Source organism: Paenibacillus sp. FSL F4-0125 (assembly GCF_038008565.1).
Classification (GTDB): domain Bacteria; phylum Bacillota; class Bacilli; order Paenibacillales; family Paenibacillaceae; genus Paenibacillus_AQ.
On record NZ_JBBOZJ010000001.1, the window covers coordinates 3,287,277 to 3,402,619 of the forward strand.

Below are 115,343 nucleotides of genomic sequence, written 5' to 3' on the forward strand. Positions count from 1 at the left end.
GATTGGCTCTCCTATAAGCAAATGGCTGCTAAAGGTTCTTACATGGCTTTGAATGATTTGCTGCCTAAGTATGCACCTAATCTCGAGAAGAAATATCTAGAACAAGGAACTTTAGGAGCAGCAACTGTTAACGGACAAATCGTAGGGCTTCCATGGACAATGAAAATGAATGAACGTAAATTTGCAGGATGGCGTTCCGATCTGGCCGAGAAAGCAGGCATTAACATCGCACCAGATTCCATTAAAACGATTGAAGATGTCGACAATCTGCTTCGTGAGCTGAAAAAGGCTTATCCGAACGAGAAGCTGTCCCGCACTACACCGTTATCCTTATATTTTATCCGCGATGAATGGGTGGATCTCAACTTCCATGGTCTGGGTTTCTATTTAAATGATCCAAGTATTAAGATTCAAGCGGTTGAACAACAGCCGTTCTTCCTCGAAGCTTCTCTTCTGGCGAAGAAATGGTATGACGATAAACTGATCAACAGAGATGCCATGATTGATAAAGAAGGTGCGGAAGATCAGTGGAGAAACGGTAAACTGCTCTTTACCGTAACATCGCACGAATGGGCGTATGCAGATCCAGGGTTCTCCGATGCTTCTTACAAACAAGGAATGTCACTCATGTACCCTGACAAGAAATATGTTAACCGTACAGCACTTGCTAACGTAGTAGCGATCAATGTAAACTCCAAGCACCCAGACCGGGTTCTGCGTTTCCTCGATATGGTAGAGACTGACCATACGCTGTATGATCTGTTGCAATACGGTATTGAGGGCAAAACCTATGTCCTTAATGGTGAAGCTGCAGATTACCCAGAAGGTATGCAGTCATCTACAAGTAATTACATGGAGTGGGGTGGACAATGGGCGTTCTGGAAACCACAATTCATGCGTCCAACTACAACCTATGCTAAAGATTTCTGGGTGAAGGAAGCCGATTTCGCAAATCAATCTTACAATGTGAATTCACCGATTGATGGTCTGTTTATTGCCGAAGATGCTATGAAGAATGAATTAGCTAAACGCGATCAAGCCACCGATGAGATCAGCAGACCGATTGAATACGGGATGGTGAAGGATGTTAACAAAGCAGTTAGCGATTATGTAGAGACTCAAAAGAAAAACGGACTAGACAAAATTATTTCCGAAACTCAGAAGCAAATAGACGCTTATCTTGCTGCCAAAAAATAAGGTTCACGGCAAAGGGGAAGCCGCCGTAATAGGCTGGCTTCCCCTTTTTTAAGGAAATAATAAATAAAATCCTTGGAGGTGCGTTACTTGCGTACACATCAATCCTGCTCACAGCTTAAAGTACAGCTATCGCGGATACTGGCAATTCTACTCTTTGTATCTTGTATTCAATTTCCGCTAAGCACAGCGAAGGCAGCTTCAGATGCCGTGCATATCAGCTTTGGAGAAATACCTACAGAGGATGGTCTTATTGCTAGAGCTGGAGACTCACCAGTTGGATTGAAGACTGGAACAGTTTCTGGGGCTACTTATTGGGAGACTGCTAAGGATCAAGGAACTAGTTACATCTATCTAGATGTAGATGATGATTTCTTGTATAGCAGTGATGATTACGATGTGGATGTTACTGTTGATTATTATGATGAGGGCAGTGGGAAATTCCTGCTGCAGTACGATGCACAGTCTTCAGCGTTTAAGGATGGAGAAGTGTTTCAGTATGGCGACGCTAAGACTTGGAAAAGTAAAACATTCACCTTAAAAGATGTCCGCTTCGCGAACGGTACCAACAATGCGGATATGCGGCTTAGCGTCGAGGGTGGAGGGATTGATGCTGTTAATAAGGATTTAAAGGTTGCTTCAATCACGATTACCAAGAAGTTGAAAGCGGATACACAAAATGCCGTAAGTATCAAGCTGGGGAATCAAGTTGTATCAGACGGAATTACGGCATCACCAGGGGATGGACCTGCAACGGGATTACAATCGGGTATTCTGGACGGTAAAGATTATTGGCGGACCAATCAGTCCGTGAGCGTAAGTGATCCGGGGCAGAATATTCTTTATTTCTATTTTAATGTAGATAATGACTATTTATTTCAGAACAAAACGCAAGATGTATTCGTTACGGTAGAATATTATGATCGCGGTAACGGAAGCATGGTGCTGCAGTATGATACGGAATCAGCACCATTCAAAGATGCTCCATTGTACACTTACAAGAATACGAACAGTTGGAAGACGTATACCTTCAAATTAAGCGATGCTAATTTTGCGAATGGTACGAATGGTGCGGACTTTCGAATTGGCGTAAGTGGAGCAGGGGCTCCGGCCAATAATCCTGAGCTCTATCTCTCTTCGGTGACCATTAACAAAACACTGAGAACTGCTGTAGATGCACAGACTAAAGTATATCCCACTAATTACACAACACAGGATGTTGTGATTGCGGACAGTAATGTGAAGGATTTTGGTGCTAAAGGTGATGGTATAAAAAATGATACGCAGGCTTTTCAAGATGCATTAAATGCAGCGGGCAATCGTGGAGGGGGCGTTGTTTTTGCTCCAGAGGGACATTACAGAATTAACGGGAATCTAATTGTTCCTACTGGAGTTACGCTTCGCGGAGATTGGATAAGCCCTGATGATGTTAACAAGGAAGTGAAAGGGACCATTCTTGACGCTTACGGCGGTAAGGGAGATGAAGAAGCGCCTAGCTTCATTCAGCTATCTCCTTCCAGTGGAGTAACCAATCTATCGGTTTGGTACCCAGAACAATCAGCTATAACGCCGATTGTATATCCATGGACGTTTGAGCAGCTTTCTGGCGATAGTGCAACGATTCAGAATGTGACGTTAGTGAATGCTTATAAGGGGATCAAAATCGGACCGATCTGGAATGAGCTTCATTTCATTAAAAATGTATATGGCACGGTTTTAAATACAGGGATTTTCCTCGATTTCACGACGGATATCGGACGTATAGAGCATCTTCGTCTAGCTCCTGATTACTGGTCAGGCTCAGGGCTAGCTGGAGCTCCTCAGAAGAATGTGCTGACAGAGTATCTTGTTACTCATGCCGAGGGGATTGTTATGGGGCGCTCGGACTGGGAATACATGTCAGATGTTTTCTTATCCGGCTTCAAGAGAGGTCTTCGAATGACGACTCGAACAGGCAGCTTAGAAACTGCAAATGCGCAGCTCTATAAAATCAATATTGAGAACAGTGAGACAGCTCTCAAAATTGAAGGTGTTAATGATTATGGCTTGCTGATCTCTGATAGCAGCTTCAAGGCGGATGCGGGAGAGAATCCGGTAGCTATCCACACTACATCCGGCTTTAGATCCATCGTCCAATTTAATAAAGTAACCGTAGGTGGAAATCCCCATCAAGCGGTTCTTAATGAAGGGACAGGTGTACTTTCTTTCGAGAACAGCAATTTTGAGAATTGGGATGACCAATCTGGCGGATATGCGATCACAGCAAAGGCCGGTTCACTTATCCTTGGTCAATCCACTTTTGCCAAACCGACAAACCATGTTTTATTACAAGGAACTGCGTCGGAAGTGAATTCAATCAATTCCGGGTATCAAGGCGAGTTACAGGTACAAGATGAAAGCGATGCTGCTGAGCTGAATATTCATAAGGATGAGAAATACAATCTGGAGACGTTGCCCGAGGTGGCTTCTCTTGATTTGACTCAACAACCAAAACCTACAACTGAGAAATTATTCAATGTTACAGATCAGCCTTATGGAGCAAATAAAAGCGGGCAAAGCGACGTTTCGTCTATTCTACAGCAGGCGTTAAATGATGCGAAGCTAGCTGGAGGAGGCACTGTATATTTACCAGCTGGGATCTACCGTGTGAATTCGGCAATTACGGTACCAAGTGGTGTTGAGCTGCGGGGATCTTGGGATGTGCCTCACCATACAATTGGTGGTGGAACAGTACTATTCACCAATTATGGTGAGAATGCTCCGGAAGGTACACCACTGATTACACTTGAGGCTTCTTCCGGGGTCAGAGGCTTGTCAGTATACTATGATCAGCAGAATTGGAATACTGTGAAGCCTTATTCTTGGACGATTCAAGGAAAAGGTCATGGCGTATACGCTATCAATACTACTTTAATCAATTCTTATCAAGGCATCGACTTTGGCAGCTATGACACCAGTGGACATTATATTGATTATGTTGCAGGTTCACCTTTAAAAGAAGGGATATACATCGGTGGCGGTGCAGAGGGTGGCATGGTTCGCAATGTTCAATTCAATCCTCATTATTATGGAAGAAATAATTACCCGAATCATCCGGCAAATGATGCTGACTTCGAGAAGGTGTGGAACTACCAGAAGGATAATCTGGATGCTTTTCGCGTAGGACATGTGAAGCAGGAGACCATCTTTAATACATTTGTGTATGGGTCCATGTACGGTATACATTTCGAGGAGCAGAATGGTTCTGGTCCTGAAGCCATTGTAATCGGTCACGGAACAGACGGAAGTAAGAAAGGGGCGGTGATTGAGAGTGCAGGACCTGCAGGGCTGTCTCTAATTAATACCGAGCTCGTATCCATGAGCACCTCCGATAAAGTTTATGTAGTCGTAGGAGAAGACTTCGATTCCAAGGTAACGCTATTCAACACATCTATGTGGGGAGATACAACTCGATCGATCGATGTTCACGCTGGAAAGGTTCGAATTCAGCAAGCTAACTTTACAACTGTTGGAGAGCGGGGAATTAATGCTCTAGGCGGGGATACTGCGCTGTATAACTCCTACTTACAGCAGCCACGTACCACTCATGTCTATGCTGGACCTGATATTGATAAACTGGTGATTTCGAACAACATCTTTAAGGGCGGCATGCAGTTTGTGAACGAAGCTGTAAATAAAGTGTCTGGCACCAATTTGGTCCCGGTAGCACTGGGTCTTAAGAGAACCCCATTTCATGCCGACGAACCGGAAAAAGCAAACAGCGTACTTACCGTGACTAACTTGACAAGTGTGCAGGCGCTGAGTGGACGTATTGAATTGTTACAGCCCGCCATTTATGCGGGCAAGTTCAAGCCTGTTCGTTTCAAAGAAATTGCGCTAGGGCAGTCGTTGGATATTGCTCTACCCTTCTTATCGAGTGATACACTGAAATACCGTGTTACGTTAGATGATGGCTATACTTACACTACCTCCGTCCGATTAGCACAGTCCTTTGCTGAGTTGCATGGAGTGGAATTGGCGGTTGCTCCGACCATTACTTTGTCGAGTATCGACCAATATTCCAGTGTCGGTGGGCAATGGAAAGGCACAGACGATCTTAGTGCTGGGGCTAAAGTAAATTGGGATGCACAGAATTTGTACACAACCATTGATGTTCAGGATGATGTGCATACACAGAGCTGGAATGGCGGCGATATTTGGCAAGGTGATAGTGTACAGCTTGGTATAGATCTGTCCAAGAAGGACGGTTCAGCCAGCAAAAATGTGAGTGAGCTAGGGTTTGCCTTAAACAACCAAGGCAATGTCAGCAAATGGAGATGGAGAGCACCAGAGGGAGTGCAGACTGGAGCTCTGAATAATGTTCAAGCGGATATCACTCGCGACGAAACTAATCATCGAACGACCTATAAATTGACGCTTCCGTTTAGCGAACTGCATAAATCAGGTTATACATTCTCATCATCTGATGTAATAGGTTTTACGGTATTAATCAATGAGAATGATGGAGCAGGACGTTCAGGCTTTATGGAATACAATCAAGGGATTGGCTCCAGTAAGGATGCTACACTGTATGGTGAACTGATCCTGCTGAATCAAGATTATTTAGAGCTACTTTCACAATCTGCCACGGCACAAGTCGCTCAAGCCGAGCTTCATAAAGATGTTACACGGCAAGATGCTGCAGCTAATTTTGTAAGTCTGTTACCTGAAGGGGCGGTGAAGACGGCTTTGACTGCGAGATTGGCAGCTATCGTTGCACCGGTTAATCCAGATCCCGAGAAGCCAACGCCAAGTCCAGGAAGAAATACGCCAGCACCAGTTCCAGCAGCTACCCCTAAGACTAGCAGCAGCGTTACTATCTCTTCTAGAGCTGATGGGGTAGTGGAGGTAAAGACATTACCGGTACTTGATTCTCTATCGCATACGGCTAAGTCTCTGATAACAGTAGAAGAGCTTACCAGTGCATTCGCTCAAGCAAGAACGGACAAGAATGGAGTAAAACAGGTGTCCGTTCAGGTAACAGCAGTTAATGGTGCTACAGGGTACGGTATTGAACTGCCTTCATCATTCGTAGCGAGTGGTTTGGCAAATCAAACACTCGAGCTTGTACTGCCAACAGGTTCACTTTACTTGCCTGGCAACCTGCTGGCGTCTATTAGCAAAGAGCTTGATTCTACAGTCACTTTCTATCTGCGAGATGCAGACCGCTCGAAATGGAGTAAAGAAATACAAGATAAGCTAGGTAATCTTCCAGCGGTTGAGTTGTCAATCTTATCAGGAGGGAAAACACTTTCTTGGAGTGATAAGAATTCCTTACTAACATTAGTGATTCCCTATAAACTACCTGCAAGCGATGTTACTAAAGCTACTGATGTTGGTATCTTACAAATCCTCCGAGATATGAAGACTAAGGCTATATCCAGTGCAAAATATAACGACGGTGTCGTTGTTTTCAAGGTGCAGGATACAGGCCAATATGCAGTTTCATTGAGCGCCCGAATCTTCGCAGATTTAGGGAGCGTACCTTGGGCACAGGATGCTATAGAACAACTGGCTGCTAAAGGGATCATTCAAGGCGTTTCAAGCACAGCCTTTAATCCGGGCGCACCTATTAAACGGGCTGACTTTGTGAAGCTACTTGTGGACACATTGGGTCTAAGCGCTTCACAAGTAGCGCCTTTCAGTGATGTGGAGCAAAGCGCTTACTATGCCGAAGCAATTGAAACAGCCAAAGCACTAGGGATTGCCACTGGAGTCGGGACAGACAGATTTCTGCCAGATGCAATTATTAGTCGGGAAGATGCGGCAGTCTTCATTGCCCGCGCCTTGAAGATCAAAGAGCTACCTCTAGTGCGTGCAGGAGAAATCAAGCTAAGCGACTTCAAAGATGAGAGCCGTATTTCCGGCTATGCTCGTACTAGCATGAGTGGTCTGGTAGAAGCGGGGTTCCTGCAAGGCAGTGGCGCCATTCTGAATCCAGACGGCAAGCTAACACGTGCGGAGACTGCAGTTCTTCTGTATCGGATTTATAAGTTGAAGTGACTTTCATAAGGACTTTTGATCAATAAAAGGCGTCCCAAGCTGTCGTTTAACGGCAGTCTAGGATGTCTTTTTTTGCTCTATACCTTACTACAACCAGTAAGAGGATAGAAATGGGATGGAAAGTTTAATAACGTCCCGTTTGGAAGTGTTGAGGATTGCATTAAAATAAAAGCGACACATAAGGGGATGGTGAAATCATGACAAAAATAACAGGCGTAAAATGCATCCGCACCAGACACGATGGAAGCTGGACCATTGTAAAAGTAATGACGGATCAGGACGGTTTGTATGGAATTGGTTCTGCCTCTGATCTGTACAATCCTGAGGCTGTAGTTCAAGTAGTTGAACAATTGCTTGCTCCACTGTTGAAGGGACGCGATCCGGCCAATATTGAAGACCTCTGGCACCTCATGCATATGAGTGGATATTGGAGAAATGGTTCGATTCTAAATACAGCAATTGGTGGTATTGATATGGCCTTGTGGGATATCAAAGGTAAAGAAGCGGGCTTGCCAGTCTATCAGCTACTGGGCGGTGCCTGCCGTTCGGCGGTCCCTTGTTATGGCCATGCTGGTGGTACTGATATCACAGAACTCAAGGAAGATGTCTATAAATTCATAGAAGAAGGTTACACCGTGATCCGCGTCCAGATGGGAGGATACGGAGGGGGCGGTTTTGTTAGCGGCAAGGAAGCGAAGCTACCTGTACACCCTTGGTGTAGTGGTCCTGTATTTGATGAGCATGCTTATCTGAATACCATTCCTGACATGTTCGAGAAGCTTCGTGTGGAATTTGGATCCGGCATTCAGTTCACTCATGATGTTCATGAGCACCTCTCGCCTATACATGCGATTCAACTCTCCAAACGTCTAGAGCCTTACGGGCTTTTTTACTTAGAGGATGCAATAGCACCGGAACAGATTGGTTGGTACCGTCAGCTTCGGCAGCAAAGTGCAACACCGCAGGCTGTGGGTGAGTTATTTGTGAACCCGCAGGAATGGACAGGGCTTATGCAGGAGAAACTGATTGATTTTATTCGGGTTCGGGTCTCTAAGGCCGGTGGCATTAGTGCATGTCGTAAAATAGCTGCACTGGGTGAAATCTACGGTGTCCGCACAGCTTGGCAAGAAGGTGGAGAAAATGATCCAGTTAACCAGGCAGCTGCAGTACATCTGGATATGGCGGTCTGGAACTTCGGTATTCAGGAAATCAATCATTTCGTGGAGAAGGAGTTAGAAGCTTTTCCAGGACATATCATCAGACAAGGTGGATATCTGTACCCCTCCGATAAACCTGGACTTGGTATTGATATCGATGAAGTGCAGGCTAAATCTCTTCTCAGTGAACAATGGAATTCTAGTCTATATCATCGGCCTTATCCTCTGGACCGCAAAGCGGACGGAACATTAGTGCGCCCTTAGATTACTGCAAGAAAATAACCGCAGATAAAGGAGGTATTTGAAATGAAGACCATTGCTGTTACTGGTGGAGGGGGCAAACTCGGCTCTCAAGTAATTGGGATGCTCCAAGAGCAGAATTATGATGTCGTGTCATTAGATAATCATCTGTCAGATCGAATCCGTTGTAAACAGATCAAGGTTGATCTAAATGATTTTGGACAAGTGGTGGGATCGCTTGAAGGCGTAGATGCTATCGTACATTTGGCAGCGATACCCGCTCCGATTCATTATCCGCACTCTTATATTTACGCAAATAATACGGTGGCAGGGTATCATGTGCTGGAGGCAGCTTCCCTATTAGGGATTCGAAAAGTAGTAATGGGCTCAAGTGAGTCCTCTTATGGATTTGCTTGGGCTCCACAACCATTCTCACCGCACTATTTTCCGGTAGACGAAGATCATCCACAGCTACCGCAAGAATGTTATGGTCTCTCCAAGGTTGTCAATGAACTGACTGCCGAAATGTTTAACCGGAGAAACGGAATGCAGGTGACCTCTCTTCGATTCTCGATGATTACTGGTCCGGGAGATTATCGACATTTAGCGATAGCTAAGCCGGAGACATTCAAACATATTTTATGGAGTTATATTGATATTCGGGATGCAGTGACTGCTTGTATTGCTGCTCTTCATGCTGAACTTAATGGAGCCATCCACCTGAACATAACTGGAGATGATACATTAAGTGACCGAAATACGGAAGAGCTGCTGAGAAGTTTTTACCCTGAAGTAGGAGACTTGCGTAAGCCATTCCTAAATACAGAGGCCATTGTTAGTAATGCATTAGCAAAAAAACTCCTGTCTTGGAAACCTAAGTTCTCTTGGTCAAATGCAGAATTAGAATAGCATCTATCAAAAACATACTTCAGGAGGTCTTATCATGACTAACAACAATCAAAATTTACAAATCGAAACCTCAAAGAGAACATCCTTGAATCCTGTAATCACATCCATCTACACTGCAGACCCATCAGCTCATGTCTGGAATGATGGAAAGATTTATATTTACGCGTCTCATGATATGGACCCAGCCAGAGGGTGTGATCTTATGGACAGGTATCACGTATTCTCCTCTGATGACATGGTCAATTGGTTGGATGAAGGTGAAATCCTTAGTTCGGACGATGTGACTTGGGGTAGACCTGAAGGCGGTTTTATGTGGGCTCCAGACTGTGCGTACAAGAACGGAACCTACTACTTTTATTATCCTCATCCGAGTGACTCGAATTGGAATGATTCGTGGAAAATTGGGGTAGCGACGAGTAAGAAGCCAGCAAGTGGCTTTACGGATCAGGGATATATTCCGGGCCTTGGCGGGTTCGCTTTAATCGATCCTTGTGTGTTAGTGGACGAAGATGACCGCGCTTATATGTATTACGGTGGAGGTAGTACATGTCTTGGCGGGGAACTGGATGAGGATATGCTGTCTCTGAAGAATGGGATGACTGAAATGGAAGGTTTACAAGATTTTCATGAAGCAGCCTGGGTATTCAAAAGAAATGATCTGTATTATCTGACCTATGCGGATAACTTAGAAGACAACAACCGAATGAGATATGCAACTAGCGAGAATCCGCTTGGACCGTGGACGTACAGAGGAATCTTTCTGGAGCCGACTGGCTGTTCAACAACGCACGGTTCTGTGGTGGAGTTTAAGGGCAAATGGTATTTGTTCTATCATAATCAAGCTATTTCCGGGGAAGGCAATTTGCGTAGCGTATGTATTGATTATCTTGAATTTAATGAAGACGGTACGATCAAAACTGTAGTTCAGACCAAAGAGGGGGTCTTATCGATTGGACCTGCTCCGGAAGTAAGTCCTAATCTTAAGTCATATCAAGCTGCGGGTGGTATCGTTTTTGGAGGAGCAAAAATACAGACGCTGGAATCGGGTCAGCAGGTGGTGAGCGGATTGCATACTGAGGACGCCTACATCATCTTCAATCATGTGGATGGAGGAGAGGGTGGTAGAGCTTCCATTGAACTTCATTATGGTACGAGTGAACGACTGGCAAAAGTGAATTTATGCGTCAATGATAAGGATTACTCACTCCTTAATGCTCTCTCTACAGGTGAATCTCAAGAATTCAGTGGACGGACGAATATTACAGTCTATTTATTGCCGGGTGCTATCAATACGCTAAAAATCTCGGGCGGTCATGGAGAGATCAGTTTAGAAAAAATAACTGTGAGTCCAGTTTTGGACTAAAATAGATAACTGCAAGCTGTGTAATAAACCTTTCTGAATAGTAAACAATTAAGGTTGGCTATACTATGATATCCGCGCTATGCGCGGTTTTTTTTGTTTTGTTACAATGAAGACTTCCTCCAGACCAATATAATTATATTAATAAAGTTAATTATTATATATATTCCAGTTTTCCAATGTACTATAATGATAAAGATGAATTGTTAGGATGTTATTAGAGAAATGAAGATTTCAAGAAACAACCTATAGAATTGAACAACAGGAGGAAATAAGTTGAGCACACAGAATGTGGGAATTCCATTAGAAGGTTTTGCAGAATTTAGCCGGACAGTAGCCGCTGAAGGTGCGGTGCTGATCAAGAACGATAATCAGGTGCTTCCGCTTGGCGAAAGCGATAATGTTGCGATTTTCGGCAGATCCCAAGTGAATTATTATCGCAGTGGTACAGGTTCCGGCGGTAGTGTCCATGTTACTTATACGACTAATTTATTGGATGGTCTTCGTAGTAAGAAGAATCTTACAGTTAATGAAGAACTGGCAGCTGTCTATGAGAAATGGATTGAACAGAATCCGTTTGATAATGGTGGAGGCGCATGGGCTGCAGAGCCTTGGCATCAGAAGGAAATGATTCTGAGCGATGAATTGGTTTCCGAGGCTAGAAGCAAATCGAACAAGGCCATCCTTGTAATCGGTCGCACGGCTGGAGAAGATCAGGATAATGCTGATGCACCGGGAAGTTACCAATTAACGAATGATGAAAAGGCAATGCTGAAGCAGGTAACTACATATTTTGAACAAACCATCGTTGTCCTGAATGTCTCAAACATTATTGATATGAACTGGATGAACGATGAAAGCTATAAATATCCGATTTCAACTGTCATCTATTCCTGGCAGGGTGGTATGGAAGGCGGCAATGCAATTGCAGATGTACTGTCTGGTGAGGTAACTCCAAGCGGCAAACTGACAGATACAATCGCTTATTCCATCAATGATTACCCATCTACACAGAATTATGGGAATGAATTTACGAACTTGTATCAAGAAGATATCTATGTAGGATATCGTTATTTTGAGACATTTTGCCCGGAAAAGGTTCAATTTGAATTTGGTTACGGGTTATCTTATACAACTTTTAGTATCGAGCCGGAAGAAGCTACATTGATTACCAAAGAAGGCGAGACTTACATTGAAATCGGCGTAACCGTTACCAATACAGGAACTGCCTTTGCTGGTAAAGAGGTTGTTCAGGTTTATTATGAAGCTCCGCAAGGTAAGCTTGGTAAACCGGCGAAAGCTCTGGTGTCATTCGGTAAGACAAAAGTTCTTGAACCGGGTGAAGCACAGCGCCTTACCGTGAGTTTCTCTGTACATTCGATGGCTTCTTATGATGACGCAGGCGTGACAGGACATGCCTCTGCTTATGTGCTTGAAGAAGGCACGTACCGCTTGTATGTGGGAACTAGTGTTAAACAAGTGGTGGCAATCGGTGTTGAGGGTAACGACGGCTATGTCGTTGAAGCTCTTCAAGTTGTGGAGCAATTGCAAGAAGCTCTCGCGCCTACAGAAAGCTTTACGAGAATGATGCCAGGCGCTCAGAAGGCGGACGGCTCGTACGAGATTGTTTATGTTGAAGTTCCTAAACGTAAGATTTCGATGGCTGAGCGAATTGAAACTAATCTTCCAGAGACGATTTCACAAACAGGTAATTTAGGATACAAATTAAGAGACGTATATGAACAAAAAATTAGTATGGAAGCCTTTATTGCCCAGCTCAGTGATGAGGACTTGGCAGCCATTGTACGGGGCGAAGGCATGAGCAGTCCTTTAGTTACACCGGGCACAGCTTCTGCATTTGGAGGCGTGAGTGACAGTTTATTTAATCTAGGAATTCCGGTTGCATGTACAGCAGATGGTCCTTCAGGGATCCGTATGGATAGCGGAGCTAAGGCAACTCAGGTTGCTATCGGAACGCTTCTTGCAGCTACTTGGAATGCGGAATTGGTAGAAGAGCTTTATGTCATGGAAGGTCAAGAATTGTTAAGAAACAACGTGGATTCCTTGCTTGGACCTGGTCTTAATATCCGCCGCAGTCCACTTAATGGGCGTAACTTTGAGTATTTTTCAGAAGATCCATTGATCTCTGGCGTGTTTGCCGCTGCATGTACTCGCGGTATTTTGAAAGGCGGATCAACCGCTACGATGAAACACTTTGCTTGTAATAATCAGGAGAAGCATCGTAGCAAAGTTAACGCAGTGGTATCTGAACGTGCGCTTCGTGAAATTTACTTGAAAGGCTTTGAAATCGCGGTGAAGCAAGGCGGTTCGAATTCTATTATGACCTCTTATAATCCAGTTAACGGACATTGGGCGGCTTCTAATTATGATTTGAACACCACGATTCTTCGCGGGGAATGGGGCTTTAAAGGGATTGTAATGACTGACTGGTGGGCGATCATGAATGATGTCGTTAATGGCGGACCAGCAGACCGGAAATTTACAAACTGGATGGTTCGTGCACAAAATGACCTCTACATGGTTGTTGCTAACTATGGTGCGGAAATTAACGGATGGAATGACAATACCATTGAATCCTTGGAAAATGGTACGTTAACACGTGGAGAGCTCCAACGCTCTGCCATAAACATCTGTGAGTTTATTATGAATGCACCTGTATTCTCGAGAAAACAGGAAATTGTAGAAACAGTAGAGTCCTTCAAAGCTAATCCTTCTCTTACTGTAGAACAAGCTCAATCCTTATCACAGAATCCACAGGTTAAACCTGTCGTAGAAGGATCGACTAGCTTTAAAGTGGAACAGGCTGGTCAATACCGTATCCTGGTGCATATCATGTCAACAGAACCTGAATTGGCTCAAAGTGCTTGTAATGTGACTGTGAATGATCAGTTGATGACAACCATTCAAACGAATGGAACCGAAGGTCAATGGATTAAACAAAAGCTCGTGAAAGTTGAACTCGAAGCCGGTCTATATGATATGAAATTGGAATTCATCAAACCAGGTTTACAGATCGACTGGATCGAATTTAATAAAATCGATTAAATGTATGTGTAAATGTTGAATGGATCGTTTATCCTTTCTAAAAACCGCGAAATTTTTCGCGGTTTTTTTGTTGTACTTATTGTGCAGGGAAACCATAGTAACCAACGCATCCCCATTAAAGTCATCGGATTCTAACATTTAAGAAAATTGCTCGGTACATCGACAATGATATGCTTGGCGTTTTACTTTTAAAATACTTTACAATACTTGTCTGCATGTGCTTGAGTTTGTTCGAATAAGTTAGAAGGTAGGACAGGACAAACCATAGGTGGAGATGCATATAAATGGGGATGCGTAAACAAAGCTTTGTTCGTGGCACGTTCATTTTAACCGTGTCGTCATTTTTTACAAAAGGGCTTGGATTTTTGAATGGAGTCTTGCTGGCACGTTTTTTGGGAGCAGAGGGAGTAGGACTGCTTATGATTGCTCATCCGCTGCTTCCCTTATTTATTACACTCACAGAGCTGGGGCTTCCAGTTGCGATTTCAAAGCTTGTGTCGGAAGCCGAGGTTAAGCAGGATGAAGCGCGTGTAAAGCGAATTCTCAAAGTATCCTTAAGTATTACGGGGACGTTGAGTATTATATTAACTTTAGTAGCTCTATTTGGCTCCAAGTGGATCGCTTCGGTTTTTTTGGCCGATCAGCGGGCGTATTATGCTATGGTCGCTATTACGCCAATCATTCCAATTATTGCGATGTCAGCTGTATTGAAAGGTTATTTTCGTGGAAAACAGAACATGAATCCGCTTGCCTTTTCCGATATCATTGAGAATTTGGCGCAAATCATTGTCATTATCGGTGTTGTTAACGTTTTGTTGCCCTATGGTATTGCCTATGCAGCTGCGGGTGCTATGGCGGCATCCGTTATTGGCGAAGGATTTGGTTTACTTTACTTGTTTGCTCTTTTCAAATGGGCAAATCGAGGGAAGATCAAAACTTCTCCACCTCCTACGTCAAGTATTTCACTTAAAGGAGACAGTACGTTGAGAGATTTGCTGCGCATCGGTTTGCCGATGACAGGCAGCGGTTTTATTCATTCCCTCTATCATGCATTTCTCCCACTGCTGATTACAAAAAGCCTAGTACTGTTTGGTGTGAGTGTTGAGATGGCGACCAAGCAATTTGGTCTTCTGGCGGGTTATGCGCTCCCCATGTTGTTTCTTCCCAGCTTCTTCACACAATCCTTGTCAACTGCACTAATTCCGGCGATCAGCGAAGCAAGTGTGAGTAATAATAGCAAGCTTTTGCATAATCGGATGGATATAGCTATGCGCTCAGCACTTATTGTAGGACTCCCATGTACAATCATTTTATACTTATGGGCTGTACCATTAACTACTATGATCTATCATTCTCCAGAAGCAGGCGAGCTGTTAAGGCTGATTGCACCCATATTTTTTCTTTATTATTTTGGAGCACCATTGCAAGCAATTCTGCTTGGTTTAGGGAAGGCTTCAACCGTCATGTGGAACCATATTCTAACCAATATATTTGAAGTGATTACGATCTTTATTCTCGGTTCTAATATTGGCATCGAAGGGGTTGCTATGGGGTTCGGACTGGGATTGTTGCTGTTGACCCTACTGAATTTTTTATCTGTAGCGGGATCGATCGGATTTTATTTTGACTTTCGCATTGTATTCAAGGTGGGCGCGGGAGGAATTGTCATGACGATTTGCGGGATGACGGCTCACGGAATTCTGGAACGATTGGACCTGGGGCAGATCATTGAGCTGTCCGGAGCGTTGCTCGTTTCGTTGATCACCTACGCAGCAACATTGCAGGTAACCCATGCTTGGGAAAGGGCTCCGAAACCGCCAAAGATTACACCTGTTTCTTGAATGGAACCTTTTCAATTTTTGTAAATCGAGCAATGCTGCTGGTTAAGACTTAGAGTAATTGGTACACCAGTGATTATAACCCAAAACATAGCCAGTGATTTGACACCTCCATAAATGGAAGTTATACTCTGAACATAACGTTAACGTCATGTTTTGGAGAGGTGATGAATATTAACACTCGGATGAGGATCGGAGAGCTAACCAAACGAGCAGGAGTCACCCCGCGCACGATTCGATACTATGAGAGCATAGGGCTCATGCCGCCGGGTGAACGTGAAGGCACTGGACAACACTATTACAGTGAAGAGACACTTGAACGTTTGCGGAAAATTGATCAGTTAAAAAAGCTAGGACTCAGCTTGGAAGAAATACGTGGTGTAGTAGATCTTTATTTTATTGACCCTAGCGGTGTACAAACCAAACAGAAGGTGCTCACCATTTTACGCCAGCATCTTACTGAGACAGACCAGAAAATGAATGAATTACAGCAATTCCGAAATGAATTACAGACACAAATTGAGTACTTTGAACGCTGGTTTTCTGAAAGAGAAGGGAACTAGCTCTTTTTTTACCGAAAACATAACGTTAACGTCATGTTTGTGGAATTTTAAAAAATTAGGAGGGAATAACAATGGAAGATCAAAAAAACGGGTTAGAAATATCCAGACTTGGGCTCGGCTGTGGTCGAATGTCAAATGCTACAGGAGCTGCTGATCGAAAAGATAGCATCGCTACGATCCATGCCGCGCTTGATGCAGGAATCTCATTTATTAATACCGCCGATTTCTATAGCTCTGGTCACAATGAAATGCTGATTGGTGAAGCACTCAAAGGCTACAGAAGAGAGCAGGCTTATATATCTGTAAAATTTGGAGGGTTGTTAGCACCCAATGGTTCAATGTATGGATTAGATGTCAGACCGCTAACAGTAAAGAATTATCTTACTTATACATTAAAAAGATTAAATCTCGACTATATAGATCTATATCAGCCTGCAAGAATTGACTTAGGTATCCCCGTCGAAGAAACCATAGGGGCGATTTCCGATATGGTTAAAGCTGGGTATGTTAGACATATAGGGCTAACCCAAGTTGGAGCAGAAACTATAAGAAAAGCGCAGGCGGTTCACCCCATTGCTTTAGTAGAATCCGAATATTCTCTGTTTAATCGAAAAATTGAAAAAGATATTCTGCCGACAACAAGGGAGTTGGGAATCGGTGTTGTAGCATTTGGGGCTTTAGCTCATGGACTGCTAGGGGGCAACTGGTCAAAAGATAAAGTGGATGTGAACAACGCTAGAATTCCGTTATATTTTAAAGAAAACATAGATCACAATCTATCGCTTGTTGAAGCCTTACGAGAAATAGCTGTAGAAAAACAAATTACTGTATCACAGCTTGCTTTGGCTTGGATGTTATCTAAAGGAGAAGATATCATGCCTTTGGTTGGGGCTAGACGGGTAACTCAGCTTCAAGAGTCCATGAAATCGCTGGAGGTTAAGCTGAGTGATCATGATATTAAAAGTATTGAAGAAGCAATACCAGAACATGCGATTGCTGGTGGAAGTTTCCCGGAGCTCCATTTTAAAAATGGAGTCATAGCTCATTAATAAACCTTAAAGGCTATACCATATTTCTTTCTATAATGACTCAATGTGAGTAACGGCCAGATATACTGATAGCTATGATAATTAGAATAAAAATTGCCGGGGAGACCTGCACCTGTCGGATACGAACTCTTCCAATCGACTTGGTTAATAGAAGTGATAAGCCGTAGCATTCCTTTTTCCATCTCAGAGGTTGGTTCCGGATGAACAGCGATAAGGGCATCAAGCGCCCATGCGGTTTGAGAAGGTGTACTCTCACCCAATGGTACGTATCGCAACAACCGATCACTTTGACATGATTCGCCCCAGCCTCCATCGGAGTTCTGGATACTTAGGAGCCACTTCACTCCTTTTTGCATAGTTTCATGTTCAAGAGGCAGGCCAACTGCTTGCAGTCCTGTTAATGCAGCCCAGGTTCCATAAATGTAACAAACTCCCCATCTTCCATACCATGAACCATCTTTCTCCTGATGTTGGATTAGCCATTTCATCCCTCGCTCGATGAAATCGTTCCGCGTATCAAGTCCGGCAAAGTTCCCGAGATACTCCAAGGTGCGCCCGGTTAAATCTGCCTCCGAGGGATCGATGGCAGCAGATTTGGCACCATCGATAGCAAGCCAAGTGAGCATTTCTTTATTGGTGTTTTTTTCGAATGCCGGCCAGCCGCCGTCTTTATTCTGCATCGATAAGACCCAATTCAGTCCGCGATTCCATGACTCTAGATAGGAGCGCTGACTTGTCGATAAACTTCGAATGGCCCGTAAAGCAGCAGTCGTATCATCCACATCTGGATTAATCGTATTAGATTCTGAGAATCCCCATCCCCCGGGAGCCGTATCCGGATTATGAATACTCCAATCAGCTGTTTTATTCTGCTGTCTGGTCAGCAGATACGAAGTAGCTCGTTTAATCGCAAGATGATGATCGGGAACTTGTGCCTCCTGCAAAGCATAGGTGATTAGAGCCGTATCCCATATCGTAGACGGTGAGTTTTGAATGGTTGTTTTACTTTCAGAACGGCATTGCATCGCAGTAAGCCCATCAATGGCTTTCGTAATTATAGGATGCTGCTGATCATAATCTAGAGCCAGCAGTGCAAAAATCATAAGAATTGTACTGGTTCCGTAGCTGTACAGGGTTCCGTCGGATTCAATTCGCTGGAGCATAAACTGTTCTGCTTTGGTTCGGGCAACTTCATGAATGTAACGAGGACTTCCAAGAATTCTGTCTAAGCCAGATTGCATAACCCTTTGCAGTTCTTGATATCCACGGGAAGTAGATTCATTTATTTGAATACGTGTGTCTATGAGATCAGATAGATCCGGACCATTAGCTGTTGGGATCGAGAAACGTTGATCGGCCATGATGAGCATAGGCGTGAGATGCACTCTTGAGTAACCAGAGAACTCAAAATAGTTAATAGGAAAGTAAGACGGGAATAATAGCACCTCTAATGGGATCGAAGAAATCGCTAAAGGCCATTTGCTCTGACCAGTCACGGCAAGAATGACTTTAGTCAATATACTGGTGACTTTTCCAATTCCACCTTTGGATAGGATATAACGCTTAGCCCGCTGTATCGGCTCATCTGTCTCCTTACTATACCCAGAGTAAAGAAGGGCGTAGTAGGCTTCAACCGAGGTAGATAAGTTTCCGGCTTCTTCATCTCTATACAATTGCCAGAATCCAGCGGGCTGCTGCTCAGCAAGAATGCGATCATGTAGCGCTCGTATGAGGGCTTCATTCTGTACGTTCAATATCCGAAAGAGGATGATGACATACGCATCGATAATGATCCCATTCTCAAAACAAAAATGCCACGATCCGTCTTGTTTCTGTTGATCAATCAGGAATGCTGCTAAACGTTCGATCTCATTATCTACTGTGCTTAGTATAGAATTCATTCCTTAGGTACCTCCGAAGTCCTTCATTTTTAGTATTATATGATGGAATGGAGAGTGAAATGAAAAAGGACTGAAAAGTTGCTTTATGCAACCTTACAGTCCTTGATGCTAAAAATATATAATTATTTAGTTCTCGATAATAATTCGATTCAGCTTAAGATTCACTGGGGCAGCAATCGTGTCACCCACAGGGCATTTACTTTCTAAAAATTGTACAAAAGCTTCGACCTTCTCAGCAGGTGATGGGGTCTTTATGTAGAAAGTATAACGAATATCGGAATAACCGGGACGGACTTCTGAACGGTTGAAAAATCCATCGAGGTCCAGATCACCCTCAACATCTACTCTAAAATCTTCAAGCTCTACTTCAAATTTAGAGGCATACACTCGAGCAACAATAGATTGGCAAGCGCCCAAAGAAGCAAGCAAAGCTTCTACAGGATTCATTCCTGTATCCGTACCCCCAAGGCTTTGTGGTTCGTCGATGATCAGCTCGAATTGTCTTGCTTTAGTAATGACCTTAACTCCATCTTGTAAATGGGCAGTAGCTTTGAAAGTTTGAACGTTTGGCATGTGTTTACACTCCTTCTTCTGAACAACTAAGTATGATGTGAATATAATTTGATTAATTCATAGTAATTTTCTAGGAATTGTATAGATTATAGTTCTATTCCTGATCCTCTGTCAATACTTGATTAGTATAATTTGGATCTCTGAAGTCCAATAGGTTGAGATCTTTAAATAACATGGAGGTGGATAAAGTGTCAAATGAACTTGAGCACTATTTGGACTATCCTATGGCAAAAATTCCGGCAGGAGAAATAGAATTAAGAGACGATAGAAAGAAAAGCAAATGGAAAGTTGAATTAAATCCGTTTCTTCTTGCTCGATTCCCTGTCACAGTGGATCTCTACAATGCTATAACTAATAAAGAATCTAAATCAACAGAGGAAAATCTCAAGCCCATGGTGGGTATTTCTTGGCATGATGCTATTTCCTTTTGTAATCTGCTATCCCAGAAGTCTGGATTGAAAGAAGTCTATTCTATAAGTGAAGATAGTGAACACATTATTTTTGATGGGGATGCAGATGGTTTTCGACTCCCTTCTGAGGCGGAGTGGCAATATGCATGTAAAGCAGGGACTACCGGCTATCAATACGGTGAGCTAGATAAGATTGCTTGGTATAATGAAAATTCAGATGGCGAACTACATACAGTAGGGACGAAGGAACCGAATGCATGGGGGCTTTATGATATGTTAGGGAATGTTTGGGAGTGGTGCTGGGATTTATATGATGAACAAGTGTATGGCTCCTATCGTATTTTTCGAGGAGGCAGTTGGGCTGAAGAGGCCAGAGGTTGTGGAGCTACCTGTCGTCGTCGCAGCCACCCTACATTTAGTGTGGATGATCTTGGATTTCGTCTTGCTCGATCTTTATAGAACAATTCGTTTCCACATGAATTCTAGTACTTTATGCTGAACAGGTTGATATCAAAGATTTTATTTTAGTAACTGTAACCAACACAGAAAATGATTGTCTCTAAATTAGACTTTCTTAAGGAGGTGCTTCTAGAATTAGAAGGTTTGTAGCTATCTCCGCAGTAATTATTACTCTGCTCGTTATTGGAATGTACGCAGCACTTCAGTATAAATATAATACGCTTGAGAATAACTTGAGAGAATATTTGATAACAGTAGAAGGGTATTCTGAATCTGATTTACTAAGTGTAAAAGCTAAACTGAGCTCTATGCCAAAGTTCCCAGTTTATGTTAGATTTGCTAACGATCCAGATACAGATTATATTTTCACAGACAGAGATGCATCAGATTGGAAACAACTAGATCCTAAGGAGCCACAAAGATTAAAGAAGGTTAATCATTAGTTGATATATAGCAAATTTACCTTGATCAGAAAAATAACTGGCATTTCGTTAAGTTAACCGCACATTGTGCGGTTTTTTCTTTGTGGATCTATCCAATGGAATTGATAACTTGACAGATCTTATTCTTGCGTATACATTTGTATACATAACCGTAACGTATACATATGTATACAAACAAAAGGAGGAGTAAATATGCGTGATGGACATTTCGGAAAACGCGGTCATAGAGAACATGGGGAACACAAAGACCACGGAGAGCATAGAGATCGCGAGCATATGAGCAGACATGGGATGGATTCCATGGACGGTCCCCCAAAAAGTGCTCAAACTTTTCGTCGCGGCAGAGCTTTAGCATTTTTGGAAAAGCTTAATGTGAATCGAGCCACTTTACAGCGGCAGCTGCAAACACCGGAGCTGGATTCGATTAAACAAGTCATTAGCGGTGAATTGAAGGCAACGGAAGCGATCATTGAAGAGTTTATCCATATTTTCCAGATTCATGAAGTAACGCCGGAAGATAAGACTGTTGACGAAATTAAAAAAGAGGAGAATGATCAAAAAAATGAAAACCATTGATCTTATTAAAACCCGTAGAAGTATTAAGCAATTTAAGGCGGATTCGATTCATGAGGATGATTTATTGAATTGGCTGGAAGCAGCTAGTTATGCTCCAAACCATCGGATGAACGAACCTTGGGAACTCCTATTTGTCGGGCCTGATACTAGAGCTAAATTAAAGCATAAGACGAATTTTGGAGGCGCTCCTGTCGTTCTTGCTATCTTATCTAAACCGGGTGCAACCGCGTTTGAACGTGACGAGAATGTTATGGCTGCCGCATGTTTCGCACAGAACTTCTTATTAGCTGCACATGAAGTGGGGGTTGGAGCATATTGGGCTTCTTTAGGTGCTTTGCCTCATAATCGTGAAATTCTAGGTGTCCCGCAAGATTACGATGTGATTGGAGTATTTGGTATTGGATATCCGGAGGAAGTTCCAAATGCTAAGCCAAGAACACCGATGAAATCAAAAATCACATATTTATCTTAAAAGGTGATGGAATGTGGAAACTTAAGAGTTACTTAAGGCCATATTGGGTGTGGTCTGTGTTAGCACCACTTATGATGATGCTCGAAGTGTTTATGGATTTGCTTCAGCCTACACTAATGGCGAGTATTGTGGATCATGGGATTATGACGAAAGATTTATCACATATTTATTCGACGGGATTGACCATGCTTGGAGTGGCATTTGTCGGTCTAATTGGTGGGGTGGGCTGCACTATTTTTTCGAGCATCGCCTCACAAAATTTCGGGAATGATGTACGGATTAACCTTTTTGAACATATTCAGAAATTCTCAAACAAGAATCTGGACCAATTGAAGACGGGCTCGTTGATTACTCGATTAACAAACGATGTGGTGCAACTACAAACCTTTGTTCAGATGATTTTGCGGAATATTCGATCACCATTGCTATTAATCGGCAGCTTAGTGATGGCCATCCGGATTAGTCCTTCGTTGACTCTCATCCTTGTCGTTGCCGTACCCTTGTTGGTTGTAATATTGTATGGGTTAATTCGGCTTTCTTTTCCTCTGTTTGAGAAAATGCAGGTCAAATTAGACGGCGTCAACACAGTATTGCAGGAAAACTTATCGGGTATTCGTGTAGTTAAAGCCTTCGTCCGTGCTAAGCATGAACAGAAAAGGTTTAATACAGCCAACAAGGATTACACAGAAACAGCGATAAAAGCGGTACGCCTAATGTCGTTGAATATGCCGCTTATGATGCTTGTGCTCAATGCCAGTATTGTAGCTGTTCTTTGGTTTGGTGGGCTGCAGAGCTGGAACGGATCGCTGCCAGTCGGTCAGTTGATCGCCTTCATTAACTATATCACCCAATTGTTGATGTCTATGCTGATGTTGAGTAATATGCTCACCTTCTTCTCACGTGCAAAGGTCTCAGCAGATCGGGAGAATGAAGTGTTTTCCACCATTAGTGAGATTACAGAAGCTTCCGAAGCTAAAAAAGATACCATAACTAACGGTCGAATTGTATTTGATAATGTTTCATTTGCTTATGATACTACGGATGAGAATCTTGTATTAGACGGCATTAATTTTTCTGCCGAGCCAGGTGAAACTGTAGCCATACTTGGAGCCACTGGTGCTGGCAAATCGACCTTGGTCAGTCTTATTCCAAGACTTTACGAAGTATCCTCGGGCTCTATTACAATTGATGGTTCTGACACGCGGCAGATTTCTTTAGAACATTTACGCCGCAAGATCGGTTATGTTATGCAGCAGGCTATTCTGTTCAGTGGAACAATCCGGGATAATATCCGATATGGAAGACCAGAGGCTACAGATGAAGAAGTGGAACAAGCAGCAATAGCTGCTGAAGCTCACCATTTTATATTAGAACTTCCAGAGGGTTATGATACAGTGCTTGGCCAACGAGGCATCAACTTGTCTGGAGGGCAGAAGCAGCGGCTTTCGATTGCAAGAGCGCTATTAATTCAGCCTAAAATTCTCATCATGGATGACAGTACTAGCGCGCTCGATGCGGCGACAGAGTCGCGGATTCGGCAAATGTTAAAAAAACGACTGAGCAGTAGCACGAATATTTTGATTGCTCAGCGTGTCACATCTGTGATTGATGCGGATCGCATTTTGATTCTAGAAAACGGTCGAATCGCTGTACAAGGTACACATGATGGACTTCTGAGTAATAGTGAAATTTACCGAGACATCTGGAAATCACAGATGAAGGGTGAGGAGGTTCCTTATGTCAAAGCATGATAACGGCATGAACACTCCTCCGATCCATAGATCAGGCGGGTTCGGTCCAGGAATAGGACCAGGATCCGGCCCCGGACGCGGCGCTGCTGTGCCAATTGTGCGTGCCAAAAATCAAGCCAGCACGCTTAAACGTATCTGGACTTACTTAAATCGTCAGCGGTTTGGGTTAATTATTGTATATGTATTTACGATATTAAATGCGCTACTTTCATTGATCGGACCCTATCTCATTGGTAAGGCAATTGATACTGCAGTTATTCCACATGATTATCAGGGCCTTATTCGGTTTTGTGTACTCCTTATTGGTATCTATGGTCTAAGTAGTGTAGTTGCATGGGTGCAAGCATACGTCATGACATCAGTTTCGCAAAATACCGTATTTGAGCTGCGTCGTGATCTGTTCAGTAAGTATCAGCAGTTACCCATTAAATTTTTTGATACACGGGCTAACGGAGAATTGATGAGCCGAGCAACTAACGATATAGAGAGCGTATCCAGCACACTTAATCAGAGTGTAACTCAATTGTTAAACAGTTTGATAACGCTAAGCGGTTCACTCGTTATTATGTTAATGTTGAACGTTCCGTTAACCGTAGTTTCATTAATCACGATCCCGCTCGTTTTATTGGCTAGTCGTAAAATCATAGGGTTAAGCCGAACTTATTTTAGAAATCAGCAGCGGCATTTAGGTGAACTGGGCGGGTTTATCGAAGAAACCATCAGCGGACAAAAGGTGGTTAAACAATATAGCAGGGAAGAGGCAGAAGTTAAACGATTCCGTAAAATCAGCGGAGAGCTGAATAAGGTTAGTATCAAGGCACAAATCGTATCGGGTTTAGTTGGGCCTGTGATGAACATGATAAACAACCTTGGATTTGCGATCATTGCCGGGGTTGGTGGCTGGATGGCATTCCATAACATGGCTACAGTAGGCATAATCGTTAGCTTCCTGACCTATTCCAAACAGTTCGGCCGACCCATTTCTGATCTTGCTAATCAGTACAATTTAATTCAATCTGCAATCGCCGGTGCGGAGCGTGTATTTGAGGTTTTGGAGATGCCATCCGAATATGGAGATGAGCAGAGTGAAGATCTGCCGCGGTTAAAAGGGGAGGTTGTGTTCCGGGACGTTTCTTTTGCTTATAAGCCGGATTCCCCGATTCTGTCTGGAGTTACGTTTGAAGCAAAACCTGGAGAGAAAATTGCGCTTGTTGGCCCGACAGGAGCAGGTAAAACAACCATTGTTAACCTGCTGATCCGTTTCTATGATTTGAGTGGCGGCTCCATACGGATTGATGATCGCGACATCCGTGAGCTAGATAAAAATGCACTTCGTAGTCAACTTGGGATGGTGTTGCAAGATGCGCATGTATTCTCTGGAACGATTAGGGAAAACATTCGGTTTGGCCGGCTCGATGCAACCGATCAAGAAATTGAACAAGCGGCGCGGCTAGCCAATGCGGATGCATTTATCAAAAGATTGCCGCATGGCTATGAGACTCTCCTCAATGCGGAAGGCAGTAATCTGAGCCATGGACAGCGTCAACTGTTAACGATCGCTCGCGCAATTCTAGCTGATCCAGCTATTCTAATCCTAGACGAAGCAACCAGTAGTGTGGATACACGAACGGAAATGCATATTCAACAGGCGATGAAGAATTTGATGAAGGGACGAACAAGCTTTGTGATCGCCCACAGGCTTAGTACGATCCAGGATGCTGATCGTATTCTCGTGATCCAGGATGGAGGAATTGCTGAGCAAGGAAATCATGAGGAGCTTCTTGCGATGCAAGGTGCCTATTACGAGTTATACAATACCCAGTTCAAGCGAGTGATTTAAAGGAATATATAAAGAGCAACGATTCATTCATTTATGGAGAATCGCTGCTCTTTTTTATATCTGTACCGTACTGTCAAAGCTATAAATTCCGCTCTAACAATGTTCCAAGCTGTTCAGCCAAGACTTGATGTGTCACTGGCTTCTCATTCTTGAACCACCATTCCACTACACCTGCATAAGCCGATGCAACAAAATTAATAATAATCTCCTCATTTAATCCCTGATTTATCCCTTCCGTTACATTTACTTCATGTCGAAACTCATTTTGAAGAAAAGCTAAGAACCGATTCCGGAAATAAGGAGCGCCCTTGCTCGCCAGCATCATAGAGAAAAAAGAATAATGCTGATCGAAGTATTCCGTCCATTTCAACGTGGCTTCGATAAAATCTAATTCCGCTGCAGATTCGCAAAGTACTCTAAGAACTTCTATATGTTCCTCGATAAGCTTATCTAACAAATCATATTTATCCAGATAATGAAGATAAATGGTTCCTCGGCTTACATTAGCCTTGTCAGAGAGTTCCTGTATGGTAATCTCGTCAAAATTCTTCTCGGACATCAGTTCTATAACAGCTCTCTTAAGTGCTTCTTGTGATTTGAGAATCCTTCTATCCACTTTAGGCAAGTGAGTTTTCACCTTACTTTCTATAATTAATGAACATTTCTATAGAACCTGTTCAGTATTGAACAGAACGTGCACATCGTACAATTGAATGTCATCTATAACTGTTTATAATAATAGACTATAGTCCATTAATGAATCAACATACATTATCGAAAGGGTGTTTTCATATCATGTCCGAAATCCGAGATAAAGTCGTAATTATTACAGGCGCTTCTAGCGGGATTGGGGAAGCGACTGCTAAAGAACTGGCATCCAAAGGTGTTAAGCTTGTGCTTGCTGCCCGTCGTGAAGAACGTCTACAGAAGCTTCAGGAAGAAATTGAGCAGAGTGGTGGAACTGCCATCTATAAAGTTACAGACGTAACTTCTCACGTGCAGATGGAAGAGCTAGCTGCTTATGCACTTAAGGAATTTGGCCAAATTGACGTGTTAGTTAATAATGCTGGAATCATGCCACAAGCTTTTCTTTTTAAGAAAAAAGTGGATGAATGGGATCAGATGATTGATGTGAATATCAAAGGCGTTCTATATGCAATTGCAGCTGTACTTCCATCTATGAGAGAACGTAAATCCGGTCATATTATTAATCTTTCGTCGGTAGCCGGACATAACATTTACCCAGGTGGTACAGTATATTGTGGAACCAAACATGCTGTTCGTGCTATTTCTGAAGGATTGCGTCAAGAAGAAGCTATGAGTGGAACAAATATCCGAGTTACTAATGTTTCTCCAGGGGCTGTCAGTAGTGAACTAATTGAAACGACCTCAGATCCAGAGTCAAAGGCGGGCTTGAATGATTTTTATAAAGTGGCTATTGATGTCGACAGTATCGCTCGTGCAATCACCTTTGCAATAGAGCAGCCGTCCGATGTAGCGATCAATGAAATGATTATACGTCCAACCATTCAAGTAGGATAGAAAGGGATCTTTATGGATAGACCTTATATTTTTGGAGGAATAAAAAGATTGGATTTTGCTGTAGTGGTAGAAAAGCTGAAAAACTTATTTTTAATTGATGAGTTATTGCTAGAGGGTGGGGGTGTTCTTAAATGGCTCCTTTCTGAATGAAGACTTAATTGGTGAATTGAGCCTGGTCTTCCTATTTATTTTCATTAAATACTTGTTGAGCAGTGCTAAGGATCGTATCCTCATCCAAACTGTTAAATTTTAAAGTGATTGAACCTTTTGAAGCATTGAATACTAAAAACGTATAATCACTATTTTTTATTTTTTGTACCTGATTTCCGCTAACATCAATAATATCAGCATCGTTTAAATCCACTTGAGTATTGGTATAGGTTATTTCAATGAGTGTTTCTCCTTGAAAAGGTCCGTAGATGATTTCTCTTTCATTGGACGCTTTTTGTTCCTTTGTTAACATCTCTAGCTTCCCTTTGTTTTTTGTATATGTGACTAAAACTTCTTGATTATCTCCAATGAAGTTGCCTTCTTTGTCTTTTGGAGGAAATTTATGCTGTATATAACTAACTTCATATCCGTCTAGTGTAGGGATACTAAATGATGATGCTAAAGCACTAACTTGCGCCTGTGCTTTAGCTAATTCATCGTTGGAACCATCCTTTTGACATCCTGATATTAATAATGTAATTGCAGCAATAAAAAATATATATCCAAATTTGTTCATGAAATCACCTCTAATGATTTGAATTAAATACTAATGGCCAATATTAATTGTTCGTAGATATGCTTCAGTACATTCTTCTCAATCCTCTGAATACCCTAAATATGGAATAAATGTATATACGCTGTGAAAGTCAATTTGTTGCACTAAACTCCCTCTTAGTTCAATGAGAAAATGCTGAACAATGAAGCTTGGTGTTCGTGTTCGTCATAGAGATGTTAGAATTCGCCCATGTCTAAGAACGCCAGAGTAAATCGTCTTCTGACGGTCTCGGATAACTAATACATATATTTGGTCGTTAATTTGATTAAACATAGCTAGTAAATAAGAAATTACATAGTCTTAAGCCTTCAACCCTGCTAAATGTAAAGTCTGTTTCAGACGATCTATATCCACATAAATATCTTCAAATCCCGGAAAACGAATAGCAGGATCTGGCCAGCCTTGACCATACATCATGTAATAATCGAGAGTGTTATGGTTGCTGATCATCCAATACGTTGGAACGACATGCCGATCATGAAAAATTTCAATTACTTGAGTTCCGCTTTGACAAAAAGCCAAATTTGCCAGTCCAGCCCCATGTGCACCCAAGATTACTTTTGCCGAAGCGAATAACTGGATTTGCTGTGCAACCGTCCAATCCTCTAAATAAATGGTTTGAATACTGTATTCCTCAAGACAACGAGTAACTTCCATTTCATTGACCAAGCGCCTAGTGCTGGCTTTGTTTCGCGAAATATAAATACGCTCAGGAGTGGCGAGCGTTATATCCCTATGTGGCAGGAAAAATTTACGTAGTGTATCCGTAGCCCATGTGGGGTAATGGGAATTCATCATCAAAGAAGGGACAAGCAGCTGATCAGCTTCATAATAGGCTTCTGGATTTGTCCGGATTACTAACGACTCTGATATGCCTAACATTGCCCAAGTTTGACCTACAAATGGCCCGTAAGGGTTTGGATTCATGATGATAGAGGTATACGGAATTCCACTTGTTTTGAGCATCGCCAGCCGAGGGAGCACATCATACATCCAGTGGAAATAGTTATGGCTTCCACAAAACGTCAACACGGCCGAGGTCCCTTTTATATGTTGAAGCTTCGGATTATTCCACTGGTGGAACACAGGGTGTTCCTCTGCTTCTAGCATTCTATTTTGCACAGCATCATATTCCTGTGACAGATCAAAGATTAGCTTTCCTTCCGAAGATAGAACAGCACCAGATTCACCCCACACCCTCCCACTAGAGATGGTAGCTACGTAGCCGCCAAAAGGCTGTAAGGAATAAGGCGTTAGAACAGGATGGATGTTTGTTTCAATACTTTTAGGAGCAGTGAAGTCGGTCGCCTGACCGAAATCAAACGGAACAACATGTCCAGCTTCATGGACCATTTCTCTTTGTTCCCATTCTGTTGTAAGTTCCAAGATATTTCGGTAATATCCATGGGGCGTTTCCCCGTTCATAGAAAAACTCATCGGCTCACCTCTTTTGACCAAGTAGAACTCCAAAAACATCATTAAGCTATACTATGGAACAAAAAAACTAAAGGACACCATTCTTTCTGAAAAGGGCGACTGAACGGGGCTTAAGGCAGTTAGTTTCATAAAGGGCTTGACTTGGAGTGAACTCCAAGTGAAATAATAGCAGATATCAGCAAATGAACTTTATTATCTAGCCAAAGAGAGGAATCATTAAATGGAATATGTGAAACTTGGTAATACCGGCCTAGATGTATCGAGGTTGTGTCTAGGCTGTATGAGCTTCGGGGTAGCCGAACGTTGGATTCATAAATGGGTGCTTGATGAGGAGCAGAGTCGGCTGATCATAAAAAAAGCCCTTGAGCTCGGAATTAATTTTTTTGATACGGCTAATGTGTATTCAGACGGAACTAGTGAAGAGATTCTCGGACGAGCTATTAGGGATTATGCTAATCGAGATGAAATTGTCCTAGCGACTAAGGTCTACAATCGTATGCACGAAGGACCGAATGGTGCGGGTCTCTCCAGAAAAGCAATCATGAGTGAGATTGACAAGAGTCTTAAAAGATTAGGAACAGATTATGTGGATTTGTACCAGATTCATCGCTGGGATTATCACACACCTATCGAGGAAACGATGGAGGCTCTTCATGATATTGTTAAGGCGGGTAAAGCGAGATACATTGGTGCTTCAGCTATGTATGCTTGGCAATTTCAGAAAGCTTTATATGTAGCGGAAAAGAATGGTTGGACTCGGTTTGTATCGATGCAGAATCACCTCAACCTTATCTACCGTGAAGAAGAGCGCGAGATGTTGCCACTTTGTAAGGAAGAAAAAATCGGTGTTATTCCTTACAGTCCGCTGGCTTCCGGAAGATTAACTCGCGACTGGGCAGTAACGACACATCGTTCAGAGACCGATCAAATACAAAAATCCAAATATGATGGAACTGCAGATGCAGATCGATTAGTCGTGGAGCGAGTAGCTGCGATCGCCGAAAAACATGGTGTTCCGCGGATTCATATCGCCCTTGCATGGTTACTTCAGAAAGCACCGGTTACCGCTCCTATTATTGGTGCTACGAAATTATCACATCTTGAAGATGCTGTAGGAGCGCTATCGCTTACGTTAACACCGCAAGAAATTATGTTCTTAGAAGAACCTTATACACCTCACCCAATCATTGGTTTTAATTAATACCGAGTATCGGAGGATAACGAAAGTATGACTATTTCAGAAGTAAGTGAAAAATTCAATCTGTCACCGGATACGCTCCGCTATTATGAACGTATCGGTATTATTCCACATGTGAATCGCAATAAAAGCGGAAATAGAGACTATTCGGAAGAAGATTGCAGGTGGATAGAACATATCAAATGTATGCGAGGCATTGGACTTCCCGTTGAGACCTTGATTAAATATGTTGAATTGTATAGACAGGGGGATGAGGCTAATCATGCTAGAGTTGAACTCCTAATTGAGCAGCGGAAGCAACTCTTAGCTAAAATGGAAGAGATGAATAGAGTATTGGAACGGATGGATGAAAAAATTGAACGAATGAGTAAACAATAAGTCCTCTTTTGAGGGCTTATTGTTGTATTAAGTCTGTTCCTTTATGACTTCTTTCGATAGGCCTTAGGAGACATGCCGTAGGTTTTGGTAAATTGTCGTGTGAAATAATTGCTATCGCTAAACCCGCTTTCGTGTGAGATTTGAGTAATACTGAAGTCAGAATGCTTCAACAAGCTGCAAGCCCGTTCCAGACGCAAACGATGAAGATAGGAGATGGGTGTCGTCTGATAGTAAGAACGAAAGATCCGATTTAAGTGTCTTACCGATATTCCTGAGTGAGTGGCGATTTGCTCCAATGACAAGGGTTCAAGATAGTGGTCTTCCATAAAGGAGAGCGCGTTCGCCAAATGAATTAGATGATTATCCTGGCTCTCTTTATCCTGTTTTTCATAATGCCTTGATAAATAGACTACCAGTTCCATGAACCGAGAGATAAGCAAAGTCTGATATCCCTGAAGCTTGTTGCTATATTCTTCAATCATACCGGCAATGAGGGAGGTGACGTATTCAAGCATAGGAATAGGCAAGCTTAATTTACTAGTGTAGGCGTGTTTATGACGATACAGCGGTTCCAATACAAACAACGCCTGAAAGCCGTTCGAAGTCCGCAGATCCGATCCAGCTGTTGACAGCATTTCGGGCTTGTACATAATATTGCAGATTTTAAAATCCTGAGGATCTTTAAAAGCATGCGGGGTTGAACCGTTAATAACAAAGACATTCCCTTTCTTAATGAATGATTCTTCGGTATTTACAATATGAGTAGCAGTGCCACTCAAGACGATTACAAGCTCTGAGAAATCCACATGTCTGTGAAGGTCAGTATCGTTGTCGTGAAAGCCGTATTGAATAAAGAATGGGAATTTCTGATCGGATGTAAACCAATTTAAATAAAATTCACTCAACTTCTTACCCTCCAAAAGCATGTCTAGATGAATGTCTATATCATGCTATTTTACGACCGAATAATCAAGGTTTATCGTTTAGCAAGTGGAGTATAATCCATGACATAGCCGCAATTGTTCAACAAAAGGAGAATGCTTCATGAAATATAATAATCCGATATTACCAGGTTTTTATCCAGATCCAAGCATTTGCAGAGTAGGCGAGGATTATTATTTGGTAAACAGTTCATTTGCTTACGTTCCGGGAATACCCATTTGGCATAGTAAAGATTTAGTCCATTGGAAGCAGCTCGGATATTGTTTGACGCGTGATTCCCAGCTCCAATTTGATAAATCGGTCGTGTCTGGAGGGGTGTGGGCACCAACCATTCGTCATCATAACGGTCGATTCTACATGGTGACGACGAATCAGGATAGCGGTGGACACTTTTATGTTTGGACAGAAGATCCAGCAGGTGAATGGTCGGATCCGATCTATGTGGATCAGGAAGGAATTGATCCATCCTTATTTTTTGACGAAGGAAAAGTGTACTTTACAAGCACTGGAAACAAGGATGGTATGGGAATTTACCAATGTGAGATTGATATCGAAACAGGCCATAAGCTGAGTGATTCCAGCTTGATATGGACAGGCAGTGGCGGTAAATTCCCTGAAGGACCCCATCTATATAAGGTAAACGGCTACTATTATTTAATGTGTGCAGAAGGCGGGACGGAATATGGCCATATGGAGACTATAGCAAGAAGTAGATCACCCTATGGACCGTATGAATCCTCTCCCCGAAATCCTATTTTGAGTCATCGAAGCTCGGATTATCCTATTCAAGCTACAGGTCATGGCGATCTTGTTGAAGCACAGGATGGTAGCTGGTGGGCAGTATTTCTAGGAACTCGGCCGGTAGGTTATCCTTACCGTCATCATCTTGGCAGAGAAACATTCATGGCTCCAGTCCAATGGAGTGAGGATGGATGGCCGATGATTGGTGATAACGGTGTTGTTGGATTAGTAATGGAAGCTGACACACCTGCACCAGTACTATGGGAAGACGAGCCTGAGACCAATGATTTCAATCAGTCCACTCTAGGAATGAGCTGGAATTTTATTCGTAATGCTAAAAAAGTCGATTGGTCTTTACAGAAACGAGCAGGGTGGCTTGCATTACGAGGATCGGATGTGAGATTGAGCGATAAGGGAACGCCAGCGTTTATTGGCCGTAGACAGCGCCACGTGAATTGTGAAATCACCACAAAAATGGAATTCAACCCTTCAGATGGTGATGAAGCGGGTCTCGTTGTGTTTATGGATCAGCAGTATCACTACGCATTCGGGCTGACCCATGTAGAAGGTGAAAATGTGATCACACTGCGAAGACAGGTGGGTAGCATAAGTGATGTGAAATATTCTTCACCAATTGAGGGCACAGTCGTAGAATTGAAGGTTCAGGCACTCCCAGAGAAATATTTGTTTTCTTATCGAGGCGCAGATCAGATATGGCATCCACTAGGTGAAGCAGAGACACATTTGATCTCTACAGAAGTGGCAGGCGGTTTTACCGGTGTGTTCTTTGGGATGTATAACTACTCTGCCCATGGAACTACCGCATATTATGATTACTTCCGCTATCAAAAGTGATAGAGAAGCGATACGGTAACGAGTACAAATGAAACGCAATAAGCAGCGATTCTCCATTATGGATGAATGGCTGCTTATTTTGATTTATGGCTCTCTTAAGCTCATTTTAGACTTTAGATAATGTTTATCCAATGAGCGTCTTTTCTTTCAACTGCTTAATGTCTGCTCTAGGAGGGGCACCAAACATACGAGAATATTCACGGCTAAACTGGGAGGCACTTTCATAACCTACTCGGAATGCAACTTCCGCTGCATCCGCTGACTCGGATAATAAAAGACGCCGGGCTTCTTGTAATCGCAGCTGTTTTTGAAACTGGATCGGGATCATAGCAGTAACTTCTTTAAAATGTCTATGGAAGGAAGAGATGCTCATACTGGCCGTTTCGGCAAGTTCTTCAATTCGTAATGGCTTATCACAGTTGTTGATTATCTGTTCGATTGCCTCATTCACGCGGTAGGTGCTGCTGCCTTCCAATGCAATTTGTGCCAAGGTAACACCATAAGGACCTTGCAGCAGCCGATAAAGGATCTCATCGGTATAAATCGGAGCTAAAAACGGAATATCATTAGGTTCATCTAGTAAACGAACCAATCGAAGAATCGCATCGAGTATGGATAGATCAATTTTCCCAACAAACATTGCTCGCTTTGCGTTTTCCTTAGAAGCGATCTTAAATTCAGAATCATTAAGCACTTTTAAGATCTGACTCTGTGAAAATCAAGCCTGAAGCTCAGATACGGACGTCGGGAGAAGCCTTTATAATCTTACCGACAACAGGTAAGTTCATGGATGTTATTAGGTAATTGGTAGGCCCATACTCAAAACGCTCTTGTGCCAATAATAACTCTTTTGTTCCTTGGGCAATGAAGCATAAAGAAGGTGTGTACACTCTAAAGATATAACGGAGCAAGCTGCTATTCAAGAAAAAAAATTGGAATTGAGATAAAGTGAGTAATTACTCACTTTTTATTGACTCTCGATTTCTTATGTTGTATATTCGAGTGAGTAATCACTCACTTCACTGATGAACTCTTAAAAAGGAGTAAAAAAATGACACATGATCTATTCGATTCACTAATTGCTGCTCAAAAGACAAAAACAGATAAACAAAAAAAGATAATTGAAATAGCCATTAAATTATTTGCTGAAAAGGGCTTTGCGAATACTTCAACGGCGGAGATAGCTAAGATGGCAAACGTATCGGAAGGGACGATCTTTAAACACTACGGAACAAAAGATAAGCTGTTGCTCTCGATTATACTGCCATTTGTGAAAGATTCTTTACCCTCAATAGCTAATGAGGTTTTTAGTGAAGTCTTAACAGAGGATACGAAGACGTTCGAGCAATTTCTTAAGGGATTTTTAAAGAATAGAATAGAATTTTTTGATAGAAATAAAGAGATCTTTCGAGTGTTTGTGAAGGAAGTTATATATAAAGATGAGCTTAAGAAAGAAATAGGCCCACATTTTATTAAAAATATCTCGCTGCTAATTTCTCGAGTAGTAGAAGAATTCAAGCAACGCGGAGAACTAAAAGATAAACCTACAGATCAAGTTTTGATTTATTTAATGACTGTTTGTGGAAGCTTCTTTGTGTCTCGATTTGTATTGTTTGAGAACTATTCCATAAGGGATGAAGAAGTAGAAAACTTTGTGCATTTCGTAATGGATGGAATAAGAAATCCTTTATCTGAAGCCTCATCCTAATAGCTTACTTAGTCAGAAAGGAGCATTTATATGGCAGTGTTACAGATTGAGCATTTAACAAAAGATTATGGGCATCAGCGTGGTGTGTTCGATGTTTCATTCCAAGTTGAAAAAGGTGAAGTTTACGGATTTTTAGGACCGAACGGAGCGGGTAAAACGACAACGATTCGGCATATCATGGGATTTTCTCGTCCTCAGAAGGGATACACCTTAGTAAATGGATTGAATAGCTGGGAGAGTGCCAGTGATATTCAAAAGAATCTAGGGTACTTGCCTGGGGAAATTGCTTTGCCTGAATCGCTGACAGGTACACAGTTTATTAAGATGATGGCTGATTTACGCGGCATCCATGATATGGCGCATACTAATTATTTGATCTCAAAATTCGAACTTGATCCAGTGGGTAGTTTAAAACGTATGTCTTTAGGGATGAAGCGGAAGCTCGCGATTGTAACAGCATTTATGCATAATCCTGACGTACTTGTTCTTGATGAGCCAACAAGCGGTCTTGATCCCATCATGCAAAATGTATTTATTGATTTTATCAAAGAGGAAAAAGAGAAAGGGAAAACGATTTTATTATCGAGCCATATTTTTAATGAGATTGATGCTACCTGTGACAAAATATCAATTATCAAAGAGGGACGGTTAATTTCAACCTTTATTGCTGATGAGCTTCGTCACAATGAGAGCAAAACCTTTGAATTTGAATTCAACTCCAAAGAAGAGTTTGAGCGTTTTAGTAATGAGGTTCAGTCTCTAAAATACATTGAAGTCGCTTCTCTAAAAGCGCATAACAATCAAGCGGAAATACGAGTGAATGATAACGATATCAACATGTTCATAAGCTACTTATCAGAGTATGATTTGAAGTTTTTCTCAGAGATCAAGTTTACGCTTGAAGATTACTTTATGAAGTTTTATGACCGAAACTCTAATTCAGAGGGAGGTGCCATCGATAATGCCATTAATAGAAATTGAAAAATTGACAAAAGATTATGGCCAAGGACGAGGCATTTTTAACATCAATCTCTCGATTGAAAAAGGTGAAGTATTTGGCTTTGTCGGCACAAATGGAGCAGGTAAAACCACAGTGATTCGACATTTGATGGGCTTCTTAAAGCCTCAAATCGGAAGTGTAAGAATTAACGGAATGGACTGCTGGGAAGACTCGGCTGAGATAAAGAAAATGATAGGCTATACACCTGGAGAAATCGCATTTCCCGATGCTCCAACTGGAACAGAATTCCTGAAACAGCAGGCTGAGCTGTTAGGACTCAAAGATATGACCTACGCAAATACAATCATCGAGAAGCTTCAACTAGATCCAACTGCTAACTTGAAAAGAATGTCCAAGGGAATGAAACAAAAGACAGCAATTGTTGCTACCTTAATGGCTGATCCTGATATTTTGATTCTGGACGAACCAACAACAGGACTTGACCCGCTAATGAGAGCTGAATTTGTAGATATCTTAAACGATGAAAAGAAGAAAGGCAAAACGATATTTATGTCGAGTCATATGTTTGAAGAGGTTGAACATACGTGTGACAAGGTTGCTCTTATTAAAGATGGTCAGATTATTGCTGTGAAATCGACACTTGAGGTTAAACATAATGAAGAGAAGACGTACAAAATAGAGTTTACTTCGCATGAAGACTACCAACGATTTTTAACAGAGCCGTTTAATTGTACCGATCAACGTGAAAGTCAAAATCAAGTCATTGTTAATATACATGATCGTCATATCAATACGCTTTTCAAAGTGCTCAAGGGCTATGAAATCAAGTTTATCACTGAGAACAAGTACACACTCGAAAAATACTTCAGAAGTCTTTACTAAAGGAGGAGAAACTAATGATTAGTAAAACGATCTTTAAGCAAACATTGAAAGCAAATTTTAAGCTGTGGCTTATTTTCACGATAATCATGAGCGTGTTTAGTGGCGTACTGATTGCCGTTTTCGATCCAAAAACGATATCTAGCATGTCGGATATGGTGAAGGACACCCCCCTTGCGAACATGTTAGGATCAACTTCATTCCTTGGCATGCTCTCTCAGACCTTCTATTCGATGCAAGGCGTTATTCTGCCATTGATATTTGTGATTATGACCGCCAACAGTCTTATTGCATCACAGGTGGATAGAGGCTCCATGGCTTACTTGCTATCAACACCAATAAAAAGAAGCACCGTAGTCAGAACACAGTCTATTTATCTGGTAACATCGCTTATTGCAATGTTTACGATTTTATCTATCGTGGGTGTAATTTCTGTTCAGGCTTTTCAGAGCGATATTGATTTCAATATTTCGGATTTGATTATGCTAAATGTAGGTTTATTCCTCTTAATGTTTGCAACCAGCAGTATTTCTTTCTTATTTTCTTGTATCTTCAATTTGTCCAAGAACTCACTCGCTTTTGGTGCAGGAATCCCACTTGCTTTCTTTCTCTTTGAACTGATGGGGAAGGTGGATAGCAGTCTGGAGGGGTTTAAGTATATCTCACTGAATACATTATTTGATACGGATGCCATCATAAATAACGGCGATTACTCGATTCAATTTACATTGCTTGGTGTTATTGGGATTGTACTTTATGCGATAGGCATACGAGTGTTTAAGGAAAAGGATTTGCCTTTATAACATGTGTCAATGATTGAGGTGGGGGCACTCACATCAAAAGGAAATATCTTCTTGTCTACTTTTTAAGATATTCTTGGTAAGGTTAGGGGATATCAATGAATAAGAGGTGATGAGTTGTCATGAGTAAGAAATACTGCTTGTTCTGTGATGAGATCGTCTCCACTGCAACAGATGGCGATTATGATAGGTATTTAGGTTGTAATTGTTCTCCCGACGGGTTCTATAACCTATTGAGGGATAGCTATGAGCCGATTAATTCACTCCCGCATCAAAAGAAACGTGAAATGTTTCATATCATATCGGCTTATATTCGGGAACTGACAGATCGTGAGGAGAAGGTTAGTCTATCGGCTGACGATTTGGAATCCATTGTAATATCCTCAAGAATTCCTGTGACGATTGAAGATAAAGGATTCCGTTTACTGCAATACTTATACAGACATTCTGAGGCTCCAGGAGATACTATCGTTATTCAGCCACTCTCCAGTAGCTATAACCTGACGTATTCGCCTAATCTGCAAGAACTGGTATATATCATAGATAAGCTGATTAACGAGCAGTTTATCATTAGAGAAGGCATGACCTTTAAGCTGACGGACGAGGGATGGAATGAAGCTGCCGCAATCGCAGGCGGCAAAAAGTTAAAACCATGTATCGTTCTACTGTCGGATGCCGAGGAGTTACACACGGAGTGGATGGAAAAGCTGCTTCCAAAAATCGAGCAATTTGGTTATACGCCGCGTTTGTTAAGACATAAAACACAAAACCGTGAACCGTATTCCTTGGAGCTTATTGAAGAAAGTAAACTGATTATCGCAGATTTAACTGGTCAATCCCCTGAAGTGTATTTTACGGCAGGATATGCGCTCGGTTTGAACATCCCGGTGATCTGGACCGTGAATAGCAGCGATGCCGATAATCTTTTTGTACAGGTGAAAAATATTCGTCCAATCGTTTGGGATACAGCTGAAGAGCTGGCAGTTTTACTTCAACAGAAGTTAAGTTTGTAGAGTCCATGTCAAATTTTAATACGAACATCTTACGCAGAAAGAAGCCGCGATACTCGCGGCTTTTTTCTTATCACTACTAAGGTTAATGTCCAACGGAGGATTATTACGAAATCTTTTACTCTTATTGAGGATTGTACCGAGACTCACGAATAGGAATGCTATAATACAATTAAATTCTATAAATTAACAATAGTTTATTGTAGAACGATATATATTTTTCAAATAGACAGAGCCTGTTCTTTGGTTAGAATCAAAAATGGGGGGTTGACCATAATTGCTGGTGGGGACTATTATTTGGATTAAACAAATTTAAGTTAGTCTGAATGCTTTATTTGAACAGTAGGTTGCTCAAGTCGGATGAGCCGAACACTAACAGATAAAAAGAAAACGGTTACAAACAGGCTAATCATTCTCAAGACTTTTAAAATTTGTTCAATTAGTGAATGAATACAATGATAGGTTGAACAGCTGCAAGGGGGCAGATATGAAACCAATATTTAAAATTATGATTGTGGATGACGAGATGCTGGTTAGACAAGGTATAAAACATCTTTTGGATTGGGAACAAGAAGGGTATCGAATCGCAGGTGAGGCTTCTAACGGTCTTGAGGCATTAAGTATGATGGATGAGGTTAATCCGCATATTATTATTACAGATATCGTAATGCCAATTATGGGCGGAGAGAAGCTAGTCAAGATTGTTAAAGAGAAGTATCCTCACGTTGTAGTAATCGTCTTAAGCAGTTTCAGTGAATACGATTATGTTCGTTCCACATTTCAGAATGGTGTAGCCGATTACATCCTGAAGCCGAAGCTGGAAGCCGACTACTTATTGTCCATCCTAAATAAAACTACAGCAAAAATGTCAGGGATGAAGATGGCGGAATCAGGGACCGATCCAGAGGAAAAGAAGGTTTTACTTGCGATTGAGAAGCTCATGACGGGATATGAATCTGTACTGGAACCAACACTGCTACATTCGTGGTTTCCTCATAAACAATTCGCGTTCTTCGGAGCGGATATGAAGCATATTAAAGATTCTGGTGACAAGTTAACGTTCGCAAATGAAATAGAAAGTGGAATCCGCAAGTTCGTTTTAGACAGTGCAGTGTTTATTCGGCTAAGATTTGTTAACGAATCGGTTATTTACCTATTCAATGTTAATCCGGAACAATGGGACGAGCTTGCAATTGAACTCCGTTATTTGATCTCAGAAATCGCACAGCGTGTGCAAGAAACGCATTTTATTATTAGTCAGAGTTTCACGGACTTTGTGAGTCTTGGTGAGATTTATCGAGACAATTATTTAAAGCTTAATCGATACAGTTTCTATTTACCGGAACGAAATCTGATTGAAAATGATCATTTGCCAAGCCTTCCAGGAGCGTATCAGGAAATTGACATGGGAGAATTAATGGATCAGTTGAGACGTAAGCAATTCCAGAAGGCATTTACAGAGTTTCTGGAATATGTTCATCAACGTTCAATGGATTATCGTATGGATATATTCGAATTCAAATCGCTATTGGGGAACTTTATATTTAACGTAGCGACCACACTTGGAAAAATGAAATTTGAGATTGGAGGTCTGGAGGAGACCAAATACGACTACTTCCGAAAAATAGATGAAGCGTTGTATGCTAGTGATGCGATTGCTGTTACTGAAGCATTCATTCATGAAGTGGAGCGCACGATTGGGGAGACGAATCCAGCAGTTAATCCAAATATGACGAAGCTTCTCGAATATATCCAGAATCATTTTGCAGATCCGATTACACTGACAGGGGTAGCTAGACAGTTTCATTTCAATGCTTCTTACTTATCGAGTTATTTTACTGCACATAATGGCGAAGGATTTAGTGAGTACCTGAATAAAGTACGGGTGGAAAAAGCTATGGAGCTGCTTGAGACAACGGAGAAGTCAATTTCTGATATTAGCGCAAGCGTGGGTTACTCAGATCAAAGTTATTTTACCAAAGTATTTAAAAAACAGACTGGCATTTCTCCGAGCCGGTACCGGAGACGGGATGTAGAGCAGTCATGATCGGAGCAATCATCCACAAGCTTAGAAAGCAGGGTTTATTTCTCAAGCTTTTTCTTGTAACTCTCATAAGCATAATTACCGTATCCCTTCTGACATTGTCTATTACCATCCGTATGTCAGAGAGTTTATTCTTAAAGACCTTCAGCATAACGAACGGTAAACTACTGAATCAAATGAAGACAAATCTGGAGTCTTACAACAACGTTGTAGCTACAGGCGCTACTATGACAGCACAAAATGGAGCTGTCCGAAGCTATTTGTCTGGCGGTGAAACGGATTCAGTGACGCTTGCTATCAAAACCTACCAGATGACAGAAGGCATGCGTGCTGTCCGCTCCAACCTCAGTGCTTTTGATGTGGGTATTATGATTGTAGGAGCAAATGGCAGGAGTTATTCAACCGATCCTTGGTATTGGTCTGCTACTGCTGAAGAACTGAAGAAACACCCGATTACGAAAGCGACAGTAGCAAAACCTGAGCAAATCCTGTACCAACTTTATCAAAAAGAAGATAGTAAAACCAAAGCGAAAGAGATCATGTTAGTAGCTTCTAAAGCTCTATTTGATCATTCTACCGGCAGTATCTATGGCACTATGTATATTGCAATTTCTGATAGCGATTTTAAGTCCTTCTACGCCAATTTTACAAGTGAAGGTAATGATGTTGTGTTGCTGAATGGAAAAGGTCAGATCGTATCCAGCAGCAGGACAGAGTTAATCGGGCTGCTCGATCAACAGCTGCTCCAAGAAGTAGTTGATGAACAGAGTGCGGGAGAAAATGGAGAATCTGTCTATATCATGGGGAATGAACGAATAGTGTTCTCTGAATACTTGCCTGAATTTGATGTTTATTTGGTAAATCTGATCGATAAGAAAGCCGTGACCGGTCAGATGGTAAATGCCAAAGCGGTGTCGTTAACGATCATGGCGATCGTAGCCATTTCGCTTATTATTGTATTTTTAATTACAAGGAAAATGACGAAGTCCCTGCGTGTACTCGTTGAACAGATGTCGAGTATTCCCAAGGGAGGGTTCGATAATCATGTAGATGTTGCCACAAGCAGTTATGAAGTTAAGGAGCTGGGTAATGCTTTTAATTATATGCTTGATTCACTACATGATTATGTTGATCGGTTAATGGAGACACAGAAGCAGCAGCGTAATGCAGAGCTGGCCGCACTTCAAATGCAGATCAATCCACATTTTTTATATAATACGTTGGCTTCTATTAAATTTCTGGTACAACAGGGCAACAAGGAAAAAGCTGCTGGAACGATAAATTCGCTAATCTCACTCCTACAAAATACTGTTAGCGATGTTCAATCCACTATACCTGTTAGTCAAGAATTAGAATCGCTGAAGCATTATGTGTTTATCAATCATGTGAGGTACGGCGAGAAGATCCGCGTGAATTATTTTGTAGAGCCTGAAAGCTTGGATTTTCATGTGCCAAAGCTTATCCTTCAGCCTTTTATCGAAAACGCGTTCTTTCATGCATTCAACCTTAAAGATGAGGGAAGAATTCTAATCATGATTGCTGTACAGGAGCATCAGCTTGTATGCGAAGTTGTAGATAACGGAGATGGAATGGATCTTGACCCGAATTTGATGGAAGCGGAGCAGCTACCGGCGTCGAAACACAAACGCCAACTGTTCTCTGGGATCGGTATACGAAATGTAGATGATAGAATCAAATTGTTATATGGAGAGGGATACGGTATTAACATTACAAGCAAACGAAATGAAGGTACGAAAATCATTATTACGCTTCCATTGTTAAAAAACTAAAAATTTTACATGAATCTAAAAATAGTGCCAGAATTGAAATGAGAATCAAAATAGGATCCAATAATAACACCAAAGCTAACAAAGATACTGCCAAAGAAAGCGAATACAAAGTGATAAGATGGAAGCGTAGCAGGGAAAACGCTTCCATCTTTATTATTTTTCAGATTATCAAGGGGGTTAAGAAGTGAAAAAATTATTATCCGTAATGCTGGCTAGTGTGGTACTACTGTCTGCATGTTCCTCAGGTGGAACGAAAAACGATACGAGCAACTCCGGTAGTGAAGGTAATAGCAAGCCAAAAGAGATCACAGTTTGGGCTTGGGACCCAGCGTTTAACATTGCCGCTATGAATGTTGCCAAAGAGGCTTATGCGAAAGTCAATCCAGACGTAACGATAAACGTCGTAGAGAACGCACAGGCTGATATCGTTCAGAAGCTGAACACTGGGCTAAACTCTGGTTCGACGAAGGGGCTGCCTAACATTGTTCTGATCGAAGATTACCGTGCGCAGAGCTTCTTGCAAGCGTATCCGGATTCCTTTTTTGAATTAACGGATGTTGTAAAGGCTGCTGACTTTGCGGATTACAAGATTGGCCCGACCAGTGTTGACGGTAAGCAATACGGTGTTCCATTTGACTCTGGTGTAACTGGAATGTACGTACGGACAGACTATCTTGAGCAAGCAGGCTATAGCCTGGATTCATTACAGGATATCGACTGGAAGCAATATATCGAGATCGGTAAAGCTGTAAAAGAAAAAACCGGCAAAAGCATGATTACGCTTGATCCAAATGATCTTGGGCTTATCCGAGTCATGATCCAATCAGCGGGTGCATGGTACACAGGTGAAGATGGTCAAACTCCGACTATAGCAGATAATGCTGCTTTGAAAGAAGCACTTGAATTGTACAAAGAAATGATGGATTCCGGCATCGTAAAAGTAAACTCCGACTGGAGCCAATTTGTAGGCGCATTCAATAGTGGTGAAGTGGCTACCGTTCCGACAGGTAACTGGATTACACCTTCAATTAAAGCTGAAGCTTCCCAATCCGGTAAGTGGGCAGTCGCTCCACTTCCTAAGTTGGCAGCTACTACAGGCTCCGTTCACGCATCCAACCTTGGGGGCAGCTCCTGGTATGTAATGAATGTAGATGGTAAAGAGGCAGCTGCAGAGTTCCTCTCTAAGACTTTTGCCTCTGATGCTGAATTGTATCAAACGTTGAATACAAAAGTTGGTGTCATCGGTACTTTAAAAGCTGCGGCAAGCGGAGAAGCTTATTCAGCTGCAGATGAATTCTTCAAAGGTCAAAAAGTCGTATCAGATTTCGCAGCATGGACCGAGCAAATTCCAAACGTCAACTATGGCATGAACACTTACGCAATAGAGGACATTATGGTTGTAGCCGTACAATCTTATCTTGGTGGAAAAGATATCGATACAGTTCTGAAAGACGCTCAGAAGCAAGCAGATACCCAAATTCGCTAATCACACTTAGGCTGTACAATCTAAGCCCTTGCTTCTTCTTCTCCTGTAAATTGGATTTCTACAGAAGGATGGGCAGCAGGGGCTTTCATCTCTAATAAATCAGACAGAAGGGTGTGGAGTGGAGTGGAAACTGTAAAGCCAGGGCTAAGCTCTCAAAGACATAAGAGCTCTAAGGGTCAACGGCGAATCCATCTGACAGGCTGGTTATTCGTTCTTGTGCCGGTCATAATGATCAGTATTTTCTATTTTTATCCAATGATTCAAGCTTTAATTTTATCTTTCAAAACAGGCAGAGGAAACAACCTTCATTTTACCGGTTTTGATAACTATATTCGACTGTTTAGCGACACCACTTTTCTTACAGCCGTCAAAAACACTTTCATTTACTTGATTATTCAAGTCCCAGTCATGCTGGTGCTGGCGCTCTTTATCGCCGTACTCCTCAATGACGAAAGACTGAAATTTAAAGGTTTTTTCAGAACGGCCATATTTCTGCCCACGGTAACCTCACTTGTAGCGTACTCCGTTGTTTTCAAATACATGTTTGGAGCCGAAGGCATCATCAATAAATTTCTAGTGAATCTGCATCTAATCAGCGAGCCGATTCAATGGATTACTGACCCCTTCTGGGCCAAAGTTACGATCATCATTGCCATTACTTGGCGCTTTACTGGCTATAATATGATTTTCTATTTGTCATCATTGCAAAATGTCGATAAATCAATTTATGAGGCTGCTCATATCGATGGTGCAAATGCATTTACACAATTTTTCAAAATTACAGTCCCACTATTGAAGCCGATCATCTTGTTTACGACGATAACATCGACCATTGGAACACTTCAGTTGTTTGATGAGGTGGTTAACATCACGAAGGGTGGACCGGGCAATGCAACCATGTCGATTTCCCAATATATTTATAACCTGTCCTTTGAATACACACCTAACTTTGGATATGCTGCAACCGTCTCCTATTCGATTGTTGTAATGGTGCTCATTCTGACGCTTATTCAGAACAAAGTAGGAGGGGATAAGAGATAATGAAAACCAAACGCATGTTTACTTACTTGTTTCTAATCATCGCTGCGCTGATCTCTATCTTTCCATTTATCTGGATGGTAATAAGCGCCACGAACCAGTCGGTTGATGTAACAAAAGGGACAATGTTGCCAGGTGCACATCTAGTTGAAAATATAAACAATCTTTTTAGTTCAGTGGATATGTGGCAGGCTCTTTGGAACTCCGCAAAAATCTCTGTAGTGACTACTGTGCTTTCACTGCTAGTAGCATCGGCGGCTGGATATGGTTTTGAAATGTACCGCAGCCGGAGTAAAGATATCGTATTCAATATTTTACTTGCTTCAATGATGATTCCATTTGCGGCGATCATGGTACCTCTATTTCAAATGTTCGCAAAAGTATCAAGTGTAGTGCCATTTCTTGGTATCGATACAGCAGGTGCAGTCATTCTTCCGACATTTACAACAGCATTCCTAATTTTTTTCTTTCGTCAAAATACAAAAATGTTTCCTAAGGATATGATGGAGGCTGGGCGCATCGATGGTCTTTCGGAATTTGGTTTGTTCTTCCGGATTTATATGCCAACGATGAAATCAACTTACGCCGCCGCTGCGATTATCACATTTCTAAACAGCTGGAACAATTATCTATGGCCTTTGATCGTATTACAATCACCAAAAAATATGACTGTGCCCCTTCTTATCTCGAATCTTGGATCGGGTTATGCCCCTGACTATGGTCTGATTATGTCTGCGATTGTTATTACGACACTGCCGACTGCTCTTGTATTCTTCATGATGCAAAAGCAATTTGTGGCTGGGATGACGGGTTCAGTTAAATAACTTAGCGATTATTTTAAAAGCAGAAGGAGGACAATTAAATGAAGCAGCAGGTTGAACGGAGCGTCGCTCCAAGTCTGGAATGGTTATCAGACCCTTCCATTTATGCCGTTGGCAGAATACATGCACACTCCGATCATCGATATTACGAAACGAAGCTTGAAGCCGAAGCGCTTGGCGAAATGCCCTTTCGCTATAGTCTGAACGGAAGTTGGAAATTTAGTTACGCTCATAATCCCATGGAACGACAGGTGGATTTTTATAAGGAGAGCGTATCCTGCAGAGGCTGGAAGGATATTGAAGTTCCCGGTCATATCCAACTTCAGGGGTATGGGCAGCCTCAGTATGTGAATACGATGTATCCATGGGACGGTCATGAGCATCTTAGACCTCCGAAGATCTCTGAGGACCACAATCCCGTAGGTAGTTATGTGAAGTATTTTGTAGTTCCTACCGGTTGGAAGCAACGTCCGGTGTATATATCTTTTCAAGGAGTGGAAACGGCTTTCTATGTATGGCTAAATGGGGAGTTTGTTGGCTATAGCGAAGATAGCTTTACACCGAGTGAATTTGATCTGACACCGTACTTGACGGAAGGTGAGAATAAGCTGGCGGTTGAGGTCTATCAGCGCAGCACTGGGAGTTGGCTTGAGGATCAGGACTTCTGGCGCTTTTCGGGAATCTTTCGTGAGGTGTATCTATACACCGTGCCTGATATTCATGTACGGGATCTACACGTTCAGACCGATCTGGATGATAAGTTTGAACAGGGAACACTAACCGCTGTCATGCAGTTGATAGGTAAGTCTGCTTCAAAAGTACTCCTTGAGCTTAAGGATAGAGCAGGTAATCTTGTGGCTAGCGATGTGAGTGAAGTTTCAGGAGATACCCTTTCGCTTACGCTTGCAGCAACAAAGGTTCAGCTGTGGAGCGCAGAAGATCCTAATTTGTATATCCTCTATGTATCTGTTTACAACGCATCCGGGGATCTTGTGGAAGTCGTGCCACAAAAAATTGGCTTTCGAAAATTTGAGATGATAGATAAAATTATGCATTTAAACGGCAAACGTATTGTATTTAAAGGCGTCAACCGACACGAGTTTAATCCACGCTTCGGACGCAGCATTACAAAAGAAGATATGTTATGGGACATAAAAACATTAAAGCAGGCGAACATCAACGCTGTGCGGACATCTCACTATCCGAACATGACATTCTGGTATGAGCTGTGTGATGAATACGGTGTCTATGTCATTGACGAGATGAATTTAGAGTCGCATGGATCATGGCAGAAAATGGGGGCTGTTGAACCGTCTTGGAACATCCCCGGCAATAAGCCTGAATGGCAGGATATTGTGATGGATCGCGCGATTTCCATGGTGGAGAGAGACAAGAACCATCCATCTATTCTAATTTGGTCCTGTGGCAACGAATCTTTTGCAGGAGAAGTAATCCTGAACGTAGCGAATTATTTTCGAGAGAAGGACCCTACTCGTTTGGTTCATTATGAAGGGGTATTCCATAACCGGGACTATGATGATTCGAGCGATATGGAGAGCCGCATGTATGCGAAAGCAGCAGATATCGAAAAGTATTTAAAAGAAGATCCGTTAAAGCCATATATTAGCTGTGAATACATGCATGCGATGGGAAATTCTGTAGGGGGATTGCACAAATACACAGAGCTAGAGCAGAAGTATCCAATGTATCAAGGCGGATTCATCTGGGACTATATGGATCAAGTAATTGTGAAAAATGATCGATACGGTAAGCCCTTCATGGCCTATGGAGGAGACTTCGATGATCGTTCAACGGACTACAACTTCTCCGGTAACGGAATTGTGTATGCGGACCGGAGATGGTCCCCGAAAATGCAGGAAGTGAAATTTCTGTATCAGAACATCAAACTGCATCCGGACAGTCATGGTGTTACCATTAGTAATGAGAACTTATTTGTGGGCTTGGATGCTTATGAGTTGAAATACGCTCTGAACTATGAGGGTAGGGTAATCTATCGTGGAACTGCACTTGCCCAGGTTAATCCAGGTGAGGAAAGATATGAAGAAGTTGATCTACCGGATATTAAGAACCAGCCTGGTGAGTATAGCTTGGATGTTTCTCTTGTTCTGAAGGAAGATTCATTATGGGCAAATAGCGGTTATGAAATCGCTTTTGGCCAGCATGTTTTTCAAGTGGGGAATACGTCAGCAGAAGAGTCCCCATCATATGCTAAGCTCACACCTGTCGTGAATGATTTTCGCGTGGTTGAAGGGGATGTCAATATTGGGGTGCATGGCCGTGACTTCTCTGTAATGTTCTCAAAGCAGGCGGGTACATTAATCTCCGTCAAATATTCAGGCCGGGAAATGATCTCTTCACCACCGGCACCGCTTTTCTGGAGAGCAATGACAGACAATGACAAGGGAGCGGGAATGCATTTCGACTCTTCCCCTTGGTATGCAGCAAGCTTGACCCGTAGAACGTTAAGCTTCGAGCTTTTGGAGGAGAAGGACCGTGCGACAGTAACTTATGTGTATAAGATTAGTGTATCAGAGGGAGTGCGGGTAAGTGTAACTTACACAGTGTTCTCCGATGGAAGCATAAAGGTGAAATCAAGCTACCATGGAGCAGCGGGTTTACCAAAACTTCCGATCTTCGCTTTAAGCTTTAAGGTGCCGGCGGATTATCACCAGCTGAATTGGTATGCGAATGGGCCGGAAGAAAATTATATCGACCGCTCGTTTGGGGCGAGACTGTGTCGTTTTCAGAATCATGCGGTGGACAATGTGTCCTCCTATTTGGTACCGCAGGAGTCGGGCAACCGCACAGGTGTGCGCGAAGTATCCATAACTAACGATCATGGCCAAGGGATTATAATATCGGCACCAGTCGCAGCCCCTGTTGAAGCCAATATATCGCCTTATTCGGCAATGGAGCTGGAGAATGCAACGCATCATTATGAGCTGCCGAACATTCATTATACCGTTGTTACGATTGCCGGACGTCAAATGGGCGTAGGCGGCGATGACAGCTGGGGAGCTCCAGTTCTTGATGAATATCAAATTGATCCTTCGGATGATATGGATTTTGAATTTATAATACGCAGAGCATAATTTGAAATGAAATAGGTAATCCAAATGCTCGTTTCAACGATAAGGTTGAGGCGAGCGTTTTTGCATTCAGTCGGATAAAGGAAATGAGAGTATGAATTCAGTTCCTTCTCCTGATTTACTTTGTACAGTGACATCACCGTTCATTGAACGGATTAATTGGTATGAAAGCGTAAGGCCCAATCCCGTTCCTTTGCTTTTAGTTGAAAAATAAATGCTTCCTAGTCGATCTATTTGCTCGCTGCTCATTCCAATCCCGTTATCAATGATTGTTATTCTTGCATATTTGGATTGCCGCTCGATACGGATGTTTACATTACCTGTTGCCTGAACAGAGCAAGCTTCAATCGCATTTTTAATAAAATTAATGAATAGTTGTTTGATTTCAGTAGGATTTGCAGTTACATATAGTTTATCTTCCAAATGTTGCACTTCCAAAGATACGTTATTCATGTTGGCGTAAGGCGTTATGATATCTACGATCGAGTAGATCTGCTGAACAAGTTCAATTTGCTCTACCACGGAATGATTTGGCTTAGCTATCGATAGATATTCCGAAAGAATAACTTCTGTACGTTTAATCTCTTCGAGGCAAATATCAATATATTTTTGGCTTTTTTCTTTAGTAATAGAATCATCTTTCAGTAATTTCAAGAATCCCATAACGGCTGTAAGCGGATTACGGACTTCATGGGCTAGAGAGGCTGCGACATGCGCAATCGTTTCCGATTTTTCACTCTGAAGATACCTCAGATACAATTCCTTGTCAGAAACTGCTTTATTAAAAAGGGAAATCAATATCCAAATTCCGAGGAAATTTTGTACTGGCATAACGAGGATGTTAAACTTTAAATGCTGTATCGTATATTGGTATTCTGTTGCAAACATAGTGCCGATTGGAATGATGGAAAAGCTTATCCCTGCAATGAATGTAATAAGTTTTCGGTATTCGGAACGACGACGGTAAAGACTGGATAACATGGCAGATAAGGTGAAAGTGATAGAGAGAATAATAATCGCTGAAAATAGTCCCTGTCCACCAATAATCAGGCGGTATGCTAAAAATTCTATGAGAAGAAAAACTCCAGTAGTTATGCCTCCATACACCATTCCGAAAAACATAATCACGTATCGAATGTCGAATATGATGCCATCTTGTACAGTAGCTGGAAAGGTCATCGACATAAAAAGACAGATCATACAGGTGATCGTGATAAATTGTTTTGAGTAGTTTTCGGCTTTATCACGATAGTAAATGGTATACAGGACAAAAGGGGTTAGGGCAAACAATAATTGCAGCAAAATATCTTTTACATCCAGCATATTAGCCCTCCACCCAAGTCTAAAAAGAATTTAATATACTGTTATTCGTTATAACTATGAATTCCTCCTTCTAAGGAGCTGGTTCATTAAGGATAATACGTTAAGATAGATTTTCTGCCAGTCGAAGCTAGTAACCAACCCATTATAGTTGTATATTTATTGGTGGTTATTGGATGCTGAATTCAACATGGGAGACATTATCATAAAAAATATTGCAACTAATCTACCTGGTATATCAGCGCAGTTAAGTATGTTGTTAGCAAGTGTTTGGTTATGGGAGAGATATGGAGGCTTAGTTGGTGGTTATATCATTTTCTATTATTGGCTTCGATGATTGTAATGATTGTCGGATTGGTGAAGCAGTATGCCGTAAGAGGGACGCATGAAAAGGCTTTGCGCGTACTATTTACAAATGATCCATTTGAAAGAATCACGAATAGTACCGCACCAAGTGTAAAAGCACTTATCATTGCGATAGAGAAGAAGGATACATATACCGTAGGACATACTTTTAGAGTAACGATGTATGCACTGAAACTATCAGAAGAACTTCATCATGTGTAGAGCCCTTGGCTTTATGAAACCGAAAAGCATGGACGCATAGTCAGGCTATAGATTTTTTGATAGGGCAAAAAGGTATACACTTTGATCCTAAATGTGTGGATGCAATACAGGTGCAATTATTTCTACTTTTTAATCGCATCCTAATACATAACATATTAAGTACAAGGCTGATGAACCATCTTTAATCATCAGTAGTTGTTCATCAGCCTGAACTTGATCCGTCATCTAAGTTTACTCAATCTTAGATATACCTCCACTATTAAGATTCACCCTGATACTGATCTTGTCGATACTCTTTGAGTCGAGCGGTATAATTCCCTTATCATTTAATTTTTTCCATTCCTTCGGAAGTTCGCGATAGAAAATCCCCGAGAGTCCATATACATCGGCATTAATTTCTAATCCTTTTAAGTAAGTTTCCCTAATCTGGTTATCAATTTCTTTTATAGCTTTAAGTTCAAGCGCACTCCTAGTAATGCTGGTGTTTAACTCTGGAAGCGTGCCCTGCATAGACACTTTTATATCAAAGACAGGTTTGCCATTCTTCATCTTAGGTTGAATAGAGAATTTGATTTTGCTCATTACGATCACAGCAAGTACTTTTTTATCATCTTTGATAACTAGTGGCGTTCTTTGCGTCTTTTTTTCAAACCATCGAATGCCCAAAATATCCTTACTCTTTAGACAGCCACGATATTGCTCATTTTGTAAAAAACACATCCCCGTCATACTTATGTTAGGTGAAGGCACTTTGTTACTAGTCCAGTCTGGCACAATTTCAAGAAATGGTAAGTGAACCGTATCAGCTTCTTCTCTCCATTTCCAAATGAACCTGTACAGATATAATGGTGCGATTATCGAGCTTTGTTCAAAGGTTCGCATAGGACTGTTAAGTTGTGAGTAAATTACCGATAAATCGCTGATCGATGCGGTATTTAATACTTTTTCTATAGGTTCTTTGGTTGCCATCGTCCATACGGTATAACGAAACTCATAATATCGATCCCACACTTCCAATACTTGATTGATAACACTTTCCTTCTTTAACGCCGCTTCACTAAATACGATTGTTTTTACATTGCTCCAGACGATTCTTTGCGGACTAGAAGCATACAAATTAAATATCGCGTTATCAAACGAATCACCCTCTGCTTTTCCAGTGAAGGTCTTCTGTTCTTGCGTCTGCCCCGCCTCTTTTTTCGCAATGCCACTAAAGTTAACCATTTGAATGTAAATAACGACTTTGTTATCTACATAATCGACGCCAACTGTGTTCACATAGATCATATGCTCAATTTCCTTTGATCCCCAACAACCCGTTAGAAGTGTGGAGAGCAGGGTGATGACAAGAATGCATCGGATTAATTTCATTATCGATCTCGTCCTTTATTTTCTGCAGTGTTCGTGAACTTTCTCTTACCCCAAGGCATTCGAAAAATAACCTTATAAAATTCCTTCCAGTGTGGCGGGGATAGAGGGGAGAGATAGTAGGTGCCGAAAGAACGTAGATTGACCATAAAGAGAATCAGTGCCAGAAGACATATCATCGTACCAAACAACCCGAGAAAACCACTAATTAAGAGTACGACAATTCTTAACAAGCTAACGATGCCAACTAGTGTCTGATTCACTAAAGTAAAGGTAGCCAGCACAGAAATTGCTATAACGACAATCGTACCTGCACCTGCAATACCCGCACTAATGGCAGCCTGACCTATGATCAAACCTCCTACAACCGACAAGGTCTGACCGTAAGCGGTAGGTAATCTCATCCCAGCTTCGCGAAAAATCTCGAATAAAATGAGCATCACAATTGCTTCAAGGGGAACCGGAAGAGGGACGCCCTGTCTTGAATTCACTAACGTTGCAAGCAGCGTAAAGGGGATTTGATCTTGATGAAACGTACTGAGTGCGATCCAGAATCCCGGTAAAAATAGAGAAAGCATCACTCCGAGTACTCGTAACAATCTTGTGAAAGCAACAAAAATGTTTACCATATGAGCATCTTCCGACGTATTTAACAAAAAGCTAAAGCTCACTGGCGCCATAATTACTGTGGGGGAACCATTGGTTATCAGGACAAATTTTCCATGAAGCAATGAATTTGCTGCATAATCAGGTCTGCCCGTATATGAGAATAATGGAAATAACGAAAATCCAGTCAAACATTCTTCAAGCTGAGTGCTGCCCACAAGTCCCTTGATTTGAATACTGTTCAGTCTTGTCTTAATCTCATGTAGAACATGAGGTTCAATCGTCTCTTTGAGATATAGAAGATGAACTTCAGTGGATGTTTGAGTTCCAATCGTGAATTTTTCTACCGCCAACAACTCAGTCTTAAGTCTTTTTCGAATAAGGGCAATATTGGTAAATGATTCTTCCGTAAAGCCATCCTTAGGACCTCTAGTGGACACTTCTGTATTTGGTTCTTCCGGTTGCCGTTTAGGAGGATCAGCCAATTTCACAACATAGGATCGATTCGATGGCGTAAATAGAAGGAACAGATCACCGCTCAGTACAGTGTTTATCATTGAATTTTCAATCTTATTGGATGGAAGGGGTGACATGTGAAACGGAACCTTTTGCTCAAGATCGAGCTCATGCGATGTAAGGATAGATTCCGGGATCTTTTTTAATTCGGGTATGAGGGATTGTTCCACTTTGATTTCGTCGCATAATCCCTGGCAATAAACGAGTTGAACAGCATAACCCGAGTCCGATAAAGAGATCGTCAATTTTTTAATGTCTGAGCTTGAATCAAATATCCGTGTGATCATATCCTCGAATGTATTGGATTCCTGTTGCTTAATCTCTTTCACGATGTTACTTTCCCCTTTCGCTGAGCCAAGCTGATCAAGCCTGCAATAATTACAGAAAAAGCAAGCACCCCCCATAAAGAGAAGGGAAGTACATAGTTAGACAATATGTTCAGAAAAAACTGGTCACTGAAAGGAATGGCTGTGAATACTAGAATCGTTGCGAAAATGCTGCTAAGTATCAACATTTTTACTTTTCTGCTTTGAATTTGGAATATATCAAGGATAAGAAACATGGACAGGGAAATCCTCAGAAAAGCTCCACTGAACCACTGATAAACGCTAAAAAAGTCCAGATGCTCAATGTATCGTCCAATCGTTAGTAATCTCCATTCTTCATAAGCTGGAAATCTGAGTTTATCCGCTTCATCCGGACCAAATTCAACGATTGCACCAATAACCGGACCCATGGTCAGTCCTAAGAGAAGAAGAAGCATGACCATATACGATAGATATGATATTCGTGATTTGATGTGGTGCTGCAGAAAGAAAAGCATGATAACTTCAACAAAGCCTGCTCCTACATACATAGTTCCATTCCAAACTGGCCGCATGCCATGTTCAAGTATTGGTTTTAATAAGGAATAATCTTTATGCGGCATGTTAGAGAACATTATAAAAAAGCCCAATATAATCACAAAAGGCAGCAATACAGCAGCGGTATTCGCGAGGGAATGAATACCTAAATATGCATTGATTACAGAAATCAATAGCAATATGCAAGCGAGTATCAGTATGGGTGTCTCTGGAGAGAAAGTGAGATGCACCCAGTAGATAGTATCTCTGGTAGTAAGCATACATATGATAAACAAATATATACAAGCGACTACTGCAAGCGTACGACCCACAATGGGATGATAGGCTTTGGAAAGCCAAGCGAAAAGATGCTGCTTTTTGATTTTGGAGCTAGAAATGTGGAGGATAAAAATCCAAACTAACGCACATACAGCCGCAAGCAGAACTGAAATCCATGCGTCACGTTTTGCCGCGTCCAATAAGATGGGAATGATAATGCATGATTTAGAAGGCCTGTACTCAGCATAATAATCATGATGGATTGAATAAACGAAATATTTGTTTTTATTGTTCTCATCCTCCTAAATAAACCTAGCTCATTCATCTACCTTATAATGCCATTCTTGGAGATGATCTATACTTCCACAGGTAACCTTCGGGATCTTTCAGGTATAGTGTACGATTTGGAGTAGGGGGTATTAGTTGTATACCCGACTTTTTGTGTTATCGTAAAAAACATTCTGAGCCGTGCGGAGGTCCGCACGACTCAGAATGTTTTTTATTTAGAACTCCATAAAGCAACACGATCCTGTACGTATTTGGTGTAGCCTTTTTCCATTTTTTCTACTCCGGCTTTCTCTAAGGCTGCCATGTAGTCGTCCCAGATTTTATCGAAATCTGCCGGTTTCGCTAAAATAGCTTCCGGAATGCGTTTCCATGTAATATCTTTCATTTTGTTACCAAGAATGGAGACCTCATCCTCGCCTGGTAGCGCGATATTCCATGCTGCACCATAGGCTTTTTCAGTAAATTCTTCTTCTTTCGGGAATAAATCCTTCCATGTGGTTGCCTTGTAAGCAGCTAATGTCTCTTTTTCAGCATCGCTATAGCCAAGTACAAGCTGTTCGGGGAAGTTTTTAGTGTAATAATTTCCGCTTGCATCTTTAGCGCCATCTCCATAATGAACCATCATATTCCAGTAGAAGCCAATTCCGGATTCCTTAGTGAAGGCTGTATTTTCATTGTTAATACGCTCTTGCACCTCTGCTGGAACAACCCGTTTGCCATTCTCCAGTACATAATGCTTACCTTCAATTCCCCAGTTATTTAAGATCTGTCCTTCGTCAGAAGCGAGAAAGTCAAGGAATTTAATAGTACGAATTGGGTCCGGGTTTGTGCTGGAGATTGAAATCCCATAACCGCCCATAAATCCAGTAGGCCAGAAGCTCGTTTCTTTAAACTCTTTTGTCAGCGTTACAGGATAGTGGCCGTAGGTCTGATCGAATTTACCTGCCGTTTTCAGTGCTTGCTGAGCATCATTATAATCCCAATCTTGGTCTATCAGTCCGAGAACTCGCCCGGTGGCTACTTTAGCTTTGTATTGGTCATACTTTTGCACGAAGCTCTCTTTGTCGAGCAATCCGATGTCATTCATATGATTCAGCCAGCGGAAATACTCTTTCTCCTCCGGACGACGGAAGTGGTAGATCGCCTCATGGGTCTCTTGATCAATATAATATTCTCCGTCATCTGAACCACCTGTCGTAGCAACAGCAGGGTTAGTCACGGAAATGTACATATGCCAATCATCCGCATTAAGGGATACTCCAATGTTCTTATTACCATTCTCATCAGTTGGGTGTTTCTCCAGATAGGCTTTTATTACATTCTCATAATCGGTGACTGTTCTGATTTCAGGATATCCAGCTTCCTTCAAGACACGATGCTGGAGCTCAAAACCTCCGCCGGCTACGAATTTCTTCTCATCAACCGCCGCCCAGGTCGGAATAGCATAGATTGATTGGTCTTCATTCGTGTATTTTGCCCGAGCAAGGTTGTCGCCTAGCACGCGTTTAATATTAGGGGCATACTTGTCGATTAACTCGGTTAAATCGATGACTGCTCCAGCATCTACAAGTTTCCCAATATCAGCTTTGGCAGAGATAATATCCGGATAATCACCACCAGCAGCGATCAAGGCGATTTTTTGTTGTGGATCACCTACCGCAAATTCTGCATCGAGTGTGACGCCTGTTTTCTCTGTAATCACTTTACTGATATCGTCTTTCATGTTGTTCCAGTTCGGATTTGGATCTTCTGCGAAGAAGGAGAGTGTGAGCGGACTTAAATCTTCGGCTTGTGCAGTTGCTTCTGCGGTAGCCTCTGCAGTGGCGCTAACTTCATTTGTTGATTTAGTTCCTTCGTTGTTATCCGCTGTTATGTTGTTTGATCCGCTACAACCCGCCAGCACACTAATCAGTAAAGTCAAGACCATCAATATCACATGCGATTTTGCTTTCTTTCTTGTCATGAATAGAAACCCTCCCTTTTTCCTGGTTAAAAATGTAATGTGTATACAGGCGGAGCCTGTTGATACCTTAAGCGTACTAGCTTTTTACTGAGCCCAAAGTCATACCTTTGACAAAGTAGCGCTGCAAAAATGGATAGACAATTAGAATAGGTACTGTGACTACGATTGTGATTGCCATTTTGACTGATTCCGGAGAAATTTGTGCCATAACCTCGGTCATATTTCTGCCTCGGAAATTGTCCGCATTAGTTGTCGTACTCTGTATGACTTTCATTAACTCGAACTGCAGGGTAGTCAATGCATCCTTGGAACCATTGTAAAGATACGTATCAATCCATGAATTCCATTGGCCAACGGCGATGAAGAGAGCGATGGTTGCCAGCGCAGGTTTGGTCAGTGGAAGAATAACCCGCCAATAAATCGTGAAGTCATTAGCCCCGTCCAGCTTAGCAGATTCCTGCAGCGCATAGGGTAAGCCGTCGATAAAAGAACGGATGATAAATACATTAAATGCACTGACGAGACCTGGGAGGACATACACGCCAAAGGTTCCTATCATATGAAGATCTTTGATTAGGATGTAGCCAGGGATGAGACCACCTGAGACATACATCGTAAGCGCTAGAAATGTAGAGACGAACTTTCGGGCTTGGAAGTCCACCCGACTCAGCGTGAAAGCCAACATTGAGGCACTAATTAACCCAAGAATCGTGCCAATCACCGTTCGCAAGATCGAGATTTTGAGTCCGGTCATCAGCCCAGAATAGGCAAAGATCGTCTCATAGTTCTTAAAAGTGAACACACGTGGATAGATTGTAATTCCGCCTTTAATACTGTCTGTAGAGTCGTTAAAAGAAATCGCCAATACGTTTAGAAAAGGATATAGCGTAACTATGGTCACCACGGTAATCGCTACATAGACAACTAAATCAAAGATGCGGTCCGACCAAGATACGGCGGCCAGTTTTTTACTTAGCATAAGGGCCTCCTATATGATGCTTTCCTTAGTTATTTTTTTGAATATCCCGTTGGCGGCAAACAGCAGAATCACACTCACCACAGAATTGAAAATATTAATGGCTGTACCGAAGGAGAACCGACCCATACCGAGACCGTAGTTCAGTGCGTACAGATCCAGCGTCTGAGAGTAATCGCGCACTAGATTGTTGCCGAGCAGGAATTGCTTCTCGAATCCGATACTAATTAAATGCCCGATGGAAATGATGAGCAGAATAATGATCGTTGTCTGAATCCCTGGAAGTGTAATGTTACGAACTTGCTGCAAGCGACTGGCACCATCTACCCTCGCTGCTTCATAAAGCTCTGGACCTATGCCTGAGATGGCTGCCAGATAAATGATTGTGTTCCAGCCTGTTTCCTTCCAAACATCCGAAGCTGTGACAATTCCCCAGAAAAAATGACCTTTAGCCATGAATTGTATGGGTTCACTAATTAAATGAAGACTTAGTAGCAGATCGTTTACCGCACCGTTATCGGTAGAGAGCATCTTGGTAATAATCCCTGCAGCAACCACCCAAGATACGAAGTGGGGGAGATAGGAGACTGTCTGCACAAATCGTTTCAGCAATTGCAGCCGTAGCTCGTTCAGAAGAATAGCAAATATAATCGGAATGATAAATCCTGCCAACAGGCCCATAATGCTCATAGCGAGCGTATTGCGAAGTGCATTAAAGAATTGATCATCCTGGAATAGCTCCCTGAAGTACTGCAAACCGACCCATTTCTGCTCGAAAAAGGATTTACCGGGCTTGTATTTCTGAAAAGCCATTGTCCATCCCCATAAAGGCAAATAATTAAATACAAATGCCCAGAGTACAAATGGGATGGCCATCATATAGAGGTATTTCTGCTGTAAAAAAGTTGGCCAAAAGCGAGAAGCTGGCTTTTTAGACTCCGGTTGTATTTTTGAGGTAATCGCTTTCATTTATGTCCCTCCTTAGATATGCCACTATCATAATCTACAGAAAGTATAGGAAACACCCGAAAATTTTATATAAAAAACAGGGGGAAATCCGTCATTTTCGTAAGCGCTTTCTGAAAAGGAAAATTGATATCATTTTTTTCTGCGATAGTCGGAGGGTGAGACACCTTCAAACTTCTTGAACTTTTCACGAAAATAATCCACATCGCTGAAGCCTACTTCGTTTGCTACTTGTTGGATTTTATAGCCTTTAGTTAGCAGTTCCTTGGCTTTCTCCATACGGACTTTATCTAAATAGCTGTTAAAAGAATAGCCCGTGCTATTTTTAAAGAGTTTACCCAGATAAGCGCTACTGTAACTAAATACATCTGATAGCGTGTCGAGCTTAAGATTCTTATTATAATGTCGATGTATGAGATCCAACATCCGCTTTAGGAAGACCTCCATATCGTCCCGAGTAATCCCTTTTGCATAATACTCCAGTAGAGTGGAGGTATAGCTCTGCAACTGGGGCAGAGAGGTTTGTTTATAGATTTGTTCAATCTGTTCATCCATGTTGCTGTGCAGAGGGCTTAGTTCCTTATATTGGAGAGAGAGTTTGTTAAGCAGAGAAGTGACAATACGCACATAACGCGATTTCACGGCCATCTCGGAATAATCGGCACTGATCATTAGTTCTCCTGCTTCTTGAATCAGGGTGAAGAGTAACGCGTTACTTCCGGTATCCATAGAAAAAAACATTCGTTCCACTACGGATTCCAGCTTGTTCTCTATTTCTTCTGGACTCACTGTCAGCCCGTTTTTTATTTTCATAGAATCCGGTCCAATCATCCCCAGCTCGTCGTAGAAGAAATGCTCCTTCATCCTTGCCAGCGCCGTTTGGTGGGAGACGGGGATATCCTCCAGAGTGTTCACCATATCACCTGCGGTAATGATACATTCCAGTTCATGCTCGTTTACCACTTCCCGTATATGTTGGACCATTAATTTATGTACAAGCTCTTTCTGAAATGAGGGTTGCAGTAGCACTCCTAAATAAGAATCAAGCAATAATACTATGCCCCAGTCATGTTCTTCAAAGCTTTTCGCAAGTCTTGCTTTTACGACTGTTGAAGGTCCGTGGTACGCATTGTCTTGAAGCAGGAGCCTAATTAGAACCACTTGATAGGAATCCCAAAGAAGCCCTGTTTCAACAACGGTTTGCTCCATAACTGGCGGGGTCTGTACGCTTCGATCCATTAACAAGGATTGAACAAGCATTTCCCGGTTCCATGCCTTGACTGCAGCATGGTTCTTGCGATTATAATTACGCGCATTCAACTCAATGGACAGCTTCTCCAAGTATAGCTGCAATTCATCTTCGTCTACCGGTTTGAGCAAATAGGTATCAACGCCAAAGGATAACGCACGCTTGGCGTAGTTAAAATCCGCATAACCGCTGAGGATCATAATATGCATTTCTGGATCGAGCGCTTTCAGTTCTTCAACAAGCTCCAAACCTTCTCTACCGGGCATGCGGATATCGATGATCATTAGGTCTGGGGAGTAAAGTTCATATTTATGCTTAGCTTCAATGGCATTCGCTGCGGAATCAATGACTTGAAATCCAAGACTCTCCCAGTCCAGCAGAGCTACTAGTCCATCACGGATTGCCTGCTCATCATCCACAATCAACACACTATACATATGAATCACTCCTTAATGGAATCGCAAAGCTGATTTGTGTCCCGAATCCGATTTGACTTGTTAAGGTCAGCCCAAATTGCGGACCATAGGTCAGCTGCAGCCGCAAATGAATATTGCGCATCCCAATATTATTAGTTTCATAGTCATCATTGTTATCTAACATCTTCCTAATTTCTTGTATTCGTGCTTTTGAAATACCCGTTCCGTTGTCAGATACCTGGACCTTAAGATAACTGTCTTCTAAGCGGATTTCCACCCGGACCATGCCGCCTTCAATTCGATTCTCCAATCCGTGGATGACACAATTCTCTACCAGAGGTTGAATAATCAAAGGTGGAATTTGTAAAGGGTTCGCTTTGGGGTCCACATGGAGCTCATAAGTGAGTCTGTCATCATAGCGGAATTTTTGAATGACTAGGTAACAGTTTACGGTTTCTAACTCGCTTTGCAGACTGATCATTCCATTGCCGACTTCGAGGTTTTTACGCATCATTTTTCCCAGTAGTCGAACAACATGAGAAATATCCGCTTGTCCCCTGACAAGGGCTTTCATACGGATTGATTCTAGGGCGTTGAACAGGAAGTGTGGATTGATCTGGCTGGCCATCATCTTAAATTTGATCTCATTTTGCTTTAGCTGAGTCGCATTTTTCTGCCGATTGGATTCTTGAACCTCGCTCATTAGAGCGTTAATATTCCGAACCATATGATTGAATTGTCTGGCCAGCTGACCGATTTCATCCTTCCCGTCTATAACTAGCGTAGCCCCTAAATTACCCGAAGCGACCTTCGAAATATGTTTGCTAAGATGCAGTATCCTTCCGGTGAGCAGCCGTGAGACATAGTAAATTAAGAGAATAGCCATCATTAATGCCGAAAGAATGACAATAGAAGCTAGAAAGATAATTCGGTTGGGCTCATCAACGATACTTGCTACTGAAAAAATGGAAATGATACGCAGACTGTTCAAGCTCCCTCCAGGTTGCCAGTGATCGATCACCATTTTAAAGGGCTTACCATCAATCGTTACATCGTGCGGACCTTGCCCGGTAGCGGATAGGGTGGTTAGGTCAATATTCGTCAGTGATTTATCTTGTGTATCTACACGATTTGAAGCGACAATATTATCGTTCTCATCCATAATAAGCGTTTCAAAGGATTCCTGATTGAGGATAGCATTTAGTTTATTCGAATTCACATTCACGACCAGTACACCGGTGGTTCTCGCCTTAAAAAAATTGACCTTTCGGATTAAACTTAGATAATATTGTCCGTTGCGGTCGTCTTGAATATAATTCCAGCTTACTAATCCCCTTTGGGCTAATGCAGTTTGGTACCAATGCTCTTGCGTAATCTTCTCATTCGTCTGAAGAAACTCCCAATTGTCAAGAACCGTCGGGTTGTCGATATACAAGCGAATGCTGGAAACTTCGTTGTACAAACGGACAAAATCACGGAAATCCGGATAGTTCCAGTAAGCTTCCACAACATCATAGACAGACTCATAATGATGATTGGCCGCCTCTTCCAATCGGCTGTCATTCGATAAGCGATAGGCAATATCAAGAGGGATATTGAGCATTTCACCGGTCCGTTTCTTCACCCGGTCCACGTTGGCGGTAATCTGTTCGAGTGCATTAGCCATTGCCATATTCCGTAGTTCATTGGTGAGGAACAACCCAACAATCAGGATTGGAATCAGAACAACACAGCCAAATGACAGAAATAACTTCGTTCTGAGTCTGAGATTATTCATAAGAGTGATGATGCGGGAATACACGAATATGGGCCACCTCCATAAATATGTTAGCGTTTACATTAGAGTATATCGTTAAATGAACACTCATTATATGTGATCATTTAGGGATTTATTGTCTTCTATTATGGAGTTTTGGTAGGGGAGATTAGCAACTGGATCGGTTATTTTTGACTATACAATTCAATGGTCTCGATTTTCTTTACCGATGAATTAATCCTAAAAAAAAACATGTACAATAGTTCATAAGATTAAAAACCATTAAACCAAAGGGGCTGCCTATGGACAGACCAGAACGTTTGAAAAATCGAAAGTATAAACGAAAAGGGAATCAGAGTGGGTGAACTGACACAGAGGACTAATTTATCCCGTCCGGCTGTCTCTCATCACTTAAAGATATAAAAGAAGCCAATTTAATTGGTTATGATCAAGAAGGAACAAAAAATTATTATTATTTGGATGTTCTAAAAAGTGATATTTTCAGACTCAAAAAAGTTGTTTGACCATATTGATGAGTTCATCAAGGATTCGCAAGAATCTAATGAAAATACAATAAATGATGAAGGGTGATAAATAATGAAAAATGTAATTCTAATGGGTGGAAGTGGATATATCGGAACACATCTGATGGAAGAATGGTTAAGAATAGACTCTAAGGTTCAGATCATTAGCCTATCTCGGAACGGAAAGCCTGATAAGCTCTTACCTAGCCTGGTGAATCATAAACGTGTTAAGTGGATGGCTGTTGATATTTTTAATATGAATTCTTATCTTTCAAAGCTTCCTCAAGAAGCATATGCCATCGTTGATTTGGTGGGTACTGCTACAGCAAACAGCAAGGAAGAATTCGAAAAGCTAAATGTTGAACCTGTAAAAATCATGGTGAAGCTTATGAACCAATTGAACATCCCTAAAGGATGCTATATTTCAGGGTGAATTGGAATGCCGTTTTAGAATAAACCGTCCCATGAATCCAAGCAAAAGGGTGAGAATTACGCCCAATCGAGTGGCAAGAAAATCGGTATAGTAAAACCGAGTTTAGTATACGGGGATCGTCCTGATGCAGTCGTTATGGTTCTGTTTATAAAAGCGATGGGTATGTTCAACAAGGATCTTAAACTTATCAAAGTAAATCAACTGGCCGACCAGATAATACAAATATGCAATTGAAATATACACAAAGATACTTATAAACTACTAGGTGAAGTCCCTACTTATGGAGTGGCTTGTTAGGGGCATAATTAATCTGATATATGGCAAGTAAAAAGGGGACGCTAAGTTCTCTTTTTTTGTATGTTATTTCTTTATATTTCCATTTATAACCCCAAAAGAACAATACTTTTTGGGGTAAAATCTTTAATTTGAACAGATTAAATTGTAAGTAAGCTATGATAAACTTCTATTTGAAATCGCTTACAATTATATAAATGGAAGGATGTGGTGATCACAGGGGTTTTACCAAACAACAAAGAAAACCAAAGACGATTACTTGGAATGCTAGAGGTCAGTCAAGTAGTATGTAATCAAAAAATCATAGGAGGTAGATTATGTTTAAGATGAATAAGAAAATCTTGACTGTATTCTTCGCAGCTACTATGAGCTTTAGCTTGTTTGCAGCAACTACAAATGCAGCGACAGATTATTGGCAAAATTGGACTGATGGTGGAGGAACAGTAAATGCTACGAATGGATCAGGTGGGAATTACAGTGTTACATGGTCAAACACCGGGAACTTTGTTGTCGGTAAAGGCTGGAATACCGGATCACCAACAAGGACAATAAACTACAATGCCGGAGTCTGGGCGCCGTCCGGTAATGGATATTTGACACTCTATGGGTGGACGAGAAACTCACTCATAGAATATTACGTCGTTGATAGCTGGGGTACTTATAGACCAACTGGAACATTTAAAGGTACCGTGACCAGTGATGGTGGCACATATGACATCTATACAACTACCCGAACCAACGCACCTTCTATTGACGGAACAGCAACTTTCACTCAGTTCTGGAGTGTAAGACAGTCGAAGAGAGCGACTGGGAGCAATGTTGCTATCACTTTTAGCAACCACGTTAACGCATGGAAAAAATATGGAATGAATTTGGGAAGTAGTTGGGCTTACCAAGTGTTAGCTACTGAGGGATATCAAAGTAGTGGGAGCTCTAACGTAACGGTGTGGTAACAGGTAAACTGTACCCGCTTAATCGATGATAATACTAAGGACTGCCGGTCTCACAACCGGCGGCCTTATTTATTCCAAAAGAATACTTACATACTACTAAGATCATCGTCACGTCTTATTATTTTCCTATCCGTTCAAAGGAGATAAATCAATGAGAAAACTATTGAGTTTCCTATTTTTAGCAACAATAGTTGTTATCAGCGCTTGCTCACAAGAAAATCCTGAAACGAGTAATGACAATGTATTTGTAAAGGGAGGGACTTTTATAAACACAAAGTCCAAGTACAATGGTGCAACCCTATCGAATTTTTATATCGGTAAATATGAGGTAACTCAAAAAGAATGGATTGAGGTAATGGAAAGTAATCCCTCAGAATTCAAGGGCGACAATTTGCCGGTTGAAATGGTTAGCTGGTATGACGTTGTTGAGTACTGTAATAAGCGGAGCATAAAAGAGGGTTTAATACCCTACTACAATATAGATAAGAATAAAATAGATACAAATAATAAGAGTGAAAACGATAATATAAAATGGACCGTAACGATCAATGAAGGTGCTAATGGTTATCGATTACCGACAGAAGCAGAGTGGGAATATGCTGCAGCTGGAGGTCAGTTAAGCAAGAGTTACACCTACAGTGGAAGCAATAATGCAGATGAGGTAGCATGGTATTGGAAAAACGCTGGAGATAAATACTTATCGGGAGAATGGAACTGGCCTATTATTGTAAACAACAATAATAAAACAAAATCAGTTGGTGTCAAACAGCCCAACGAGTTAGGACTTTATGATATGTCAGGGAATGTAAGGGAATGGTGTTGGAACTGGTATGGGGATAGGGAAAGCGATGTCGGTTCTTTCCGAGTTGTGAAAGGCGGCGGTTGGATCGGTAACATCACCAACAACGAGATATCTTTTCAAGGCAAGTTCGACGCAAATGGCATGGGACCTGATCAAGGTTTTCGTGTGACTCGTGGTGAGTAAACGGCGGAAAGGTATATTCTTTTAAGTTAAGACTCTATTTCTTAGGCAATGATGAAATGATCTAGTCAATAAGCTGTTTCCGGTACTCTTCCGCAAGCAGCTTATTTATTTTTTGTTTATTTTCAACTACAAAAGATCTAAACTTTTCACGGTATAACCTTTAGTTTATACATATGAAAAAATTAGGACAATGTTAGAATCTAATTGTTTCCGCTTACATTATAAAAATTGGAATAAAAAGGAGGTTATTGGGACGGGTTGCACAGCATCGAAGTAAGATTAAATGCAGCATAATTAAAAGGAGGAATGCAAATGAAACCAAAGAGAATGCGTTTATTTTTAGTAATGATTATCTGTTTTATGCTTGCATTGCCAGCAGTAAGCGTAAATGCTGCAACAACAATCACATCTAATCAAACCGGCACCCAAGACGGCTACTACTATGAACTATGGAAGGATTCCGGTACCACGAGCATGACTCTCGATAGTGGAGGTACATTCAGTGCTCAATGGAGCAACATCGGAAATGCTTTGTTTCGTAAAGGTAAGAAATTCGATGAGACCCAGACACACCAGCAAATTGGAAACATAACTGTTGACTACAGTGCCAACTACCAACCAAACGGTAATTCATATTTATGTGTCTACGGATGGACCGTTGATCCACTAATCGAATATTACATTGTTGATAGCTGGGGTAGCTGGCGTCCACCTGGTGGAACGTCTAAAGGAACCATTACCGTTGATGGCGGAACATATGACATCTATGAGACTACCAGAGTCAACCAACCTTCAATAAAAGGCACAGCAACCTTTAAACAATATTGGAGTGTCCGGACGACCAAACGTACAAGCGGAACCATATCTGTTAGCGAACACTTCAAAGCGTGGGAGAGCAGAGGAATGTCAATGGGGAAGATGTATGAAACATCGCTTACGGTAGAGGGTTACCAAAGTAGTGGATCAGCTACCGTGACTAGCAATACAATTACGATCGGAGGTGCAAATCCGACTGCAACGCCTAGTCCGACATCATCGCCAAACCCAACCCCTACACCAAATCCGGGAACAAGCACAAAATTGGAAGCTGAGAATATGACCAAAGCCGGTCAGTATACCTCCAATATTAACTCACCTTTCTATGGAGTTGCTTTATACGCCAATAATGATTTAGTGAAATACACACAGAATTTTACGAGCGGTACCCATAATTTTTCACTCCGCGGGGCTTCAAATAACTCCAATATGGCGAGGGTCGATTTGAAAATCGGTGGAGTAACCAAGGGCACCTTTTACTTTGGGGGAAGCAGTCCCGCCGTCTATACGCTAAGCAATGTCAGTCATGGCACCGGAAATCAAGAGATCGAGCTTGTCGTAACAGCTGATAACGGGACATGGGATGCTTATCTCGATTATCTGGAAATTAATTAATATGACGTATTAGTAATGGAAGATTTGAAAAGGTAAAGTTGCGAGGAGGGCTAACAGGATGTTTAGAGGCAACATAATAAAATGGACGTCCATCGCGTCGCTAGTCGTATTCTTATTCACGGGCTCATTGACGATGACTAGTGATAAGGCGCTCGCGGCCGATTGCTCGAACGGTTATGTAGCGTTAACCTATGACGATGGTCCCAACCCTAACAACACTGTAACACTACTTAATGCACTACAACAAAACGGCTTACGTGCAACATTCTTCAATCTTGGACAAAATGCCCAGAATAATCCGTCCCTAGTGAACCAGCAGAAGACAGCAGGCATGTGGATTGGGAACCATTCCTGGTCTCATCCGCATTTGACCCAATTGTCAGCCTCACAAATTTCGTCAGAAGTTACTAACACGCAAACGACACTACAGTCTATAACAGGCACGGCTCCGAAGTTGTTCCGTCCGCCATATGGCGAGACTAATGCAACTTTAAAGTCCATCGAGGCGCAAAACGGTCTCACTGAAGTATTATGGAACGTTGACTCCCAGGACTGGAATGGTGCCACTACGGCCCAAATTGTAAATGCTGTTGGCACAATGCAAAATGGTGACGTAATCCTCATGCATGATCAGTACCAAACTACGGTACAGGCGATTCCACAGATTGCACAGAATCTCAAGAACCGTGGTCTTTGTTCAGGCATGATCTCGACGAGCACAGGCAGGGCAGTCGCACCTGATAGCGGGGGTACGACGCCAACTCCGACACCAACGCCAACTTCTACACCAAATCCGGGAACAAGGACAAAATTGGAAGCTGAGAATATGACCAAAGGCGGTCAGTATACCTCCAATATAAGCTCACCATTCTCCGGAGTTGGTTTATATGCCAATAATGATTTAGTGAAATACACACAGAATTTTACGAGCGGTACCCATAATTTTTCACTCCGCGGGGCTTCGAATAACTCTAATATGGCGAGGGTCGATTTGAAAATCGGGGGAGTGACCAAGGGGACCTTTTACTTCGGGGGAAGCAGTCCCGCCGTTTATACACTAAACAATGTCAGTCATGGAACCGGAAATCAAGAGATCCAGCTCATTGTAACTACTGATAACGGGACATGGGATGCTTATCTTGATTATCTGGAAATCAATTAAATATTTCAAACACAGAAATTGGTGACGGACTGCTTAATGTAGTGACAAAATGAAAAAAGCAACCTACCAGCCATGAATGGTGGGTTGCTTGTCTTGTATATACGAAAAAATTTATTTATCTATTTAAATTATAACTATCTCTCAACAACAGTTTCACCTTCAATTAACACAGGCTGATAATAAGTGTTGTTGGGCAGGTCTTTTTTACCTTGCAGTTTCTTAATGACCCAATCCGCTGCATCTCGTCCCATAGTTTCTTGCGGGTGTGTCAAAGTGGTTAGTTTGATGTTCGCGTTCTTAGCGATATAAGAATTGTCTTGTCCAATAATCGATAATTCCTCGGGAATAGTGATATCCAGTTGTCTGCAGGCATGGACTACTTCCAATCCGACTTCGTCGTTATAACAAACAATAGCAGTAAGCGTCTCTCTATTTTTATTTAGAAAAACCTTTAAATCAGTAGAAAGCGTCTGTTTTGTCTCCGTGTTAAATGAAAAAATCTGTTCTGGATAAAACCGTAATTTAGCTTCTTCGAGCGCTTTAATATAGCCTTTCATCCGATATTTCCCCTGCAAATCATCCATTTTTGCAATAAGCCCTATCTGGGTGTGTCCTTTGGTTATTAATTCTCTTGTTGCCAGATAGCTGGACTGCACATCATCAAGACAAAGATATGGCAGTTCTATTTCTTCATAAAAAGCATTGATCATAATAATAGGAATATCCTGCTCTTTAAACGACAAGTAGTAAGCAATATTTGGGTTATATAGATTACTTTTAGTCGGTTCAATAATTAAACCATCTACGCCGTAGGACAGCATCATTTCCAGCGCTTTTTTTTCTTGCGCAACATCGTTATTCGTACTAGCCAATAGAAGAGAATAATTATCCTCATTCATTCGGCTTTCGATCCCGCGGATAATGGAGGGAAATATATAGTCTGATATGTAAGTCGTGATTACACCGATCGTCTTCTTATGAGAACTCCCGCTGTTCTTTGATCGATATTGATTGCTGACATATGTGCCAGAGCCTTTTTCGCTTCGCAGGAAGCCTTCGTTGGATAGTTCTAAAATAGCTTTTCGAACAGTTTGTCTGCTAACTTCGTACATCGATTGTAATGCAGATTCAGTTGGGATTTGTTCTCCTACGTTGTAATCTCCTGATAGGATTTTACTTTTAATATCATCTATGATCACTTGATACTTAGGTTTCATGTAATTCCTCTTTCCATACTTGTTCGCTAAGTTTTTCGTTAATTCGGTAAATTTGTATGTACAAATTATAGCATGACTGCGAAATAAATAGAAAGGGGCTCTTTTTATATGGATATTTGTAAAAATATAGAATTTATAAAGCGTAATACGCTACATAATATAGAGTTAAATCATTATTATCTCCATATTTGTATGTATATATAACTATTCAATTGACAAATGTACGTACAAAAAATTATACTATAGCTGTCAATTAAGAAAGCTAATTCTTATCATGACCTTTTAAAAAAGCGCTATCAGAGAGGTGACAAACGTGATATCGAATCGATTAAGCATCGAACAAGCGATTAATAAGGGAGAAACTTCGCTTGGTATTGAATTTGGGTCCACGCGTATCAAAGTTGTACTTATTGATCTTAGCTTTCAAACGATCGCTTCTGGAAGTTACGAATGGGAAAATCAGTTGAAGGACGGCTTTTGGACGTACAACTTGGAAGATATTATGAAAGGCCTGCAAGACGCCTACCGCGAAATGAAGGAAGAAGTTGCACGGAATTACGGAATTACCCTTCAAACAGTTGGTTCAATCGGTTTTTCTGCAATGATGCATGGATACATGGCTTTTGACGAACAAAATAAACTGCTGGTTCCATTCCGGACTTGGCGTAATGCTACAACGGGTACAGCAGCTAAAGCATTGACTGAACTGTTTGGGTTTAATATTCCAGAACGCTGGAGCATTGCTCATCTTTATCAGGCGATTTTGAATGAAGAAGAACATGTGCCACAAATTCGTTATGTTACTACGCTAGCAGGATACATTCATTGGCTATTAACTGGAAATAAAGCACTTGGTGTTGGGGATGCATCGGGTATGTTCCCAATTGATGAATCCACAGGAAATTATAACGCATCCATGATGCAGCAGTTCGATGAACTTGTTGCGAGCAAAGGTTATTCGTGGAAGACAAGTGAACTACTTCCTAAGGTGTATGTTGCAGGGGAGCAAGCAGGTGTTTTAACTGAAACGGGAGCTAAAATTCTGGATCCATCGTTGCATTTACAAGCAGGTATTCCGCTTAGCCCTCCAGAAGGAGATGCCGGAACCGGGATGGTTGCTACGAATAGCGTGAGAAAACGCACCGGGAATGTCTCAGTAGGAACTTCTGTTTTTGCCATGATCGTGTTAGAAAAAGAACTTTCCAAGGTGTATCCAGAAATCGATATGGTTACTACTCCGAACGGAAGTCCAGTTGGCATGGTTCATGCGAATAACTGTTCAAGTGACCTCAACGCCTGGCTCGGATTATTCCGCGAGTTCTATGAAGCAATGGGACACAAAGTTGATTCCAATAAATTGTACAGCGTGCTTCTAAATAAAGCATTGGAAGCGGACCCAGATGGCGGTGGATTACTCAGCTACGGTTATCTCTCAGGTGAGAATATTACCGGGCTTGATGAAGGCCGTCCACTATTTGTCCGCTCGCCGGAAAGCAAATTCAATCTGGCTAATTTTATGCGAACACATTTGTTTACTGCATTTGGAGCTTTAAGAATCGGAATGGACATTTTGATGAAGGAAGAGAATGTTGCCATTGATAGTATTTTAGGTCACGGTGGTTTATTTAAGACTCCGGTAGTGGGCCAAAAAATGATGGCTGCATCAATAAATGTACCAGTTTCCGTAATGACGACCGCTGGGGAAGGCGGTGCATGGGGCATGGCTATTCTCGCCTCTTACATGATGAACAAGAATGGGGAAGAGAGCTTAGAAGACTTCCTCGATCAAAAAGTGTTCAAAGATGTAAAGGGTGAAGAAATTCATCCAGACGCTGCAGACATTAAAGGGTTTGATACCTTTATTGAACGATATAAAAAAGGTCTGGCAATTGAACAGTCCGCCGTCGACAATTTAGTGTAAGAATGGAGGGAGCAAGATGTTAGAGCAGCTTAAAGAAGAGGTTTTTCAAGCCAATCTAGAATTACCGAAACAAGGTCTTATTAAATATACATGGGGAAATGTGAGTGCGATTGATCGTGAAACTGGTTTATTCGTAATCAAACCAAGTGGTGTAGGCTACGACACAATGAAAGCCAGTGACATGGTCGTTGTTGATCTCGATGGTAATGTGGTTGAAGGTGATATGAGACCTTCATCCGATACACCTACTCACGCAGTGCTTTACAAGCATTACTCCGAAATCGGCGGGATTGTGCATACACATTCCACTTGGGCAACTATCTGGGCTCAAGCAGGACTGGATGTTCCTGTTATGGGAACGACGCATGCAGATACCTTCTATGGTTCCATTCCTTGTGCTAGGTTCTTGACGCAAGAGGAAATCGATCGGGGGTATGAAGCCGAAACAGGTAATGTAATCATCGAGACCTTTGAACAACGCGGAATAGATATTATGGCGGTTCCTGGTGTTTTACTTAAAGGACACGGACCCTTTACTTGGGGAAAAGATGCAAAATCGGCGGTAATGAACAGCGTTGTCTTGGATGAAGTATCCAAAATGAATTTATTTGCAAGAGAGCTGAACCATTTTGCCGAGGAATTGCCACAACGTATTTTAGATAAACATTACTTGCGCAAACATGGAAAAGACGCTTATTACGGACAAAAATAACTAAACAAATCTATTGAAAAACGAAAAGAGGATGTATATGTCAACAGCAGTAGCAAAAGAATTTTGGTTCGTCGTAGGTTCACAACATCTTTATGGTGAAGAAGCATTGGCTGAAGTTAAAGCACACGCACAAACAATGACAGATGCTTTGAATAAAAGCGGAATTTTGCCATACCCACTAGTATTGCAGGATTTGGCTGTCAGCGCAGATAAAATCACAAACATCATGAAAGAAGTTAACTACCGTGACGAGGTTGCCGGTGTTATCACTTGGATGCATACATTCTCGCCTGCAAAAATGTGGATTCGCGGAACAAAAATGCTGCAAAAGCCATTGCTTCATCTGGCTACGCAATATAATGAAAGTATTCCTTGGGCAACCATTGATATGGATTTCATGAACCTTAACCAGGCGGCCCATGGTGACCGTGAATATGGTTTCATTAATGCACGATTGAACAAACAAAATAAAGTGGTTGTAGGTTATTGGGAACGTCCTGAAGTTCAAAAGCAAATTGCAGCATGGATGGACGTAGCTGTTGCTTACAACGAAAGCTTTAACATCAAGGTTGCCCGTTTTGGAGACAACATGCGTAACGTTGGTGTTACTGAAGGAGATAAAGTTGAAGCCCAAATTCAATTTGGCTGGACTGTGGACTACTTCGGTATTGGTGATCTTGTACAAATCATCAATGAAGTTAAAGAAGAAGAAATCGACGCCTTGTTCGCTGAATATGCAGAGCTGTATGAATTTGATTATGGTACTAACAGCAAAGAAGCTTGGGAAGCTAGTGTAAGAGTTCAAGCAAGCTATGAAATCGCTATTAAACGTTTCCTTGATCAGAGTGGCTACAATGCCTTCACATCGAACTTCGAAGATTTGCATGGCATGAAACAACTTCCAGGACTAGCTGTTCAACGTCTGATGGCGCAAGGTTATGGTTTTGCTGGGGAAGGCGATTGGAAGACAGCAGCACTTGACCGCTTGCTAAAAGTGATGAGCCATAACCAATCCACTGGCTTTATGGAAGATTACACTTATGAATTGACGGTTGGACAAGAATCTATTCTTCAATCCCATATGCTAGAAGTAGATCCTACTTTGGCAAGCAACAAACCAAAAATCATCGTGTCTCCACTAGGTATTGGTGGTAAAGACGATCCAGCCCGTTTAGTGTTTGACGGTAAAGCAGGAGACGGTGTAGTAGTTTCCATGGCTGACTTTGGCACTCATTACAAACTTTTGATCAATGAGGTTACTGCCTTTGAACCAACGGTTCCAGCTCCAAACCTTCCAGTAGCTCGTGTGCTTTGGAATGTTAAACCAAACTTCCAAGACGGGGTTAAAGCTTGGATCGAAAATGGCGGCGGTCACCACACCGTTGTTTCATTGACACTTACAACAGACCAAATTATTGCTTACGCAAAACTTGTGAATTTGGAATATGTAGTTATTAAATAATTTCAGAGCACCTGAATGTTAAAAAGCAAAAAAAGAACCTTATGAATAAGGTTCTTTTTTGCGTGAAAATCATCTTATCATTCCTTCAATAAATTCGGTAATTTCCACTTAAAGCCAGTAAACTAAAGAAGTACAGACAGTTGTCATAATAACGACGAAGTCCAGTACGCAATGGTGTATCCCAAAACAAACGTATAAAATGCTCTGCCTCCGGTCCATTAGAAGCAAGGGAAGCCATAGCATTGGTCGCTAAAAGACCTGTCGGATGCAGTGCCAGTTCGTCGAATGGCTGTCCCTCAATGGTATAACGCCGGTAATCGGAAACTTCGATATTCCTGAAAAAATCCTGAATCCGATTGCATTGTTCTACCTGCCAAATGTCTTTTTGGAACCAAGCCCAATCCAGACCGATATTGGCTGTAACCCGGTAAGCATCGCTGAAAAAATGGCTAAAATCACCATGAGGCTGGGGTTCTGCCGGAGTGCCGTTAAAATTAGCATATTCGGGAGCAAGGCCAGTTATAGGATGGCATGCAGTGTGAAGATATGCGCGGCTGGCTTCCGCCGCTTCACGCCAAAATATACGGTCATCTTCATCAGCCCACAGTGAGAACAAATCATAGAAATGGGGGAGATGGTAAGACGGATCACTGAAGGTAGATTCCGGTACGAACTTGATCAATTTCGTTTCCGCGTCCCACATGGAGTCGCCAGCTCCTGTTTCTGTTTTATGTACACAAGCATGCAATATCGTTCGGGCTTGCTCAGAATAATTATAAGGTTCCGGACCGTTCCCCCAACGTTTTGAGGCAAAAAACAGAGCCATGGCGAAAAACTCTTCTCCATCCGGTGCAGGTCCCTGAGAAATCCTTGTACCGTCAGGCTTGCAGTGCCAAGCAAAGTAATCGGCATAACGACCTTCTTTGTGCTGCATAAACGTCTTGGAGAAGTTCCATAAACGATCAAACTCATCTTTTTTATTCATTTGAACGGCCATCATCATCCCGTAGGACATACCTTCGGACCGAACATCTAGATTACCTGTATCTAGAATATAGCTTTTATCCTCGTCTTGCGGATAGTAGATTCGTACGTTCGGATCTCCGTAAAATAAATCATTCCAAGTTTCTTCGAGTTTAGTATTGATTTCATCTTCAGAAAAGCCAATCTCCTTAAAAAAATTGCGATATTCGCCCGTATAATAAGCACCTTGTTGTGTCATTGGCATCTTATTTCCCCTCCTGTGAACTACAGTATGCAGCCCTTTTCAATATAAAACTAAGGATGGATGGTTTGAATGGTGCCGTCATCATTGTATTTTAGCTCTGTATATTTTACAGAACGCTTGTTGTCAGCACCTCCAGACAAAGAACTATCATGATAAAATAAATACCATTTCTCTTTAAACTGAACAATAGAATGGTGTGTAGTCCAGCCTAGTACTGGTGAAAGTATTTTTCCTTGATATACATAAGGCCCAAGCGGATCTTTACTGATAGCGTATACAATATTATGGGTAGTACCCGTGGAATAAGAAAGATAATAATAACCGTTATATTTATGTACCCATGGACCTTCAAAATATCTTTTCTCTTCATCTCCTGCAAGAATCGGATTTCCATTTGCATCGATGATAGATATTTCTCTAGGCTCACCATCAAAGCTTAGCATGTCCTCGCTCAGCTCAGCTACGATAGGTCCAAGAGCTGGTGCTGTTTCAACCGGTCCCTCGGCATCCGCAACAAATGAGCCGGTTTGCCATTTTTCAAGTTGTCCTCCCCAAAGACCACCAAAGTATATATACGATTTTCCGTCATCATCAACGAAAACGGCGGGATCAATGCTATAACTGCCGGGAATATAGTTCGGTTCAGGTGTAAATGGTCCGGAAGGTGACGCTGAGGTGGCAACCCCGATTCGGAAAATATCGTCATGGTCTCTGGCTGGGAAAAACAAATAGTAGGTATTGTTTTTGTATGCTGCATCCGGAGCCCACATTTGCTGCTTAGCCCATGGAACATCCTTTACGTGAAGCACTTCACCATGGTCAATACAAGGGGAACCATCTCCATCAATAGATAGAACATGGTAATCCTCCATATTGTATTGGTCTCCGTTGTCATTAGAGATCATATCGTGATCCAGGTCATGAGAAGGATAAATATAAATCTTGCCTTCAAATACATGAGCGGAAGGATCCGCAGTATAAATATGAGTTACGAGAGGTTCATTAGGTTGCACTGGCTTTGTCAAGTCATTTCCTCCTATAAAGTTAATCGCTTACAAATTTAATGGTATAAGAACTTTAGGACTCTGTATATATAGCAACTATAGTTTATACCCCACAAAGTTTAGATGTTTCTTTATTGACATTGTCGAATCGCCTCATGTTCAAAATACTAATTTCCCTGACTGATTCAGTGAAATAATTAAGAATAATAAAACGAATTAGGATATAAAAAAGAACCTTTATTAAAAGGTTCTTTTTTTATATGAGAATCAACTGATGAATTCTGATAAAGTCTATGGTTGTCTTTTTCCGTGGAATTGCCGATGAAGTTCCCATACTTGCTCTGCCAGATCCGGTACAGGGCCATCTACGACCGCATCATGGATAACCTCTTGAATACTCAAATTACGGACGGGTGATGCTGCAACGCCCATATCGCTTAACCACTGTGATAATTGTTGCGAAGAGCTCGCATATACAATTCGTCCTAATTGAACCCAACCATGAGCCGCTGCGCACATAGGGCAATGCTCTCCCGAAGTATACACAGTAGCCTGATTGCGTTCTTCCAGTGACATATTTTGAGCCGCCCAGCGGGCCAATGCGAATTCCGGGTGCTGAGTATGATCACCACCGCCTACATGGTTGCTGTCTTCAGCCAAGACTTCTCCACTTGCTGAAACCAGGATGGAGCCGAAAGGCTCGTCCCCAGCTTCGAGAGCAGATTGGGCAATTTCAATACAGCGCTTGAGATGTTTGATATCCGTTTCGTTGATCATGATGATAGAGCCTCCTGACTTTAATTTATTGAGAAACTTGCTTAACAACTAGACTTGATCCTGTTTGTTCGCTTCATTCTTCTATGTTAGCATGTAAAGTATCAGATGAAAAATAAATTCCAGCATGATAAACATAGGGAGGACATCTAGAAATGAAGCACCCATTTATTTTAAATGCAGTATGGAACGGCGGTCGTAACAGTGACGGAACAATTGAAGCGGGCCAGCTCAAGACTCAAATCTCCATTCCGAAGGAAATGGGAGGACCCGGAGTTGGAACGAATCCGGATGAAATGCTTCTGGGCGCCGCGGCAACCTGCTATCTCATTACACTTGCAGCTATGATGGAGCGATCAGGGCTTACGACTTCCAGCCTGACGTTAACGTCAGAGGCGACAGTGGATGTAACCAATAATATTTTTACATATGAAGCGATCAAGCATTCACCTATCATCACACTTACTAAAGATGCGTCAGAGGACGATATTGAAAAAGCAATTCGTATTGCCCACAAAGCAGAAGACTCCTGTATGATCTCCAGAGCTGTAGCAGGAAACGTACAAATTACTACAGAGCCAACAGTACTGACTTCAAGCTTGTAAGGATAAGTTCTACAGGACATTTATCCGTTAGGTAATCAGAGAGGAGACGTTAACTTTGAACGTTGAGTTGTATAAGGACTTAATCAAGGATGAACGAGGGAATTATTACGTAGCGGTACAAAATGAGGGCAAAGAACTGACTTTGGTAAATGCAATGCTTGAACGATCTTACCAAGACCTGTGGGAATTTAATGAAGAGTTCAAAAAGAAATATGCAGAGTACGAGCACCAGTTCATCGGCAAAATGATTATGGACAAGCTGCGGCATGATATTGTATTCGCGTCCAAAGAAGACAGCGATGGACAAATGTATGATCTCGCTGCGGTTACCGGTAATTACAAGGTTACTTTTATCGATATGATTGAATTTTATAGGAACCCTAGAGAAGGATGTAGCCATGACAGCGACATCGATTAAACTTAGCGTATTGGATCTCGTGCCTGTATTTGATAATGTGGATGCAAGTTTTGCGTTGGGACAAGCAGTGAAACTGGCTCAAACAGCTGAAAGACTGGGATATACCCGGTATTGGGTTGCCGAACATCATGATATGCCGGGCTTAGCGTGTACAGCGACAGAAGTGCTTTTATCGCATATTGGAGCGAAAACACAGCATATCCGCATCGGCTCGGGAGCGTTATTGCTGCCACACTATAAGCCGCTAAAGGTGGTAGAGTCTTTTCATTTGCTGGCCAGTTTGTATCCGGGGCGCATCGACCTTGGGTTGGGCCGGGCTCCAGGCGGTGCTGCTGAAGTTAGCTTAGCGCTTAGCGGGAATTTTCTCGAAAATGTCTGGAAAATGCCGGAGCTGCTTAAGGGAGTCACCGAGTTATTACAGGGGAATTATTCCTATGAAGGACGTCAGATAACCGCCCGCCCGATCCCGCCTGAATCACCAGAGTTGTGGCTTCTAGGTACGAACAAGAAGAGTGCGGCATATGCTGCTGAGTTTGGAGCAGGCTATGTGTTTGGACAATTCATGAGCGATGTACCTGGGGAGGAGATTTTGCAGGCTTATCGAGAAGCTTTTGCTCCTACTTCAAATTCATCTGTTCCGCGGGCAATTGTTGCTGTTGGCGTGATTTGCGCCGAGACAGAGGAGGAGGCAGAACGACTTGCCTCATCGGGTATGACATTGTTCCAACAAGAAGGTTCAGCCGAAGAGAGGTCCAAGCTCTTGGATCGTAAGCTGCTGATAGGCACTCCTCAAAGTATTAAAGAAAAGCTGGAACACTTATCTCGTTTGTATGGAATTGATGAATTCATTATCGTTACTATGATTCCAGACTATGAGAAACGGCTGCATTCGTTTGAGCTGCTTGCCCGTGCTTGCTTGAACGCTAACTAATGAATAAGTAAGAGATCTTTTTCTTGCTATGCTAACGGGAAACTAGTGATATATCATGAGAGGGCTGCCGAGGGGTAGCCCTTTAATCATTCGATTATGTTAAAAGGAGGTACATATAGATGCAGTCTCATACCTCTGACTCCATTAAAATCCCTCCCGGATTTTGGACAGGATTAATTCAATTAGGGATAACCGCCCAAGATATAGCCAGTAAAGCAAGTCTTCCGCTGAGCCTTATCACAGAGTCAGAAGTCACCACAGCCCAATATTTCGCTATCTGGCAGGCATATTCTGATCTCATTGGAGATACTGCTGAAGGAATTATCAAGCTAGCAACTGTTTTTGAAACCACACAATATCCGCCGACTGTCTTAGCCACTTATCATGCTAAAGATTATCGTGACGCTCTAAACCGAATGGTGCGCTATAAACGAATGTGCCCTCCAGAAAGCTTGCATATCATCGAGGAGGGAGAGTTGTGTACAATCGAATTAAATTGGCAGCATCCCGAGTATTCCGGTCCACCTCTGCTGCTTGGCCTTACTCTGGCGTTTTTAGTGGAGCTTGGGCGGCGGGGAACTGGTATACCTATAACAGCACAGTTTGTAGAATTTTCACAACCCATAGGGAATTTACAGGTTCTTGAAGCTTATTTCGGCTGTCGAATTCAGATCGGTGCTGAGACTAACCGCTTAACACTACGACGAAGTGATTTGGAGCTGCCCTTTATCTCGTATAACGAAGAGTTGCTAGAGATTCTGACTCCCGTTTTAGATCGGACACTTGCTGAACAACAGAGCAGTCACTCAATAACTGAAAGGGTCAAATGGATAATGAAACGTTGCCTTAGCGGAGGTCAACCCGAGATTCAAACCGTTGCTAAAGAGCTAAGGATGAGTGCTCGTACCTTACAGCGGAGGCTTACTGGAGAAAATACGAGCTTCAAGCAATTACTGACAGAAGCTAGACATGAGCAGGCGCGAGCGTATTTAGCAGATCCTTCCCTCGATGTTAAAGAGGTGGCTTTCTTGATCGGATATGAAGATCAGAACTCGTTCTACCGTGCCTTCCGACTTTGGGAAGGAGATACTCCTTCAAATTGGCGTGTTAAACAAGAAGTTTGGCGCAAGACACTAGTTACTGAATAATCCCGGTAAGATAGTATAAATACTAGCCGGTGCATAGAACTGTTCTTGAGAAACTACTAATAAGCGCCGTATTAAAAGGAGAAATGAAATATGGATATGGGATTAAACAATAAGACAGCCTTAATTACAGGATCTACGAAAGGTATTGGTAAAGCCATCGCCTTTGAACTTGCCAACGAAGGAGTTAATGTACTCATAAATGGACGGAACTATGAAAAGGTAGAACAAACTGTAAATGAAATTAAATCGAAATTCCCGGCAACTTCTCCGCAGAATGCTACTGCCGATATTGTCGATCTGGAGCAAAGAGAAGCTTTATTTGCTAAATACCCCAATATCGATATTTTAGTTAATAATATGGGGATTTATGAAATTATGAGCTATGAGGACGTTGACGATGTAATATTTGAAAAATACATCCGTACGAATGTTCTTGCTGCAAATGGGTTAACAAAATTTTATTTACCAAAAATGTTAAACAACAATTATGGTCGAGTGATCTTCATCGCCAGTGAAGAAGCAATAATGCCCTCAGCGAAAATGCCACAGTATGCAATGACAAAATCAATGCTATTATCTTTGTCAAAAAGCTTATCTAAATTAACAATAGGAACAGAAGTTACAGTCAATACTATCATGCCAGGACCAACACTTTCTGAAAATGTGCAGCAAATCATTAATGGGATGTACTCAGATGAAGAGTTAACTTTTTCAGAGAAAGAGAAAAAATTCATGACTACAAACTTACCGCAATCTGAAATACAGCGATTTATTAAACCTTATGAAATTGGCAGACTAGCAACATTTGTATGTAGTCCCTATGCCTCTGCATTTAAAGGTTCTCCGATCCGTATGGATGGGGGCATGGTACCAACTATTTTCTAATGTAGATATCGTACGAAAAAAGCCACTCCTTAAGGAATGGCTTTTTCATTTGAAAAGTTATTCGCTAACCTCCTGTATAACAAAGGATACCAAAGTGCCTTCTCCTTGTTTGCTGTGAATCGAAAGGCCCTGACCATACAATTGCATTAGCCTTCGATGGGTATTAGCCAATCCGATGCCACTTTTAGCTTTCATGGTCGGTTCCAGCAACAACGCGAGCGTTCTATGATCCATACCTTGCCCATTATCCTCCACTTCGATTTTCACAGCATTGTTCAGACGTGTGATCCGAATATAAACGGTACCACCCTGTTGACGCTTGAGCAGACCATGCTTAACAGCATTTTCTACCAAGGGTTGGATGGACAGGGGAGGTAACAGGATATCAATATCCGGATCTACCTGCCAAACAACGGATATTCGTTCTGCAAATCGCGTTTGTTCAATATACAAATAAGATTCTACCAGCTCTAGTTCATGAGAGAGGTTCACAAGTTCTCCGATATTTAAAAAGTCAAAGCTGATTCGCAAAAAGGAAGTAAAAGCAGTAATGAGCTCTTGCATCTTTTTAGTATCCATATCACTGAGTGCCGCAATAGAGTTCAACGTATTGAACAAAAAATGGGGTTGAATCTGTGCCTGTAGATAAGCTGCTTCAATACGTACCCTTTCATTAAAGGATATTTTCATCGCTGTTAAGGCCCGAATGCGATATTTGAGTTCTACTGCATCCACCGGCTTGGTAACATAATCATTGGCACCGGAGTAGAATCCAGTGTAAATATCTTCAGGTTGACTGCGGGCAGTCAGTAATAGTATGGGGAGTTCATATAAGGAATAACGAGCGCGAACCTTTTGCGTTAATTCATATCCTGACATATGTGGCATCATTACATCACTTATAAGCAAATCCCAACTCTTTTTATCTAACCAATCCAGTGCCTCGTGGGCTGAGTTCACTGTCGTAATGAGATAAGGCTCATTTTCGAGAATACCCTTTAGTACATTCAGATTAACAGGATCATCATCTACCACCAAAAGATTTACCTTTGCGTCTGTAAGGAGCGGCGGGATTTTTTCAGCGTGATGGTTGGCTTGCTCGGAAATCCCCCAGTCAGCCATCTGTTTATAAATCTCATCAGCTGTATACGTCGTTATAGGTGCAGCCTCCCTTACTATCTGGTCACTACATGAACCAGCAAGGGGAAGAGCAAAACTGAAAGTTGAACCTTTGCCGGGCTCAGATTGTATGCGCAAGCTACCACCATGTAGTTCGACCAACTGCCTACTTATGCTTAAACCCAGCCCAATCCCACGTCCGTCATTTATTCCGTGAGGACCTTGCTCATATGGGAGGAATACACGCTCCATAGTTTCTTTGGTCATGCCTACTCCGGTATCTGTCACATAAATAAAGACTTGACCGTCTTTTTCCTCAGCTGACACTGAAACAAGTCCTACTTCGGTGTATTTGAGCGCGTTGTGGACTAGATTTAGTAGTACTTGTACCACTCTTTTCTCATCCGCAAGAACAGGTGGCGTAGATTCTGGAATGCTCATGGATAACTGTACGGGTTTGCCTTCAATCATATATTGCAGCATGCTAATGACTCCGGGGACCACCGATTGAACTGAAATAGGCTCCTGTTTCAAAATAACTCGATGCTCCTGAAGACGGACAACATCCAGTAAATCGCCAAGCATATGTGACATACGGCGGCTGATAGTAATCAGCAGCTCCATATCCTGCCGGCTACTCTCGTAGAGTCTATCCTTTTCCTTCGTTACTATATTTTGCGCGATATTCATAATCCCATGAAGCGGTGTTCTTAGCTCGTGAGAAGTATTGGCGAGAAACTGATCTTTGAGTTTGTCTGCTTTTTTCAGCTGCTCATTTAGCTCCATGTTCTCTTTGGCATTCTGGAAATACTTTTTAAACCAATAAGCTGAGAAACCCACGATGGCAGCAATAATATCCAAAGGATAGTAGACTATCGAATAGTTTCCTTTACTATCCCACAAATTCCATAACAAATTAGAAACGATCGCCGCACCTGATAACAGCAGAAAAACAACATCCTTATCATCCTGTTTTTTGAACAATAAGCGAATTAAGCTATAAATCAACCAGATGAAGGGAATATACTGAAACACCTGAATGATTCCCCAATGAATCGATGTACTGACCAGATAAGCAGGAACGATAAATATAAATAACGTATAAAGAAAAAGACACCCAGTGTAAGCACGTAACCACTTGTTGCCTTCGGCGCCAGAGGTGAATTTTCTGAAAACAAGCAGAATAAAAAGGTTTTGCCATAAGAAAGCAATTAAACGGATTTTTAATGACCAAGTGTAATTAATCGGCAGCAATGAAAGAACTAAGTTGTCGTTTCGGGCTAAAAGGATTACGGCTACAGATAATGTCATTAACCCTACTAGAAAGAGAGCACGTTCTTTAGGGTTAAATAAGTACAGAATATAGGCATATAGCCCATGCAGCAGCAGGATGATTGCAGTAAGCATTTGAAATCCGACGGTATAAAAATTTGTCCGGTCAACCACTTCCTCAGAGCCAAAGTAAATAGGCCCGCTTATACCACCTTTATAGGGGTGATCAAAGTTTGCTACATGAATAAAAACATCTATTACTGCCGTGTCTTTTGAAAAATAAGATGCTGTAAATGTGGTGGTTTTTGGTACATATGTATCGGCATTAAGAGCAATTTCCCCATTATGAAGAATAGGTGCGCCGTTAATTTCCACACTAGAGGCGGAATAAATTTGTTTGATCCACAATGCGACAGGCTGCTGAAGTGGATCTACTAAAATGCGCAGACGGTAAGTGCCATATCCATATGAAGAATTGTACTCGCTTCCTAGGGCTTGGCTCCAATTCCCAGGAACTTGAAGATATTGGGGCGGTTTTGGGATCGTAGCAGACTTGGACGAAACGAATTGCGAAGGATAGAAGCCCCATTCACCATCTAGTCTGATTAAGTTAGCTTTCTTCAGATCCTGCCCCCGTAAATCTAGTACCCCATTGCTAATTACAGGAACATTGTCAGAAACCTTAAAAAGGCTAATCCAAATGCAGCGTATGCCAAAGAGAATGCTGATAAAAAGTAGAATGATAGCCAGCTTATGTAGAATAGTATTATTTTTCATGTGAATATTATAGCAAATAATTCTAATCTAAAATCTAAAAAGGAGATTATTTATATAAGATGAGCAAATGTCAACAATGATCTTAACGGCCAGTATAGTTATAATTGTTCTTTATAAACAATAACTTGTAAATATTGTTATTATTAGAGAGGGAGTTTTCAACGCTAAGAGGTCAAAAATCTGCAATAGGTAATGCACTGAAATGAAAAGGAATGAACCGAATGCCTAAGGAAGAAGTGTTAAAAGGCGGTAATGTAAATCATATTGTCCGTATAGCGAACACTGTTCGCCGCCCTATGGGTTACTGGAGTCCGAATGTTCATGAACTACTCAAACATTTGGAAAAACAGGGCTATGAGGGAGCACCGAAATTTCTCGGGATCGATGATTCCGGTCGTGAAATATTGACATTTATTTCCGGAGAAGTTCCAGGGGATAATTATCCAATACTTGAACCGTATATGTGGTCGGACGAAACGCTTGTGGGTCTGGAACATCTTATGCGTCGTTTCCATGATGCGACTACAGGGTTTAGGCCCAATACGGAGGACAGATGGCAGCTTAGCTATGCCGACGATGCTGAACACGAAGTGATCTGTCATAATGACGCAGCGTTGTATAATATTGTTTTTCAAAAAGAGGCTCCTGTGGCGCTGATTGACTTTGACATGGCAGGCCCAGGTCCGCGTATATGGGACATTGCGTACACCCTGTACACATCTGTTCCACTTGCGAGTTTCGCACCTGACCATACTTCTGGAACCACAGTAGCATACCAATATGAAATACATGCCGTAGAGCGACGTCGGCGAATTCATTTGTTTTTTGAAGCTTATGGAATTCCCGTCCCAAGTAATCTGCGAAAATGGATTATACAACGTTTGATAGTACTGTGTGATACGTTGAGAAATGGTGCCGCCAATGGGAATCCTGCCTTTCAGAAAATGGTTGACGAGGGTCACTTGGTCCACTATGAGAGAGATTCAGTTTGTAACAGATCATTTCGAAGATTGGATATAAAAATCGGATATTCCGCTCATGGACAGGATCATTGAATAAAATTAAAAAGTATACCATTAGAATTGAGGTCTGAGAATGAGTGTAAAACGAATTGTCACAAATATTAAAACGCAGAATGTTTCGGCAGCAAAAAGCTTTTACCAGGATGTACTCGAGCTTGATTTATTGATGGATCATGGTTGGATTGAAACATACGGCTTACCCGGAAAGCAAAACATTCAAATAAGCTTTGCCTCACAAGGCGGCTCCAATACGCCTACTCCTGATCTATCGATTGAAGTTGATGATGTCGATGTGGTGTTTGATCGAATGAAAATTGCTGGATATACGATAGAATATGGACCTGTTGATGAGCCTTGGGGAGTTCGGCGATTCTATGTCCGAGATCCATTTGGCAAACTTATCAATATCCTTGCTCATGGACATTAGATAAGCGGTCACGGCGTACAGAAATCTAGATTGTTAATATAACGGAATCAACTCCGTCTCTTAAGGGACGGAATTTTTTGCGTACTTATAAATGATTTTAAGGAAGCGTGATTATGTCCCTCAAAAATCTAGCTTCCTCAATAGTATTTCACATATTTGATAACCTCAGCGATCCCTAAAAACTGCTTCATTAATTGGCTATTTAATTTTTGAAGCGCAAGCTCGAAGGACATTTCTACTTTTTTATAGTTTTGTGTCTCTATTTCATTCAGGAGTTGTTTCATGTTCTCGATATAATACACGGTCTTCCTTAAACTGCTGATCAGTATAATCTTTCTTAATTCCGTTAGATTATAGAGCCTATAGCCGTTCTCCTTGTTTCTGTTAGAAGTAATAAGGCCTTCATGTTCCCAATGTCGAATGGCTGAAGGCTTAACGCCTGCCATTTGTGCAACCTCACCAATAGTCATTGCATTTGTTACCTCTAAATCTTTGTATTTTGACAAATCTGCGTTTCGGAATATGCGTAACACTTCCTCTAACCTAAGCTTTTCTAATTGTGTATTATGCTGTTCTTGATTGATTGTCCAAAGTGCATGTTCAATTTGCCCGGTTTTAATCTTTCTCATCACATCGTACACCACTGGAATCTCATATCCTTGCAAAAGGGCACGAATCGTTATAAAAGCTTGAACATGGATGGATGTGTAACATCTGTGATTGCTAGCAGTCCTCGGGACTTCGGGAACTAAGTCTTGATCTTCGTATCTTCTTAACGTAGTAGTACTTACATTTAAATTCTTAGCTATCATTGTAGGTGTGTAAATATCATCCATAGTCGCTATCGCCCCATACATTAAAGTAAAACCTTCAAGTGCTACAACAACATTAAATCTAATTTATCAAGATATATCAAGGCTTAGAATGAGATAAACCGAAAGATTGCATGAATGTTATATGATATTTTTATATAACAGTAAGGAGAGGATCGTTTGAAAAAGAATATACGATTATCAAATCAATCAACAATAGAAGTAGGATTAACGGGTGTCTCAGATCGCCCAACCATTATGTTACCTATCGCTAAAAAATCTGTGTACAATCAGGAGGCAGAAAATCTAAAGCTATGGGGCGTAGATCCTGAATTAGGTGAACATTTTGTTGAAGGTCTCGCGGATACGTTTCAAGTGCTTTATTTTGATTATGAGGGTTACCTCTTTCAACATCCAGTCGACAACTTAACCGCAGAGCATATTTTGAAGGATTTACTCCTCATTGCTGATGAAATGAACGTTAAGAACTTCAGCTACTATGGTTATTCTTGGCTTGCTCTAATTGGACTACAATTGGCTGTCAGAACAAATCGTCTGGAAAGCTTGGTCATGGGAGGTTTTCCGCCTTATAATGGTCCCTATCAAGAGATGATGATTGTAACTCACAAAACACATACCCAAGCTTTGAATAATCAAAATGAGGCAGCTGAAAAAAGCTCTTTTGAGTCAGAGAATCCAGATGAGATAGACTGGGACAACATCAAGGTATCTATGGATACCCGTGTAACAGCTCAATTTGTTGCCTTATACGAAAGCCTCACTGCTTTTGATGATCGTAGTATTCACCATTTGCTTAGTCTTCCTAAATTAGCTTTTGCAGGAGAAAATGATACTATCGTATATGGTGAGAATTTTGGAAATGTTACCGTTGATATTGCTGGGATATTAAAGAAGAATACGAGGAAGCTGTGTGATTTAGGTTGGGATGTTGAAATCCTAACGGGAACCCAAATGGATCATACAAAAGCGATGCAACCAGCTGTGGTATTACCATTGATTAAGCCTTGGTTTATAAAAACAATTAATACGGACTAGACTGTAAATTGAGCATTTTTACCCCAGCTGTAAATGAGGATCAATCAATTCGGGCGGAATAGCAAACGGAAAAGGGTACATTATTGATGATAGCCAAAGGTAGAGTAATGGAACTACCCAATTACTTGTTTTTTCGACCATCCAGCAAAAATTTATCCTTTGAGAAGCTGAGCCTTTACCAAGTGTCGAAAATAATATCTTAGTAGTCCATCCACCAGTTGGAGCAGGTACACCGGAAGAAGATGCTAAAGATATCTATTACAAATTAGAATTACACAATAAACGGTTAGTGGTTGAATAGCATGATTTGAACAAAAAGAAGGTCAGTCTACGAAATTGCGGAGCGGTTATGCTTCTATCATGAAGCTGTGGATGCTTTGTATGTTGATTGCGTTCAATGGTCACTTCACACAGAAGACCGATTGCCTTATCGGGGCAGTACTTCCCTATAGAAAGGTGCTGCAATTCATCTATTGTTCTTATTTAATATATTGGCCGGTGTTGCCCTTTAAAGGGTACCCCGGCTTTTTTTATAGGCACTTTGGTCGATGAAGATGACTTAAGAATCAAAAGGATAAGATCACACGTCATATTATTGGCATTGAATGTCGAAGCTTATGAAGATATAAAATGATTTCCCGCACTATTACATAGGAATAAAACTTTTTTGCAACCAAAACCCTTCTTTTCTTACTTTATAAGTGAGGCCTTAATCAAACTGAACGGAAGTGATGGAGTGGAAGATAGTGAAATCATACAGCTGTACTTTGCGCGTAATGAAACAGCAATAGAAAAAACATCCAAAAAATATAGAAATTATTGTACCAAGATTGCTCATAACATTCTGTCTAATTTAGAAGATTCGGAAGAATGCGTGAACGATACCTTTCTGGGAGCGTGGGAAGCGATACCACCGAAGACGCCTGCTAAGCTCTCATCTTTTTTGGGGAGGATCACGCGAAATATCGCATTAAATAAATACGATTATTACATGGCCAAAAAGCGGAATAAAACATTCGATACGATTCTTGATGAATTAAATGATTGTTTATTCTCGCCAGACAATGTTGAAAGTCAATACGAGGAAGAACAAATGGCTGAATCGATAAGCAATTTCCTTCTGAAAATTAACGAAGATCATCGGAATATTTTCCTGAGACGTTACTGGTACTCCGATTCTTTGGCTGATATCGCAACGCGATTTTCAATAAGTGAAAGTAATACGAAATCTATCCTTTTTAGAACACGAAAAAAACTCCAATTATACCTAATGAAAGAGGGCTATATCCTATGAATAATAAAGATCTATTTAAGACTATTGGTTATGTAGACGGTAATCTGGTGGAAAAGGCAAACACTGCGAGGCGCACTAAAAAGAGAACATTTGCGAAGTGGGGAACATTGGTCGCTTGTGCTGCGTTGGTGTTAGGAGTGGCTGTTTACACATCTCCTTTGAAGCCATCGTTTACTAATTCACCACAAATCTCGCAGCAAACGCCAGTTTCAGCTCCCAACGGAGTTCGAAAGATTATAAATTACAATGGATTTCGTTATGCATTCGTGGGTGATGGTGCTCAGTTTAAGTTCACAGGAATGAAGCCTGAAAAGTCACTTGGAAGCATAGATTTTGATATCAACCAAGAGATCGGGAAGGACGATGGAAGTAAAGATGTAGAAAAGGATTATGCGGCTACGTTCGCAGTCGGAGGTAAGCTATATGAAATCCCGACGTACCCATCCCAATTTCGTATTGCTGTTAAGTATGAGGGACATTATTATTTGGCAGAAATCGTGGCGAAGACAAACGATTCTATAATGACATCTAAGGAATATCTAGATATGTCTAATCTAAAAGAGCATGCCAAAGAAATTCATGTTCTTAATCATGTGGGGAATGACGTGTTAAAGAAAATGACGGATCATGTTTCTGTGGAATCTTTCATTGATGGGCTCTATAGCGCAAAAACAGCTGATTTAAGCAATAAAGAATACGAAGCTATTGCCCAGGCGCAGTCCCAAGGAAAATCGTATCAGCTAAAGTTCAATCTTAACGATGGAACCTATATGGGCATGTATATCATTCCTGAATTAAAAGTCGTATCTATGGGAGATGCTTACTATCAATTGCCTGATCTATTCTTTGATCAATACGGAGAACTTTTTTCCGGGCTTACACAAGATATGTTGCCTCTTTACTAACCTTAAGAAGACTTAATAAAAAAGTAACGATTTCTAACAAGTTAAAACAAAGGCATCGGATCCACAGATTCGATGCCTTTGTTTTAGAGTAGAGTACAATTACCCAGATTGTGCGTTAGCCCTCACCCACTAATAGTCATTTGCGTATTACTAATACGAACAAAATGGTTACTAAATTTTCAATAATAGATGTAGGTCATTTAAGTATGCAATTGAAAATGTTCAGTTGAGGAAGGAGATTACGCTATATGGCTGCAACCATTACTGGAACAGTGTTTAATGATTTAAATCATAATGGGCAGTTTAATCCTGGTGAACCCGGGATTCCGAATGTTAATGTTGTTCTATATAGTAATTCGAGTGGAACCTGTGTTTCTACGCTAACGAATGTCAATGGAGATTATAGTTTTCCGATTACCGTTGCGGGAAGTTATTTCGTTTATGAGACGGTTACAGATTCGGGTGCTACTTGTCCGCCAACTACTTTTTCGCAGCCATGTGGATTTACAATGTCAAATGGGCCAAGAAAACTGACCGTAACCGTTACAAAGTCTCAAATCAGCAATAATGCAACTGTAGCCAATCAGAACTTTAGCCATGATACTACAAATAATCCCTTAAGCTGTAATACAACAATGATTCAATTTGCAGGAAGACCTTCCGTTTGGTATTACCTCAATGTTGTAACAGGTGCAACGGTTATTCAAGGAACGGTTAGTCCACCTGTAGATATAAATGCAATCGGTTATAATCCACTGGATAACTATATTTATGGATATGATCAGCTTAATAATAATCTCGTTCGAGTAGATAACAGTGGAAACGTCACTCCATTATTTCCACTGCCACCCGGATTTCCCTCCGACAGCTATACCACCGGAACCTTTGATTTGAATGGTTTCTTTTATATTTTTGTTAATAAAGAATCTCGATTTTATGTAATTGATCTCCGGCCAAACGCGTCTACTTATTTGAAGCTGGTAAACCCAGCCAATGAATTTTCCGAGCAAACCAGCAACTTTGGAGTTCCCTTGAGCTCGGCTCTAAATGTCAGCGGCTGGGTTTATAATAGCTCAGATAGTCGTCTATATGGCATCACACCAACAGGTGTGATGAAAAGAATAAATCCTGCTACGGGTGCGATTACAAATTTAACGACAACCCCACGTAACGCTGGACCGTTCGGAGCAGCGGCGATCGATTTTAACCATAATATTTATGCGATTTCTAATAGTACGGGTAATATCTATCGCTACACCATCGTTGGCAACACGGCTACGGCAACCCTATTCTCTAACACGGAAACTACTTCATTTAATGATGCTACCTTATGTCCTCAAGCTGTTATTAATTTGGACTTTAGTGACACTTCAGATACTGTAGCAGGAAATGGACTTGTTCTCGGGACACAAATAACATCAGAGCTCGACGCGGATCAGAATTCTACTGTAACGGGTGACGATATTTCGAAGGGGATTCAGATCGATGGACTTTCAGTTCCTCTCACAACACTTTCAGTAAGTGCCACAAGTTACACACTTCTTGCAACAGTGACCAATACAATCGGAAGTACAGCTAACTTATACGGATGGCTAGACTTTAACACAAACGGCATCTTTCAAGGGAATGAAGCGGCTCCGGTTCAGGTGGTATCTTCCCGGCCCGGAACACAAATTGTACCGTTAACCTTTACATTACCCCCTGGAGTAATTCTGGCGCCTACGCAAACTTCTGTCAGACTCAAATTTACGACGGATACGCTAGTGAACCAAAATATATCTCCGACAGCAGTGGATACAAGAAGCTTGGGAGCGGCATCTGACGGAGAGGTAGAAGATCATATTCTTGAGGTTAATAACATAGCAGATTTATTGGTAGACAAATCGAATACTCCTATTCCTGTTTTTCCGGGTCAAGAGCTGGAGTACTACATTAAAGTTATAAATAACGGACCGGATGCCGCTTTAAATGTTTTGTTAACCGATCTGATTCCACCGGAAGTCCTTAATCCAGAATACAGTCTAAACGGGGGAGCAACTTTCCTAGCATGGACTGGAAGCATAGGCTTGGGAACATTGCCAGCAAATGAATCCATTCCAGTTCTGATACGTGGGACGGTTAGCGATACTGCAGTGGGGACAATTATCAACACGGCAATCATTAGCAGTACTACTGAAGCCCCGGATCCAATAAATAACACATCCACTTCCTTTGCAACGGTGAATCAATCAGCAGATGTATCCGTAATCGAATTAGCAGATCCAACACTTGCCGTCCCAGGAGATTTATTGACATATTCGATCGTTGTGTCAAATGCAGGACCATCATTAGCAGAAAATGTAATGTTAATCGATGCCGTACCTAGTCAAATGACGAATCCAGAATTCTCTGTAGATGGAGGCGTTACCTTTGATCCGTGGGACGGTTCTTATAACATAGGAACATTAATCAACGGGAATACAGTTATAATAATACTTCAAGGAATAGTATCTCATTCATCTGTTGGAACGATTATTAATACAGCAGCGATTAATTCCACAACACCCGATCCTGAACTGTCTAATAACACTTCGACATCCGTTACTCCGATTATCAATTCGGCTGATCTTACCGTTGAGAAAACAGCAATCCCTTCTCCAGTCACCGCAGATCAAGTACTTACTCCCACTATTTTTACGACCATTGCAGAACCTTCAAATGAGGAAAATGTTACCTTAACGGAGGGGAGGACAGTAAATCCTTCTGCAGTTTCGCCGAATATCAAAGAAGCTGACCCGGATCTGTTCAATACTGTGAGCGTTACTAATGACGACCCATCGGATACCGAGGGGGATATGTTAATAGATGCTGTTCCTAGTAAAATCATTAACCCAGAACGCTCTGAAGAGTCTGCTACAGGAAACATTACGAATACGGTGATCGTAAGTTTAACTGCACCAGATCCAGATTCAACGAACAACACGTCAAGGACCGGTGTCCCAGTGAATGCATCATCGGATCTTTCTATCGTTAAAAGATCGAGCTCGAGTACCGTTATTCCAGGACAATTACTCACCTATAACTTGCTGGTAACGAATGAAGGCCCTTCTGATGCTGATAATGTGGTAGTTACAAATAGTGTACCAAATCAGCTTATCAACGTAGAGTTTTCAATCGATGGAGGAAGGGCCTTTAATCCATGGTCGGGTTCCTATACGATCGGCACATTGGGAAACAGCTTTGGACTTACAATAATCATTCGAGGGACAGTTATCAATGAAGCAGTGGATACAATTACAAATACCGCAACCGTTAGCTCAACAACACCAGACCCGGATCCAACGAACAACACGTCAACCATCGTTATCCCGGTGAATGCATCTTCCGATCTCCCCTTCGTTAAAATATCGAATGCGAATTCATCAGATTTAAATTTATCGAATAACACATCAACAATCAGTACACCAATCAGTACACCAATCAACACTTCGGCTGATCTTTCAGTTGTAAAAACAGCGAGTCCAAATCCCGTAGCTCCCGGCCAACCCCTCACGTATACCGTTGTCGTGTCTAACACTGGACCGTCCAACGCTGAGAATGTAACTTTAATTGATGCGGTGTCTAATGTGCTTTCAAACGTAGTATTTTCTACAAATGGAGGAACGACCTTTGCTCCTTGGGGTGGTTCCTTGAGTATAGGCGCATTGTCAAATGGCGCTTCCAATACGATATTAATTAGAGGCATCGTGAACACTTTCTCTAGTGGACCAGTATCCAATACGGCAATCGTAAGTACCACAACAACGGATTTAAATCCTGCTAATAATACATCAACGGTTACGGTCAATATTATCGGAACAGCGAATGTATCCATTGTCAAATTTGGAAGTGCGGACCGAGCTTGCCCGGGTCAGTTGATCAGCTATACATTAGTAGTATCTAATGCAGGACCTTCGAATGCAGAAAATGTAACTTTAACAGATATTGTTTCAAGTATGCTTAGAAATGTCGAGTTCTCTACGAATGGTGGATTGAACTATTCACCTTGGAGCGGTTCTTACGCATTAGGAACACTGGCTAACGGATCATCAGTCACGGTTATAATTAGAGGGAAAATAAGCTCTTTCGCAGAGGATATGATCTCTAATACGGCAACAGTGAGTGCATCAACACCAGATCCGGTACCAACCAATAATTCCTCGACATTCGTTATTCATATTCAGAAAGGCGAAGAATGCCAAAAGTGCGGTAAAGATCATAAATGTGATTCATGTAAAAACATCCGTAAACCTCACAAAATAAAGAGATGTAAAAAATGCACGAAAACTCATAAATGCGATAAATGCAGAAGAGCAGCGCAGAAACGAAAAAATCGTTCTCGAAAGGCTTTAAAATTGAAACGTAAATAATTAGAAGCGGGTACCCCATGATGGAAGTATCCGCTTAAGAAACTGTTAATGGAAGGAATAGGAATCTTGACACGACACCATTTGGTGTCCTATAATCAAATAGACACCAAATGGTGTCCAATTACGTACTGATGAAGTATAATCAGTTACACTACAGGTAATATTACGGAAAAGGTGGGGGTGGTTTTGAACGATAATAGTCAAGTGAGAGATGTATATGACGCAGTTGCAGATCCAACAAGGCGAAAATTACTTCAAATCCTGGCTGATGTTGATGAAATACCCCTACATGAAATCACGATTCATTTTGAAATGGGTCGTACTGCAGTTTCTAAGCACTTGTCTATTCTTAAAGATGCTAATCTTGTAGTTGCTCGAAAGGTTGGTAGAGAAACGAGGTATCGTTTGAATGCCAATCCATTGAAAGAAATTCGGGATTGGGTATCTTTTTACGAAGGCTTCTGGAAAGATAGAATCGATAAACTAAAAATTTTATTGGAGGAAGAATAATGAAACCGGATGTATCCTTAGATTATCAATTTACAAGCTCCATCGAGAAGGTATGGAACGCTCTGACGGATTCAGATACACTTGCGAAATGGATTTGGAGCAATGACTTTAAGCCAGTCGTAGGGCATAAATTTCAATTTCGTGCAGAGCCAAATGAATGGTGGGATGGTATTGTTGATTGCGAGGTTCTCGTAGTAGACGAGCCACATACATTATCCTATACTTGGCATAGTGCTGGAGAAGGTACAACAGTTACTTGGACTTTGAGCAAAGAGGAAGATGGTAAGGTTCATCTGCACCTTGCTCAATCTGGATTTAGTGAGGAGACCAAAGCTCGCCAAGGCGCTATCGAGGGTGCTAAATATGCTTGGGTGAATATGGGCAGTCAGCTTGAAAAAGTATTAGCAGAACTGTAATTTCAAGAATAGGGCGCTTTTCTGAAACACGGAAAGTGCCCTTTTTAATGGAATAAATCATGGCAATACTACATGAAGAGAATGGAGATGAGATGATACCACTATGAAAATAAACCGATTAATTGCGAACAATATTAATAAGTTAGATGCAGTACTACCAGTAGATCAATCCCTAGGGATTGCTGGGTTGTCCGGTTCTGGTAAAACAACTTTTTGTCAAACCATCGGTGAAGAATCCAAGAAGCGTCTCGTTTCTTTATTGCCAAAGGCAGAATATCAGTATTTATTCCCTAACATTATGGAAACTAATTTCAGTGCGATCCAGATGGAAGAAATGCCGCTTGTACTTTTTCTAGGGAGATCATCCATTTCTTCTAATCCTCGATCAACTATTGGCACACATACGGGTGTGTTTACAGAGATTCGTGTTGCGATTGCTGAACAATATAACCTATCACCAGAGGTTTTTTCATTTAATAATGAACTAGGCTGGTGTCCAGATTGTAAAGGTCGCGGAACTACTAAAAATGTCGAATGTAAAAAGTGTAAAGGGAAGCGCTATAATCAAGAAACTGAACAATACAAAATGAAGTTATTGAATCAAGACATGAGTATTTCTGATATCAACGATTTAAGTGTCGAAACTATTTTATCACTAGCAGAAGTGCTGAACATTAGTGAAGGTAAACAAAACATTCTAAAAAACATTATCCATATGAATATTGGTTATTTAACCTTAAATCGGATTATGGGTACTTTGTCAGGTGGAGAGTTAACACGACTTTACTTAGCAGAATTCATGGCAACCAGTGAAAACACCGTAATTATCATAGATGAAATCTCTGTGGGTCTGGATCACCAAACCCTTTTGAAAATATTAGAGCAGATTAAACAATTAGGTTTTAAGAATCAAATTTGGCTTATTGATCATTCGGACACGGTATTAGACATAACGGACGATCAATTGTTCTTCGGACCAGGTAGTGGGAAATATGGCGGAAAAATCGTTGAAGAATCACCACGTCCTGCGCCGATCAATGGGGAGATAAATCAGGCTGCACCCACTGAATACTATCATTTTTATGATCTTTTCTGTCGTAATATTCAAATGGCTGAAATTCAGATCCCCCGTAATAGACTTGTAACATTCACTGGTGAATCTGGATGTGGTAAGTCAACACTGGTCAATGAGTGTATATCCAAAGATTTTGTTACGCGATATCCCAAAGATAAGCTGGTCATTGTGGGGCAAGATCGAAACCAATCGATTACCAGTCGGTCGACCGTTGCAACTTTTCTGGATATTAAAAGAAAACTCACTAAATACAGTGAAGAGATTGATGATATTTTTCAGCGCTCGATTGAAGATATTATTGATGAATTGCCAAATGAAGACATTGCTCATAAACGCTTAAGTTTATTGATCAAGCTTGGCCTTGGTTATTTGACGTTGGAAAGAAAAACACAGTCTTTATCAACAGGAGAATTTCAATGTGTCCATTTAGTTTCTGAGCTATTCGCGGGTTCAAGAAATCCGAATACGCTATTCATCTTTGACGAGCCTTCCAAAGGGTTATCACAAAATATTCTAAATCAATTCATTGATAGCATTAGAGTTATTCTTCAGGATGAAACTGTATCCATTATGATGATTGAACATAACTCGTATATGCTGGAGAACTCTGATTTTATCGTTGATTTTGGCAAAAGACAGCTTGAACCCGTGGAGCATCTCGATGTTGTCAGCCATGAAGAATATTATCGTCAACACAACAATGAAACGCCTGTCGCTCCATTGCAGATTTCTTCAACACTGCGTCAAGAAAATGGTGTTAACTACTTAAAAGATGATCAAATTGCCTATTTTAAAAATGCTGAAAATATCTATAAAGGCGGCATCTTAAAAAGCTTATCCTCTATGGCGCGTTTGATTTATGGTGAATACGAATCGGATACCATTGCACCTGTCATTGCCATTGATCTGGAACGCCACTTATATAGTCAATATACTTTTCTGTATGAGATTGGTGGCTTGATTAACCATATTGTAACGGCGCATCCCACCAATAAAGATACGAGTAGCTTCGATTTCTATTATCAAGACAATCATTGTCCATGCTGTAAGGGACGTCGAGTCGTTGAAAAGTTTGATTTTGAAGTTGTTCTTCAGGACAAAAATGTACCGTTTTGGGAGGGCTTATTGCATCCAGATGCAATGGATATCCTAAAATTCTATCAATTCCCCAAAATAAAATTCATCTTTGAAGAGATTAAGAATGAACTCGGACATGATCTCAGCAAAAGTTATAATGAGATGACGGATGCAGAAAAACATACTTTTTGGTACGGATATTGGGAAAAGTCATTTTATGATAAGGCAAGCAAAGCAACGAGGACTTGGGAAGGCTTTAATTACATCATTGGGAACTACATGGTGATATCGAAGTCGATTATTAAAGAGCATATCAAACAATCTAAAATAATGATTACCTGTCCAATCTGTCAAGGAACCGTGCTTAATCATCATAAGAAGCTAAAGTTTGGTGACACGGATATTCGTGAGATCATTGGACAACCTCTCGATCAAGTGATTAGAACTGTTGGAGAATTACCGGCACTACAAAAAATGAAAGCCATTGTCGGCGGCGATATGCTTCTGACAGAGGAAGTCTCTCTTTTACCAAGGGAAACACAAGTTGCTTTGAAAATGCTTGAACTAGAGCTGGCAAGCTTTGCATACTATGAAATGGTGTTGCAAAATGCCTTGCCTTTCTGGGGAGTAATTAGCAATAGTATAGAATCCATCAGCATAAATAATCGAATCACCATTTGTGATTTTGACAATATCACCGAAACCAGAGAAAACATCATTGATAAGTATTTCACGAATGGAAAATACAAAAAGCTGACCTATGTTTATGAAGCGTTTGGTTACAAAAAATTGGTCACTTTAATTAATAAGATAAAAGCTAGTCAACCATGTCCATTCTGTAAAGGAAAGAAAGTTATATCAGAAGATGGACTCCACGATGGCGTTTATAAGTTAACGATTCCATGTGTTAGTTGTTATGCAAGTGGAATTAATGATGAAGGCCGGAAGGAAACCGTTGAAGGTATTGATGTTCAGACCTGGCTAACAGGCAATGTAAGTGATGTTGTGTCTGAAGGCTCAAATATTGAAGCAGTGGCAGATATTCCAATTTTCAATCGTATTCGTGAGTTGAACAAACAAGAAATGATGGCCGTTTATCAATATCTTGAAGATAATAATTAATAAAAGCCCAACTTCTCTATTGGTTTACGGAGAAGTTGGGCTTTGGGTTTAGAAACTTAGGATAGGTTATTATCCAATAAAATTTCCAATTGTTTTTCCATAACGTCAGGTGGATAAGGCATTTGGTTTGTAAACCACCATTCCACGATCCCTACATACGCTGGTGCAATAAACTGAAGAATAACGTCTTCGTATAACCCCTATTTTTTTCCCTCTGACATCTCCCATTCACTCTTGATATTTATGTTCGATATATTCAAACCAGATCAACTTATGATGTGCTGAGCTTATTTCCGATTCTGAACTGCAGGATTCTCTATGTTCATTGATATGTTCCTCAATTAACTTATCTAATAAATCATATTTATCCTCGTAATGCAGATAGATTGTTCTTCGACTAACATCCGCTCTGTCAGAAATATCTTTTAGCGTTATAGCATCGAATTTTTTTCAGACATCAGTTCAGTCATTGCTTTTTTTATGGCTGCCTGAGATTTAAGAATTCTTCTATCAACCTTTGTCACGTAGAGTCACCAAACTTTCTTGCAGATAATAAACAGATCAAAGCAATGTGTGAATTATTACACGGATCACGGATATTTTCTAATTGAAGAAACTTAACTCATCAATAATAATATACATGAGAGTAATAATTCACCAGCGTATACTTTCGAGCATAAAAAAATTATATATAGGTAAGGGGTTAATATGGCAAAACAAAATCATTTGTATTTACTTATTCTAGTTATAGGAGTCTTCGGCATCCTAACAACTGAAATGGGGGTTTAGGAATGTAACCTCAAATAGCAGATAACTATCATGTTTCATTGTCCAAAGCAAGGCTGTTAGTTAGTCTCTTTGCACTTGCTGTTTCGATTGCTGGTCCTACGATGCCGTTATTATTCTCAAGTTTAAACCGGAAAAAAGTCATGTTGCTTGTACTTGGTATTTTTATTCTTGGGAATATCATTTCCATTTTCACATCAAACTTTAATGTGCTGTTAATTGCTCGTGTGATTCCAGCCTTTTTTCATCCAGTTTATTGTTCGTTGGCTTTGACAGTAGCTGCTACTTCAGTCAGTAAGGAAGAAGCTCCAAAAGCTGTTTCTAAAGGTCATGTTCGGTGTGACAGGAGGTATGGTTCTTGGTGTACCATCGTTATAGGAGGAGTGTTATTTTTGGCAATGAGTTTATTAACGAATTTTCTGAGAATCTACTTTTTTAATCCTGCTAAACAGTAGTTAAGACAGCCATTAGAACAAAAAAAATGCATCGAGTCCATAGACCCGATGCATTTTTTTATAATTGTTCATAAACTTCCCATCAACAGGTTTATTTCCTGAGGCGTGATTGCATTCCAAAATCTACTCATAAAGAACGAATCATCGAAAACTTTAATATTTTTGACTTCAAATTAAACCAAGAAGATTTGGAAAGAATAGCTCAAGGGATGTTCCAAAAGCCTTGAAAAGGCTGCTGGGGCACCCTTTTTTGACCTGAACTAACCCCGTACGATATGAAGTTGTTTTTATAAAGTGATGTCTTATTATTGAAATAAGCTTTGAATGACTAAATCGTCACCTTCTGTGTCACTGGAAAGTCACTTTGGAGAGCTATACTGATTCCATCGACTTATGGAAGGAATTGTGAAGTGATTATGGGAGTTAAATTGCGCAAAATTCTTGTTATAGGAACTATTTTGTATACGCTTTTGATCTTATATTTTTTGTTTCTTGCTTTCAATAGAGTAGAGCATGCAACAAGCCAGTATGGATACACGTTTATGTTGATTCCAGAAAGTGTTCCGCTTCGTTTTCCCAATCTCACTGACCTATCCTTTTCTTGGATTTATAACTTTGGGAACATCGCTGCCTTTATTCCTTTTGGCGTATTATTGCCCTTGTTGTATCATACTCATTTTAAAAAGTTTATTTGTTTGTTTATCTTAACGATTTTTGTATTGGAGACACTTCAAGCTTTAACTTTTTTAGGTTCCTTTGATGTAGATGATGTCATTTCCAATACGTTAGGAGCAATGATCGGATTTTGCGCCTATAAGATAGGATTTATTTCAAAAATCACTTGGAAATCACTTATTAAATCGGCTTTAACTGTTGTTGTTCTATTGATTGGAATCATGGGAATCTCTGAGATCATTGATGTAACTCTAGAGAAAAGTGAAAGACCTATACAGGGATTACAAACACTGAAACAACTTACTGGAAGTATGCCCATCACGCATGATCTTCCCAGCTTCGCTATTGCAGGTGAAAAAATCATACCAAAATTGAACTTGTATAGCAGTGAGGGTAAAGAAATTAAAGAATACAAATACACTTTTGATGATAAAAAAGAGGTGTTGCTATATTACAACTTTGGTTTCCCTGATCATGTTGATTCTAATAGTGAACTCATTATTGCAGTTGATGGTAACGTAATGCTTCAATCGACTGAACAATATAGTCCACAAGCTGAGCTTATAAATACATCGTTAGTTACCGTAAGTGAAATAACCATTACCCTCAAAGGGAATGTGAAGCTATGGGATGTAGGATTCAGTGAAATGAAACACTGGTGGGAATGAGGAGTTAACCCTTCGTTAATTTTATTAACGGAGGGTTTGTTTTGCTGATCAACTCATATACATATTCCTGTATACAGCCGGGGTAAGGTTTTCGAACCGTTTGAATGTTTTAATAAAATAACCAGTATCACAAAATCCTAAATCATCGCTCACTTGATTAATAGGTGCGTCAGTGGTTTCCAGCAACTGCTTGGCCCATTCAATTTTGAGCCTGGCAACGAAGAGGGAGAAGTTCTCACCTGTTTCTTTTGTAAATATGCGACTGAAATAACTAGGGCTGATATGACAAAGCTTGGCCATTTCTTTTAGGTTGAAATTTTCATTTTTGTGCGCATAGATGTAATCGAACGCAGGCTGAAGCACTGAATTTGTAGAGAGGAACCTTTGAGCCCCATTTTTCAATTTGGTCTCGATGAGCGCCCCTGACAGTTCTTGCTGGATAGATTGGATTTTGCGATACGCACGGTCTGTCTCGTCAAAGGTTTCTGCTGAAGCAGTTGTGTCAATATTTGAGGTCAGCACTCTTTTGTACAAATCAACTGTGGTACGTTTCTGAATGGCTTCTTCTACGATATAGGTGCTCAACTGAAGCAGCAGATCAACGCACTTCGTTACTTCATCATAGGATAAGACAGGGAGTGCATCGTAATCCTCTTTGAGCGAATTAAACTTCTTGTTCGCCTCAACATTAGGTGGCCTAGATACAATCTGCTCCAGTTGTGACACGTCAGGTTCACGAAGCTTAAGCTGTCCGGCCATAATTGCACCCAAATATTGATCGTCAATAATAATTGGAATGGCAATATCGATAATGTTGAAATGGCATAAGTAAATATAAGGCTTGTTCTGGCGAACAGCTTCAATGCCGGCACGAGCATCACATTTTTGACAGTACTGAGAGAGGTTAGAATCCTGACGCACGCCTTGACAGAATGGCTGACAGAAGCTGTGCTTAGTCACAGGAACACCTTTATAATCAACGGTAAGGATGGCCATTTTAGTGACAAGTGATAAGGAGTCCTGCAATTTCTCCCATTTCTTCAAATCAATAATTTCTTCTAAATTAAAGCGAGATTTGGGCATCATGATATTCTCCTAGGAAAGTTATAGAAACATAATGAACATTATAGCGAATTTATGCACAAAAGGACAAGATAATACAATTTCTAAAAGAGTGGACAAAAAAACATGATAAGAAAACGCTTTATTTAGACCTTATTGTTTCATGCATATCGAAATTGAGCAATCTATAATAATAACTATATACAACCTAGGAGGAATGAAAATGAGAAGAGCGTTTATCAGTCCGACGAAATATGTGCAAGGTGAGAATGAACTTTTGAATTTAGGTTATTTTGTAAAAACCTTCGGTGATTCTGCGCTGCTCATTGCACATCCAGATGATGTTACACGTGTGAAAGATAAATTGGAATCCACTAAACAGAAATTTAATATAACGCTTGTTGAAAGCGGCTTCCATGGGGAATGCTCAAGACAAGAGGTTGCAAGATTGCAGGCTCTAGCCAAGGAACATCAATGTGCATGTACGATTGGTTTGGGTGGAGGTAAGGCGATCGATACAGCAAAATGCGTAGCAGAGGGAGAAGCGCTGATTATCGTTCCGACAATAGCAGCCACGGATGCACCAACAAGCCACTCTGCAGTACTCTATACCCCAGAAGGCGAATTCGATGATTATGCTTATTTCAAGCAAAGTCCAAGTGTAGTCATGATCGATACAACAGTCATTGCCAAAGCGCCAACAAGATTTCTTGTTGCTGGGATGGGAGATGCACTGTCCACTTATTTCGAAGCAAGAGCTACCGCGAATTCTTACTCCAATGTGAATGCGGGATTACCTTGCGGGGTTCGTGAAGGTGTTTGTGGGGAAGCTAAAGGAACAATAACAGCGCTAGGTCTTGCCAGACTGTGCTATGACACTTTGCTTGAAAATGGATTCAAGGCAAAGCAGGCCTGCGATTTGAATATTGTAACACCAGCCTTAGAGAATATCATTGAAACGAATATTTTATTATCGGGACTGGGCTTTGAAAGTGGAGGCTTGGCAGCGATTCATGCGATTCATAATGGTTTAACAGCATTAGAGGGTACGCATCATTATTATCATGGTGAGAAGGTAGCCTTCAGTACAATTGCTCAATTGGTGCTTGAAAATGCGGACCGTACGGAATTAAGAGAAGTATTGGACTTCTGTCTGTCGATTGGTCTTCCAGTGTGCTTAGAAGATATCGGAGTAGAGCATGTAACTTACGAAGAACTTCTTGAGGTTGCTAAAAAAGCTTGTATTGCTGAGGAATCCATTCATTCTATGCCATTCCCAATTACGGAGGAGGCGGTAGCATCGGCGATTATGGCTGCTGACCAACTAGGCCGTCAATATAAACTAAGTAAGGAGCTTTAAGATGAAGAAAATTATGAACAAGCCGGAAACGCTAGTCCGGGAGATGTGCAACGGACTTGTCTTAGCGCATCCTGAGCTGGATTTCAATGATAAATTTAAAGTGATTTCTAAAAAAGAGATCAATGCCGATAAAGTTACGCTTATTAGCGGTGGTGGAAGCGGGCATGAACCAGCCCATGCCGGGTTTGTAGGTAATGGTATGTTGGATGCAGCCGTGTGCGGTGATGTGTTTGCTTCTCCGTCTCAGATTCAGATCTATCAAGCGATCCGCCGTTCTGCGAGCCAAAAGGGTACATTGCTGATTATTAAAAACTACAGCGGTGACATCATGAACTTTAAAAATGCGGCTCATCTCGCAAGTGAAGATGGTATACAAGTGGAATATGTCAAAGTAGACGATGACATTGCTGTTGAAGACAGCCTGTATACTGTAGGGAAACGAGGGGTTGCCGGAACCGTTCTCGTTCATAAAATAGCTGGGGCTGCAGCAGAAGCAGGGCTGTCCTTGACGGAAGTGAAAGAAGCGGCGCAACATGCGATTGACCATGTTCGCACCATCGGCTTCGCCTTTACATCTTGCACCGTTCCTGCCAAAGGAACTCCGACGTTTCATATCGAAGAGGATGAGATGGAATACGGTGTAGGAATTCACGGTGAACCTGGAATTCGCAGAGAAAAAGCCGTGTCAGCGGATGAACTGGCGCAGCGAATGGTTACGTCCTTGCTGAGCAACTTGCAGATGAAAGATGAGTCACAGCAAGAAGTTGCTGTTCTAATCAATGGATTTGGTGGAACACCACTGCAAGAGCTTTATTTGTTGAATAATTCTGTGATCCGTGAATTGACGGCCAAGAATAAGAAAGTGTTTAAAGTATTTGTCGGTAACTATATGACTAGCATCGATATGGCCGGCGCATCAGTGTCGATTATGAAGCTGGATGAGACGCTGAAGAAATGGTTGTCTGCTCCGTGTGATACACCGGCATTGTCGGTTAAAGGTTCATTTGAGCCCGTGAACTATACCGAGATCATCAAGGAAGAGAAAGCAGACAGCACGGTATCTTTCAAGAATAATACGAATGCTGAAGCAGCGGTAATTAAGAACAACCAGTTCTCCTTGCAAAATATTGTTTATTTGATTGATCAAATGAGTGAGGTCATTATTGAGAATGAGGTGCCTTTCTGTGAACTAGATGCCCACGCCGGAGATGGTGATTTTGGGATGAGCGTAGCCAAGGGCTTTAAGCAGTTAAAAGTAGAATGGGAAGATATTTTAGCTCATCATCTCAGCAATATCGGTGATTTCCTTGATGCTTGTTCTTTGATCATTATGGAGCATTGTGGTGGAGCATCTGGACCGATCTGGGGATCGGGCTTCCGTGCAGCGAGCAAGACTGCGCAGCAAAAGCAGGAGTTGTCCATCCAAGATTTTGCCAATATGATGCAAGCTGTAGTTAAAGGGATTCAGGATACGGGTGAAAGATCCTTCGGGAGAGGTGCTGTCGTTGGAGACAAGACATTAATTGATGCGCTGGTACCTTTTGCGGATGCCTGGACACAAAGCGCAGAACATGGTGATGATATTAAAATGGCAGCAATCAAAGCTGCGGAAGCCGCAGTTCTCGGTGCCCAGAAGACTTCGGACGTCGTTGCCCGTATGGGAAGAGCAGGTACGGTGGGGGAACGCAGCATTGGGTATCCGGATGCGGGAGCCTACGCGCTTGGTGTTATATTCACAGAGCTGGCAAAAGCAATGAGATAAGTACGAGAACGCACCAAGCAATTGAATAGGATTAAAAACAGCAACAGTCATTGACTGCTGCTGTTTTTATTTATATGCTTATTTTCTTAACTTACCTGGTAATGGGATATGCCTAATCGACTCAACTGGATGGTAGAGTAACATCCATGGACCTGAGAAACGCATAACTTCTTTAATTCTTTGCCGATACTCCTGTTTGTAACAATGGATAGGGCACTTTGCACATGCTGTTTTGTCTTCCCCGAATTGGCAGAGAGATAATCTTTTTGTTGCATATTCATTTAAGTCCTGACATTCCTCGCATAACCCTTTTTGATGATGTTTTTTCTTACAATATATACGAATCATTTTTTCAACAATTTCTTTTTCTTTTCGAATTTTCGGACCATCATTCAACTGCCTTTTTGTTTGTGCTGCCATGTTAATAAGAATCCTTTCAATGTTATAAAAATGTATTCTACGATAACTATATCATTAGATTTTAATGGGAGCGGGTACTTATTTAACATTTCTATGGCATTTGCTATGAAAATAAGTAAAGAAACTTGTGGATGAATGAGGTAAAATCTTTTAGTGAAGTGAGGGCGGAAAGTATGAGTAATATAAATACTGATCGATACATTGCACAATTAACAGGTAGTGATGAACTATGGGAACCTTTGTGGGGACTTAAAACCAGATTAACGGAAACAGAATCCTATTTATTAAATTCATTCCCGGTACGCAGACTGCAGTTTATTCATCATAGCGGATGCAGCTACATCAATACACAACATGTCGCCACCCGGTTACAGCACACTCTTGGAGTGTTTTCTTTAGTTGCCTACTATTGTCCGGATTGGTATGAACTAAGGATTGCTGCACTATTACACGATATTGGACATAGCCCCTTCAGCCATGTTTTAGAACAGATAGAAGGTATTGATCACCATAAAAGAACAAATGAGTTGCTATATTCCCCGGAGATATGTGATATCCTTACAAAAGATAATTTTGAACCCAGTGTGATATTAGATTTAATTGAGGGTAATACAATAAGTCCCCTACGAAATAAAGATAATAAGATCCATTTGGATCATCTGGATTCATGGGTGAGGAGTGCACAAATCACGGGGCTTCTACAATCACCTGCTCAGCTATTACCTAAATTAGAATTAGAGGGCAACTATATTTCGACGGATGTTGATACTGCTGAGTTATTAGTACAATTTATTATTTCTGAAGCAAAGTTTCATTGTTCGGAAGTTAATATCGGGCCGAATGTTATTCTAAAACATTTAGTTTCTAAACTAATCGATCATAACGTTGTAGCTGTCGAGGCTATCAGTGAGATGACGGATTCCAGGCTAGAGACTTTATTATTAAGCTGTGAACAGACAAAAGAAGAGGCTAATCGCTTGTTTTACCATTCACAAGAAATAAAGGTCAGTCGTAAAGCAGAAAACGATGGTTCCAATCAATACAGTTTTGTTCTGAATAAACTATATTTATCCGAACCCGTCATCAAAGATGGAGTGGTCTTAGTTAATTCATTAACTTCATATCCGATGCTAGAGCGATTAAGTTCGTTTTTGGGTACATACCTTATTAGTTGGAATGACTAAATGATTGTGAGTTGATGTTCTTTATGGCCACTTTAAAATATCTATAGTATGTTTCAACATACGATTTAGGCGATTTCTCCGTTCCGTTATTAAATCTGTGTTCTTTAACGTATCATGGATGGGAATGACCTCAGAAATTTGTTTACCGCCTTTTATTATCCTTCTATCGACGCAAGTTGGGATGTAATTTATGTCCGTTATACTCGTGTTACCATTATTGTCCTTTTTAATGGTGAGCGTAAGAATGATTCCGCTTTGTGTAAATGGATTATTCTTAAGCTTAGTTGAAACAAAATTACCTAGGGAATAACTAACGAATTTCTTTTTCCCCTGAACGGATATCGGTTGCAGCACGTGTGGGTGAGATCCCAAAACGATGTTTGCACCATTCTTAAGAAAGAGGCTTGCCAGTTGCTTTTGCCTCTTATTAGGTGTGTACTGATATTCTTTTCCAAAATGCATATAAAGTAAGACCAGATCGACTTTCTTTTTTAAATCTCGAATTTCTCTAAGTATTTTATTGGTTTCTATCCGATTGACTAACCATGGCTGTTGAATAGGTACAGGGATTCTATTGGTTCCTGCAGTGTAAGAGAGGATTCCAATTGTAATCCCACTAACGTTTTTGATTAGCGTACGCTTTGATTCTTGTACGGATCTTGATGTACCGGTATGATCGATTCCACTACGGTCTAATACTCGTAATGTCCGAATCAGACCCGAGGCACCATAATCCATACAGTGATTGTTCGCTGTTACTAATACATCAAATCCAGCTTCTTTTAGCGCCGGTGCTAATTCATCCGGGCACTTGAATGTTGGACCGCCAGATCGTAGACTTTTTCGACATTCTCGTCCGTTTCCTGGAAAGGTGGTTTCGAGATTACCGATGGTTAGATCCGCCTGTCTTAGATAAGGAGTTACTTTTGCGAACAGGGGCGTGAACGAATAGGTTCCGTCCGATTGTTTAGCATCAGAAATAATGTAACGCTTGACCATAAGGTCTCCTACAGCAGCTATTTGTATTTCGGTCATCTGTATCCACCTTTTTTCGTTTTCATATAGAATATGGAAGAAAGGTGTTATGGGTTATTTTTTTGGCAAAATGGACATCAAGTAATATACACTAATTTTTTTGAAAAGAAGAGGGAAGCTTTATGCAAAGGATTCAAGATTCTAAAATGTACTTTATATTTATTCACATCTTTCTGTTGATTTTATTGTGTACCTCCATGTATGCCTATTCTCCGTGGATTCGTACGAAAGTGAAGGAAATTCTTGAGCCAGCGGACAAAGTATATACCATTGCTCACCGTGGCGCTTCAGGATATGCGCCTGAGAATACTATACCTGCATTTGAACTTGCCATGAATATGGGGACCGATTATATCGAGTTAGACATACAGTTAACTAAGGATCGTGTTCCTGTAGTTATTCACGATGAAACGATTAATCGCACGACGAATGGAACGGGTTATGTTAAGAATTTCACCTTGGAGGAGCTTACGAAATTAGACGCCGGCTCATGGTTTAACGAACAGTATCCCATGTTTGCTAGGGATCAATATGCTGGATTACGTATTCCGACTTTAGAAGAGGTATTTGAAACGTTTGGAAAAGATGTGGACTATATGATTGAAATTAAAGAACCCGCTTTGAATCCGAACATCGAAACCATCTTAAACGAACAAATTGAAAAATATAATCTGTCAGATCATGTTTCCGTACATTCATTTAGTGAGACGAGTTTACGTAGATTGCATTCCATTAACCCAGAGATTCCTCTTTATCAAATTGTTTGGTATAATATTCCGGTTTATAAAATACCAGAATCTTATATCAACCGAGTAAAAACGTATGCAGTTGGCATAAGTCCTAACTTTCAAAGAATAAATTCATCCTATGTTGCACAGGTGAAAAATTCTGGGCTAAAGGTATTTCCATATACAGTGAATTATCAAGTCAATATGGACAAAGCCGTGATTTGGGGCGTAGACGGGGTACATACCAATTTTCCTGACCGTTTTAACGAAGTGATTAAGAATAATAAGAAGTAAGGAAACCCTAATTCATCTATCGGGAATTCATATTCCAAATACATCGATTTCGGAAACAGGAAACCATATTTTTGAATCCACATCTTTAAAAAACACTTGAATAGTATAGGTGCCTTTTGTATTAAAGGAATAAGTAAACTCGTTGGTTTTGAACCAGAAGTTTTCTTCACTTTTCTTAATTTGTTGATTATCTATGGTTTCTGTTTTATCCGTAGGATCGGTGATCGTAAGTTTTATATCTGATATTTCTGTCTTCAAATGATCCACTTGTAATAAAGTTGAAAATGCAAAGCGGGCAGGACTTTTTACCTTACCAAAGATCTCTCCATTGTTATCAAGCAATACCATATTCACATTTGGCTTGTAGATTCGAACCTTTTTACTTGTTTCGTCCAAAGTAATTAAAGCAAACAAATTTTTAGAAAGCTGTTCAGCAGGTAAGAGGATATCTCCCTCGGATAATATTGCTGCCTGTTTTTGAATCGCGTTATTGAAATAGAATGAAACTTCGGATTGGTTTGATGCGGCATAAATTATTGTTCCCGGTAAAACCATTATGCAAAGTACTAATACAGTGAGTTTTATTGTTTTTCTCAATGATTTCCCCTCCTATAGAGCTTTATGTTAATTATACCCATAAGATGGAAGATAGTTTCTCTTGTGGTATGGATCTATAAGAAGGGATCATTTGCAATCTTCAGTGAGCAGAGAAAATGTGAGAATAGGGGCAAACACGCTAATTAGAACCCTCTCACCTTGCTAGGGGTTACTTTTCTATGCTTTTTGAAGGTTCGGCTGAAATAGTAGATGTCGCTGAAGCCAGAAGTGGTAGCGATTTCAGAAATTGTTAACTGGGTATGCCTTAACAAATAATCTGCACGGTCTAAACGGATAGCGTTTATATATTCTGATATCGTATGCCCAGTTAATTCCTTGAAGAGACGACTGAAATGGAAGCGGCTTAACCCTGTTAGTGCCGCAAGTTCGTTAACTTGAATCGGCTCCTGGTAATGGGTATCGATATAACGTAATACAGGTGCGAAGCGTTCGACGGTTTTACTGCGTCTTTCTTGCTCAGCCTGTGAGAGTACGGTGACGATATGTCTGCGCAATAGCAGCGTTAGCAGACGGTATAGCTCCGACTTGACAGCCAGCTCATACCCAAATTCGCGAAGTTCCAGTTCTCGAATAATCGCCAGTGCACAGTCTGTAATGTGCTGATCCCCCCGAATATGGTTACGTAACAGCAGCTGGTTCTGCTGAATGGGGGCGATGAACTTGGTCTCGGCAGCGTCGCTTACCGCACTATGCAGCAAAGAAGTATCTGCAATAATTGCATAATACAATAAATCAGAAGAAGCGCTAACTCCATAATGCAGCTCATTGCTGTTCACGGCAACTAAGTCACCAGCCCTGACCCTGATTGGTGTCCGTCCGCATTCAAATACTGCCTCACCGCTTTCAATAAATAGAAATTCCAGATGCTCATGCCAATGATGTGAGAACAGTACAACTCCCTCTTGGTTGAAGCGCTGAGTATGTACTTTAATCGGAAACTCGGGATCTGGCATATCCATGGATTCTTGTAGATGTTTATCATAGTCGAGCATATATGGACTGCACCTCCTATAGCACAATTGTACAAATGAAACCGCAAGGCTCTGCATGGTGTTTAGGGTTGAAATCATTATAATACGAATCATACCCAATGCAAAATAAAGGAGCGAGTGTGGATGAATATACTCAAAATCGGTGTAATAGGTACGGGCTCTATCTCCGGTATGCACTTAAGTGCTTATCGGAATAATCCGCAGACGACCATATATGCGGTTTGTGACCTGAATGAAGAGCGTGCACGTGCAGTTGCTACTGAATATAACGTCGAAAAAGTATACACAGATTACCATGAATTGCTGGCTAATTCCGAAATAGATGCAGTCAGTATCTGCACATGGAACAACTCTCATGCTGAGATCAGCATTGCGGCCCTTGAGGCAGGCAAGCATGTGCTTGTAGAGAAACCGCTTTGTCGCACGGTCGAAGAAGCACTTCAGGTTCAGAAGGCAGTGGAAGAGAGCGGAAAGATCTTGCAAGTAGGCTTTGTAAGACGCTATGACTCTAATGCCCAGCTACTTCAGACATTGGTGGAACAAGGAGAATTCGGCGAAATCTACTATGCGAAGGCTACGACGTTCCGGAGACTTGGCAATCCCGGCGGCTGGTTCAGTGATATTGAACGCTCCGGCGGCGGACCTCTGATCGATATCGGCGTCCATGTGATCGATCTATGCTGGTATTTGATGGGCCGTCCGAACCCAGTATCAGTAAGTGCCAATACCTACCGGAAGCTCGGCAATCGTTCTAATATCAAGAATCTTTCTTTTTATAAAGCCGCTGATTACGACGCAGCGAACAATACGGTGGAAGATTTGGCAAATGCACTGATTCGTTTTGAGAATGGAGCTTCGCTGATGGTCGATGTCAGCTTTACACTGCATGCCAAAGAGGACGAGCGTTCGGTGCGCCTGTACGGTGAGAAGGGCGGATTTGAAATTGATCCTGAGATAGTCCTCGTCAAAGAACTGTCGGATACGATTATCAATACCTATCCGCAGACCGATCATAAGGGGTTTGAGTTCAACAGTGCATTCCAGAATGAGATTAACCACTTTGCGAACAACATCAGCAACGGCTCTACACCGATTAGTCCTGTACAGGACGGCGTTACAATCATGAAGATTCTCGGCGCGATCTATGAATCCGCTGCCAAAGGCGAAGAGGTGAAACTATGAAGCTAGGAATTAGTACCTACAGTTTGCATTCAGCTTTTTCAACGGGTGAGCTCACGCTTAAAGGAGTCATTGAGACGATCGCCGATCTGGGCGCGGAGCATGCGGAGATTGTACCCTTGGGCATCAATTTGGTTGAGAATCCTGAGCTAATTGATCAGATTGTACGAACGGCAGCAGGTCGTGGACTAGAGTTGTCTAATTATGCTATCGGGGCGAACTTTGCCGGGCTGGAGACAGCGGAAAGACAGCGGGAAGTCGAACGGGTAAAGCGGGAAGTAGATGTCTGTGCGGCATTAGGTATTAAGAAGATGCGGCATGATGTAGCTTCGTCAGAAGATCTCTCAATTACGCACTTTTTGGAAGAGCTTCCACGTTTGGCTGAAGCCTGCCGAGAAATTGCCGATTATGCCGCAGGTTTGGGTATTACGACCAGCGTGGAGAATCATGGATACTTTATTCAGCACAGCGATCGTGTACAGGCGTTGGTTCACGCAGTAGGAAGAGATAACTTCCGTACAACACTCGACATTGGTAACTTCCTGTGCACAGATGAGAATCCGCTTATTGCTGTGACTAACAATATTAAGCTTGCTTCGATGGTACATTTCAAAGATTTCTATATTCGTCCGCAGGATCGCCAGCCTGGCGAAGGTTGGTTCCAGTCCTCCGGTGGGAACTGGTTGAGGGGTGCCATCGTTGGCCAAGGAGACATCGATATGCCTAGTGTCATTCGAACCGTTAAGGAAAGCGGTTACGACGGATATATCTCTGTAGAATTCGAGGGAATGGAAGAGTGCCGCAAGGGAACAAGACTTGGGTTGGAATACATCAAGCGGGTTTGGAACCAAATCTAATTCATTTTAAGGAGGATTATTGCCATGGTTAAACCAATTATCACTAACAAAATCGGTGTTATCGTAGACAGTTTTCAGGTTGGAGTAAAAGAGGGATTGCGCAAGGCAAAAGAAGCAGGGGCTGATGGAGTTCAGATTTATGCGGTGCAAGGTGAATTTGATCCCGCTAACCTATCTCCGTCAGCCCGCCGTGAATGGAAGGAATACATCGCTTCACTGGGTCTCGAAATTTCTGCCCTCGTTGGAGATTTAGGCGGACATGGATTTCAGGACCCTGCACAGAACCGTTCCAAAATCGAAAAGTCCAAACGCATTATGGAGCTGGCCAAGGAGCTAGGTACAGATATAGTTACTACACATATCGGTATTGTTCCCTCGGACCACACCAGTAAAATTTATGAAACCATGCACATCGCCTGTGAGGAACTAAGCAGATACGCGCATGAGATGAATTCTTACTTTGCGATTGAGACTGGGCCAGAACCCGCTGCGCGTCTGAAGACGTTCCTCGACGGTTTGGGTTCCAAAGGGGTTTCTGTTAATTTTGACCCGGCCAACATGGTGATGGTGACTGGTGATGATCCCGTGCAAGGTGTTCATACACTAAAAGATTACATTGTACACACCCATGCTAAAGATGGTCTCAAACTTGCCGATATCGATCCGCGCGATGTTTACGGTCAATATGGTTATGAAGCACCCGCATTAGACCATGAGAAGATGGCTGAAATGGCCGAGACCGGCTCGGCGTTCCGTGAAGTTCCACTTGGAGCAGGTTCTGTTGACTGGAACAACTATCTGCAAGCGCTGAATGATATCGGTTATACAGGATTCCTGACCATAGAACGGGAAGTTGGCACTAATCCAGAGGAAGATATCCGCCAGGCTGTGAATTTTTTAAAGGGCTTTCGGGTCTGAATGTGGTAGTAATAAAGATTAAATCGTTCATCCAATCGTTAGGATAAAAGAGAGCTGCCTTACAGGAGAACAGGCCTGTACGGTGGCTTTTTAAGTATCTGATCCAATTGCTACAGGCTAGGTTTGATCTAGATAATACTTTTAATAGGTGATAAATCTCATTTTTTGCAACTTTATCCTCTATTTGGCGTTAAAGAAGAGAGAATACGAAGGGGGAGCCTATATGAAAAGGATAAATCTACTAGCCCTTTTAGCAGTCATTTCAGTAATCATTGTTGGATGTATAAATACAGGGAATAAGGATAAAGCGAATCAAACGCTGATCGATATAAGCTCTGTTCATTCCATAACAATCCAGAGCGATAGCGGTGAATCGATGACCCTAACGGACATCAATTTAATAGAACAATTCAATGAAGCTATACATACTGCTGAGTATGACAGCGCCAAGCTTGATATTGCAGCACCTGATTATGAAGCTATTGTTGAAATGAAAAATAAAGAAAACGAAAAGTTCTCATTCTGGATTAAGGGCGATAATCATGGTCTTTTCACCAAATCAGGACAAAATGGACATTACAAATTGCCGGAAACAGAAAAAGCAGTATTGCTTCACTTATTTCAAACAAATGATCAACAAGATGAAACCGATAATCTAAAGATCGATGAGGACATAAAGCGAATTACAATAGCGAACTCTTTAGCACATGGTGCTGTGAATGCTAACATAAAGGAAGAATACATAGATCATGAAACCATAGAAATTTTCGTCCGAGCCATCCGTAACGCTGTACAAATACCAGGGATTTTAAATACCGCAACTCCTAACTACGATATTGTTCTAATTTCAGATAATCATAAATATGCCTTTCATTTATGGATTAACGAATCAAGTGAGCAAGGCATGTTAATGAATGTGAACGAAACGAGCACAGGTTACAGCCTTACTAAGGAATCAACTGCCGAGTTAAAAAAGATTACGTTCATGGCTTCAACATTTAAGGGGCTGGAGTTTAATGCAGTACGGAGCTCAAATGGAGATCTGGTGGCTAAACCAATAGGCATATCCGAAAATAACTATATATTAAACGGTGGGGCAGTGGTTGAATTACAAGGAATCTTATATCAGACCATTCATTTTTTCTATGGCGACCACAATGCAATCAATGCTTTGCTAGCCCATGATCCTGCTACGGATGAAGTTAAGGTGAAATGGAGTGATGAGCTGAACGATTCCAATAATCGTTGGAACAATGCCTTTATGAACAACTATAATATGCTAATCCCGTTGGACGAGGATCATCTATTATTTCTGGAATCGGATCTGACGAAAGAAGCTGGGCAATATCATTTGTCCTCATATAATGTTGTTACAGGAACCATCGAACGACTTCGGGAAGACTTTTGGCCGCTTTCTGATGATTATGATTACATATATAAATTTCAATGGAAAGCTGAAGAGCAAAAATTGTTTATGCAGAGTTACCTCGGTAATGTATGGATCTTTGATCTGAAGAATGGAAAGGACGATGTCCATCTTCTGAAATATCGCGTAATCCCTCATTCGACGACTGGGGCGCCATCCCTATTTCTTTCACCAACCTTTAAGAGATTTGTACATGATGATGAGAGCGGGCTGTTAACCTTTTACGATAATAAAGGAGCTTCGCTACATACTGTACCGTTACCACAAGAGCAATATGTACCTTCTGAGAAAATAAAGTGGAACCCGGCGGGCACGATTGCTTGGATGGATACAGCAGAGATCAACCAAAACCGAATCCATGACATCGATATCGATTATTTGAAAATAGCTCCACAAAAAATTATTTTTTATAATCAGGATGGGCTTCCTATCAGCTTTATTAAGACTGATAGCGACCAAGAAGATGCAGCGGTTGAAGTTGTAGGATGGATGGACGCTAATGTAGCTGTGATAAAATCCTATTCAGTAGAACTTTTGTACAAGGATACTATAGGGCTGAAGGTTAAGAATGTTTCCTATTATCTCTATGATGTAAAAAAGAAGCAGAGGGGTGCAAGCTATTCGTCAATTCCCTCAAGTGCAACCGTTACTACAGATCAACGAATAGATGATGCCGATAATGAAGGGAATATCACTGTAAGTTCTAAGGAAATCACCTACAAAAAAGGAAAATAAAAAAGCCTCGGGAAGCTTCCCGAAGCTTTTTTATTATTTCAAGACATATTAATCTTCGTCATTGATAAGCTGCAAGTGAAAAGTGTTTCGAAGGAAACGCAGGCACGCAATGAGCTAGTATGAACTCAGAGTCTATATTTATCCTGCTGTAGTACGAACTAAAGGTAGTAGATCTAGTTGGAAACCCTGTACCAGGGTTTCGCCGTTCATAAGATCGGTCTCATACGCCCGTTTGAAGCCTAAGCGATAGTAGAGCTTGATTGCTGAAGCCATCATTTCTGAGGTATGCAGATTTAAAGTGGCGGCACCCAACTCGCGGGATCTCCTTGCAGCTTCGTGAATCAGATGGGTCGCAACGCCGAGGCCGCG

The 115,343-nt window shown here is 41.3% G+C and carries 91 protein-coding genes and 4 pseudogenes (2 of these 95 cut by a window edge); 65 read left to right on the plus strand and 30 right to left on the minus strand.

What is annotated here, in order from left to right:
- The 9 genes from NST74_RS14485 to NST74_RS14525 all read left to right on the plus strand — a co-directional run.
- A protein-coding gene (locus NST74_RS14485; RefSeq protein ID WP_341112765.1) for an extracellular solute-binding protein crosses the window boundary here: on the plus strand, positions 1 to 1,197 show its 3' portion. 363 nt of this gene lie to the left of the window's left edge; the window shows 1,197 of its 1,560 coding nt (coding positions 364–1,560); the start codon falls outside the window, past its left edge; its stop codon occupies positions 1,195 to 1,197.
- 87 nt (positions 1,198 to 1,284) lie between these two features.
- Positions 1,285 to 7,236, plus strand: a complete 5,952-nt coding sequence (locus tag NST74_RS14490; RefSeq protein WP_341112766.1) for a glycosyl hydrolase family 28-related protein — start codon at positions 1,285 to 1,287, stop codon at positions 7,234 to 7,236.
- A gap of 197 nt (positions 7,237 to 7,433) precedes the next feature.
- Entirely contained in the window at positions 7,434 to 8,657 is a 1,224-nt protein-coding gene (locus NST74_RS14495) for an enolase C-terminal domain-like protein (RefSeq protein WP_341112768.1), read from the plus strand.
- Between the two features lie 42 nt (positions 8,658 to 8,699).
- Positions 8,700 to 9,542, plus strand: coding sequence for an NAD-dependent epimerase/dehydratase family protein (locus NST74_RS14500; protein WP_341112770.1), 843 nt, complete (start codon positions 8,700 to 8,702; stop codon positions 9,540 to 9,542).
- Positions 9,543 to 9,576: 34 nt separating this feature from the next.
- On the plus strand, positions 9,577 to 10,905 hold the full coding sequence (locus NST74_RS14505; protein ID WP_341112772.1) for a family 43 glycosylhydrolase: 1,329 nt from the start codon (positions 9,577 to 9,579) through the stop codon (positions 10,903 to 10,905).
- Between the two features lie 273 nt (positions 10,906 to 11,178).
- The gene (locus NST74_RS14510; RefSeq protein ID WP_341112774.1) at positions 11,179 to 13,968 is read left to right on the plus strand and encodes a glycoside hydrolase family 3 C-terminal domain-containing protein; all 2,790 of its coding nucleotides are present in this window, start codon (positions 11,179 to 11,181) and stop codon (positions 13,966 to 13,968) included.
- 284 nt (positions 13,969 to 14,252) lie between these two features.
- Positions 14,253 to 15,809 carry a stage V sporulation protein B gene (gene spoVB / locus NST74_RS14515; protein ID WP_042127646.1) on the plus strand — a complete coding sequence of 519 codons (1,557 nt, stop codon included), beginning with the start codon at positions 14,253 to 14,255 and terminating at the stop codon, positions 15,807 to 15,809.
- 164 nt (positions 15,810 to 15,973) lie between these two features.
- Positions 15,974 to 16,369: a MerR family transcriptional regulator gene (locus NST74_RS14520; protein ID WP_341112776.1), complete on the plus strand. Its 396-nt coding sequence runs from the start codon at positions 15,974 to 15,976 to the stop codon at positions 16,367 to 16,369.
- 71 nt (positions 16,370 to 16,440) lie between these two features.
- The gene (locus NST74_RS14525) at positions 16,441 to 17,418 is read left to right on the plus strand and encodes an aldo/keto reductase (RefSeq protein ID WP_341112781.1); all 978 of its coding nucleotides are present in this window, start codon (positions 16,441 to 16,443) and stop codon (positions 17,416 to 17,418) included.
- On the opposite strand, the gene shc is transcribed toward NST74_RS14525, so the two are convergent.
- Together shc and NST74_RS14535 are read right to left on the minus strand one after the other, a co-directional pair.
- Entirely contained in the window at positions 17,415 to 19,319 is a 1,905-nt protein-coding gene (gene shc / locus NST74_RS14530; RefSeq protein ID WP_341112783.1) for a squalene--hopene cyclase, read from the minus strand. The genes NST74_RS14525 and shc overlap by 4 nt on opposite strands.
- A gap of 126 nt (positions 19,320 to 19,445) precedes the next feature.
- Positions 19,446 to 19,892, minus strand: coding sequence for an OsmC family protein (locus NST74_RS14535; protein WP_076118600.1), 447 nt, complete (start codon positions 19,890 to 19,892; stop codon positions 19,446 to 19,448).
- Positions 19,893 to 20,116: 224 nt separating this feature from the next.
- Between NST74_RS14535 and NST74_RS14540 the strand changes: the two genes are divergently transcribed.
- The 5 genes from NST74_RS14540 to NST74_RS14560 all read left to right on the plus strand — a co-directional run bounded on the left by NST74_RS14540 (position 20,117) and on the right by NST74_RS14560 (position 25,843).
- Entirely contained in the window at positions 20,117 to 20,761 is a 645-nt protein-coding gene (locus NST74_RS14540) for a formylglycine-generating enzyme family protein (RefSeq protein ID WP_445668193.1), read from the plus strand.
- Positions 20,762 to 21,396: 635 nt separating this feature from the next.
- Positions 21,397 to 21,780, plus strand: coding sequence for a hypothetical protein (locus tag NST74_RS14545; RefSeq protein WP_341112787.1), 384 nt, complete (start codon positions 21,397 to 21,399; stop codon positions 21,778 to 21,780).
- On the plus strand, positions 21,767 to 22,252 hold the full coding sequence (locus tag NST74_RS14550) for a nitroreductase family protein (protein WP_341112789.1): 486 nt from the start codon (positions 21,767 to 21,769) through the stop codon (positions 22,250 to 22,252). Before NST74_RS14545 ends, NST74_RS14550 begins: the two co-directional genes overlap by 14 nt.
- Positions 22,253 to 22,263: 11 nt before the next feature.
- On the plus strand, positions 22,264 to 24,003 hold the full coding sequence (locus tag NST74_RS14555) for an ABC transporter ATP-binding protein (protein WP_341112791.1): 1,740 nt from the start codon (positions 22,264 to 22,266) through the stop codon (positions 24,001 to 24,003).
- Positions 23,990 to 25,843: an ABC transporter ATP-binding protein gene (locus NST74_RS14560; protein WP_341112793.1), complete on the plus strand. Its 1,854-nt coding sequence runs from the start codon at positions 23,990 to 23,992 to the stop codon at positions 25,841 to 25,843. Before NST74_RS14555 ends, NST74_RS14560 begins: the two co-directional genes overlap by 14 nt.
- Before the next feature lie 79 nt (positions 25,844 to 25,922).
- On the opposite strand, the gene NST74_RS14565 is transcribed toward NST74_RS14560, so the two are convergent.
- Positions 25,923 to 26,468 (minus strand): TetR/AcrR family transcriptional regulator, encoded by a 546-nt coding sequence (locus tag NST74_RS14565; protein WP_042127663.1) that lies wholly within the window; start codon positions 26,466 to 26,468, stop codon positions 25,923 to 25,925.
- A gap of 170 nt (positions 26,469 to 26,638) precedes the next feature.
- Here NST74_RS14565 and NST74_RS14570 point away from each other — a divergent pair, with 170 nt between their 5' ends.
- Both NST74_RS14570 and NST74_RS14575 read left to right on the plus strand, forming a co-directional pair.
- Positions 26,639 to 27,385 (plus strand): SDR family oxidoreductase, encoded by a 747-nt coding sequence (locus NST74_RS14570; RefSeq protein ID WP_341112797.1) that lies wholly within the window; start codon positions 26,639 to 26,641, stop codon positions 27,383 to 27,385.
- A 12-nt stretch (positions 27,386 to 27,397) separates the two neighbouring features.
- Complete coding sequence (locus NST74_RS14575; RefSeq protein ID WP_341112798.1) at positions 27,398 to 27,535, plus strand: hypothetical protein; 138 nt, start codon at positions 27,398 to 27,400, stop codon at positions 27,533 to 27,535.
- Between the two features lie 31 nt (positions 27,536 to 27,566).
- Here NST74_RS14575 and NST74_RS14580 read toward each other — a convergent pair whose 3' ends face one another.
- Together NST74_RS14580 and NST74_RS14585 are read right to left on the minus strand one after the other, a co-directional pair.
- Positions 27,567 to 28,112 (minus strand): hypothetical protein, encoded by a 546-nt coding sequence (locus NST74_RS14580; RefSeq protein ID WP_341112800.1) that lies wholly within the window; start codon positions 28,110 to 28,112, stop codon positions 27,567 to 27,569.
- A gap of 339 nt (positions 28,113 to 28,451) precedes the next feature.
- The gene (locus tag NST74_RS14585) at positions 28,452 to 29,588 is read right to left on the minus strand and encodes a glycosyltransferase family 61 protein (RefSeq protein ID WP_341112803.1); all 1,137 of its coding nucleotides are present in this window, start codon (positions 29,586 to 29,588) and stop codon (positions 28,452 to 28,454) included.
- A 220-nt stretch (positions 29,589 to 29,808) separates the two neighbouring features.
- On the opposite strand from NST74_RS14585, the gene NST74_RS14590 reads away from it, so the two are divergent.
- Both NST74_RS14590 and NST74_RS14595 read left to right on the plus strand, forming a co-directional pair.
- Positions 29,809 to 30,789 carry an aldo/keto reductase gene (locus NST74_RS14590; RefSeq protein WP_341112804.1) on the plus strand — a complete coding sequence of 327 codons (981 nt, stop codon included), beginning with the start codon at positions 29,809 to 29,811 and terminating at the stop codon, positions 30,787 to 30,789.
- A gap of 27 nt (positions 30,790 to 30,816) precedes the next feature.
- Positions 30,817 to 31,164 (plus strand): MerR family transcriptional regulator, encoded by a 348-nt coding sequence (locus NST74_RS14595; RefSeq protein ID WP_341112805.1) that lies wholly within the window; start codon positions 30,817 to 30,819, stop codon positions 31,162 to 31,164.
- Between the two features lie 41 nt (positions 31,165 to 31,205).
- On the opposite strand, the gene NST74_RS14600 is transcribed toward NST74_RS14595, so the two are convergent.
- Complete coding sequence (locus tag NST74_RS14600; RefSeq protein WP_341112806.1) at positions 31,206 to 32,069, minus strand: helix-turn-helix domain-containing protein; 864 nt, start codon at positions 32,067 to 32,069, stop codon at positions 31,206 to 31,208.
- A gap of 139 nt (positions 32,070 to 32,208) precedes the next feature.
- Here NST74_RS14600 and NST74_RS14605 point away from each other — a divergent pair, with 139 nt between their 5' ends.
- Positions 32,209 to 33,702 (plus strand): glycoside hydrolase family 43 protein, encoded by a 1,494-nt coding sequence (locus NST74_RS14605; RefSeq protein ID WP_341112808.1) that lies wholly within the window; start codon positions 32,209 to 32,211, stop codon positions 33,700 to 33,702.
- 124 nt (positions 33,703 to 33,826) lie between these two features.
- Here the strand turns inward: NST74_RS14605 and NST74_RS14610 are convergent.
- Positions 33,827 to 34,634 (minus strand): annotated as a pseudogene (locus NST74_RS14610) (AraC family transcriptional regulator N-terminal domain-containing protein); the annotation flags it as partial.
- A gap of 119 nt (positions 34,635 to 34,753) precedes the next feature.
- On the opposite strand from NST74_RS14610, the gene NST74_RS14620 reads away from it, so the two are divergent.
- From NST74_RS14620 to NST74_RS14670, 11 genes are all read left to right on the plus strand, one after another.
- Positions 34,754 to 35,410: a TetR/AcrR family transcriptional regulator gene (locus NST74_RS14620; RefSeq protein WP_341112810.1), complete on the plus strand. Its 657-nt coding sequence runs from the start codon at positions 34,754 to 34,756 to the stop codon at positions 35,408 to 35,410.
- Positions 35,411 to 35,440: 30 nt separating this feature from the next.
- On the plus strand, positions 35,441 to 36,391 hold the full coding sequence (locus NST74_RS14625) for an ABC transporter ATP-binding protein (protein WP_341112813.1): 951 nt from the start codon (positions 35,441 to 35,443) through the stop codon (positions 36,389 to 36,391).
- The gene (locus NST74_RS14630; RefSeq protein ID WP_341112817.1) at positions 36,372 to 37,253 is read left to right on the plus strand and encodes an ABC transporter ATP-binding protein; all 882 of its coding nucleotides are present in this window, start codon (positions 36,372 to 36,374) and stop codon (positions 37,251 to 37,253) included. The genes NST74_RS14625 and NST74_RS14630 overlap by 20 nt, the downstream gene beginning before the upstream one ends.
- Positions 37,254 to 37,267: 14 nt before the next feature.
- The gene (locus NST74_RS14635) at positions 37,268 to 38,053 is read left to right on the plus strand and encodes an ABC transporter permease subunit (RefSeq protein WP_341112818.1); all 786 of its coding nucleotides are present in this window, start codon (positions 37,268 to 37,270) and stop codon (positions 38,051 to 38,053) included.
- A gap of 119 nt (positions 38,054 to 38,172) precedes the next feature.
- The gene (locus NST74_RS14640; RefSeq protein ID WP_341112819.1) at positions 38,173 to 39,063 is read left to right on the plus strand and encodes a hypothetical protein; all 891 of its coding nucleotides are present in this window, start codon (positions 38,173 to 38,175) and stop codon (positions 39,061 to 39,063) included.
- Positions 39,064 to 39,547: 484 nt separating this feature from the next.
- A complete protein-coding gene (locus NST74_RS14645; protein WP_341112821.1) occupies positions 39,548 to 41,107 on the plus strand; it encodes a response regulator transcription factor in 1,560 nt (519 codons plus the stop codon).
- Positions 41,104 to 42,894 carry a sensor histidine kinase gene (locus NST74_RS14650; protein ID WP_341112824.1) on the plus strand — a complete coding sequence of 597 codons (1,791 nt, stop codon included), beginning with the start codon at positions 41,104 to 41,106 and terminating at the stop codon, positions 42,892 to 42,894. The genes NST74_RS14645 and NST74_RS14650 overlap by 4 nt, the downstream gene beginning before the upstream one ends.
- A 184-nt stretch (positions 42,895 to 43,078) precedes the next feature.
- Positions 43,079 to 44,380, plus strand: coding sequence for an ABC transporter substrate-binding protein (locus NST74_RS14655; RefSeq protein ID WP_042127696.1), 1,302 nt, complete (start codon positions 43,079 to 43,081; stop codon positions 44,378 to 44,380).
- A 228-nt stretch (positions 44,381 to 44,608) separates the two neighbouring features.
- Positions 44,609 to 45,421, plus strand: coding sequence for a carbohydrate ABC transporter permease (locus tag NST74_RS14660; protein WP_231574270.1), 813 nt, complete (start codon positions 44,609 to 44,611; stop codon positions 45,419 to 45,421).
- Positions 45,421 to 46,242, plus strand: a complete 822-nt coding sequence (locus tag NST74_RS14665) for a carbohydrate ABC transporter permease (protein WP_042127700.1) — start codon at positions 45,421 to 45,423, stop codon at positions 46,240 to 46,242. The genes NST74_RS14660 and NST74_RS14665 overlap by 1 nt, the downstream gene beginning before the upstream one ends.
- 38 nt (positions 46,243 to 46,280) lie before the next feature.
- A complete protein-coding gene (locus NST74_RS14670) occupies positions 46,281 to 49,352 on the plus strand; it encodes a glycoside hydrolase family 2 TIM barrel-domain containing protein (RefSeq protein WP_341112826.1) in 3,072 nt (1,023 codons plus the stop codon).
- Positions 49,353 to 49,418: 66 nt separating this feature from the next.
- On the opposite strand, the gene NST74_RS14675 is transcribed toward NST74_RS14670, so the two are convergent.
- Positions 49,419 to 50,672: a HAMP domain-containing sensor histidine kinase gene (locus NST74_RS14675; RefSeq protein ID WP_341112827.1), complete on the minus strand. Its 1,254-nt coding sequence runs from the start codon at positions 50,670 to 50,672 to the stop codon at positions 49,419 to 49,421.
- A 273-nt stretch (positions 50,673 to 50,945) separates the two neighbouring features.
- Here NST74_RS14675 and NST74_RS14680 point away from each other — a divergent pair, with 273 nt between their 5' ends.
- A complete protein-coding gene (locus NST74_RS14680) occupies positions 50,946 to 51,236 on the plus strand; it encodes a hypothetical protein (protein ID WP_341112829.1) in 291 nt (96 codons plus the stop codon).
- Positions 51,237 to 51,467: 231 nt separating this feature from the next.
- On the opposite strand, the gene NST74_RS14685 is transcribed toward NST74_RS14680, so the two are convergent.
- The 9 genes from NST74_RS14685 to NST74_RS14725 form a co-directional block, all read right to left on the minus strand.
- Positions 51,468 to 52,607, minus strand: coding sequence for a Ger(x)C family spore germination protein (locus tag NST74_RS14685; RefSeq protein WP_341112832.1), 1,140 nt, complete (start codon positions 52,605 to 52,607; stop codon positions 51,468 to 51,470).
- The gene (locus NST74_RS14690) at positions 52,607 to 54,055 is read right to left on the minus strand and encodes a spore germination protein (protein WP_341112835.1); all 1,449 of its coding nucleotides are present in this window, start codon (positions 54,053 to 54,055) and stop codon (positions 52,607 to 52,609) included. Before NST74_RS14690 ends, NST74_RS14685 begins: the two co-directional genes overlap by 1 nt.
- Positions 54,052 to 55,047, minus strand: a complete 996-nt coding sequence (locus NST74_RS14695; RefSeq protein WP_341112837.1) for a GerAB/ArcD/ProY family transporter — start codon at positions 55,045 to 55,047, stop codon at positions 54,052 to 54,054. The genes NST74_RS14690 and NST74_RS14695 overlap by 4 nt, the downstream gene beginning before the upstream one ends.
- Entirely contained in the window at positions 54,987 to 55,145 is a 159-nt protein-coding gene (locus NST74_RS14700; RefSeq protein ID WP_341116028.1) for a hypothetical protein, read from the minus strand. Before NST74_RS14700 ends, NST74_RS14695 begins: the two co-directional genes overlap by 61 nt.
- Positions 55,146 to 55,346: 201 nt before the next feature.
- The gene (locus tag NST74_RS14705; protein ID WP_341112838.1) at positions 55,347 to 57,098 is read right to left on the minus strand and encodes an ABC transporter substrate-binding protein; all 1,752 of its coding nucleotides are present in this window, start codon (positions 57,096 to 57,098) and stop codon (positions 55,347 to 55,349) included.
- Positions 57,099 to 57,174: 76 nt separating this feature from the next.
- Entirely contained in the window at positions 57,175 to 58,077 is a 903-nt protein-coding gene (locus NST74_RS14710) for a carbohydrate ABC transporter permease (protein WP_341112840.1), read from the minus strand.
- A 9-nt stretch (positions 58,078 to 58,086) separates the two neighbouring features.
- A complete protein-coding gene (locus NST74_RS14715; RefSeq protein ID WP_042127715.1) occupies positions 58,087 to 59,043 on the minus strand; it encodes an ABC transporter permease in 957 nt (318 codons plus the stop codon).
- Positions 59,044 to 59,172: 129 nt separating this feature from the next.
- Entirely contained in the window at positions 59,173 to 60,726 is a 1,554-nt protein-coding gene (locus NST74_RS14720; protein WP_341112842.1) for a response regulator transcription factor, read from the minus strand.
- Positions 60,719 to 62,482 carry a cache domain-containing sensor histidine kinase gene (locus NST74_RS14725; RefSeq protein ID WP_341112844.1) on the minus strand — a complete coding sequence of 588 codons (1,764 nt, stop codon included), beginning with the start codon at positions 62,480 to 62,482 and terminating at the stop codon, positions 60,719 to 60,721. Before NST74_RS14725 ends, NST74_RS14720 begins: the two co-directional genes overlap by 8 nt.
- Positions 62,483 to 62,818: 336 nt before the next feature.
- Between NST74_RS14725 and NST74_RS29985 the strand changes: the two genes are divergently transcribed.
- The 6 genes from NST74_RS29985 (at position 62,819) to NST74_RS14750 (ending at position 68,243) form a co-directional block, all read left to right on the plus strand.
- Complete coding sequence (locus tag NST74_RS29985) at positions 62,819 to 62,884, plus strand: ArsR family transcriptional regulator (RefSeq protein ID WP_445668194.1); 66 nt, start codon at positions 62,819 to 62,821, stop codon at positions 62,882 to 62,884.
- Positions 62,885 to 63,058: 174 nt separating this feature from the next.
- Positions 63,059 to 63,418, plus strand: coding sequence for an NAD-dependent epimerase/dehydratase family protein (locus tag NST74_RS14730; protein ID WP_341112845.1), 360 nt, complete (start codon positions 63,059 to 63,061; stop codon positions 63,416 to 63,418).
- A 611-nt stretch (positions 63,419 to 64,029) separates the two neighbouring features.
- Entirely contained in the window at positions 64,030 to 64,665 is a 636-nt protein-coding gene (locus NST74_RS14735; RefSeq protein WP_076121559.1) for a glycoside hydrolase family 11 protein, read from the plus strand.
- A gap of 151 nt (positions 64,666 to 64,816) precedes the next feature.
- Positions 64,817 to 65,650 (plus strand): formylglycine-generating enzyme family protein, encoded by an 834-nt coding sequence (locus tag NST74_RS14740; protein WP_341112849.1) that lies wholly within the window; start codon positions 64,817 to 64,819, stop codon positions 65,648 to 65,650.
- Between the two features lie 312 nt (positions 65,651 to 65,962).
- Complete coding sequence (locus NST74_RS14745; protein ID WP_341112851.1) at positions 65,963 to 67,081, plus strand: glycoside hydrolase family 11 protein; 1,119 nt, start codon at positions 65,963 to 65,965, stop codon at positions 67,079 to 67,081.
- A 133-nt stretch (positions 67,082 to 67,214) separates the two neighbouring features.
- Entirely contained in the window at positions 67,215 to 68,243 is a 1,029-nt protein-coding gene (locus tag NST74_RS14750) for a polysaccharide deacetylase family protein (RefSeq protein WP_445668195.1), read from the plus strand.
- 134 nt (positions 68,244 to 68,377) lie between these two features.
- Here NST74_RS14750 and NST74_RS14755 read toward each other — a convergent pair whose 3' ends face one another.
- Entirely contained in the window at positions 68,378 to 69,460 is a 1,083-nt protein-coding gene (locus NST74_RS14755) for a GntR family transcriptional regulator (protein ID WP_341112856.1), read from the minus strand.
- Between the two features lie 313 nt (positions 69,461 to 69,773).
- Here NST74_RS14755 and NST74_RS14760 point away from each other — a divergent pair, with 313 nt between their 5' ends.
- Genes NST74_RS14760 through araA form a run of 3 tightly spaced genes read left to right on the plus strand, consistent with a single transcriptional unit; the run spans position 69,774 to position 73,555 of the window.
- Entirely contained in the window at positions 69,774 to 71,381 is a 1,608-nt protein-coding gene (locus NST74_RS14760; protein WP_341112858.1) for a xylulokinase, read from the plus strand.
- Positions 71,382 to 71,397: 16 nt separating this feature from the next.
- Positions 71,398 to 72,093: an L-ribulose-5-phosphate 4-epimerase gene (locus NST74_RS14765; protein WP_042127722.1), complete on the plus strand. Its 696-nt coding sequence runs from the start codon at positions 71,398 to 71,400 to the stop codon at positions 72,091 to 72,093.
- A gap of 37 nt (positions 72,094 to 72,130) precedes the next feature.
- The gene (gene araA, locus NST74_RS14770) at positions 72,131 to 73,555 is read left to right on the plus strand and encodes an L-arabinose isomerase (protein WP_341112860.1); all 1,425 of its coding nucleotides are present in this window, start codon (positions 72,131 to 72,133) and stop codon (positions 73,553 to 73,555) included.
- 85 nt (positions 73,556 to 73,640) lie between these two features.
- Here araA and NST74_RS14775 read toward each other — a convergent pair whose 3' ends face one another.
- The 3 genes from NST74_RS14775 to NST74_RS14785 form a co-directional block, all read right to left on the minus strand.
- Positions 73,641 to 74,783, minus strand: coding sequence for a glycosyl hydrolase family 8 (locus NST74_RS14775; RefSeq protein WP_341112861.1), 1,143 nt, complete (start codon positions 74,781 to 74,783; stop codon positions 73,641 to 73,643).
- A gap of 50 nt (positions 74,784 to 74,833) precedes the next feature.
- Entirely contained in the window at positions 74,834 to 75,808 is a 975-nt protein-coding gene (locus NST74_RS14780) for a glycoside hydrolase family 43 protein (protein ID WP_341112863.1), read from the minus strand.
- A gap of 270 nt (positions 75,809 to 76,078) precedes the next feature.
- Positions 76,079 to 76,564: a nucleoside deaminase gene (locus tag NST74_RS14785; RefSeq protein WP_076121649.1), complete on the minus strand. Its 486-nt coding sequence runs from the start codon at positions 76,562 to 76,564 to the stop codon at positions 76,079 to 76,081.
- 152 nt (positions 76,565 to 76,716) lie between these two features.
- On the opposite strand from NST74_RS14785, the gene NST74_RS14790 reads away from it, so the two are divergent.
- The 5 genes from NST74_RS14790 to NST74_RS14810 all read left to right on the plus strand — a co-directional run bounded on the left by NST74_RS14790 (position 76,717) and on the right by NST74_RS14810 (position 80,548).
- Positions 76,717 to 77,166 (plus strand): OsmC family protein, encoded by a 450-nt coding sequence (locus NST74_RS14790; protein ID WP_076121648.1) that lies wholly within the window; start codon positions 76,717 to 76,719, stop codon positions 77,164 to 77,166.
- A gap of 55 nt (positions 77,167 to 77,221) precedes the next feature.
- A complete protein-coding gene (locus NST74_RS14795) occupies positions 77,222 to 77,584 on the plus strand; it encodes a hypothetical protein (protein WP_341112865.1) in 363 nt (120 codons plus the stop codon).
- Entirely contained in the window at positions 77,565 to 78,515 is a 951-nt protein-coding gene (locus tag NST74_RS14800) for an LLM class flavin-dependent oxidoreductase (protein ID WP_341112867.1), read from the plus strand. The genes NST74_RS14795 and NST74_RS14800 overlap by 20 nt, the downstream gene beginning before the upstream one ends.
- Positions 78,516 to 78,634: 119 nt before the next feature.
- Positions 78,635 to 79,663 carry an AraC family transcriptional regulator gene (locus NST74_RS14805; RefSeq protein WP_341112868.1) on the plus strand — a complete coding sequence of 343 codons (1,029 nt, stop codon included), beginning with the start codon at positions 78,635 to 78,637 and terminating at the stop codon, positions 79,661 to 79,663.
- Positions 79,664 to 79,753: 90 nt separating this feature from the next.
- A complete protein-coding gene (locus NST74_RS14810; protein WP_341112869.1) occupies positions 79,754 to 80,548 on the plus strand; it encodes an SDR family NAD(P)-dependent oxidoreductase in 795 nt (264 codons plus the stop codon).
- Positions 80,549 to 80,605: 57 nt separating this feature from the next.
- Here the strand turns inward: NST74_RS14810 and NST74_RS14815 are convergent, their stop codons facing one another.
- Positions 80,606 to 83,716: an ATP-binding protein gene (locus tag NST74_RS14815; RefSeq protein ID WP_341112871.1), complete on the minus strand. Its 3,111-nt coding sequence runs from the start codon at positions 83,714 to 83,716 to the stop codon at positions 80,606 to 80,608.
- A 221-nt stretch (positions 83,717 to 83,937) separates the two neighbouring features.
- Between NST74_RS14815 and NST74_RS14820 the strand changes: the two genes are divergently transcribed.
- Together NST74_RS14820 and NST74_RS14825 are read left to right on the plus strand one after the other, a co-directional pair.
- Positions 83,938 to 84,771: a phosphotransferase gene (locus NST74_RS14820; protein ID WP_341112873.1), complete on the plus strand. Its 834-nt coding sequence runs from the start codon at positions 83,938 to 83,940 to the stop codon at positions 84,769 to 84,771.
- 40 nt (positions 84,772 to 84,811) lie between these two features.
- Positions 84,812 to 85,165, plus strand: a complete 354-nt coding sequence (locus tag NST74_RS14825; RefSeq protein WP_341112874.1) for a VOC family protein — start codon at positions 84,812 to 84,814, stop codon at positions 85,163 to 85,165.
- 137 nt (positions 85,166 to 85,302) lie between these two features.
- On the opposite strand, the gene NST74_RS14830 is transcribed toward NST74_RS14825, so the two are convergent.
- Positions 85,303 to 86,001: a MerR family DNA-binding transcriptional regulator gene (locus tag NST74_RS14830; RefSeq protein WP_341112877.1), complete on the minus strand. Its 699-nt coding sequence runs from the start codon at positions 85,999 to 86,001 to the stop codon at positions 85,303 to 85,305.
- 156 nt (positions 86,002 to 86,157) lie between these two features.
- On the opposite strand from NST74_RS14830, the gene NST74_RS14835 reads away from it, so the two are divergent.
- The 7 genes from NST74_RS14835 to NST74_RS14865 all read left to right on the plus strand — a co-directional run bounded on the left by NST74_RS14835 (position 86,158) and on the right by NST74_RS14865 (position 97,820).
- A complete protein-coding gene (locus NST74_RS14835) occupies positions 86,158 to 87,033 on the plus strand; it encodes an alpha/beta fold hydrolase (RefSeq protein WP_341112879.1) in 876 nt (291 codons plus the stop codon).
- 736 nt (positions 87,034 to 87,769) lie between these two features.
- Positions 87,770 to 88,327 (plus strand): RNA polymerase sigma factor, encoded by a 558-nt coding sequence (locus NST74_RS14840; protein ID WP_341112882.1) that lies wholly within the window; start codon positions 87,770 to 87,772, stop codon positions 88,325 to 88,327.
- A complete protein-coding gene (locus NST74_RS14845) occupies positions 88,324 to 89,232 on the plus strand; it encodes a hypothetical protein (RefSeq protein ID WP_341112884.1) in 909 nt (302 codons plus the stop codon). Before NST74_RS14840 ends, NST74_RS14845 begins: the two co-directional genes overlap by 4 nt.
- 248 nt (positions 89,233 to 89,480) lie before the next feature.
- Positions 89,481 to 93,620 (plus strand): DUF6923 family protein, encoded by a 4,140-nt coding sequence (locus NST74_RS14850; protein WP_341112886.1) that lies wholly within the window; start codon positions 89,481 to 89,483, stop codon positions 93,618 to 93,620.
- Between the two features lie 180 nt (positions 93,621 to 93,800).
- A complete protein-coding gene (locus NST74_RS14855) occupies positions 93,801 to 94,130 on the plus strand; it encodes an ArsR/SmtB family transcription factor (RefSeq protein WP_445254094.1) in 330 nt (109 codons plus the stop codon).
- The gene (locus tag NST74_RS14860; protein WP_339291154.1) at positions 94,130 to 94,546 is read left to right on the plus strand and encodes an SRPBCC family protein; all 417 of its coding nucleotides are present in this window, start codon (positions 94,130 to 94,132) and stop codon (positions 94,544 to 94,546) included. The genes NST74_RS14855 and NST74_RS14860 overlap by 1 nt, the downstream gene beginning before the upstream one ends.
- Positions 94,547 to 94,649: 103 nt before the next feature.
- Entirely contained in the window at positions 94,650 to 97,820 is a 3,171-nt protein-coding gene (locus NST74_RS14865; RefSeq protein ID WP_341112889.1) for an ATP-binding cassette domain-containing protein, read from the plus strand.
- A gap of 56 nt (positions 97,821 to 97,876) precedes the next feature.
- Here NST74_RS14865 and NST74_RS14870 read toward each other — a convergent pair.
- A pseudogene (locus NST74_RS14870) lies at positions 97,877 to 98,344 on the minus strand (TetR/AcrR family transcriptional regulator).
- Between the two features lie 184 nt (positions 98,345 to 98,528).
- Here NST74_RS14870 and NST74_RS14875 point away from each other — a divergent pair.
- The 3 genes and pseudogenes from NST74_RS14875 to NST74_RS14885 all read left to right on the plus strand — a co-directional run.
- Positions 98,529 to 98,975: pseudogene (locus NST74_RS14875) on the plus strand (MFS transporter); the annotation flags it as partial.
- 199 nt (positions 98,976 to 99,174) lie between these two features.
- Positions 99,175 to 99,264: pseudogene (locus NST74_RS14880) on the plus strand (aldo/keto reductase); the annotation flags it as partial.
- A 213-nt stretch (positions 99,265 to 99,477) separates the two neighbouring features.
- Positions 99,478 to 100,404 carry a VanZ family protein gene (locus NST74_RS14885; RefSeq protein ID WP_341115897.1) on the plus strand — a complete coding sequence of 309 codons (927 nt, stop codon included), beginning with the start codon at positions 99,478 to 99,480 and terminating at the stop codon, positions 100,402 to 100,404.
- A 48-nt stretch (positions 100,405 to 100,452) separates the two neighbouring features.
- Here the strand turns inward: NST74_RS14885 and NST74_RS14890 are convergent, their stop codons facing one another.
- Positions 100,453 to 101,487: a PocR ligand-binding domain-containing protein gene (locus tag NST74_RS14890; protein WP_341115898.1), complete on the minus strand. Its 1,035-nt coding sequence runs from the start codon at positions 101,485 to 101,487 to the stop codon at positions 100,453 to 100,455.
- 202 nt (positions 101,488 to 101,689) lie between these two features.
- On the opposite strand from NST74_RS14890, the gene NST74_RS14895 reads away from it, so the two are divergent.
- Positions 101,690 to 102,826, plus strand: coding sequence for a glycerol dehydrogenase (locus tag NST74_RS14895; protein ID WP_042127767.1), 1,137 nt, complete (start codon positions 101,690 to 101,692; stop codon positions 102,824 to 102,826).
- Between the two features lies 1 nt (position 102,827).
- Positions 102,828 to 104,588 carry a dihydroxyacetone kinase subunit DhaK gene (dhaK, locus tag NST74_RS14900; RefSeq protein WP_341112891.1) on the plus strand — a complete coding sequence of 587 codons (1,761 nt, stop codon included), beginning with the start codon at positions 102,828 to 102,830 and terminating at the stop codon, positions 104,586 to 104,588.
- 78 nt (positions 104,589 to 104,666) lie between these two features.
- Here dhaK and NST74_RS14905 read toward each other — a convergent pair whose 3' ends face one another.
- Entirely contained in the window at positions 104,667 to 105,008 is a 342-nt protein-coding gene (locus tag NST74_RS14905) for a nitrous oxide-stimulated promoter family protein (protein WP_341112893.1), read from the minus strand.
- 131 nt (positions 105,009 to 105,139) lie between these two features.
- On the opposite strand from NST74_RS14905, the gene NST74_RS14910 reads away from it, so the two are divergent.
- Positions 105,140 to 106,192 (plus strand): HD domain-containing protein, encoded by a 1,053-nt coding sequence (locus tag NST74_RS14910; RefSeq protein ID WP_341112894.1) that lies wholly within the window; start codon positions 105,140 to 105,142, stop codon positions 106,190 to 106,192.
- A gap of 21 nt (positions 106,193 to 106,213) precedes the next feature.
- Here NST74_RS14910 and NST74_RS14915 read toward each other — a convergent pair whose 3' ends face one another.
- On the minus strand, positions 106,214 to 107,227 hold the full coding sequence (locus tag NST74_RS14915) for a CapA family protein (RefSeq protein WP_341112896.1): 1,014 nt from the start codon (positions 107,225 to 107,227) through the stop codon (positions 106,214 to 106,216).
- A gap of 122 nt (positions 107,228 to 107,349) precedes the next feature.
- Here NST74_RS14915 and NST74_RS14920 point away from each other — a divergent pair, with 122 nt between their 5' ends.
- Entirely contained in the window at positions 107,350 to 108,249 is a 900-nt protein-coding gene (locus tag NST74_RS14920; RefSeq protein WP_341112897.1) for a glycerophosphodiester phosphodiesterase, read from the plus strand.
- A gap of 27 nt (positions 108,250 to 108,276) precedes the next feature.
- Here the strand turns inward: NST74_RS14920 and NST74_RS14925 are convergent, their stop codons facing one another.
- Together NST74_RS14925 and NST74_RS14930 are read right to left on the minus strand one after the other, a co-directional pair.
- Complete coding sequence (locus tag NST74_RS14925; RefSeq protein ID WP_341112899.1) at positions 108,277 to 108,846, minus strand: hypothetical protein; 570 nt, start codon at positions 108,844 to 108,846, stop codon at positions 108,277 to 108,279.
- A gap of 143 nt (positions 108,847 to 108,989) precedes the next feature.
- On the minus strand, positions 108,990 to 109,859 hold the full coding sequence (locus NST74_RS14930; RefSeq protein WP_341112900.1) for an AraC family transcriptional regulator: 870 nt from the start codon (positions 109,857 to 109,859) through the stop codon (positions 108,990 to 108,992).
- A gap of 123 nt (positions 109,860 to 109,982) precedes the next feature.
- Here NST74_RS14930 and NST74_RS14935 point away from each other — a divergent pair, with 123 nt between their 5' ends.
- The 4 genes from NST74_RS14935 to NST74_RS14950 all read left to right on the plus strand — a co-directional run bounded on the left by NST74_RS14935 (position 109,983) and on the right by NST74_RS14950 (position 114,974).
- Positions 109,983 to 111,041, plus strand: a complete 1,059-nt coding sequence (locus NST74_RS14935) for a Gfo/Idh/MocA family protein (protein WP_341112901.1) — start codon at positions 109,983 to 109,985, stop codon at positions 111,039 to 111,041.
- Positions 111,038 to 111,895 (plus strand): sugar phosphate isomerase/epimerase family protein, encoded by an 858-nt coding sequence (locus NST74_RS14940; protein WP_341112902.1) that lies wholly within the window; start codon positions 111,038 to 111,040, stop codon positions 111,893 to 111,895. Before NST74_RS14935 ends, NST74_RS14940 begins: the two co-directional genes overlap by 4 nt.
- Positions 111,896 to 111,919: 24 nt before the next feature.
- Positions 111,920 to 112,813, plus strand: a complete 894-nt coding sequence (locus NST74_RS14945) for a sugar phosphate isomerase/epimerase family protein (protein WP_341112904.1) — start codon at positions 111,920 to 111,922, stop codon at positions 112,811 to 112,813.
- Between the two features lie 223 nt (positions 112,814 to 113,036).
- Entirely contained in the window at positions 113,037 to 114,974 is a 1,938-nt protein-coding gene (locus NST74_RS14950) for a hypothetical protein (protein ID WP_341112905.1), read from the plus strand.
- A gap of 138 nt (positions 114,975 to 115,112) precedes the next feature.
- Here the strand turns inward: NST74_RS14950 and NST74_RS14955 are convergent, their stop codons facing one another.
- Positions 115,113 to 115,343, minus strand: partial view of a GNAT family N-acetyltransferase gene (locus tag NST74_RS14955; RefSeq protein WP_341112906.1) — the final stretch only. Its footprint extends 303 nt past the window's final position; the window shows 231 of its 534 coding nt (coding positions 304–534); the start codon falls outside the window, past its right edge — the gene reads right to left on this strand; the stop codon is at positions 115,113 to 115,115.

Bases quoted from the DNA above. Each gene is read 5' to 3' on its own strand.
- NST74_RS14525 (WP_341112781.1), top strand. From the start codon at position 16,441: ATGGAAGATCAAAAAAACGGGTTAGAAATATCCAGACTTGGGCTCGGC.
- NST74_RS14735 (WP_076121559.1), top strand. From the start codon at position 64,030: ATGTTTAAGATGAATAAGAAAATCTTGACTGTATTCTTCGCAGCTACT.
- NST74_RS14540 (WP_445668193.1), top strand. From the start codon at position 20,117: ATGGCAAAAATTCCGGCAGGAGAAATAGAATTAAGAGACGATAGAAAG.
- NST74_RS14905 (WP_341112893.1), bottom strand. From the start codon at position 105,008: ATGGCAGCACAAACAAAAAGGCAGTTGAATGATGGTCCGAAAATTCGA.
- NST74_RS14520 (WP_341112776.1), top strand. From the start codon at position 15,974: ATGAATATTAACACTCGGATGAGGATCGGAGAGCTAACCAAACGAGCA.
- NST74_RS14910 (WP_341112894.1), top strand. From the start codon at position 105,140: ATGAATGAGGTAAAATCTTTTAGTGAAGTGAGGGCGGAAAGTATGAGT.
- NST74_RS14940 (WP_341112902.1), top strand. From the start codon at position 111,038: ATGAAGCTAGGAATTAGTACCTACAGTTTGCATTCAGCTTTTTCAACG.
- NST74_RS14755 (WP_341112856.1), bottom strand. From the start codon at position 69,460: ATGAAACCTAAGTATCAAGTGATCATAGATGATATTAAAAGTAAAATC.
- NST74_RS14845 (WP_341112884.1), top strand. From the start codon at position 88,324: ATGAATAATAAAGATCTATTTAAGACTATTGGTTATGTAGACGGTAAT.
- NST74_RS14640 (WP_341112819.1), top strand. From the start codon at position 38,173: ATGAGTAAGAAATACTGCTTGTTCTGTGATGAGATCGTCTCCACTGCA.
- araA (WP_341112860.1), top strand. From the start codon at position 72,131: ATGTCAACAGCAGTAGCAAAAGAATTTTGGTTCGTCGTAGGTTCACAA.
- NST74_RS14575 (WP_341112798.1), top strand. From the start codon at position 27,398: ATGGATAGACCTTATATTTTTGGAGGAATAAAAAGATTGGATTTTGCT.
- NST74_RS14800 (WP_341112867.1), top strand. From the start codon at position 77,565: ATGACAGCGACATCGATTAAACTTAGCGTATTGGATCTCGTGCCTGTA.
- NST74_RS14890 (WP_341115898.1), bottom strand. From the start codon at position 101,487: ATGCCCAAATCTCGCTTTAATTTAGAAGAAATTATTGATTTGAAGAAA.
- NST74_RS14670 (WP_341112826.1), top strand. From the start codon at position 46,281: ATGAAGCAGCAGGTTGAACGGAGCGTCGCTCCAAGTCTGGAATGGTTA.
- NST74_RS14775 (WP_341112861.1), bottom strand. From the start codon at position 74,783: ATGCCAATGACACAACAAGGTGCTTATTATACGGGCGAATATCGCAAT.
- NST74_RS14815 (WP_341112871.1), bottom strand. From the start codon at position 83,716: ATGAAAAATAATACTATTCTACATAAGCTGGCTATCATTCTACTTTTT.
- NST74_RS14635 (WP_341112818.1), top strand. From the start codon at position 37,268: ATGATTAGTAAAACGATCTTTAAGCAAACATTGAAAGCAAATTTTAAG.
- NST74_RS14745 (WP_341112851.1), top strand. From the start codon at position 65,963: ATGAAACCAAAGAGAATGCGTTTATTTTTAGTAATGATTATCTGTTTT.
- shc (WP_341112783.1), bottom strand. From the start codon at position 19,319: ATGAATTCTATACTAAGCACAGTAGATAATGAGATCGAACGTTTAGCA.
- NST74_RS14505 (WP_341112772.1), top strand. From the start codon at position 9,577: ATGACTAACAACAATCAAAATTTACAAATCGAAACCTCAAAGAGAACA.
- NST74_RS14950 (WP_341112905.1), top strand. From the start codon at position 113,037: ATGAAAAGGATAAATCTACTAGCCCTTTTAGCAGTCATTTCAGTAATC.
- NST74_RS14935 (WP_341112901.1), top strand. From the start codon at position 109,983: ATGAATATACTCAAAATCGGTGTAATAGGTACGGGCTCTATCTCCGGT.
- NST74_RS14555 (WP_341112791.1), top strand. From the start codon at position 22,264: ATGTGGAAACTTAAGAGTTACTTAAGGCCATATTGGGTGTGGTCTGTG.
- NST74_RS14550 (WP_341112789.1), top strand. From the start codon at position 21,767: ATGAAAACCATTGATCTTATTAAAACCCGTAGAAGTATTAAGCAATTT.
- NST74_RS14545 (WP_341112787.1), top strand. From the start codon at position 21,397: ATGCGTGATGGACATTTCGGAAAACGCGGTCATAGAGAACATGGGGAA.
- NST74_RS14680 (WP_341112829.1), top strand. From the start codon at position 50,946: ATGGGAGAGATATGGAGGCTTAGTTGGTGGTTATATCATTTTCTATTA.
- NST74_RS14625 (WP_341112813.1), top strand. From the start codon at position 35,441: ATGGCAGTGTTACAGATTGAGCATTTAACAAAAGATTATGGGCATCAG.
- NST74_RS14750 (WP_445668195.1), top strand. From the start codon at position 67,215: ATGACTAGTGATAAGGCGCTCGCGGCCGATTGCTCGAACGGTTATGTA.
- NST74_RS14765 (WP_042127722.1), top strand. From the start codon at position 71,398: ATGTTAGAGCAGCTTAAAGAAGAGGTTTTTCAAGCCAATCTAGAATTA.
- NST74_RS14585 (WP_341112803.1), bottom strand. From the start codon at position 29,588: ATGAGTTTTTCTATGAACGGGGAAACGCCCCATGGATATTACCGAAAT.
- NST74_RS14570 (WP_341112797.1), top strand. From the start codon at position 26,639: ATGTCCGAAATCCGAGATAAAGTCGTAATTATTACAGGCGCTTCTAGC.
- NST74_RS14660 (WP_231574270.1), top strand. From the start codon at position 44,609: ATGATCAGTATTTTCTATTTTTATCCAATGATTCAAGCTTTAATTTTA.
- NST74_RS14620 (WP_341112810.1), top strand. From the start codon at position 34,754: ATGACACATGATCTATTCGATTCACTAATTGCTGCTCAAAAGACAAAA.
- NST74_RS14930 (WP_341112900.1), bottom strand. From the start codon at position 109,859: ATGCTCGACTATGATAAACATCTACAAGAATCCATGGATATGCCAGAT.
- NST74_RS14830 (WP_341112877.1), bottom strand. From the start codon at position 86,001: ATGGATGATATTTACACACCTACAATGATAGCTAAGAATTTAAATGTA.
- NST74_RS14650 (WP_341112824.1), top strand. From the start codon at position 41,104: ATGATCGGAGCAATCATCCACAAGCTTAGAAAGCAGGGTTTATTTCTC.
- NST74_RS14920 (WP_341112897.1), top strand. From the start codon at position 107,350: ATGCAAAGGATTCAAGATTCTAAAATGTACTTTATATTTATTCACATC.
- NST74_RS14645 (WP_341112821.1), top strand. From the start codon at position 39,548: ATGAAACCAATATTTAAAATTATGATTGTGGATGACGAGATGCTGGTT.
- NST74_RS14730 (WP_341112845.1), top strand. From the start codon at position 63,059: ATGAAAAATGTAATTCTAATGGGTGGAAGTGGATATATCGGAACACAT.
- NST74_RS14885 (WP_341115897.1), top strand. From the start codon at position 99,478: ATGGGAGTTAAATTGCGCAAAATTCTTGTTATAGGAACTATTTTGTAT.
- NST74_RS14595 (WP_341112805.1), top strand. From the start codon at position 30,817: ATGACTATTTCAGAAGTAAGTGAAAAATTCAATCTGTCACCGGATACG.
- NST74_RS14915 (WP_341112896.1), bottom strand. From the start codon at position 107,227: ATGACCGAAATACAAATAGCTGCTGTAGGAGACCTTATGGTCAAGCGT.
- NST74_RS14605 (WP_341112808.1), top strand. From the start codon at position 32,209: ATGAAATATAATAATCCGATATTACCAGGTTTTTATCCAGATCCAAGC.
- NST74_RS14895 (WP_042127767.1), top strand. From the start codon at position 101,690: ATGAGAAGAGCGTTTATCAGTCCGACGAAATATGTGCAAGGTGAGAAT.
- NST74_RS14825 (WP_341112874.1), top strand. From the start codon at position 84,812: ATGAGTGTAAAACGAATTGTCACAAATATTAAAACGCAGAATGTTTCG.
- NST74_RS14715 (WP_042127715.1), bottom strand. From the start codon at position 59,043: ATGAAAGCGATTACCTCAAAAATACAACCGGAGTCTAAAAAGCCAGCT.
- NST74_RS14945 (WP_341112904.1), top strand. From the start codon at position 111,920: ATGGTTAAACCAATTATCACTAACAAAATCGGTGTTATCGTAGACAGT.
- NST74_RS14675 (WP_341112827.1), bottom strand. From the start codon at position 50,672: ATGCTGGATGTAAAAGATATTTTGCTGCAATTATTGTTTGCCCTAACC.
- NST74_RS14740 (WP_341112849.1), top strand. From the start codon at position 64,817: ATGAGAAAACTATTGAGTTTCCTATTTTTAGCAACAATAGTTGTTATC.
- NST74_RS14685 (WP_341112832.1), bottom strand. From the start codon at position 52,607: ATGAAATTAATCCGATGCATTCTTGTCATCACCCTGCTCTCCACACTT.
- NST74_RS14535 (WP_076118600.1), bottom strand. From the start codon at position 19,892: ATGCCAAACGTTCAAACTTTCAAAGCTACTGCCCATTTACAAGATGGA.
- NST74_RS14725 (WP_341112844.1), bottom strand. From the start codon at position 62,482: ATGAATAATCTCAGACTCAGAACGAAGTTATTTCTGTCATTTGGCTGT.
- dhaK (WP_341112891.1), top strand. From the start codon at position 102,828: ATGAAGAAAATTATGAACAAGCCGGAAACGCTAGTCCGGGAGATGTGC.
- NST74_RS14580 (WP_341112800.1), bottom strand. From the start codon at position 28,112: ATGAACAAATTTGGATATATATTTTTTATTGCTGCAATTACATTATTA.
- NST74_RS14665 (WP_042127700.1), top strand. From the start codon at position 45,421: ATGAAAACCAAACGCATGTTTACTTACTTGTTTCTAATCATCGCTGCG.
- NST74_RS14785 (WP_076121649.1), bottom strand. From the start codon at position 76,564: ATGATCAACGAAACGGATATCAAACATCTCAAGCGCTGTATTGAAATT.
- NST74_RS14865 (WP_341112889.1), top strand. From the start codon at position 94,650: ATGAAAATAAACCGATTAATTGCGAACAATATTAATAAGTTAGATGCA.
- NST74_RS14630 (WP_341112817.1), top strand. From the start codon at position 36,372: ATGCCATTAATAGAAATTGAAAAATTGACAAAAGATTATGGCCAAGGA.
- NST74_RS14810 (WP_341112869.1), top strand. From the start codon at position 79,754: ATGGATATGGGATTAAACAATAAGACAGCCTTAATTACAGGATCTACG.
- NST74_RS14860 (WP_339291154.1), top strand. From the start codon at position 94,130: ATGAAACCGGATGTATCCTTAGATTATCAATTTACAAGCTCCATCGAG.
- NST74_RS14790 (WP_076121648.1), top strand. From the start codon at position 76,717: ATGAAGCACCCATTTATTTTAAATGCAGTATGGAACGGCGGTCGTAAC.
- NST74_RS14805 (WP_341112868.1), top strand. From the start codon at position 78,635: ATGCAGTCTCATACCTCTGACTCCATTAAAATCCCTCCCGGATTTTGG.
- NST74_RS14500 (WP_341112770.1), top strand. From the start codon at position 8,700: ATGAAGACCATTGCTGTTACTGGTGGAGGGGGCAAACTCGGCTCTCAA.
- NST74_RS14700 (WP_341116028.1), bottom strand. From the start codon at position 55,145: ATGAGAACAATAAAAACAAATATTTCGTTTATTCAATCCATCATGATT.
- NST74_RS14495 (WP_341112768.1), top strand. From the start codon at position 7,434: ATGACAAAAATAACAGGCGTAAAATGCATCCGCACCAGACACGATGGA.
- NST74_RS14560 (WP_341112793.1), top strand. From the start codon at position 23,990: ATGTCAAAGCATGATAACGGCATGAACACTCCTCCGATCCATAGATCA.
- NST74_RS14820 (WP_341112873.1), top strand. From the start codon at position 83,938: ATGCCTAAGGAAGAAGTGTTAAAAGGCGGTAATGTAAATCATATTGTC.
- NST74_RS14720 (WP_341112842.1), bottom strand. From the start codon at position 60,726: ATGTATAGTGTGTTGATTGTGGATGATGAGCAGGCAATCCGTGATGGA.
- spoVB (WP_042127646.1), top strand. From the start codon at position 14,253: ATGGGGATGCGTAAACAAAGCTTTGTTCGTGGCACGTTCATTTTAACC.
- NST74_RS14850 (WP_341112886.1), top strand. From the start codon at position 89,481: ATGGCTGCAACCATTACTGGAACAGTGTTTAATGATTTAAATCATAAT.
- NST74_RS14705 (WP_341112838.1), bottom strand. From the start codon at position 57,098: ATGACAAGAAAGAAAGCAAAATCGCATGTGATATTGATGGTCTTGACT.
- NST74_RS14590 (WP_341112804.1), top strand. From the start codon at position 29,809: ATGGAATATGTGAAACTTGGTAATACCGGCCTAGATGTATCGAGGTTG.
- NST74_RS14710 (WP_341112840.1), bottom strand. From the start codon at position 58,077: ATGCTAAGTAAAAAACTGGCCGCCGTATCTTGGTCGGACCGCATCTTT.